Annotated in this window: 117 protein-coding genes and 4 pseudogenes (1 of these 121 only partly in view); 75 read left to right on the forward strand and 46 right to left on the reverse strand. The window is 59.9% G+C overall.

Annotated elements, in window-relative coordinates:
* Nucleotides 1-140 precede the first annotated feature (140 nt).
* From VSR72_RS20580 to VSR72_RS20605, 6 genes are all read right to left on the reverse strand, one after another.
* Nucleotides 141-812, reverse strand: a complete 672-nt coding sequence (locus VSR72_RS20580) for a Lar family restriction alleviation protein (protein ID WP_342954181.1) — start codon at nt 810-812, stop codon at nt 141-143.
* Between the two features lie 106 nt (nt 813-918).
* Nucleotides 919-1,419 carry a hypothetical protein gene (locus tag VSR72_RS20585; RefSeq protein WP_342954182.1) on the reverse strand — a complete coding sequence of 167 codons (501 nt, stop codon included), beginning with the start codon at nt 1,417-1,419 and terminating at the stop codon, nt 919-921.
* Nucleotides 1,420-1,421: 2 nt separating this feature from the next.
* Entirely contained in the window at nt 1,422-2,108 is a 687-nt protein-coding gene (locus tag VSR72_RS20590; RefSeq protein WP_342954183.1) for a hypothetical protein, read from the reverse strand.
* Between the two features lie 98 nt (nt 2,109-2,206).
* Nucleotides 2,207-3,424, reverse strand: a complete 1,218-nt coding sequence (locus VSR72_RS20595) for a DUF1173 family protein (protein WP_342954184.1) — start codon at nt 3,422-3,424, stop codon at nt 2,207-2,209.
* A 33-nt stretch (nt 3,425-3,457) separates the two neighbouring features.
* Nucleotides 3,458-3,652 carry a hypothetical protein gene (locus VSR72_RS20600; protein ID WP_342954185.1) on the reverse strand — a complete coding sequence of 65 codons (195 nt, stop codon included), beginning with the start codon at nt 3,650-3,652 and terminating at the stop codon, nt 3,458-3,460.
* A 149-nt stretch (nt 3,653-3,801) separates the two neighbouring features.
* Nucleotides 3,802-4,521: a hypothetical protein gene (locus VSR72_RS20605; RefSeq protein WP_342954186.1), complete on the reverse strand. Its 720-nt coding sequence runs from the start codon at nt 4,519-4,521 to the stop codon at nt 3,802-3,804.
* Nucleotides 4,522-4,890: 369 nt separating this feature from the next.
* On the opposite strand from VSR72_RS20605, the gene VSR72_RS20610 reads away from it, so the two are divergent.
* From VSR72_RS20610 to VSR72_RS20770, 33 genes are all read left to right on the forward strand, one after another.
* A complete protein-coding gene (locus VSR72_RS20610) occupies nt 4,891-5,892 on the forward strand; it encodes an N-6 DNA methylase (RefSeq protein WP_342954187.1) in 1,002 nt (333 codons plus the stop codon).
* 214 nt (nt 5,893-6,106) lie between these two features.
* On the forward strand, nt 6,107-7,780 hold the full coding sequence (locus VSR72_RS20615) for a PRTRC system ParB family protein (protein ID WP_342954188.1): 1,674 nt from the start codon (nt 6,107-6,109) through the stop codon (nt 7,778-7,780).
* A 71-nt stretch (nt 7,781-7,851) separates the two neighbouring features.
* Nucleotides 7,852-8,316: a PRTRC system protein E gene (locus VSR72_RS20620; RefSeq protein WP_342954189.1), complete on the forward strand. Its 465-nt coding sequence runs from the start codon at nt 7,852-7,854 to the stop codon at nt 8,314-8,316.
* Nucleotides 8,317-8,327: 11 nt separating this feature from the next.
* Complete coding sequence (locus tag VSR72_RS20625; protein ID WP_342954190.1) at nt 8,328-8,546, forward strand: PRTRC system protein C; 219 nt, start codon at nt 8,328-8,330, stop codon at nt 8,544-8,546.
* A 99-nt stretch (nt 8,547-8,645) separates the two neighbouring features.
* Nucleotides 8,646-9,785 (forward strand): PRTRC system protein F, encoded by a 1,140-nt coding sequence (locus tag VSR72_RS20630; RefSeq protein WP_342954191.1) that lies wholly within the window; start codon nt 8,646-8,648, stop codon nt 9,783-9,785.
* 14 nt (nt 9,786-9,799) lie between these two features.
* Nucleotides 9,800-10,528, forward strand: a complete 729-nt coding sequence (locus VSR72_RS20635; protein ID WP_342954192.1) for a PRTRC system protein B — start codon at nt 9,800-9,802, stop codon at nt 10,526-10,528.
* A complete protein-coding gene (locus VSR72_RS20640) occupies nt 10,525-11,160 on the forward strand; it encodes a PRTRC system protein A (RefSeq protein ID WP_342954193.1) in 636 nt (211 codons plus the stop codon). The genes VSR72_RS20635 and VSR72_RS20640 overlap by 4 nt, the downstream gene beginning before the upstream one ends.
* The gene (locus VSR72_RS20645; protein WP_342954194.1) at nt 11,157-11,972 is read left to right on the forward strand and encodes a PRTRC system ThiF family protein; all 816 of its coding nucleotides are present in this window, start codon (nt 11,157-11,159) and stop codon (nt 11,970-11,972) included. The genes VSR72_RS20640 and VSR72_RS20645 overlap by 4 nt, the downstream gene beginning before the upstream one ends.
* 257 nt (nt 11,973-12,229) lie before the next feature.
* Nucleotides 12,230-12,724: a hypothetical protein gene (locus VSR72_RS20650; RefSeq protein ID WP_342954195.1), complete on the forward strand. Its 495-nt coding sequence runs from the start codon at nt 12,230-12,232 to the stop codon at nt 12,722-12,724.
* Nucleotides 12,725-13,411: 687 nt separating this feature from the next.
* Complete coding sequence (locus VSR72_RS20655) at nt 13,412-13,663, forward strand: hypothetical protein (RefSeq protein ID WP_342954196.1); 252 nt, start codon at nt 13,412-13,414, stop codon at nt 13,661-13,663.
* 133 nt (nt 13,664-13,796) lie between these two features.
* The gene (locus VSR72_RS20660; protein ID WP_342954197.1) at nt 13,797-14,258 is read left to right on the forward strand and encodes a hypothetical protein; all 462 of its coding nucleotides are present in this window, start codon (nt 13,797-13,799) and stop codon (nt 14,256-14,258) included.
* A 491-nt stretch (nt 14,259-14,749) separates the two neighbouring features.
* Complete coding sequence (locus VSR72_RS20665; protein WP_342954198.1) at nt 14,750-15,223, forward strand: hypothetical protein; 474 nt, start codon at nt 14,750-14,752, stop codon at nt 15,221-15,223.
* Between the two features lie 203 nt (nt 15,224-15,426).
* Complete coding sequence (locus VSR72_RS20670; protein WP_342954199.1) at nt 15,427-15,627, forward strand: hypothetical protein; 201 nt, start codon at nt 15,427-15,429, stop codon at nt 15,625-15,627.
* Nucleotides 15,628-15,663: 36 nt separating this feature from the next.
* On the forward strand, nt 15,664-15,837 hold the full coding sequence (locus VSR72_RS20675; RefSeq protein ID WP_342954200.1) for a hypothetical protein: 174 nt from the start codon (nt 15,664-15,666) through the stop codon (nt 15,835-15,837).
* A 231-nt stretch (nt 15,838-16,068) separates the two neighbouring features.
* Nucleotides 16,069-17,433, forward strand: coding sequence for a hypothetical protein (locus tag VSR72_RS20680; RefSeq protein ID WP_342954201.1), 1,365 nt, complete (start codon nt 16,069-16,071; stop codon nt 17,431-17,433).
* Between the two features lie 9 nt (nt 17,434-17,442).
* Nucleotides 17,443-17,907 carry a hypothetical protein gene (locus VSR72_RS20685; protein ID WP_342954202.1) on the forward strand — a complete coding sequence of 155 codons (465 nt, stop codon included), beginning with the start codon at nt 17,443-17,445 and terminating at the stop codon, nt 17,905-17,907.
* A 255-nt stretch (nt 17,908-18,162) separates the two neighbouring features.
* Complete coding sequence (locus VSR72_RS20690; protein ID WP_342954203.1) at nt 18,163-18,387, forward strand: DUF3717 domain-containing protein; 225 nt, start codon at nt 18,163-18,165, stop codon at nt 18,385-18,387.
* 123 nt (nt 18,388-18,510) lie between these two features.
* Nucleotides 18,511-19,536 (forward strand): ATP-binding protein, encoded by a 1,026-nt coding sequence (locus tag VSR72_RS20695; protein WP_342954204.1) that lies wholly within the window; start codon nt 18,511-18,513, stop codon nt 19,534-19,536.
* 23 nt (nt 19,537-19,559) lie between these two features.
* Entirely contained in the window at nt 19,560-19,784 is a 225-nt protein-coding gene (locus VSR72_RS20700) for a hypothetical protein (RefSeq protein ID WP_342954205.1), read from the forward strand.
* Nucleotides 19,785-19,928: 144 nt separating this feature from the next.
* Nucleotides 19,929-20,843: a hypothetical protein gene (locus VSR72_RS20705; protein ID WP_342954206.1), complete on the forward strand. Its 915-nt coding sequence runs from the start codon at nt 19,929-19,931 to the stop codon at nt 20,841-20,843.
* A gap of 7 nt (nt 20,844-20,850) precedes the next feature.
* On the forward strand, nt 20,851-22,044 hold the full coding sequence (locus VSR72_RS20710; RefSeq protein WP_342954423.1) for a VWA-like domain-containing protein: 1,194 nt from the start codon (nt 20,851-20,853) through the stop codon (nt 22,042-22,044).
* Nucleotides 22,045-22,311: 267 nt separating this feature from the next.
* Nucleotides 22,312-23,358: an ATPase, T2SS/T4P/T4SS family gene (locus tag VSR72_RS20715; RefSeq protein ID WP_342954207.1), complete on the forward strand. Its 1,047-nt coding sequence runs from the start codon at nt 22,312-22,314 to the stop codon at nt 23,356-23,358.
* Nucleotides 23,359-23,378: 20 nt separating this feature from the next.
* Complete coding sequence (locus VSR72_RS20720; RefSeq protein ID WP_342954208.1) at nt 23,379-23,765, forward strand: TrbC/VirB2 family protein; 387 nt, start codon at nt 23,379-23,381, stop codon at nt 23,763-23,765.
* Nucleotides 23,752-24,084, forward strand: coding sequence for a VirB3 family type IV secretion system protein (locus VSR72_RS20725; protein ID WP_238467153.1), 333 nt, complete (start codon nt 23,752-23,754; stop codon nt 24,082-24,084). Before VSR72_RS20720 ends, VSR72_RS20725 begins: the two co-directional genes overlap by 14 nt.
* Nucleotides 24,078-26,552 carry a type IV secretion system protein VirB4 gene (locus tag VSR72_RS20730; RefSeq protein ID WP_342954209.1) on the forward strand — a complete coding sequence of 825 codons (2,475 nt, stop codon included), beginning with the start codon at nt 24,078-24,080 and terminating at the stop codon, nt 26,550-26,552. The genes VSR72_RS20725 and VSR72_RS20730 overlap by 7 nt, the downstream gene beginning before the upstream one ends.
* A 10-nt stretch (nt 26,553-26,562) precedes the next feature.
* Nucleotides 26,563-27,312 carry a DUF4141 domain-containing protein gene (locus tag VSR72_RS20735; RefSeq protein ID WP_342954210.1) on the forward strand — a complete coding sequence of 250 codons (750 nt, stop codon included), beginning with the start codon at nt 26,563-26,565 and terminating at the stop codon, nt 27,310-27,312.
* A gap of 8 nt (nt 27,313-27,320) precedes the next feature.
* Nucleotides 27,321-28,364: a type IV secretion system protein gene (locus VSR72_RS20740; protein ID WP_342954211.1), complete on the forward strand. Its 1,044-nt coding sequence runs from the start codon at nt 27,321-27,323 to the stop codon at nt 28,362-28,364.
* Between the two features lie 23 nt (nt 28,365-28,387).
* Nucleotides 28,388-29,761, forward strand: a complete 1,374-nt coding sequence (locus VSR72_RS20745) for a TraI domain-containing protein (protein ID WP_342954424.1) — start codon at nt 28,388-28,390, stop codon at nt 29,759-29,761.
* Nucleotides 29,758-31,638 (forward strand): conjugative transfer system coupling protein TraD, encoded by a 1,881-nt coding sequence (gene traD, locus VSR72_RS20750; protein WP_342954212.1) that lies wholly within the window; start codon nt 29,758-29,760, stop codon nt 31,636-31,638. Before VSR72_RS20745 ends, traD begins: the two co-directional genes overlap by 4 nt.
* A 12-nt stretch (nt 31,639-31,650) precedes the next feature.
* Nucleotides 31,651-32,172, forward strand: a complete 522-nt coding sequence (locus VSR72_RS20755) for a hypothetical protein (protein WP_342954213.1) — start codon at nt 31,651-31,653, stop codon at nt 32,170-32,172.
* 209 nt (nt 32,173-32,381) lie between these two features.
* A complete protein-coding gene (locus VSR72_RS20760; RefSeq protein WP_342954214.1) occupies nt 32,382-32,981 on the forward strand; it encodes a DUF4400 domain-containing protein in 600 nt (199 codons plus the stop codon).
* Nucleotides 32,982-33,212: 231 nt separating this feature from the next.
* On the forward strand, nt 33,213-34,085 hold the full coding sequence (locus VSR72_RS20765; protein ID WP_342954215.1) for an ATPase: 873 nt from the start codon (nt 33,213-33,215) through the stop codon (nt 34,083-34,085).
* A 10-nt stretch (nt 34,086-34,095) separates the two neighbouring features.
* Nucleotides 34,096-35,808: an ATP-dependent helicase gene (locus VSR72_RS20770; protein WP_342954216.1), complete on the forward strand. Its 1,713-nt coding sequence runs from the start codon at nt 34,096-34,098 to the stop codon at nt 35,806-35,808.
* 134 nt (nt 35,809-35,942) lie between these two features.
* On the opposite strand, the gene VSR72_RS20775 is transcribed toward VSR72_RS20770, so the two are convergent.
* From VSR72_RS20775 to VSR72_RS20790, 4 genes are all read right to left on the reverse strand, one after another.
* Entirely contained in the window at nt 35,943-36,164 is a 222-nt protein-coding gene (locus VSR72_RS20775; protein ID WP_342954217.1) for a hypothetical protein, read from the reverse strand.
* A 19-nt stretch (nt 36,165-36,183) separates the two neighbouring features.
* A complete protein-coding gene (locus tag VSR72_RS20780; protein ID WP_342954218.1) occupies nt 36,184-36,597 on the reverse strand; it encodes a polymer-forming cytoskeletal protein in 414 nt (137 codons plus the stop codon).
* Nucleotides 36,598-36,610: 13 nt separating this feature from the next.
* Nucleotides 36,611-37,393, reverse strand: a complete 783-nt coding sequence (locus VSR72_RS20785) for a hypothetical protein (protein WP_342954219.1) — start codon at nt 37,391-37,393, stop codon at nt 36,611-36,613.
* An 84-nt stretch (nt 37,394-37,477) separates the two neighbouring features.
* Nucleotides 37,478-38,092 carry a DUF1845 domain-containing protein gene (locus VSR72_RS20790; protein ID WP_342954220.1) on the reverse strand — a complete coding sequence of 205 codons (615 nt, stop codon included), beginning with the start codon at nt 38,090-38,092 and terminating at the stop codon, nt 37,478-37,480.
* Nucleotides 38,093-38,634: 542 nt separating this feature from the next.
* Here VSR72_RS20790 and VSR72_RS20795 point away from each other — a divergent pair.
* The 9 genes from VSR72_RS20795 (at nt 38,635) to VSR72_RS20835 (ending at nt 46,326) form a co-directional block, all read left to right on the forward strand.
* On the forward strand, nt 38,635-39,006 hold the full coding sequence (locus VSR72_RS20795; RefSeq protein ID WP_342954221.1) for a hypothetical protein: 372 nt from the start codon (nt 38,635-38,637) through the stop codon (nt 39,004-39,006).
* On the forward strand, nt 39,003-40,328 hold the full coding sequence (locus VSR72_RS20800) for a hypothetical protein (protein ID WP_342954222.1): 1,326 nt from the start codon (nt 39,003-39,005) through the stop codon (nt 40,326-40,328). The genes VSR72_RS20795 and VSR72_RS20800 overlap by 4 nt, the downstream gene beginning before the upstream one ends.
* Before the next feature lie 115 nt (nt 40,329-40,443).
* On the forward strand, nt 40,444-41,826 hold the full coding sequence (locus VSR72_RS20805) for a metallophosphatase family protein (protein ID WP_342954223.1): 1,383 nt from the start codon (nt 40,444-40,446) through the stop codon (nt 41,824-41,826).
* A gap of 229 nt (nt 41,827-42,055) precedes the next feature.
* Entirely contained in the window at nt 42,056-42,580 is a 525-nt protein-coding gene (locus tag VSR72_RS20810) for a hypothetical protein (protein ID WP_342954224.1), read from the forward strand.
* Complete coding sequence (locus VSR72_RS20815) at nt 42,568-44,889, forward strand: SMC family ATPase (protein ID WP_342954225.1); 2,322 nt, start codon at nt 42,568-42,570, stop codon at nt 44,887-44,889. The genes VSR72_RS20810 and VSR72_RS20815 overlap by 13 nt, the downstream gene beginning before the upstream one ends.
* A gap of 72 nt (nt 44,890-44,961) precedes the next feature.
* Complete coding sequence (locus VSR72_RS20820) at nt 44,962-45,144, forward strand: hypothetical protein (RefSeq protein WP_342954226.1); 183 nt, start codon at nt 44,962-44,964, stop codon at nt 45,142-45,144.
* 54 nt (nt 45,145-45,198) lie between these two features.
* Entirely contained in the window at nt 45,199-45,399 is a 201-nt protein-coding gene (locus VSR72_RS20825) for a hypothetical protein (RefSeq protein WP_342954227.1), read from the forward strand.
* A gap of 240 nt (nt 45,400-45,639) precedes the next feature.
* Nucleotides 45,640-45,867 carry a hypothetical protein gene (locus VSR72_RS20830; protein WP_342954228.1) on the forward strand — a complete coding sequence of 76 codons (228 nt, stop codon included), beginning with the start codon at nt 45,640-45,642 and terminating at the stop codon, nt 45,865-45,867.
* A 141-nt stretch (nt 45,868-46,008) separates the two neighbouring features.
* Nucleotides 46,009-46,326 (forward strand): GntR family transcriptional regulator, encoded by a 318-nt coding sequence (locus tag VSR72_RS20835; protein WP_342954229.1) that lies wholly within the window; start codon nt 46,009-46,011, stop codon nt 46,324-46,326.
* A gap of 88 nt (nt 46,327-46,414) precedes the next feature.
* On the opposite strand, the gene VSR72_RS20840 is transcribed toward VSR72_RS20835, so the two are convergent.
* From VSR72_RS20840 to VSR72_RS20885, 10 genes are all read right to left on the reverse strand, one after another.
* A complete protein-coding gene (locus VSR72_RS20840; protein WP_342954230.1) occupies nt 46,415-46,669 on the reverse strand; it encodes a hypothetical protein in 255 nt (84 codons plus the stop codon).
* A gap of 143 nt (nt 46,670-46,812) precedes the next feature.
* Nucleotides 46,813-47,316 (reverse strand): superinfection immunity protein, encoded by a 504-nt coding sequence (locus tag VSR72_RS20845; RefSeq protein ID WP_342954231.1) that lies wholly within the window; start codon nt 47,314-47,316, stop codon nt 46,813-46,815.
* Between the two features lie 79 nt (nt 47,317-47,395).
* Nucleotides 47,396-48,154, reverse strand: coding sequence for a hypothetical protein (locus tag VSR72_RS20850; RefSeq protein WP_342954232.1), 759 nt, complete (start codon nt 48,152-48,154; stop codon nt 47,396-47,398).
* 506 nt (nt 48,155-48,660) lie between these two features.
* Nucleotides 48,661-48,927 (reverse strand): hypothetical protein, encoded by a 267-nt coding sequence (locus tag VSR72_RS20855; protein ID WP_342954233.1) that lies wholly within the window; start codon nt 48,925-48,927, stop codon nt 48,661-48,663.
* 19 nt (nt 48,928-48,946) lie between these two features.
* Nucleotides 48,947-49,393, reverse strand: coding sequence for a hypothetical protein (locus tag VSR72_RS20860; RefSeq protein ID WP_342954234.1), 447 nt, complete (start codon nt 49,391-49,393; stop codon nt 48,947-48,949).
* 35 nt (nt 49,394-49,428) lie between these two features.
* The gene (locus VSR72_RS20865) at nt 49,429-49,599 is read right to left on the reverse strand and encodes a hypothetical protein (protein ID WP_342954235.1); all 171 of its coding nucleotides are present in this window, start codon (nt 49,597-49,599) and stop codon (nt 49,429-49,431) included.
* Nucleotides 49,600-49,612: 13 nt separating this feature from the next.
* The gene (locus VSR72_RS20870; RefSeq protein WP_342954236.1) at nt 49,613-49,990 is read right to left on the reverse strand and encodes a type II toxin-antitoxin system VapC family toxin; all 378 of its coding nucleotides are present in this window, start codon (nt 49,988-49,990) and stop codon (nt 49,613-49,615) included.
* Nucleotides 49,990-50,223 carry a type II toxin-antitoxin system prevent-host-death family antitoxin gene (locus VSR72_RS20875; RefSeq protein ID WP_342954237.1) on the reverse strand — a complete coding sequence of 78 codons (234 nt, stop codon included), beginning with the start codon at nt 50,221-50,223 and terminating at the stop codon, nt 49,990-49,992. Before VSR72_RS20875 ends, VSR72_RS20870 begins: the two co-directional genes overlap by 1 nt.
* 131 nt (nt 50,224-50,354) lie before the next feature.
* On the reverse strand, nt 50,355-50,543 hold the full coding sequence (locus VSR72_RS20880) for a hypothetical protein (protein ID WP_342954238.1): 189 nt from the start codon (nt 50,541-50,543) through the stop codon (nt 50,355-50,357).
* A gap of 487 nt (nt 50,544-51,030) precedes the next feature.
* Entirely contained in the window at nt 51,031-51,369 is a 339-nt protein-coding gene (locus tag VSR72_RS20885; protein ID WP_342954239.1) for an H-NS family nucleoid-associated regulatory protein, read from the reverse strand.
* 415 nt (nt 51,370-51,784) lie between these two features.
* Between VSR72_RS20885 and VSR72_RS20890 the strand changes: the two genes are divergently transcribed.
* Nucleotides 51,785-52,639: an H-NS histone family protein gene (locus VSR72_RS20890; RefSeq protein ID WP_342954240.1), complete on the forward strand. Its 855-nt coding sequence runs from the start codon at nt 51,785-51,787 to the stop codon at nt 52,637-52,639.
* Between the two features lie 175 nt (nt 52,640-52,814).
* On the forward strand, nt 52,815-53,159 hold the full coding sequence (locus tag VSR72_RS20895) for a hypothetical protein (protein WP_342954241.1): 345 nt from the start codon (nt 52,815-52,817) through the stop codon (nt 53,157-53,159).
* 65 nt (nt 53,160-53,224) lie between these two features.
* On the opposite strand, the gene VSR72_RS20900 is transcribed toward VSR72_RS20895, so the two are convergent.
* Both VSR72_RS20900 and VSR72_RS20905 read right to left on the reverse strand, forming a co-directional pair.
* Complete coding sequence (locus VSR72_RS20900; RefSeq protein WP_342954242.1) at nt 53,225-53,416, reverse strand: hypothetical protein; 192 nt, start codon at nt 53,414-53,416, stop codon at nt 53,225-53,227.
* A gap of 349 nt (nt 53,417-53,765) precedes the next feature.
* Nucleotides 53,766-54,242: a hypothetical protein gene (locus VSR72_RS20905; protein ID WP_342954243.1), complete on the reverse strand. Its 477-nt coding sequence runs from the start codon at nt 54,240-54,242 to the stop codon at nt 53,766-53,768.
* A gap of 700 nt (nt 54,243-54,942) precedes the next feature.
* Between VSR72_RS20905 and VSR72_RS20910 the strand changes: the two genes are divergently transcribed.
* On the forward strand, nt 54,943-55,263 hold the full coding sequence (locus tag VSR72_RS20910; RefSeq protein ID WP_342954244.1) for a hypothetical protein: 321 nt from the start codon (nt 54,943-54,945) through the stop codon (nt 55,261-55,263).
* 248 nt (nt 55,264-55,511) lie between these two features.
* Here the strand turns inward: VSR72_RS20910 and VSR72_RS20915 are convergent, their stop codons facing one another.
* From VSR72_RS20915 to VSR72_RS20930, 4 genes are all read right to left on the reverse strand, one after another.
* Nucleotides 55,512-56,888 carry a hypothetical protein gene (locus VSR72_RS20915; protein ID WP_342954245.1) on the reverse strand — a complete coding sequence of 459 codons (1,377 nt, stop codon included), beginning with the start codon at nt 56,886-56,888 and terminating at the stop codon, nt 55,512-55,514.
* An 876-nt stretch (nt 56,889-57,764) separates the two neighbouring features.
* A complete protein-coding gene (locus tag VSR72_RS20920; protein ID WP_342954425.1) occupies nt 57,765-57,998 on the reverse strand; it encodes a DUF1488 family protein in 234 nt (77 codons plus the stop codon).
* A 127-nt stretch (nt 57,999-58,125) separates the two neighbouring features.
* On the reverse strand, nt 58,126-58,836 hold the full coding sequence (locus tag VSR72_RS20925; RefSeq protein WP_342954246.1) for an RES domain-containing protein: 711 nt from the start codon (nt 58,834-58,836) through the stop codon (nt 58,126-58,128).
* A gap of 11 nt (nt 58,837-58,847) precedes the next feature.
* On the reverse strand, nt 58,848-59,519 hold the full coding sequence (locus tag VSR72_RS20930; RefSeq protein WP_342954247.1) for a hypothetical protein: 672 nt from the start codon (nt 59,517-59,519) through the stop codon (nt 58,848-58,850).
* A 327-nt stretch (nt 59,520-59,846) separates the two neighbouring features.
* Here VSR72_RS20930 and VSR72_RS20935 point away from each other — a divergent pair, with 327 nt between their 5' ends.
* Together VSR72_RS20935 and VSR72_RS20940 are read left to right on the forward strand one after the other, a co-directional pair.
* On the forward strand, nt 59,847-60,029 hold the full coding sequence (locus VSR72_RS20935) for a helix-turn-helix transcriptional regulator (protein ID WP_342954248.1): 183 nt from the start codon (nt 59,847-59,849) through the stop codon (nt 60,027-60,029).
* 1,108 nt (nt 60,030-61,137) lie between these two features.
* Nucleotides 61,138-61,536 (forward strand): hypothetical protein, encoded by a 399-nt coding sequence (locus tag VSR72_RS20940; protein WP_342954249.1) that lies wholly within the window; start codon nt 61,138-61,140, stop codon nt 61,534-61,536.
* A gap of 1,667 nt (nt 61,537-63,203) precedes the next feature.
* On the opposite strand, the gene VSR72_RS20945 is transcribed toward VSR72_RS20940, so the two are convergent.
* Both VSR72_RS20945 and VSR72_RS20950 read right to left on the reverse strand, forming a co-directional pair.
* Nucleotides 63,204-64,226 (reverse strand): helix-turn-helix domain-containing protein, encoded by a 1,023-nt coding sequence (locus tag VSR72_RS20945; protein WP_342954250.1) that lies wholly within the window; start codon nt 64,224-64,226, stop codon nt 63,204-63,206.
* Between the two features lie 1,544 nt (nt 64,227-65,770).
* A complete protein-coding gene (locus tag VSR72_RS20950) occupies nt 65,771-66,316 on the reverse strand; it encodes a dTDP-4-dehydrorhamnose 3,5-epimerase family protein (protein WP_342954251.1) in 546 nt (181 codons plus the stop codon).
* A gap of 363 nt (nt 66,317-66,679) precedes the next feature.
* Here VSR72_RS20950 and VSR72_RS20955 point away from each other — a divergent pair, with 363 nt between their 5' ends.
* Nucleotides 66,680-67,687 carry a helix-turn-helix domain-containing protein gene (locus VSR72_RS20955; protein ID WP_342954252.1) on the forward strand — a complete coding sequence of 336 codons (1,008 nt, stop codon included), beginning with the start codon at nt 66,680-66,682 and terminating at the stop codon, nt 67,685-67,687.
* A 584-nt stretch (nt 67,688-68,271) separates the two neighbouring features.
* Nucleotides 68,272-69,270 (forward strand): helix-turn-helix domain-containing protein, encoded by a 999-nt coding sequence (locus VSR72_RS20960; RefSeq protein ID WP_342954253.1) that lies wholly within the window; start codon nt 68,272-68,274, stop codon nt 69,268-69,270.
* A gap of 294 nt (nt 69,271-69,564) precedes the next feature.
* On the opposite strand, the gene VSR72_RS20965 is transcribed toward VSR72_RS20960, so the two are convergent.
* Nucleotides 69,565-70,638, reverse strand: a complete 1,074-nt coding sequence (locus VSR72_RS20965; RefSeq protein ID WP_342954254.1) for a helix-turn-helix domain-containing protein — start codon at nt 70,636-70,638, stop codon at nt 69,565-69,567.
* 1,697 nt (nt 70,639-72,335) lie between these two features.
* Here VSR72_RS20965 and VSR72_RS20970 point away from each other — a divergent pair.
* The 9 genes from VSR72_RS20970 (at nt 72,336) to VSR72_RS21010 (ending at nt 84,056) form a co-directional block, all read left to right on the forward strand.
* Nucleotides 72,336-73,712, forward strand: a complete 1,377-nt coding sequence (locus tag VSR72_RS20970) for an undecaprenyl-phosphate glucose phosphotransferase (protein ID WP_342954255.1) — start codon at nt 72,336-72,338, stop codon at nt 73,710-73,712.
* Nucleotides 73,713-74,223: 511 nt separating this feature from the next.
* A complete protein-coding gene (locus VSR72_RS20975) occupies nt 74,224-75,276 on the forward strand; it encodes a polysaccharide biosynthesis/export family protein (protein ID WP_342954256.1) in 1,053 nt (350 codons plus the stop codon).
* Nucleotides 75,273-75,752 carry a low molecular weight protein-tyrosine-phosphatase gene (locus VSR72_RS20980; protein WP_342954257.1) on the forward strand — a complete coding sequence of 160 codons (480 nt, stop codon included), beginning with the start codon at nt 75,273-75,275 and terminating at the stop codon, nt 75,750-75,752. The genes VSR72_RS20975 and VSR72_RS20980 overlap by 4 nt, the downstream gene beginning before the upstream one ends.
* 65 nt (nt 75,753-75,817) lie before the next feature.
* Complete coding sequence (locus tag VSR72_RS20985; RefSeq protein ID WP_342954258.1) at nt 75,818-78,106, forward strand: polysaccharide biosynthesis tyrosine autokinase; 2,289 nt, start codon at nt 75,818-75,820, stop codon at nt 78,104-78,106.
* A complete protein-coding gene (locus VSR72_RS20990) occupies nt 78,106-79,359 on the forward strand; it encodes a glycosyltransferase (RefSeq protein ID WP_342954259.1) in 1,254 nt (417 codons plus the stop codon). Before VSR72_RS20985 ends, VSR72_RS20990 begins: the two co-directional genes overlap by 1 nt.
* Nucleotides 79,359-80,513 (forward strand): polysaccharide pyruvyl transferase family protein, encoded by a 1,155-nt coding sequence (locus tag VSR72_RS20995; RefSeq protein ID WP_342954260.1) that lies wholly within the window; start codon nt 79,359-79,361, stop codon nt 80,511-80,513. The genes VSR72_RS20990 and VSR72_RS20995 overlap by 1 nt, the downstream gene beginning before the upstream one ends.
* Before the next feature lie 12 nt (nt 80,514-80,525).
* A complete protein-coding gene (locus VSR72_RS21000; protein ID WP_342954261.1) occupies nt 80,526-81,836 on the forward strand; it encodes a polysaccharide biosynthesis protein in 1,311 nt (436 codons plus the stop codon).
* A 67-nt stretch (nt 81,837-81,903) separates the two neighbouring features.
* Complete coding sequence (locus VSR72_RS21005; RefSeq protein ID WP_342954262.1) at nt 81,904-82,911, forward strand: hypothetical protein; 1,008 nt, start codon at nt 81,904-81,906, stop codon at nt 82,909-82,911.
* Nucleotides 82,912-83,228: 317 nt separating this feature from the next.
* Nucleotides 83,229-84,056, forward strand: a complete 828-nt coding sequence (locus VSR72_RS21010) for a cellulase family glycosylhydrolase (RefSeq protein ID WP_342954426.1) — start codon at nt 83,229-83,231, stop codon at nt 84,054-84,056.
* Between the two features lie 29 nt (nt 84,057-84,085).
* Here VSR72_RS21010 and VSR72_RS21015 read toward each other — a convergent pair whose 3' ends face one another.
* Nucleotides 84,086-84,238, reverse strand: a complete 153-nt coding sequence (locus VSR72_RS21015; protein ID WP_342954263.1) for a hypothetical protein — start codon at nt 84,236-84,238, stop codon at nt 84,086-84,088.
* A gap of 493 nt (nt 84,239-84,731) precedes the next feature.
* Here VSR72_RS21015 and galU point away from each other — a divergent pair, with 493 nt between their 5' ends.
* Together galU and VSR72_RS21025 are read left to right on the forward strand one after the other, a co-directional pair.
* Nucleotides 84,732-85,658 carry a UTP--glucose-1-phosphate uridylyltransferase GalU gene (gene galU, locus VSR72_RS21020; RefSeq protein ID WP_342954264.1) on the forward strand — a complete coding sequence of 309 codons (927 nt, stop codon included), beginning with the start codon at nt 84,732-84,734 and terminating at the stop codon, nt 85,656-85,658.
* Nucleotides 85,659-85,911: 253 nt separating this feature from the next.
* Nucleotides 85,912-86,211, forward strand: a complete 300-nt coding sequence (locus VSR72_RS21025) for an H-NS histone family protein (protein ID WP_342954265.1) — start codon at nt 85,912-85,914, stop codon at nt 86,209-86,211.
* A gap of 128 nt (nt 86,212-86,339) precedes the next feature.
* Here VSR72_RS21025 and galE read toward each other — a convergent pair whose 3' ends face one another.
* The gene (gene galE / locus VSR72_RS21030; RefSeq protein WP_342954266.1) at nt 86,340-87,371 is read right to left on the reverse strand and encodes a UDP-glucose 4-epimerase GalE; all 1,032 of its coding nucleotides are present in this window, start codon (nt 87,369-87,371) and stop codon (nt 86,340-86,342) included.
* 152 nt (nt 87,372-87,523) lie between these two features.
* Nucleotides 87,524-87,835, reverse strand: coding sequence for a hypothetical protein (locus tag VSR72_RS21035; protein ID WP_342954267.1), 312 nt, complete (start codon nt 87,833-87,835; stop codon nt 87,524-87,526).
* 606 nt (nt 87,836-88,441) lie between these two features.
* On the opposite strand from VSR72_RS21035, the gene VSR72_RS21040 reads away from it, so the two are divergent.
* Nucleotides 88,442-88,816 carry a hypothetical protein gene (locus VSR72_RS21040; protein ID WP_342954268.1) on the forward strand — a complete coding sequence of 125 codons (375 nt, stop codon included), beginning with the start codon at nt 88,442-88,444 and terminating at the stop codon, nt 88,814-88,816.
* A 479-nt stretch (nt 88,817-89,295) separates the two neighbouring features.
* On the opposite strand, the gene VSR72_RS21045 is transcribed toward VSR72_RS21040, so the two are convergent.
* Nucleotides 89,296-89,718 (reverse strand): hypothetical protein, encoded by a 423-nt coding sequence (locus tag VSR72_RS21045; RefSeq protein ID WP_342954269.1) that lies wholly within the window; start codon nt 89,716-89,718, stop codon nt 89,296-89,298.
* A gap of 622 nt (nt 89,719-90,340) precedes the next feature.
* Between VSR72_RS21045 and VSR72_RS21050 the strand changes: the two genes are divergently transcribed.
* Nucleotides 90,341-90,502, forward strand: a complete 162-nt coding sequence (locus VSR72_RS21050; protein WP_342954270.1) for a hypothetical protein — start codon at nt 90,341-90,343, stop codon at nt 90,500-90,502.
* A 170-nt stretch (nt 90,503-90,672) separates the two neighbouring features.
* Nucleotides 90,673-91,452: pseudogene (locus tag VSR72_RS21055) on the forward strand (helicase-related protein); the annotation flags it as partial.
* Nucleotides 91,453-91,486: 34 nt separating this feature from the next.
* Here the strand turns inward: VSR72_RS21055 and VSR72_RS21060 are convergent.
* Together VSR72_RS21060 and VSR72_RS21065 are read right to left on the reverse strand one after the other, a co-directional pair.
* Complete coding sequence (locus tag VSR72_RS21060; RefSeq protein WP_342954271.1) at nt 91,487-92,176, reverse strand: hypothetical protein; 690 nt, start codon at nt 92,174-92,176, stop codon at nt 91,487-91,489.
* A gap of 541 nt (nt 92,177-92,717) precedes the next feature.
* Nucleotides 92,718-93,220, reverse strand: a pseudogene (locus tag VSR72_RS21065) (phospholipase D-like domain-containing protein); the annotation flags it as partial.
* Between the two features lie 357 nt (nt 93,221-93,577).
* Here VSR72_RS21065 and VSR72_RS21070 point away from each other — a divergent pair.
* From VSR72_RS21070 to VSR72_RS21085, 4 genes are all read left to right on the forward strand, one after another.
* Nucleotides 93,578-94,003 carry a hypothetical protein gene (locus tag VSR72_RS21070; RefSeq protein WP_342954272.1) on the forward strand — a complete coding sequence of 142 codons (426 nt, stop codon included), beginning with the start codon at nt 93,578-93,580 and terminating at the stop codon, nt 94,001-94,003.
* Nucleotides 94,004-94,069: 66 nt separating this feature from the next.
* Nucleotides 94,070-94,228, forward strand: a complete 159-nt coding sequence (locus VSR72_RS21075; protein WP_342954273.1) for a hypothetical protein — start codon at nt 94,070-94,072, stop codon at nt 94,226-94,228.
* Between the two features lie 865 nt (nt 94,229-95,093).
* Nucleotides 95,094-95,792 carry an antitoxin Xre-like helix-turn-helix domain-containing protein gene (locus tag VSR72_RS21080; protein WP_342954274.1) on the forward strand — a complete coding sequence of 233 codons (699 nt, stop codon included), beginning with the start codon at nt 95,094-95,096 and terminating at the stop codon, nt 95,790-95,792.
* Nucleotides 95,789-96,280, forward strand: a complete 492-nt coding sequence (locus tag VSR72_RS21085; protein ID WP_342954275.1) for an RES family NAD+ phosphorylase — start codon at nt 95,789-95,791, stop codon at nt 96,278-96,280. The genes VSR72_RS21080 and VSR72_RS21085 overlap by 4 nt, the downstream gene beginning before the upstream one ends.
* A 90-nt stretch (nt 96,281-96,370) precedes the next feature.
* Here the strand turns inward: VSR72_RS21085 and VSR72_RS21090 are convergent.
* A pseudogene (locus tag VSR72_RS21090) lies at nt 96,371-96,511 on the reverse strand (DUF1488 domain-containing protein); the annotation flags it as partial.
* Nucleotides 96,512-97,277: 766 nt separating this feature from the next.
* Complete coding sequence (locus VSR72_RS21095; RefSeq protein WP_342954427.1) at nt 97,278-97,712, reverse strand: HU family DNA-binding protein; 435 nt, start codon at nt 97,710-97,712, stop codon at nt 97,278-97,280.
* 1,495 nt (nt 97,713-99,207) lie between these two features.
* Here VSR72_RS21095 and VSR72_RS21100 point away from each other — a divergent pair.
* Nucleotides 99,208-99,561, forward strand: a complete 354-nt coding sequence (locus VSR72_RS21100; protein WP_342954276.1) for a hypothetical protein — start codon at nt 99,208-99,210, stop codon at nt 99,559-99,561.
* Between the two features lie 284 nt (nt 99,562-99,845).
* Here the strand turns inward: VSR72_RS21100 and VSR72_RS21105 are convergent, their stop codons facing one another.
* Both VSR72_RS21105 and VSR72_RS21110 read right to left on the reverse strand, forming a co-directional pair.
* Complete coding sequence (locus VSR72_RS21105) at nt 99,846-100,160, reverse strand: hypothetical protein (protein WP_342954277.1); 315 nt, start codon at nt 100,158-100,160, stop codon at nt 99,846-99,848.
* Between the two features lie 193 nt (nt 100,161-100,353).
* Nucleotides 100,354-100,551, reverse strand: coding sequence for a hypothetical protein (locus VSR72_RS21110; RefSeq protein ID WP_342954278.1), 198 nt, complete (start codon nt 100,549-100,551; stop codon nt 100,354-100,356).
* A gap of 624 nt (nt 100,552-101,175) precedes the next feature.
* Here VSR72_RS21110 and VSR72_RS21115 point away from each other — a divergent pair.
* Nucleotides 101,176-101,466 (forward strand): hypothetical protein, encoded by a 291-nt coding sequence (locus VSR72_RS21115; RefSeq protein WP_342954279.1) that lies wholly within the window; start codon nt 101,176-101,178, stop codon nt 101,464-101,466.
* 235 nt (nt 101,467-101,701) lie between these two features.
* On the opposite strand, the gene VSR72_RS21120 is transcribed toward VSR72_RS21115, so the two are convergent.
* Nucleotides 101,702-101,971 (reverse strand): DUF1488 family protein, encoded by a 270-nt coding sequence (locus VSR72_RS21120; RefSeq protein WP_342954280.1) that lies wholly within the window; start codon nt 101,969-101,971, stop codon nt 101,702-101,704.
* 424 nt (nt 101,972-102,395) lie between these two features.
* On the opposite strand from VSR72_RS21120, the gene VSR72_RS21125 reads away from it, so the two are divergent.
* Nucleotides 102,396-102,806: a hypothetical protein gene (locus tag VSR72_RS21125; RefSeq protein ID WP_342954281.1), complete on the forward strand. Its 411-nt coding sequence runs from the start codon at nt 102,396-102,398 to the stop codon at nt 102,804-102,806.
* A 122-nt stretch (nt 102,807-102,928) separates the two neighbouring features.
* Nucleotides 102,929-103,228, forward strand: coding sequence for an H-NS histone family protein (locus VSR72_RS21130; RefSeq protein ID WP_342954282.1), 300 nt, complete (start codon nt 102,929-102,931; stop codon nt 103,226-103,228).
* Between the two features lie 1,071 nt (nt 103,229-104,299).
* On the opposite strand, the pseudogene VSR72_RS21135 reads toward VSR72_RS21130, so the two are convergent.
* The 6 genes and pseudogenes from VSR72_RS21135 to VSR72_RS21160 form a co-directional block, all read right to left on the reverse strand.
* Nucleotides 104,300-104,948: pseudogene (locus tag VSR72_RS21135) on the reverse strand (flagellar motor protein MotB).
* A gap of 506 nt (nt 104,949-105,454) precedes the next feature.
* Nucleotides 105,455-105,850, reverse strand: coding sequence for a hypothetical protein (locus VSR72_RS21140; protein ID WP_342954283.1), 396 nt, complete (start codon nt 105,848-105,850; stop codon nt 105,455-105,457).
* A gap of 242 nt (nt 105,851-106,092) precedes the next feature.
* Complete coding sequence (locus VSR72_RS21145; protein WP_342954284.1) at nt 106,093-107,676, reverse strand: EAL domain-containing protein; 1,584 nt, start codon at nt 107,674-107,676, stop codon at nt 106,093-106,095.
* Nucleotides 107,677-108,019: 343 nt separating this feature from the next.
* Nucleotides 108,020-108,661 carry a Type 1 glutamine amidotransferase-like domain-containing protein gene (locus VSR72_RS21150; protein WP_342954285.1) on the reverse strand — a complete coding sequence of 214 codons (642 nt, stop codon included), beginning with the start codon at nt 108,659-108,661 and terminating at the stop codon, nt 108,020-108,022.
* Between the two features lie 183 nt (nt 108,662-108,844).
* The gene (locus tag VSR72_RS21155) at nt 108,845-109,366 is read right to left on the reverse strand and encodes an RES family NAD+ phosphorylase (protein WP_342954286.1); all 522 of its coding nucleotides are present in this window, start codon (nt 109,364-109,366) and stop codon (nt 108,845-108,847) included.
* Complete coding sequence (locus VSR72_RS21160; RefSeq protein ID WP_342954287.1) at nt 109,363-109,767, reverse strand: DUF2384 domain-containing protein; 405 nt, start codon at nt 109,765-109,767, stop codon at nt 109,363-109,365. Before VSR72_RS21160 ends, VSR72_RS21155 begins: the two co-directional genes overlap by 4 nt.
* A 326-nt stretch (nt 109,768-110,093) precedes the next feature.
* Between VSR72_RS21160 and VSR72_RS21165 the strand changes: the two genes are divergently transcribed.
* The 4 genes from VSR72_RS21165 to VSR72_RS21180 all read left to right on the forward strand — a co-directional run.
* A complete protein-coding gene (locus VSR72_RS21165) occupies nt 110,094-110,735 on the forward strand; it encodes an MgtC/SapB family protein (RefSeq protein ID WP_342954288.1) in 642 nt (213 codons plus the stop codon).
* Between the two features lie 15 nt (nt 110,736-110,750).
* Nucleotides 110,751-111,023 carry a hypothetical protein gene (locus VSR72_RS21170; RefSeq protein ID WP_342954289.1) on the forward strand — a complete coding sequence of 91 codons (273 nt, stop codon included), beginning with the start codon at nt 110,751-110,753 and terminating at the stop codon, nt 111,021-111,023.
* 314 nt (nt 111,024-111,337) lie between these two features.
* Nucleotides 111,338-111,874: a hypothetical protein gene (locus tag VSR72_RS21175; RefSeq protein WP_342954290.1), complete on the forward strand. Its 537-nt coding sequence runs from the start codon at nt 111,338-111,340 to the stop codon at nt 111,872-111,874.
* An 87-nt stretch (nt 111,875-111,961) separates the two neighbouring features.
* A protein-coding gene (locus VSR72_RS21180; protein WP_342954291.1) for a hypothetical protein crosses the window boundary here: on the forward strand, nt 111,962-112,140 show its 5' portion. It continues 19 nt past the right edge of the window; the window shows 179 of its 198 coding nt (coding positions 1-179); the start codon lies at nt 111,962-111,964; its stop codon lies beyond the right edge, outside the window.

Here is a 112,140-nt window from a genome sequence, read left to right on the forward strand (position 1 = left end):
ACTTACGTTCTCTCGGTCTCCCATCGGTTAGCCGGTAGTCGACCAACCGATCCGAACCGCCGTGTACGGACCCGTACGCACGGTGGTGTGGGAGGGGTCGGGCCGCGAGGCCTGCCCCTATCCCGATTTCGTCGCGAACGCTACCAGCGATCGCGATCCGGCATCGAATCGACGGCTGTCGCGATACGATCCTCGAAAAGCATCTCGTCGTGCTCGGCGGGTGAATAGATCTTCGGAAACTGCACGTAGCGTTCCCCCTCCATCTCTACCCATTTGGCCAGCTGGATGAGTTTTCGCCAGCGTGCCGCGTCGTTGAGCACCGGGTCGATCGGCCACGAGTCAAACGTCACAACAGTGGCGTCCACTAGACGGCGGGCGATCATCGCGAACATCGGGCCAATCTCTTCCCAGTTGCCGTCGGTGCGCGAAAGAAGGTCGAGGACAGCGGGGATATCGGCAGCACCGACCTCGCGCTCGACGAGGCGCTGCAGGTCGGTTTTCTCGGCTTCAGGCCGCACCAGCCGTCTGTTCCAGACCGCGCCGCACCGGTCCATCGCAGCCTTCTCATCGCGGCCAGTGGCTTCCCACGGCGTTTGCATTCCACAGTCCGCGCAATAGATACAGACGAGGGGCTCGGTCTTCGGGACCTCTCGCGGACGCGGCAGCCGGTCGCCAATGCGTGGGGGGCCGGACATGCGGCCCCACTCGGTGAAGTCGTACTGAGGGTTCGGGAGCTTGCAGACGAGACGTTGAGAGCGACCGACAGTTGGGCGGCCGCCGCAGTGGTCGCAGGGAATCAGCTGCTCGTACATGGCGAGAGAGTAGTGGAATGATAGGCGGTCATTATCCACGCAACGCCAGTTTTCAATTCCGCAAGGTGAGCGGTGCAAGGGCCGCAACTCGGGAGTCGGGCTTTGACTATTCCTGACGCTTATTGCGAGACTTCGTTGAGCAGTCTTCTTTCCGCGAAGCTTCCGCCGCACGTTGGTCGAGTGTGTCTTGCACTGCCTCGACGAGGGAGGTGAGTTTCTCGGACAGGCTCGCGTCCTCTGGAACGCTCTCGGCTCGAAAGATCAATGCGTCCTCCGCAGCGACATCGGCGAGAGACGAAAGGGCCCTGGCCAGTTTGGGCGTGAGCCTTTCGTGAAAAAAGAGATCGATGATCGACTCGGGGAATTGGGCGAGGAAAAGTGCTTTGCGCACGCGAGCCGCCGGAACCTTCACTTCCCTCGCGAGTGCATCCAACGTGGGCCAGATATGCCCGTCCAGCGCCGACTTATAGAAAGACACGTAATCGTGTGGCCGGTCGACGCCCCGCCTGGTCATTTCGGCATGGTACCAAGTCAGTTTCTTTCTGGCCTCCTCCAGGCCCTCCCGCGCAACCAATTCCTTCAGAGAGTCGATCGTTGTATCTTCCATCTTCAGCCTCGCGCCGCCTTGCTGCCGAGAACGTATTCCCGGATCACTTTCATGCAATGGGCGTCCGCCTGCGCTGTTGCGCCGGAGAGCCAGGACTGATCTAGAGGCGTGCACATGCGCTCGAGGGCGGCTCGCACGGAGTCTGGGACGGGGTTGTCGATGACCTCACGGGCCAGGCGCTCGGCCTCGTCCAGCGCGGTCGAAACGGCTGTTCGTTCGTTGCAAGGTGAAATTTTCCGAAGATCGAAGCGCGCGGCCGCGATCGTCGCCAGCAATCGTGCGGCTCGTTGTCGCGATGGTTTAGGTGTGCAAGCGCAGGGCGCGTCGGCCTCCGATGGTGTGTCGATCCCTTCGGGCGGGGCGATCTGCGCTTGTGCCTCCGCCTCGTCCTGGTAGGCCTTACCTGGAGCGGCGACCTCGACGCGAAGCTCTGCAGCATGGGCGACTGGAGCGGCGGTGAGCGCTGCGTCGTATGCCTGCCGGACGGTAGATTGTGGACCCGCAATCGAGTAGCCGTCATCGCTAGACGGCGGCAGCGGCTCCAATCCGAGCGCGATCGACATTGCATTGAATGCGTCTACGGTTGGCTCGATAGGCATGAGCTTCCAGCCTTGCGGCGATCGCGCCGCATCGGAAGGCGCGCTGAGTGAAACGCCTCCATCTGCTGTTTGGATTGTGCTGTCGTTCACGTTGCGGTTACTCGCGTCGGTTAGAGATCGAGGTTAAACCCGGCGATCGGGGGCGGGCCGGGTTAGATCGAATCCAGCCTAACCAGAACTGCGCGATGTCAAGCGCGCTCGATCGGGACGGGGAGCTTGATCGCTGCGAGGTTTTCGCGATCGACATTCCACTCGACAGCGGGGATACCTTGCGTCCGTCGAAGCGCCTGTTTCTCGGCCTTGCGCTGTTCGTAGCTTGCAAGGCCGTTCATGCCGTAGATCTCGACGTGCGTTGGTGGGTGCGTGTCCAGCAGCACGAAGTCGGCCAACATTTCTTCGCCGTCCGCCATGCGGATCGGTTTTTCGAACCGGCGGTGCTCGGCCACAAGCCGATTGGCCATCGCGACCTCATGGATCGAATCGCACGGCAGGAACACCGACGAACACAGCATCGCAGCAAGATCGACGATGCGCAGATATCTTTCTGCCATGCGCTCGACGAGGAGCAGTGCGACGACGCGCGCCGTGGGCTTGCCGACAGCGCGCCACGCATGCCGGTACTTCTTCGTTGCCTGATCGACGAGCGTCATCGACGCGAAGTACTGCTGCGGGTGCTGGCGCAAGGTGATCTTCTTGCCAAACTGGGTGTCGGCGACCGTTGCGATCTCCCCCAGGATCAGGGCACGCCGCGATACCCCTCCGTCGTTGACTATCCGCCTTTTGAAAGCGGCTAACTCGCCGTTGATCGCGGCACGCTCTTCCTGCTCAAAGCGGCGCATGACGTGCAGGATGTCGTGCGCGGGAGATCCGTTGATAGTCGCCGCCTCCCCCATTCCTGCATGCAGCATCGCATTGACGGAGCCCCAGCTCCGCGACTTCGGCGTGCCGTGCCAGAACGTCAGGCCCCCGCTCGTCCAGAGCGCATGCAGGAAGGCGAGTAGGGGCGCGGATCGCCGTGATGCACGAGTCGAGCCACCGATATCGCGCGTTCGGGACCGAGACCCGGTTTCCTGCTGGACCAACGAGACGTCGAGGCGGACGTTCAGCCCGGCCGGGCCGGCGATGATCGCGGAGAGGCTATCCGGCCCAAGGGCTGTGTCCGTGCCGGGCTTCTTCTGGAAGTCGCAACCTTCGGCGTGATGCACGCCATCGTCGGGCCAGCCGGCCAGATGAAAGCGCGAGCCATACCGGCGGATCACGAGCCTGCGAGGCGCGTCCGTGCGGCAGTGGCACTGTGCGAAGCCGGGGACAACCTTGGCGCGCTCAAGGCGGCGGGCGAAACGGGCTGGATGTTCCTGCACTTCGGTGAGCGGCACGCGCTCGCCGTCGAACGATACTTCGAACATTGGGGTTCTCCTGGAAGGGGCGCCGCGAGCAGACTAGGCCACGACTTCGACCAACCGTTGGGGACCGTGCCAGAAAGAACCATCGTCGGTGTTGAGCACGGTCACCATCTCGTTGTCCGCGTCGTGCTGCGTGACTACGCCTTCGCAGGGGGCTACCGCGTCCGTCGGGTAACGGACGCGGCGCAGGCGAAGCGAGGCAACACCGGAAGTGAAGGCGGTCGGGGACATCGGTCCATCTTCGCGCCTTGGGAGCGAGATGAAGGGGGAAAAGCGAGCGAATTTCACGCCCGTTTCGACCGACTGTCAGCCGGAAAGCTGCACAAAAACTGCATCATTCCGGGCTTAAGCGTTTAGGCGCCTAAACGGGCAGGATCGCGCTACTGCAGCTGCACCCGACGAAACGACATCGCGCCCCCCGACGGAGTACCGAGAATCAGGCGCACGCGACGTTGAAGGTCCGCATGAAACGCGCCGGACACGGAGAGGGGTGCACCAAACGTCATCCTCACGCAGCCGAGCAGCATATAGAGCATGGCAAAGATGCTCGCGACGCTGCTTGCCACTAGATGCAACCGGTTCGCGAGACTCTGCACCGGATCTCCGTGTGCCTCCGTCGAGGCGATGAAACTGAGAATAGCGCGGGCGGAGTCAGCCGGATAAACCAGCCATTGCCACGCAAGGTAGACGCTGAGGAGCGCCGCCGTGACAGCAAGCGTCAAGACGGTGTGGCGCCAGATCGATCCCAGGATCGTACTGAACTGGGCGACGTAGTTCCGCGCATCGTTCGCGACAACAAGCTTCATGTTGGCGAAGAGCGGCTCCGGGACCTCTCCGATTTCGATATCGTCGATGGTGACTTTCATGACGGCGCGATCGTCTGCTTTGGCGACATTCCTACGTAGTTCTGCAACCTTCACGCGCCGGATGGCTTCGAGCCCCAGTCCGACCACAAGGGAGAAAGCCACGATGCGCGCAACGTTAGGTTGACGGCTTGTGGTCAAGCTAAGCAGCCAAAGTACGCCAAGCGCCGTTGCCGCGGCCGAGAGAACGAAAACGAGCGAGCCTGCCCAGGCACGCGGCTTCTTCAGATCCAGCATGGATATCTCCTGACATGAGCGTGGCCCAATTGCCCGCCCACGTTCATTCTCCGGCGCGCGCCAGGCCTCATGGGGCGGGAAAGCCCGCCGATATGGGCGCTAAAGCGGCCCGGCAGGTTGTTTCGAATCCTGTTATCCACAGAGTTGCCACCAGAAACTGTGGATAAGAAGCGTCTCGCCCAGAGCGAAAGCTCATGCGTAGCAGCGCTCTTTACACGGGCATCCTGCGACGATTCCCACTTACGATAGCGAAATCACCCGCGTCTCCGACGCATCGAACCAAACCGGCGCTGCCGGTCTTTTCTTTTTATCCCTGTGGGGCATCGCGCCCGCAGGGAGCCATGCCCCTCTTTCATTCTGGAGTAGGGCATGAGCAAGAGTGCACAACGAAAGCACGAGAAGACGGCTGACGAACATCAGCGCAGCCTTGTTGCTTTGATTAACGAATTTTCGTATGGGCATCATCTCGACACGGTCTTTCGCGATTTCGTCGAGCTGGCTGCGCTGGCGATAAGCAACAGCGTCGACCGTGCTCAGTTCGACGCGCGGGAAAAGCGCTATCTCGAGATCGTCGGGAAGTACAAGCCGGACGAGGTGGCGAGGTTCCCGAAGATGCTTGCGGAGCTCACGATGTCGTTCGAGGTGCGGGTCGCTGCGATGACCGCGGGGCGCGAACTCGGCGTTCGGGGAGGTGGGCTCACCGATGTACTCGGCGAAACCTACATGATGCTCGACCTCGGTAACGCGCGAAGTGGCCAGTTCTTCACGCCTTATCACGTCTCGCACCTCATGGCCGGGATCCTCATGGCAGGCAGGATTGACGCCGCACGCTCGCGGGAATTCGAGCGCGTTCATGAACCGGCGTGCGGTGCGGGTGGCATGGTCATCGCAACGGCCGAGGCTTTTCATGATGCGGGCATGAACTATCAGGAGACGATGCACGCAACCTGCATCGACATTGATCCCTGCTGTGTCCACATGGCCTATCTGCAGTTGTCGTTGCTCCACATCCCCGCGATCGTGGTGCACGGTAACGCGCTATCAATGGAGGTTTGGGGGCATTGGTTCACGCCCGCGCACGTGCTCGGGGGATGGAGTCGCCGGCTGCGTGCGCGCAAGGCGCTCGATGCGATGCGCGAACTGATGGGCACTCCTGAGGGCACACCTGAGGACGAGACTGCCGTGTTGCTAGCAGTCGATGCGACACCGCCGGCGAACGACGTCAACGAGGTCGAATCGGACGGGGTCGCAGTGCTTGAACAACCGCGGGCCGACGCACCTGACGTCGCGGACACGTTCGAGGAGGCGATCGCAACGCTCCCTGCGTCACGGTCCATCTTCGACGTCGTAGACCAGCTAGCGCTGTTTTGAATGAAGGGCCCGGATTTCTTCTCCGGGCCCTTTCCTTTTTAAAAGCCATCGCGTATTGGTGATCTTTTCGGCCGCGCGCCGCGCGCTGCCGGGCTATTGTCTTCGTATTCACCGCGCTTTCTGCGCATCGACACCGGCCCTCGCGGCCATTTTTCTTTTCACCCTTCGGGAATCCTGTTCCCGTTGGGGCGGGTTCCCTCTCAGGAGACTCGCAATGCAAGAACTCATTCAGCAACCGACGCTTCCGCTGTCCCGCATCAAGCTCGGTCGTAACCCGCGAACATACTTTGACGACGCAGAAATGCAGGAAATGCGCGCGTCTGTGCGTGCTCGCGGCGTTGATACCCCGATTCTCGTTCGCCCGATCGACGATGGGTTCTATGAACTCATCGCCGGCGGGCGGCGCTACAGAGCCGCTATGGAAGAATGTGGCGAGAGCTACGAGATGCCCGTTGCGGTGAAGTACGTCGACGAGTTTGAAGCCGAAGAAATGGCGCTTATCGAGAACATACAGCGTTCCGATATGTCGCCTGGCGAGGAGGCAGTCGACGCGGCGAAGCTCGTCGGCCGCTGTCAGGGTGATCGAGAGGAGGCGGCACGCCGCCTCGGCTGGAGCGTCCAGACGCTCAACGGCCGTCTCGCGCTCATGAACTGCAGTGCGTCCGTCCTGGAAGCGCTCAACACTCGCAGCATCAAGCTCGGCCACGCCGAACTGTTCGCCGCGTTCACAAAGGACCAGCAGGACAAGCTCCTGCCCGTCGTCGTGAAGGAAGGCCATAGCGTCGCCGACCTGAAGAAAGTGCTGGAGCGGGCGGCATGCTCACTCTCAGCGGCAATCTTCGACAAGGTGGACTGTGCCGGATGCCAGCACAACTCGGCCGCTCAGGCGGAGATGTTTGGCGAGTCGATCGGCACCGGTAGCTGCACGAACCGCGCCTGCTACAACGAGAAAACGGAAAAGCAGCTTGACGCAACGGCCACAGGCCTGCGCGACGAGTACCAGACCGTTCGCATCGTGCGCCCCGGCGACAACCACACGCGCATCCAGCTCGTGGCGGATGGTCCGAAGGGCGTTGGCACTGAACAGGCGAAGGCGTGCTACGCCTGTCAGAACTTCGGCGCGGCGGTGAGCGGTCTGCCCGACTCGCTGGGCAACGTCTACAAGGGCCAGTGCTTTGATACGGTCTGCAACATGAAGAAGGTTGCAGCGCGCATCAAGAGCGCAAAGGCAACGGAACCGACGACGGCGAAGGCCGCGACGGCAACCGGAGCCTCGAAGGCTGCGGGCCCTGCAAAGGGTGACAAGCCCACTGCAGCAGCGCCTGAAGCGACTGTGGTTTCCGAATCCGAAAGGGTGAAGGCATACCGGGTCGCGCTCTGGCGCAAGGCACTGCGTCGCGACATCGGCACGAATCTCGAACTGGTTCGCCAGTACCTGATTTCGATCGTCGCGACGGGGCAGGCTCGCAGCATCAGCGAAACGGCCTTCCGTGCATTCTGGGAGCGACTGCTCGACGACAAGCCGCCTGTTTCCAGTTTCGGCAAGGCGGCGGATGCCGCGAAAGCCGCATCGTCTCTCGCGCAGGAGAACCTCATCGTCGCGATGCTGGCTTCTGCGATCGAGAGTGTGGACGTGCCGTACCTCACCGAGATGTGCAGGCACCACAAGCTGGATCTCACGAAGTACTGGAAGCTCGACAAGGCGTTCCTCGATCTCATCACGAAATCCGAGATGAAGGTCGTGGCCGACGAACTCGGCATCCGTGCTGCGATGGGTGATGACTTCAAGAAGGTCTTCGCGAAATCGAAGCCCGAGGTGATCGAAGCGCTTCTGGGCGTCAAGGATTTTGACTACGACGGCAAGGTGCTGAAGGTCCTGAAGTTCTGACCGCCGCCCCGGCTCATTCCCCCTTTCACGCCGCGTTAATCGCGGCGTTCTTTCTTATTTAGAGGTTCTTTATGTTCCAGCAACTCGAAGCGATCGTGCGCGAGACCGGAAAGGTCACGCTCACGTTGAAGATGGCAGGCGACCAGATGGCAGTCGTGGTGATGCCGGGCGGCGACTCGAAAGAGGCGGCGCTGCGTCAACCCCTGGTGCTCACGGCGCTCCCGGCTGAGCTCGACGACGGCTTTGTCGCTGCCCTGCAATCGTTTCATGGCGTGCACCGTTCCCTCGCGGAACAGGTGAGCGCTACGAACGAGATCCTGCAGGCGGCTGAGAAGTCGCAGGCGGGCAAGGCGCAGAAGGCGTTGTCGAAGGGATCGAAGGCGGCGCTGCCCGCGCCTGCATCGGTGATCGACGGCGACGACGAGGGATCGTCCGACGACGACGGCCACTCGGCTGCGAAGCCGGAGGTGGCTGCTGCAACGTCGGAGCCGGCGGCACCTGCTGACGGCAAGACCGATCTCTTCGGACTTCTGTGAGGACTCGCGCCATGGCAATCACCGTAGCCACGCTCGTTCGCGAATTTCACTACAACGGCATGCAGTTCGTGGATCCGGGTCCGGCGTTCTCGCCCGACCAGGTTCGCGATCTCTACGCGGCGCAGTACCCGGAACTCACGACCGCCACGGTCGATGGGCCGGAAGTCGCAGGCGAGGTCGCCCGCTACAAGTTTGTCCGCGCAGCGGGTGCCAAGGGCTCCCATGCGTAAGGACACCTTGCTCAAGGCCCTGTCCGACCCGGAGAGCGGCTTTAGCCGACAGGAACCGCCCGAAAGGGCGGTTTTTCTTTACGACGACGAGATGAACAAATGTTGCTCGATCCTTCATACGCTGATCGAACGCTCGTTGATGGCGCGTGCGAAGCCTGGCAACCGCCACGCCTTGCCGCTCCCCGACATCGATCTTCCCCTTGTGTTCTGACGCTGCCTGATCTGGCGCCCGACGTCCCGTCTGGCATCACGCTCAAATGGCGTGCCGACGTCGCCGTCAACGACATCGTCCTGGAGCAGTTCCGGTACGGGCCGTTGCGTGCGACGGACGTGCACGCGCCGGCGAGCGCAGCCGACGCCTTCCAGCAGGCGTTCTTTGCCTGGATGCAGCGGCAGTTGCGTCAGCCGTTGCGATACCTCTCGGTCAAGGTGGAGCTATGCGACACCAACGCCGTTGAGGATCGCCTGGCCTACCAGCACAACGATGAATTTGAGCCGAAGGGGCCGCTTCATCTGGGTGTGAAACTCACCGATGAGTGGGTTCATGAGATCGGGCCTCTTGCCGAACCACTCAGGGCCTGTCATCCGCTCCTGCTTCACACGCTTTTCTCGCTCGTCGACCGGGTCTCCGGAAAAACCGTCCTCATTCGCACGCCTGGCTGGTTCCTCCAGGAATTCGCCTGCATGAACTGGGAAGGCGACGAGAGCGCGAAAGACGAGGACGTGCGGCATTTCCTGACGGAGTACCACGGTCAGGATGAGGAGACGGTTCAACGCCATCTCCCATCGGTCGTTCGTCCGGAGATCTATCCCGATGAAATCCGGTCGCCGTCGAGGCCTGAAGGGCGTCGCAGCAGACGGCTTGAGCTCTCCGAGCGCGAGCTTCTCGAACTGCAGGCCTGTTCTTCTGGCATGCCTGCGAACGTGTGTGGGGAGCTTGTCGCGCTTCATCGACTGCTCAGGCGGGCAGGCAAGCGAGCGCTGCTGAACACGGGCTATGACTCCCGTCCGATGTACTCGGGCTGCACGTTGATGCTCGCGACCAATGAGCGATCCATCGAGATTCTCGATGACTACATGAACGGTGAGTACCAGGCCGGAGAAGCGACCGAGTACAGCTGTTTCATTGAATTTTCCAGCACAAAACAGGGCATCTGCGAGCAGTACGCGCAGTGGAGCCTTGCCTTCCAGATGCTTCACCACCTTGATCGCCTGCTGGCGCTGGTGGTCAGCCCTTGACCAGGAGTTTTCCCATGAGTGATGTTTCAATTGGCCGCACCGGCCATGACGTTTCGCTGTCGTCTGCATTGTTGCTCTACGCGGGCGAGAACGGTGCGCACTACGCGACCGTCCATCGTATCGCTGCTGATCGCGTGTCGGGGCGCCCCATCATCGGGGCAGGCCGTCCCCTCGATCGCCGCGCGCTTGTCGCTACGCTCGTGCAACTCGAGAAAAGCGCAGCGCCAAAGTGCGAGTTTCTTCCCGCCAACCTGCTTGGCGTGTCGTCGGCCGCGGTGACGTGGTGGTGCCCGCCGGCGCCGCGCCGTGTCTTCTTCAACTGCAAGGAGCTCGGAAAGCGCAGTCGCGTTGTCTCGCATCCGGGGCTGGTGTTTCAGGCCTCGCTCACGGGCTTCCGTGTGTTCGCGCTGAAGGAAAGCGGACGCCCGAACCCGGACACGCCGCTGTTCGAGCCACCGTATTTCAACACCTGGGACCTCGGCGAGATCTGCATTGGCTCGGCACAGGTTCCACGACGCATCGAGGTTGATGCGATCGGTGGCTGGGAAGAGGGCTTCTTCAACTCGGCCTTCACGCACCCGAATCACGGTGGCAAGCGTGTGACCTACAAGGACGGCTTCTACGCGTTCTGGCGCGACATGCTCGACGGCAAGTTCGAGGCATTTCCGCTCGACGTGCTGGTGGCGATGACAGGAGCGACAGCCGGCAAGCTTGTCGCCGGGGTTATCGGGGGTAAAGCATGAATCAGATCGATTTTGCTTTGCAGCTCTCGTTTCCCTCGGTGATGGTGCCCACGCGTGAGCCGGTGGTACCGATGGCCTGGCCTGGAGAGCGGTTGCTCATTGCGTCGAATGGCGTCTTCCTTGAGATCAACCGCCCGTGGATCCGGCTGGTCCGTCGGCTGGGTTCCTTCGAGTGGCGCACGGCTGTTCCTTATGGCGAGGCGGCCGAGCTGACCGAATTGCCATGCGGTTCTGTGCCGGCCGAGCTCGTCGCAGAGTTTGCACGCATGGCGCGTGCGGCCCTGCCCAACGAGGCGGGCGCATGGATTGTGTGGGAAGCGGCAACAGGCCTCTTTCGCCTGGTGCCGCTTCCATCGTTGTCGCACAGTCCCGCACACCTGAGCTATGACCGACCACAACTGCGTGATCGCGAATGGCTGGTGATTGACTGCCATTCGCATGGTCGCGGCGATGCGTACTTCTCGGGAACGGACGATCGCGATGACCAGCACGACGTGAAGTTTGCGCTTGTGCTTGGGCATTGCCATCGCACCCCGTCAGTCGCGCTGCGTCTTTGCGCGAAAGGGCGATTCGAACCCGCGCAGACGATTCCGCAGAAGTGGTTGACGGCGTTGGAAGGGGAGGTTGCATGAACGGACCGATCCTTCACAAGACGCCGCAGCACATGCTCACGGGGCCGTGGCGCGTTGTCGTGGTTGGCGCAGGCGGCACTGGCAGTGCGCTGCTGCCGTCGCTCGCGCGACTGCATCACGCGATGATCGAGCTCGGTCACCCGGGCGGTATTGAGTGCACGGTGTACGAAGACGATACGGTAAGCGAGTTCAACGTCGGCAGGCAAGGCTTCTATCCCAACGACGTCGGGCAGTACAAGGCGACGTTGCTTGTGAATCGCCTGAACCTGCTGATGGGCACGAACTGGGTGGCCGAACCGCGCCGCATTGATTCGCGTATCAAGCTGCACGCCGACATTGTCGTTGGCTGCGTCGATTCGCGACGGGCCCGGCACGCCATCGCGCAGGCCGCGAAACGGGGAAAGTGTCTCTACTACCTCGACTGCGGCAACGAGACGGACCGTGGTCAGGTCATTCTTGGCGAGTTCGGCAAGCCCCGGCATGACCGGTTGCCCCATGTGGGCGACCTGTTTCCAGAGCTGCTGAATCCTAAGAATGACAAGGGCGATGACACCCCGTCGTGCTCGATGGCGGACGCGTTGCGTAAGCAATCGCTCGTCATCAATCAGGCGATCTCGGTTCAGGCGTTCAACCTGCTCTGGTCGCTGTTTAGAAATGGCGGTTTGTCGTTTTCGGGTGTGTTCGTGAATCTCGCAACGGGACGCACGAACCCGATTCCGATTGACACCGCTGCTTGGGCGCGCTTCGGCTACGAAGCACCTCCACCGAAGAAGAATACCCAGAAGCGGCGGACTTCTGCGGTCGCAGCTTGAGGGCGCCGCTTCCCATACGGGAAGCGGTGCATTCTTTTAGTCGGACACAGAAGGAGCGACACGACTCCGCACTTGGAGGGAGCGAATGGAGAAGCGTGACGAGAACACGTGATTCTTTCAGGAGACCAGCGGAAGCATCGCATCAGTTTCGTCGAAAAGCGATTGGAGACTCATGGCGCGGATATTCTTGCGGATAGCTCAGTTGTCCTCTAATCTGAAATTCAATTCTTCGGGATACCTTGGGAGGAGTGACTGTTATGAGATTTTATCACTACACCACGAAAGCCGGCGCAAACGGAATTACCCAAAACGCATTGCAACAAGCGGTAACGGCGGAAAGTGAACCATGGCAATGCAGGGAAAGTCAGCCTCAGATTTGGGTAGACCATTCAAAGCAGCACCCGAAAGGGTTCTATCTGACGACTTTGTCGCCAGAGCAGATAGTGGCTGGTGCGGAGGGAAAGGAGAAGAAGAAAGCTGGCCAAAAAAAGCGAAAAACCGGCATAAACGATTTAGAGGATCCGTACGTACTCGTTTTCGATTTGCCTTGGGTTACGCCGAAAAAAATATCAAAGGTTGACGATAGCGTTAACAATGGTGATAGAAAGATCAAGAAGGTCGGTGAACCCGAAAAATTCTGCGCAACACGGATAAATCAGCAACATTTGGGTTCGGATGATGTAGTCGTACCGTTTGAACTCAGCGAGTGCAAATGGGCGGGCCCCGCCGGCAGCGTTCCAAAGCAGATCTAGTAACAACATTTCCGGTCAGTGCATAACGTGATCGTTACGCACTCGCATCTAGAGATTGACGTTCGTTGTGGACTAACGTGCGGTCACACACAATTGAATGTTTTCTTTCATCTGGGTCAGGGTTAAGGAGCGGTATGCGCCCTGTCGCTGCAATCTGCTGGCAACCTCTCGCAGCCTGGGATGTGCGTTCACAGTTCGCTCGCAGGACCTTGATAGCGATCGACTTTCGCGCGCGCATAGAAAACCAGATCGCCGTCACACCCGTTTCACGCGATCGCGTCAGTTTCGCCGGCACCCAGCTGGCATCGAATACAGCACGAGGCTACCCGCAGGATGTGGCTGGAACGCTGCCACGCTTGGCGACCAGCACTTCTGTGACGTTGCGCTGGCAAGTGTCTGGAATCCGGTATCCGCTGCAGCGAACATCGTGCGCGCGCCGCGTGTGGTGCCGTCCGATAAAACATAGGCTGTTTAGGCGAGCATTCCGGTTCAGAATGGAGCGTACGGGCCGTAGACTGTCCTTATTTCCCGCGCTTTTAGCGCATCGACCTGACCACAGCGGCTTGCTGCTGTGCTGCTTTCTTTCTCACCGGCCGGACTTTCGTCCCGCCGCCAATTCTTACCCCCCGTTGGGAGCCCACTCCCATTCGGGACACGGCTCCCTTTTTTATTCGAAGGAGCCGTACCATGCTGACCGTTTCCGCTGTCTCGCAACCGGCCGTTAGGGTTTCCGAACTCTACGGCTTTCGCGAAAAGCAACGCATCATCGCGCAGGATGTTCAGGCCAGTCCCCCGCAGCTTCACGCCGGTACGATCGTTTCCGTTTGGAGCGATCGCACGGCAACGGTGCAGTGGGACTACGATCTGCCGTTCGCTGTTGAGCGTCATCTCGTCAACGCTGGCCACGTCGAACTTCATAATCTGACGCTTCATTCGTAATGGCGTGGGCGTTAGCCCCGCCTTCAACGCTTCACCTGCGCTGGGAGCCACCTCTCAGCGCAATCCCATACCCGTTCGGGCAACCACTGCCCGAACGGGCTCCGGTTGCCCTCATCGTTTTGAGGCAACCGCCATGATCCGCATTCTTCTCGCCATCGTTGTTCTTTCCGTGCTCTCCGGCTGCGCAAGTACCGACTTCGGCTCGCCCGATGTCTATCAGCGTTCGGACGTCCAGCGCGCCGGCACGCTCGAACAGGCCACCGTCGTTCGCGTTCGCCGTATCACGATCCAGGTTCCCGGCAACAATTCGGGGCTGACGGGCCTCGTGTCTGCAGGCCTCGGCGCCTTTCTCGGTTCGAAGGCGATCGGCAACGGTAATGGCCGCTACGTCGCGGCTGCGATGTCTGGCGCCGTGACGGGTTTCGTTGCACAGCACGTCAGCGACGCGCTCTCGCGCACCGCCGGTCTGGAGATTGTCGTGCGCAAAGTGGACGGTTCGCTTCGCGTCATCACGCAACCCGACGACCAGCTTTTTTCGCCCGGCGATCACGTGCTCCTGATGGACACGAATTCCGGCATCCGCGTCACGCACTGACGCCTTCTATCTGCCGGCTACAACCGGCTTTCTTCCTGTATTGCGAGGCGGTCCCGAAAGGGCGCCTCGCTTTTTCTATTGGGCCATTCATGAATCACATCAACCGTGTGTTGCATGCGGACCGCCGCAGTGCGGGCGCGGCACGCGACGCTGATTTCACGCGCCGCGCGCGCGGATTCCTGCACCGGGTTGCCGGTGACCTTCGCCTGCGCGCAGGCGAGCACGACATCGCAGCCGAGCCGGCAAATCGCGGTCGCGGCTGCCGCGTTTCGCTCAACACCGATCGGCTAATCCTTGAGGTGACGGATTCTCCCTCCCGCGGGGCCGTCGCCATGTCGTTTCGCACGCGCCGCGGTCGCTCGGACCTCTCCGGCGGCGGTGACAATGCAGTGAGCGCAGAGCAACTCGGAAGTCGAGAGGGCTACGAATCGCTAATCGGTGCACTGCGTCTGGCCAACGGGCTGGACAGCGAACGTCGCTAGGAGACGTCGATGCAGATCATCAAGATCGAGATCGAATTTCCGGGCGGACCTGCGATAGCGGATAGTGCGGCCTGGAACGAGGACACGGGTGAAATGTGGGTGTCTGAGCGTCTCAAACAGATCGTGCGCGAGCTGGAGGTTACCGAGGCGCCTCCGGAGGTCACGGCCACGTGCCGCGGACAAACGGTCTCGCTGAAGTCCATGAAAGACGGCAACTTCATCCTCGCGCAAGGCGAGGTTATCCATTCGTCACCCACAGTTGCGGGGCAGATCCGACATCTCTTCCGAAACCCGACGAAGGATCAACGCCAGCAATTCGGCCGCTTCCTTCACACGCTTTCAGCGGGTTCTGTCATTGGTGCGGTGGGGTTCTGGCATTCGACCACTCAGTGGACGTTCCAGAACGCGTTCGCTGAGGCGAATCTCTGCTTTGCCGGTGTGATACTCTTCTACATAGGTATTCTTTGCATGGATGGAGAATGACAATGGGCTGGAGCTTCTTTGCATTGGCCGTCGCACTTGCGTTCAGCGCACTCGGTCTGATCATGAACCACAACGGCCGTAAGGCTGATCGCGAACGCCGTCGCCATTCGCACTGATTTTGGGTCGTCGGCTTCGGCCGACCATCACACATAAAAGGCCGCACCTTTGGGTGCGGCCTTTGCCATTTCTGGACCATTTTCTCCATGAACGCAACTGAACTTGATCTGCCGGTCGCACTCGCGGCTGCGCCCTTTGACACCGTAGGAAAGACCGTTGGCGAGGTCGTCCAACTGATCGGACAGCGTCTGCGCACGGCCGAGCTCGATCCCGAGTGGGCTGTCGCCGCCAACTGGGTCGGCGAAGCCAACGACTCCGTCTTCGGACTGAAGGCCGAAGCACCGTGACCTAAATGTGTCGATCGTGATCGCCTGTGCCTGTGGGTGGCAACCGGCCATTCGGAAGGTTGGCTCATCCAGATCGACCACGTCCGTCTGCACAAGGCTGGCGACGGCGGGCACTGGAGCAGCGTGCCGCTTGTGCGCATCAAGACGCTGACGCGCTCGCATGCGTGGGCAGTTGCCGCTGCCGTATCGCGCATGCTTGACATCGACTAAACGCAGACATTTCTCTTCCCTCGCGGGGCCTTCGCCCCGACGGGTGATGGCCTCTGCTTACCGGTGCCTTCATCCATGTATACCTTGACCACCCCTAATGCAGTTCTGACGTCTGCGACACTTGCGGGCCTCTTCCCGTTGTTTGCAGACGATCGCATTCGCGAGACCGACACGTGTTTTATACGACTGGCCGGTGCCGAAGCAGGCGAGCGCATCACGCGCTGCAACGGCGTGCTGGCGTTGCGCATGCCGGGTAGGGCGCGCAACATCGTGACCGAGATGCTTCACGAGATCCGTCGTGCTGGCTCATTCGTTCGGGCCGACGGCTCGCACCGCGAACCGTGGGAAATCCTCGCGAGCGACTGGAGCGCATTGTTCGAGTTCGTCGAACTCTGCCGCAATCCGAATCTGCTGCTTTCCTCGGACCAGATCGACGCCGCAAGGGCCGAGGCCAGGGCAGCAGGCAAGCACTTTGTGCTGTCGGACGTCTGTATCGAGGCGATGGAGCGGCTGTTCGGCTTTGGCTATTGCGGCCCGCGCCTCCCTGGGACCCGGGAAGTACAAAGCCGCCACTCGCTGCACGTCGCGTACGCGCTGCTCGCCAACTTGCCGGTTCCGGATAGGGTGCTGGAAACCTACCGGTCCGATCCGGGTGCGTTTCAATACGCGGAGTGGGGCGAGGTGCTCGTACGCGTGCCCAGCCTGCGTGGGGCGATTCCGGGTGCGAAGTTGCGCACCATCGCCTCGGTCATGCGCCACAACGGCAAGTCCGTCAACGAGCAGAACGTGGACATCATCACGATGCTCGCGCGCCTGCTGCCCGACGATGCTCCGTATCCGCATGCGGAAGACATCCTTCATGCCCACGGTCTCATCGACGATCTACCGTTGCCCGAGACGTTCAGCAAGCCGGTCGACGTTGGCCAGCCTGTCTCGCCGTTGGCCAATCGCGTTCGCGAACTGGTTGCGGCAAGCATCTGCAGGCGGACAGTCGAATACGCCGACAAGGAGCTGAAGGCGGGACGCATAAGCCAGCGCATGCATCGGCACCGATCCAACATTGCCCGACTCGATCAGGGACGTCACACCTTCGAGTATGGCAACCGGATGGCGCGCTCGCTCGCCGAACGCAATGTGGAGGCCTTGCTAAAGGTGCTGGACACTTCCGACGAGCACAACCGGGCCAGCAAGACGGCGTTCGAGGAAGTGCTTGGGGTCAAGCTGCTACGTCTGCGCCCGGCAGCACGGCGCCGCGCGGTGTTCCTGTTGTGCGGCTACGACGAGTTGCAGCAGGCGCAGTGGGAGGCGCAGGCAACACAGCGCGAGGCTGAGTCGGAAGCCGAACGCGATCTTCAGGACGCGCGCAAAGCTGCCACCCAGGCCCGTTACAGGGACGCTGAGGATGCAGTGATCACGGGCATGGAGCATGTTGATCGAGCGATCCGTGAGGGCTACTCGACGATCCGTAGCTATCGCCGCGGTGCGACCGTGAGGTACGTCCTGGCACGTGGCGAGGAGCGCACGGCACGCCGGCTCAGTGCGAAAGACGGCACGCTCGCCTATGCGCGTGCGGTCCTCGGCACCTTCGCATCGTAGGAGGTGGCTATGCGTTTTGACCGTGAACCGCGGGCGGAAGGCTACAACTGGACCGCCCGCAAGGAAGCACTTTTCCTGCGCCGGGAGGCGCGTGAGGTAGAGAAGATCGCGCGTGACTATCCGCTCTTCGTCGGGCAGTTTCAGCCGCGGCCAACGCTGCCGGTTGACGATGAGCGCAGACGTCGCGAGCGCATGTTGCTCGAAAGCGACCAACGCTGGCGGGACCTGCAGGCGCGCTTCTGGCGTCAGGCGCGAAGCGCGTATTTTGCGTGTTCGCCTGAGATGCGCGCTGCGATCCTCGTCGAATGGAACGAGTGGCGTGGCGCCGCGAGGCCGCTGTACTTCACCTACGTCGTCGAGAAGCACAACGGCGTGGGCGAAGCGCGTTCGCGTCGACTCCGCGAGGAGGACGCGGCCATGCTCGCCCGTATCCGGGCGCGTGAAACTTTGCAGGCCAGGTTGTCGCTGGCATGAGACCTTGACCCGACCGGCGCATTTTTGCGCCGGTTTTTTTTCGTCCGTTCGCAGCGGCCCGCGCACGAAAGCTACCCCGAATTGCCCAGCATTGCGAGGCCAGAAGGGATCTCGCGAGCCTAAACTGGCTTCTGTTACCCGCGTCCCTGACGCATCGAACCCGCCGGCGAAGCCGGCTATATAACCCGCCTGGAAGGGACACCGTCCCGGTTCGGGCGCGGCGTCTCCCGGGCTTTTCCCCAAAGGAAATCGCCCATGAACACGCAACCTTCCGCCGTGACGCTCGCGCAGCTAGAAAGTGCGATCAATCACTGGCGCGAGCGTCGCCCGAGTGCCGAGCAGGATCAACCGGTGCTTTGCGCGGAAGCTCGCGCGCTGGCAGACGTCTACGGCCTTCTGATCTATAGCGGCGCCCCGAGCGTCGAGTATTCGACGCTTAACGCCTTGCAGCGCGACGCCCTCGCGGCCGTGCTGCGCTAAACGCCTTTTCGCGCCAACGGCGCATCGACCGCCGCTAACGCGGCAAGCCACTACACCCTGTCGGGACAACGCTCCCGATAGGGACGTTGCTCGCACAGGGTTTTCTTCTTCAAGGAAACTCTCATGCAAGTCAACGCTTCCCAGCTCAACGCATTGCTCACCGCCTACGTTCCGCAGCGCCTTCCGGTGCTGATTACGGGACGTCCGGGCATTGGCAAGAGCGACATCGTGGCGCAGGTCGCGGACACGGTTGACCACGATCTGATGATCAGTCATCCGGTCGTCGAAGACCCGACAGATTCGAAGGGCCTCCCGTTCGCGGCGGCCGATGGCCAGTCCGCACGCTTCCTGCCGTTTGGCGATCTGGAGCGTGCGCTGCAGTCTCGCAAGCGTCCGCTGATCTGGTTTCTCGACGATCTCGGGCAGGCCTCGCCTGCGGTGCAGGCCGCGAAGATGCAGCTGCTGCTCGCGCGTCGTATCGGCGAGCACAAGCTGCCCGATAACGTCACGTTTCTTGCGGCCACCAATCGCCGTAACGACAACGCGGGCGTGAGCGGCATTCTCGACCCGTTAATCTCGCGCTTTGCCACGGTGGTGGAGCTCGAAGCGACGATCGAGGAGTGGACCGCTTGGGCCGTCGCGAACGACATTGCTCCGGAACTCATCGCGTTCCTGCGTTTCCGGCCTGATCTGCTGTCCGTCCAGAAAACGTCACGTGACATCGAAGCGACGCCGAGCCCCCGCAGCTGGGGATTCGTTGCCAAAACGATGGGCGTGGTGCCGAAGGAGCTGGAACTGATCTCCCACGCCGGTTCAGTAGGCGAGGGCGCGGCAACCGAGCTTTTGGCGTTTATCGAGATCTACCGCCAGTTGCCGTCGCCAGCGGTAATTCTCGCCACACCCGATGTTGCGCCGATTCCCGACGCGCCGTCGGCGCTTTACGCAATCAGTGCCGCGCTGGCGATGTACGCGAAAGAAAGCAATTTCGAGCGAGTCGTCACCTACACCGAGCGTTTGATCGGTGCAGGTCTGAGCGAATTCGCCGCGTTGCTGGTGACGGACGCGCTGCGCAAGACGCCGGATATCGCGAACACGCATGCGTTCATCAAGGCGCAAGGCGGTCCGATCGGCAAGCTGATTCACGGCTAAGCGGATGCGTTGAGGAGAGCACCATGTTCTACAACGCGCGTCGCGCCCAGTTCTATCGCCTCGTTTCCGAGACGTATGTATTGACCGAGCCTCAACTGCTTCGCATCGTCCGTGCGAAAGACGTCTGGTCGGCCAGGTATCGCGCGGCCGCGCTGCGTCATCTGCATCGTCTAGCCCCCCTCGATGTCACCCAGGGGCGGCCGTTTGCGGAAGCGCGGCGGCTGGCCCGGCACCATTACGGCGTCTGACCATGCGCTCCGGCGGTCTGTACCGTCGGAGCGCGCATCGCCTCATCCCTTTTCTTCGTTGTTCCGGGTCGCGTCCTGCACGCGCCCGCGTCGCTGTTCTCTTTCCCGATTCATTCCATTTCATATCCTTTCTGGAGCCTCTCCATGAACATCACCGATATTCAATCGCGCGTCATGCTTTGCTCGGTCACCATCTCGTCGTGGGTCGCACGACGCTTCGATGAGAAGGTCACCGAGGAGGTCGAAACCCGTCACGACACGAAGGGCATCGGGCGCTTCAACAAGCGCCTGTTGCCTGAAAACGCCCCCAGCTTCAAGGAGGTCGTGTCGCTTGGCGGCCGCATCCGCCGCTACTTCTATGACCACACGCTGGAGTACAACCAGCTTTCCGTGCGCCTGCTGCCGACCAACATCTACATGGAGTTCTCGGCGCAGATGCGAAAGATGAAGGACGATTTCGATCTCGCCGTGCAGGTCTTTCTGACCGACTACCTGGACCTCAAGGAACAGGCACGTCAGGAAATGAATGGCCTGTTCAACGAGGCGGACTACCCGACGCTCGCGCAGCTTGGCGAGAAGTTTGGTGTGCGCATGGCGGTCCTGCCGTTCCCGGACGCCAGCCAGTTCGGCGTCGATCTGCCCGAAGATGTGCTTACGAGCTTGCGCTCTGAAATCGACCAGCACGTCCTGCGCTCGATTGAGGACGCCAACCAGGACATCGTTCGCCGTCTCTACGATGCTGTGTCTGCGATGGCCAACCGGCTGTATGCGGCGGGCGGTGTGCGTATCGATGTGGCTGACAACGTGCGCGAGCTGTGCGGACTGCTGCCGAAGCTGAATTTCAGCAACGACCCGCAGTTGAACCACATCCTCGAGCAGGCCAACCGCCACCTCGCCGTGCACAACGGCGTCGACCTGAAGGAATCCGAGGTGCTCCGCTCGCAGGTGGCCGCCAAGGCAACCGAGATCGAGGAACTGATGGAAGCCTTCATGGGCGGCAAGCCGCATACGACGATGCCCAAGCCTGGCCAGGCGCCGCAACTGCGCATTGCAGCGTGAGGTGAGCATGGATCCCCGCATCTCGAAACAGCGTTCAGCGCTCGTGATGGACCAGCCGTTTTTTGGCGCGCTGGCGCTGCGTCTGAAGGTACTCGAGGATCCGGCATGCAGGACGTTCTGGGTGGACGGGGAGACGCTGGGCTACAACCCGGCGTTTCTCGCCACCCTGACCGATCCGGAGTGCCGCGGCGTGCTCGCACACGAGATCCTGCACGTCGCTAACGGCCACTGCTTCCGGCAAGGGCCGCGCGACGCCGACAGGTGGAATGACGCGTGCGATTTCGCGATCAATCCTATAGTGAAGCAGGCCGGTTTTGTGCTGCCACTTCCGCACCTCGACGACGCACGCTTTCATGGCAAGTCGGCCGAGGAGATTTACGCGGTCCTCACGCAGGATGCGAGGCAAAAGGAGAAGGAGAAGTCTGGCGGCAAACCCGGCGCGCAATCGCCGGGTGGCCAGCAGCCTTCCGCGAACGGCGCGAACACAACGTCAGCGGCTCCCGAACCTGATGCACCGTCCTCCTGCGGGGAGGTCCGCCCCTATCCGGGGCCGGACAAGCCCGTGAAGGAAGCCGAGTGGAAGGTTGCCACGCTTCAGGCCGCGAAAGCGGCGAAGATGCGTGGCAAGCTCCCCGGCGGCATGCAGTCGATGGTGGAAGAGGTGGCAGAGCCTTCTGTGGACTGGCGTGCGATCCTGATGCGCTTCGCGCAGCAGGTGACCAACGACGACTACAGCTTCGCGATGCCCAACCGCCGTTACCTGCATCTCGGGTTCTACCTGCCGTCGCTGCATTCGCCCGCAGTTGGCGACGCGGTGTTCGTACGTGACAGCAGCGGCTCGGTTTTCGATGAGACGCAGGCGCAGTTCGCGGCGGAGATCATCCACGTCGCTGAAGTTGTGCGGCCCTCGCGCCTGATCGTGATGGATTGCGATATGCGCGTCACGCAGGTGCAGGTCTTCGAGCGGGGCGACCCGATCGAGCTTGCGCCGGTGAAGGGCGGGGGCGGTACGGCGTTCACCGACCCGTTCCGCCGTCTGGAAGAGGAGGGCATCAATCCCGCGTTCCTCGTCTACCTGACGGACATGGATGGCAGCTTTCCTGAAGTGTCGCCGTCGTACCCGGTGCTGTGGGCGTCGACCACGCCCCTTCGTCGGGCACGTCAGGCGCCCTTCGGCGAAATGGTCGAGGTGATCATCTGATTGCCCGTTTTCCTTTAACCCCACCCGGCTCATTGAGCCGGGTTTTTTTTCGCCCACGCGTTGCTACGCGCGGCCACTGAACCGGATGCGAGCGGGCGAAAAGCTGCACAAAAACTGCACCATTCCGGGTTTAAGCGTTTAGGCGCCTAAACGGGAGTGGGGCAACACACTTCCCCCGGGACCGGTGCGTGGACGTTCGGAAAAGCTGCCGAATATCGCTACCCTTTTGCCCGGTCGGCGGGGCGGACGGCCCGGAACAATACCAGCATGTCCGATGCCGCCGAAAACCTCCTGCTCAAGTTCAACCGCCTCGAAGAGAGCGCGGTCAAGATGTTCTTCGCGTCGCTTGCGCCGTTGCGCGAGTTTCTCGACGCGCCCGACATCGCCGAAGTGATGGTCAACAACCCGAAGGACGTCTGGATCGAGCGTCGCGGGGTGCTCACACGTGTGCCGCTCGAACTGAACCCTTCAACGCTCTCGGGCGCGATTCACTCGCTCGCCTCTTCTGTTGAGAAGTCGGCGAAGGCGGGCACGGCGCAGGGGATTCTGAACGCGGGCCACGGCAACCTGCGTATCGCTGCCGTCATGCGTCCTACCGCCATTGACGGCGACGCATTGAGCATCCGAAAGCACCGCGACAAGCACCTATCGCTCGACGACTACGTACAGGCCGGTGCGTTTTCTAGCTCTCGCGCGCGCGAGGATGTCGATTTCGAATTCTTTCGACCTGGCATCGAAAACGACGAGCTGCGTCAGGCGCTGCGCGAGATCGTGCGCGCGAAAAAGAACATCCTCGTGGCCGGCGGTACGTCATCGGGCAAAACGACCCTGCTCAATGCCATGGGCGCCGAGATCCCCGATGAAGATCGCGTGATCACAATCGAGGACACGATGGAGTTGAAGCTGCCGGTGCCGAACAAGCTGCGGCTTCTCTCAAACACCGACACCGGGGTCTCGACCCAGATGCTCGTTGCGCTTTGCCTGCGCTTTCGTCCCGACCGGATTCTGGTGGGCGAGGTGCGCGCCGGCGAGGCCTACGACTTCATCCAGGCACTGAACACCGGCCACGACGGCGGCCTAGGCTCGATTCACTCGAGCACGGCGCGAGGCGGGCTGCGCCGGCTTGAGAGTCTCGCCATGCTCGGCGTGCCCTCCGGCACGCGCTGGGACATCTCCGACCTGCGACAGAACATCGCCAGCTGCTTCAACTATGTCGTTCACCTGAAGCGCACCGGCGAAATGCGCCATCTCTCCGAAATCCTCGAAGTCCGGGGCTATGACAACGGGGACTACATCCTCAAACGCGTTTTCTAAACCACTGGAGTGGACCAACGATGAAGCAGTACCTCGCCTCTTTCATTCAGAACGCCACGCGCCGGGCGCGCACGGCGTGCTCGCGCCTGTTCAGCCGCCGGGAACTGCGCACCACGGTGATCGCGGCCGCGCTCAGCGCGATCGCTCCTGTCGCGTCGGCCACCTCGACCGACCTGAGTGATCTCGGTCCGGCAACGGACGCAATCTGTCTGATCTCGAACTACATCAGCGGCCCCTGGCTCTTCTGTATCGGTTTGGTCGTGATGATCATCGCGTTCATCGCAATTGCGAACTCGGAAAGCACGCTCGGCAAGGTGCTAGGCAGCGTGTTCGTCGGTGTCGGTCTCGCAGCCTGTGCGATTCCGGTGCTGAAGGACCACTTCAAGATCAGCTATGTCTGCACGTAACCGGGTCAAGGTCAGCCGCGGGCTGTCCCTACCTCGCCAGATTGGCGGGGCGGACCGACTGCTTGCACAGGCAAACGCGTTCATCACGTTGTTGCTCTGCTACGCGTGCGGATTTGACCTCGTGAGCTCGATCGGCTTCATTTGCCTCGGCATGGGAATGCACTTCTTCCTGCGGTGGATGAGTTCGCGCGACCCCTGGTGGCGTCTGGTCATGCTCGTCTACAACCGCTACCCGGACGTCCATGAGCCGACACCGGGCGGGAAGTGGTCCGCCCGATTTCGTCGGCCCTACGGTTTCGATCAGGATCTGTCATGCTGAAGCCAGGAAAACGGCGTGCGCTGGCGCGCCGTCCCGTACAGGAAATCGCCCCCTGGGCCACCATGGTTACGCCGGACCTCGTCCTCGACAAGGACGGGTCCCTGCTCACCTCGTTCACGTTCGATGGCGTTGACGCTGATACCCCGAACACCAGCGATATCACAGCGGCGCGTAACAACCTCGATAACGCCTGCAAGAACTTCGATCATCGTGTCACCGCATGGTGGCGACTCTCGCACCGAAGGGTGAAGGGGGCGATCGACGGCGAATTCGCGTCGCCGCTGGACACGCGGCTCGATGAGATCAACCGGCTGAACATCGGAAGCGGGAAGTTCTTTCGCAACTCGCACTCGCTCTCGCTGGCCTTCACGCCCGAGACGGGCTTCAACAAGTTCTTCGAGAAGGTCGGCTACCACCTGAAGGTCGGTGGCAAGTCCATGCCGCTGGCCGTCTTCGAGGCGATCCGGGATCAGGTGCTCACGCGCAATGCATTCGCCTTCGACATCGATCAGCTGACTGCTGACATTCGCCGGTTCGAAGGCCTGCTCGATGCGTTCCGAGGCGGCATGGGTCGGCTCAAGATGAAACGTCTGGAACTGCAGACCGCGTTGGCGCACCTGCACCAGACAGCCAATCCTTCCGTGCCACCGCGGCGCGTGCGCTATCCGGTCACGATGCTCGACACACACCTGACCGAATCGTTTGTCACGTATGGCGCCGAGCATCTCCTGTTCGAATCGGCGCATGGAAAGCGATTCGCCAAGATCATCGCGGTCAAGGAATGGCTTGGATTCCAGGAAGCCGCGCTCGACGTGCTCTGCGACGTGGATGCCGAACTCGATATCTGCGTGATGTACCGGTTCCTGAGCACGAGCCGCGCGGAAGCCTTCATCAAGTCCGTGCGCAAGTTCTTCAAGGCGGCGGCAATTAACCCGTGGGCGATCCTGAAGCAGTTCTTTGCCAAGGAAGAGCAAAAGAACGACAAGGGGCGCGAGACCCTGGCCGACGAGGCCGAAGAGGCGCTCAAGAAGCTGACCGCCGAGGGTACGCAATACGGCTTTGCGAACATTTCCGTGCTCGTCTACGGCGACACGATCGAGGAATGCGACCAGGCGACCTCCGATGTGGTCGGGCGACTGAGCAATGCGGGCTTCGGTCTCGTGATGGAAAAGGACAACCTGGGCGCTGCCTGGGCGTCGACGCTGCCCGGACGCTGGGACCAGCAAAAGCGGCTGCAGTTCGTCGAAACGGCTGCTGTCTCGGATGTGGCGCCCATGCGCGGGGTATCGGAAGGCCCTGAGATCAACGAATGGCTGACGCAGCAGTTTGGTCGCAAGACCGGCGCAACGACGGTCTTGCCCACGCGTCACCGGACGCTGCAGCGCGTCGTTCTTCATCACCCGGGCGGACGCTCGCATTTGCTGGTCGTGGGCCCGAACGGCGCGGGCAAGACGATGCTGCTGAACTTCCTGCTTTCCCAGATGGCGCGGCACGACGCGCGGCGCATCCGCTTCGACAAGGAACGGTCCACCCGAATCCCTACGGTCCTTTCGGGAGGTCGGTTCATCGACGTGACTGGGCGCTACGAGGCGGCAACGCCGATCAACCCCCTATCGCTGCTCTCGGACGAACGTCACTACGCGTATGTCGCGACGTGGGTCCAGATGGCGATCGAAGACGACGCCTTCAAATGCACGCCGACGCAGGAGCGCGAGATCTTCGAGCGCGTCGCGATGCTCGCAACGGGTTACGGCCACGAGTACTGGACGCTGTCGTTCCTGACCACGCTGCTGTCGGCCGAGTTGCGTGAGCGGCTGCGCATCTGGACGAAGGGCGAAAAGAACGGGAATTTCTTCGACCATGTCGAAGATGCCTTTTCACTCTCGGACAACCTCTCGATCGAGTGCGGGGACCTGTTCCAGAACAACCCGGAAGCAGCACTCCTCTTTACAGATTACGCGTTTTACCGGATCTCGCAGTGGCTGGACGGCAAGCGCTTCACGGTGATCGAGGTCGAAGAATGCGGCTTCTTCTTCCTGTACCCACGCTTCTATGCACGACTCGAACTGTGGGCTGTGACGATCCGGCGCCTGAACGGCACGCTCGCGCTCGCCACGCAGTCGCTCAAGCAGTTCGAGCGGGTCGCGAACTTCGAGGTGCTCAAGGAACAGTTGCAGAACATCTTCTATCTGGCCAACCCCGATGCGCGGAGCAGCATGAAGCTGTACGGCGATGTGTTCGGCCTGAGCGAAGGGCAGATCGAAATGATCGTCAATGCGATCCCGAATCGCGACTACCTGTGGGTGACGCCCACGCAGACCCGCATGCTGCAGGCGAACTTTGACAAGGAAACGCTCGCGGCCTTGCGCGCAGACGGCCGCGCGCAGACTGTGCTCGACCGGCACTTTACGTCTGGCGATGCGAACTGGACGGACAACTACATGCGGGAAATGCTTCTTTCTGATTGAGGAACCGAAAGTGAAAAAGACCCTGTTTCGTGCCGTGGCCACAACGGCAACGCTCCTGTGCATCTCCTCGGCTGCACACGCCCAGCTCGTCGTGTTCGACCCGACCAATTTTGCGCAGAACTTCATCACCGCTGCGAAGGCTGTGAAGGGCGAAATCTATCAGGACACCAACATCGCGTACCAGTACCAGATGATGGCGAACCAGTTGCTGCAGGCCACGAACCTGAACCCGACGGCAATGAAGGCGCAGTACGACCAGATCACCGGCGATATCTCGAAGGTAGGCAGCCTCACGTCCACGCTGACCCAGTTATACGGAAGTCTGCAGCAGGGTTCGTCCTACATCACCCACGTGCAGAACCTTATTTCGACGTCCGGCAAGTCGCCGACCCAGTGGATGTCGGATATGAGCGAACTGTACAAGCAGGGGGACGCGACGGCGACCAATCTGTTCCAGATGGGCAACAACGTGATGCAGCACACGCAGACCCTCGCGCAGCGCCGGTCGGACCTGCAGTCGCAGCTGTCGCTCACGCCGACCCAGCAAGCGACGGCCGAACTCACGACGCACTACCTGGACCTCGTCAGCAGCCAGAACTCAGACATGCTTCAGATGATGGCCGCCAAAACACAGAACGACGCGCAGCAGCAGGCGTCGACGAACGCCGCAGCCAAGGACCGGCTGTCGGCCGCGCAGTCGTACACAGCACAGCAGACCACCGAGCGCGCAGCGTTCGACGCACTCCCCAACGGGAATTGAGGGGCAAAATGCGCTTCCGTCAGTTCCTGCCTGTGCTCGCCCTCGTGAGCCTCGGGCTTCTCGCAGCACCCGCATGGGCCGATGACTCACCCGCACTCGGGCAACAGATCACCGAATCAACTGGCACCACGGTCACGCAGTCGTCGTCGGGCAACGAGACGTTCGGCTCGACGATGAACAAGGGCGAGATCGCAGCCGGCGCAACCAAGGCGGCGGCAAAGGCGGCGTCGCTCTTTGCTGCGGCGATCCCGGCAGCGGTCACTGTTAGTCAGAGTATCAAGAGCGAAGCCGACAAGTTCGCCGCAGGTCTGGGCGTTATCACGCTGGTCCTGACGTTTATCCGGTACTCCGCCACCCGGGATCCCGTGTCTGCGTGGGTGACGGTGTTCGAGGAAGTCGGGACGCTCGGCATCTTCGCGTCGATCTACGTCAGCTACCAGTCCTTCGCGCCGGGCTTTTACGACTGGTTCCAGACGCTCGCGAACATGATCCAGTCGGGCGCAGGGCAGGGCGTATCGTCGTCGATGGCAGCTGCAGGCGGCGCGGTCATGGAGGCCGTCGTAAAGGCGTACAACGGCACGTCGTGGACCAATTATGTCGCGCTCACGATCTCGTTGTTCCCGCTGCTCCTCGCCTACCTCGTTCTGGTGATTACCAGCATCGTTTTCGCTTTCATGAACAACCTTGGCCTGATCCAGGCCGCTGTCGGGATTGTGATGGGGCAGATCGCGGTAGCGCTTGGATTTTCGTCGTACACGCGCGGCTACTTCAAATCGTGGCTTGACTACATGGTCAGTGCCGGCATGTATTGTGTGGTCTCGGCGATCCTGCTCAAGCTCGTTGCCACGTCGCTGAACAGCGCTATCGACGAAGCAACATCCATGGGCCTGTCGACGGCCGAAGGCGCGTCATACGTCTTCGACCTTTCGCTCTTCGTATTCCTGCTTTCGTTCGAAATTCCCAAGATGGCCGGCATGTTTGGCGGCGGCGCCAATGCATCGGGCTCGATGATGAAGAAGGCAGCGAGCGTCGCCACTGGAGGCATCCTGTGAGCGGCACTGCCCTGCATCAATCGATGGAGGCTCCTGCGCTGCTCGCCGCGCACGATCGCCGCGTCGCGCTTATCCGACAGGCCGCCAACGAGGCAAACGACGGTGACTACCGCCTGCGCTGGGGTGACCTGCTCGCGCGCTGCGCAACGTGGTTCTCCAGCCTGCCGTACTCGCCTGATCTCTATCGCGAACCCGGCGGGGCGTTCCGCTGCACCGTGGAAACCGCGTTCTATGCGATGCGACTCGCTGGTGGACAGAAGTTTGGAACGAATCTGTCATCGGAAAAGCGCCGGCATGTCGAACCGCAATACAACCATGCGGTCTTTCTCGCGGCGCTCTGCTCGGGACTCGATGAACCCTACCGGCATTTCATCGTGCTGCGAAGCCGCGACTGCGCGGAATGGAATCCAGCTGGACATGGAGCACTCGGACCGTGGCTCGCCGGTGACACCTATGCGGTTCAGCGCAGGCAAGCGCCGCTCCCCATTGAGCGTATGCGCACAGCGCTATTTGCGCAGAATCTCATTGGCCACGAACTGCTGGCAGGGTACGAGGCCGAGGTGCTCGCCCATCTCTTTGGGGCGATCAATCCATCAGTCGCTGCGCCGCCTGGTGAATCGCTCGTGCATAAGGTCGTGCGCCAGGCAGTAGCAGTCGCCGTCGACTTTGACAAAAAGGCGCAGCACGCAGTCTTCGAGGCTGTTCAGTACCCTGTGCCGCCCGCAATCAACGTTGCAGCGGCCGTTCAGCCGGTCGTGACGCCGTCGCCGACCACGCCGACTGCAGGAGCCGCACCCTCGCCGTCAGTCTCACCGAGTGCCCCCCTCGCTCCAGCAACCGAGGCCCTCGCACAACCGGTAGCGGCGGCATCCAGCCCGGGCGCCACGACCGTCGCTACAGCGGCGGCCTCTGAAGTCCTTCCGTCAGTCGCCCCCATAGTCGTCGACGCAGCGCCATCGGCGGTGCCTCCCCACGAGACTGGCGAACCGTCACGATCAGCCGAGTCACGCAAGAAAGGCGATTCGCAGCTCGGCCTGCCGTTTGCCGGCGAGAAGCAGCCGCAGGCGTCCATCGATCCGGCCGCTATTCGTCCGGCTGGGCGTCCAGCGCCGACGGCCGCGCCCGCAGGATTCGATGCGGTGCTCGAAGGCCAGCCGAATATGATCCGGGAATTCTTCCGTGCGCTACGGGAAGACGTTGCAGCAGACAAGGCAAAGGTCAACTGGACCGACAAGGGGCTCGCTGTGTCAAAGCGTCTCGTCGGAAGCTACGGCGTGGCAAGTGACACGCTCGTTGAATATCTTCGCAAACGAGGACTGCTCGTCGCAAATGTGCAGGCGGAAATCGTGCTCGCGCCGCGCGCGGGTGAACTGATCCTCGAACGAGGCGCCGAATGAACGCCACGACAAGCTACATCAACCATTTCCGGCCGATATACGAGTTCCGCGCTACGATCTTCTGGCTCGTCGCCTTCGTGGTCCTACCGTTCACTGGAATGCCATACGGCTGGGTCTTTGGACTCGCCGCGCTCCTGCCTTTGCTGCTTCGTGGTCGGCAGGTATGGAAAGCGTTGCGGTTTCGCATGGCAATCTCGACCAAGTGGCTCACCACGCTTGACGTGCCGCGCCTGCTGCGTATCCAGAAGCGCATGCGCGAGGAAAGCGATTCGATGTACCTCGGCATGGGCTTCGAGTGGACGCAGAAGCACTGCCAGATCGCACACGACATTCTGCGCATGCCGACGACCGACATTCCGGGGCTCCCGAAGTGGCTGGGCAAGACGCGGCGTGGTCGCCAGATCGAGGAAGCGATCGAGAAAATCTTCGCGCCTGCCGACAGCATCCGGGATCGCATGCCGCAGGGCGCGTCGTGGATTCACGGCATGGAGCCCGACAAGGGGTTCGTGCCATTCCACTACAAGGCGATGGGCGGCCATACGGCAGTAGGTGGCACGACAGGCTCCGGGAAGACTCGCACCTACGAGGTACTGTCCAGCCAGGTCATCCATCTGGGTGACGTGCTCATCGTCATTGACCCAAAGAACGACAAGGACTGGAAGGCTCGCGTGCAGCGCGAATGCGAACGCGCCGGACGCAAGTTCCTGTACTTCAGCCAGGCGAAGCCCCATGAGTCGATCCGCCTGAACCCGCTCGAAAACTGGTCGCAACCTTCCGAAATCCCAGGGCGCATTTCCCAACTGATGGAGGAGGGGCCGTTCCGCGATTTCGCGTTCCTCTTCATCGACCGCGCGGTGAAGGGCGAACTGTATGTCGGCGACAAACCGAACCTGCGTTCGATCCTGAAATACGCGCAGGCGGGCGTCGCCAAGCTTCTGGAGCGCAGCCTCGAACGCTTCTTCCGCGACGCGGGGCTCGTGAACTGGGAGGAGCTGGTCGCGACCACGAAAACGCAGATAGGCGGCAAGCCCGGTAGCGTGTCGCGCGTTGATGCGATGGTGTTGCTCTACAACGAACGGTACGCACACGAGGACCACGGGCACGAGGCAATTGATGGGCTCATCGCAACACACACGCACGATCGCGACCACTACACACGGGTGATCGCCTCGGTGATGCCGCTGCTTCAGATGCTCGCCACCGGTGAGACGGGTCTCATGCTCGCACCGAAGGTCGAGGACTTCGAGGACCAGCGCGAGATCTGGGACATCGACCGGATCATCAAGCAGAAAGCCGTGCTCTACATGGGCTTCGACTCGCTCTCGAACAGCATCGTGCAAAAGGCCATCGCCTCTCTGGTACTTGCCGACGTGGCGGCCGTGTGCGGCGCGATCTACAACTTCTACAAGACGAACCCTGATGTCGTTCTGGTCATCGATGAGGTTGCCGAAGCGATCAACGAACAGGTCATCCAGATCCTGAACAAGGGCCGCGGCGCGGGCTTCAAGGCGTTCGTCGCATTCCAGACGCGCTCGGACCTGGAGGCGAAACTCGGAAACGCCGCGAAGATGCTGCAGGTTTTGGGCAACCTCAATAACCAGGTAATCCTTAGACTGGAGGACAGCGACACGGCACAGTGGTTCTCGGACAAGGTCGGGGAGACAGCGATCCGCAATATCCAGATTTCCGGGTCTACGAGCCGTGGCAGTGAAGGCCACATCGGTGAATTTAACGGTGGCATCACACGTTCGCTGCAACTGGAAAAGGCACCGCTCATCCCGACTGCGCTCATCCAGCGGCTACCCAACCTGCAGTACTTCATGCGCATCTCGGGTGGCGCTGTGTATCAGGGCCGTATTCCAATCCTGCAAGGCTAAATATAAAAAGGCATGACTTCCACCGTGTTCAAGAAAATCATTCGCGACTACAAGCTTTCGGCCCATCTCGTGCCGGTGTTCACGCTCGCACCCGAACTGGAACTCGCCTGTTCGCGTCTGGCAGACTTCATCGGCGAGCGGTTCGTCGGCGAGAGCGGACCGCTGATGCGCGAAATGCTCGAGGACGGACTGGCTGCGTACAAGCGCGTACGCAAGACTGGCGAACCGCACGTTGCATTCATGCAGGGTCTGTTTCGCCGCGCACATCTGCTGTACGCGCGTCGCTACGTGGCACGCCAGGGCGAACGTCTGCACGTATGGTCCCCGATGTTCGAACCCGTGACGGCATTCGAGGCACGCTTTCCCGATTGCACCATCGAGATGGTCGACGAGGCGTGCCCGGAACGCATCACGCACAAGACCGCCGCTTTCCAGCTTGCCGCGCGCTCGCTCACCGGAGAGGGTTTCCGGCTTTACTTCGAGGACTACGATGTCGCTCACAGCTACCCTGATAGCGGTGCTGTCGGGGCTTGACCCGGCAGACGCGCAGCGCGCGCTCACAACGGCTGCGGCGCAGGATGATCCCGCTGCCCCCGCGCCGGGTGAGTTCGCGCGCGGGCGAGGCGCCAGGGCGTACGGCCTGGCCCTTGTGATCGTTCGAAATCCGGCCCGGTTCTGGTTCGGTGTTGCTGGCCTGATCGCGTTTCCTGCCTACCTCATTTTCCGTGTTGGAGCGTGGCTCTATGGCTAGCAGCAGGTTCGTTCGGCATGTGAAGTGGTGGTTCTTCGTTGTGCCACTTCTCGCTAGCGTCCTTCTCCCAATCATTCCGGACGATGGACTCTTCGCTATCAGCGACGCCGAATCGCAATCAGCGGTCCAGGCCCTTGGCGACGAACGCGCGGAGACCTCGGTCGACACGACAAACGTGTTGTTTCGCCGCTTTTTCGTGACCACCGGCGCGGTGGCGGCGACATTGAGCGGCGGCGGCGACGGATTTGACGCGGATGGCACGCGAGACTTTGCGCGGGGCTGGGCCCGGCACTTCTGGATGCAGACCTACCGAGCGCTCTACCGTGCGGTGGTGATGAAGGCGTGGCTCGCTGGGACGATCGTGCTGTGCATGGCAGCGTGGGTGGACGGCACCATGCGGCGCCGGATCCGAGCCGCAGCAGCGGGCTTCGCCAGCCCGCTCTCGTTTCACCTGGCAATGCATGGCGTCCTTGTCGTGCTGGGCTGTGCGTTTGTCGTTCTTGTTCTCCCAGTGTCGCTCATCGCGCAGTGGTGGACGATCCTCGCGATCTTCCTTCCTCTGCTGCTCTGGATTGTCAGCTCGTCGGCCTGACACCGCCGCCGGTCCACTTCTCATTCCCGAAAAGCTCCCATTTTTTGTGAGCTTTTTGCGTTTAAGCGTTTAGGCGCCTAAACGAGCGGCTGTCGTCGCCGGTCCTGCTACGGACGAATGGCCAAAAGCCCCATTATTTCCACGCGTTTTGCCCGCAAGCGCTGCGCGGCCCCCGCAACAATAAGCAAATGCCGCGCGCTGGTGCGCGTGCAACTCTCCCAGGAATCCGACATGAGCACCAACAACGAAGACACGATTCTGATCGACGAGGCGGCAATCGCTACCGCCCTCGCGAAGCCGCTGGAGCCGGATAGCGCGCTGTCCGAAGCCATAGCCGGCGTGGCCAACGTGACGGACGGCGCAGACGACGGTGAGCTGGAGAACGAGCTCCAGCAAATGGAGAACGACGCGACCACGCTTCAGCGTGAAGGCATGATTACCGACTCGGAGGCCGACGACAAGCGTGAGCAGGTCGAACGTACCCGTCGCCTCTTTCGTGACCTGCCGCCTGCCGAGCGCGCCGCGATCGTTCGCCGTCGCCGCGAGATCGGCCGTCAGCTGCTGGACAAGCAACTCTCGGGCGCCGCGATCGTGCCTGCGGCGGTGCGCCTGAACCATACGCGCCTGCGGCCCCTTTTTGAGCAATGGTGGCCGTACCTGAACCGGATGAGCCTGAACATCCAGCGCTTCGGCAATTCGACCTTTGGCGAGCGCGACAAGGAAACCGTGGACACCTGGTTTGAAAAGCAGGTGAAGGCGCTTGAGGCATATGTGGACGAGCAACTTCAGGTTGCTGATGGCTTCCGCGAGCGGACCGAGCGTGAAATGACCCAGCGCGGCGACATCGTCTTCCGACCCGCCGTCACCAAGCCTTCGCTCGAGATCACGGTGGAGGCGTACTCGCGTTTCTCCATGCGCGTTCTTTCAGTCATCACGCGCTTTGACCGGCTGATGGACAACTTCGACTTTCTGGTCTGGAACGGCGTGCGCGACCAGTCCGATATTGATGAGGAAACTGCACGTTTTCTTCGCAAGTTCCATCCGGTGGGCGTGCGCGGGTACATGACCCACCTGCGCCTGATGACCACGGTTCGCGGCCTCTGAGCGTTGACCCATGCTCGACGCTCTGAACTCCAGGCAGCTCGAAGTTGCGCAGGCGCAGCGGCATTGCCTCGCGGTGGCCTGTCCCGGCGCTGGCAAGACGAAAACGATCGCGTCCAAGGCGGCATCACTGCTCGCCGCGCCTGGTAGCAGGGTAGGCGCTGTGACCTTCAGCAAGGATGCGGCGATGGAGTTACGCGATCGCATCCTCGCGCTTGCTGGCGCGGGCGCCAAGTCGCGGCTGATAGCTGGCACGTTTCATTCGTTGGGATTTCGGCAGCTTGCCAGGCCCGGTGGCAAGCGCCGCGATATAGCATCGGACGGCGACCGGACCGGATTGCTGATGCGCGTGCTAGCCGAGACGGGATTGAACTGGAAGGTCGAGGAAGCGGTTCCCGTCATCGAGCAACTCAAGACGGGTATCACACACGCGATCGAGGGCTCCCCCGAGGCGATTCTTTACGAAGCCTATGAGGACGCGCTCGCGCGCAACGGCAAGATCGACTTTCAGGACATGTTGCGTCTGGCGATCGCGGGAATGGAGTCGGGGGACATTGAGCCCTATGCGTTCACCGATCTGCTCGTCGACGAGTTCCAGGACACCGATCCGCTGCAGTATCGATGGGTGGAGTTGCATGCTGCCGCAGGCGCGCGCGTAACCGTGGTCGGTGACGACGACCAGAGCATCTACGGTTTTCGCGCGGCGATGGGCTTTCGGGGCATGGAGGGATTTGCCACGAAGTTCGATGCGCAGCGCGTTGTGCTCGGGAGCAACTACCGATGTCGCTCCGAGATCCTCGCCGCGGCCGACCGCCTCATCCAGCACAACACCGACCGTATTGCCAAGGTGCTACACGCGGAAAAGGGCGCCGGGGGCACCGTCGTCGCGCGACGATTTAACGACGAATATGAGGATGCGGCGGCCGCCGTCGAGGCGTTGCAGCCGCTGCTCGTCGCAGGTCAGTCGTGCGCCATCCTGTCTCGCACCAACCGTGTGCTGGACGCAATCGAATCGGTGTGTCGCTCGTATGGCGTGAAGTACTACCGCGCATCGGGACGATCCGTGCTCGACCAGCCCGAAGGTGCGCTCATGTGCAACCTGCTGCAGATCGTCCAGCGCGTCAAGCTCAACGGACTGGACGCGGTGCTTGGCTACGCAGGTATGAGCACGCGTGACCTCACGGCATTGCACAACTCGATGGGCGCGACGCTCGTGCAGAAGCAGAAGAAGGATCTGATCGCGCTCGGCCTCAACGAGGATACCGCGACGGCCTACCGGGGCTTCATGAAGCGCCTCGCCGAATGGCAGACCCTGTGCGAGCGCCAGTTCTACTCGCTAGCGATCGAGGGGGTACGCGAATGGATGATGCTGTACGTGCGAAAGGAGGCCGCAGAGCGCTCGATCGTCGCGACGTACGACGTCATCTCGCGCCTGAATGGCTCCTTCAGCGAGCGGATCGAGTTCCTGAAGCGAGCCAACAATGAGCCCGCGCCCGATGCGCTGGTCCTCACGACCATGCACAGCTCTAAGGGTCTTGAATGGGACCACGTGTGGATCACGCGGTCGGAAGAGAGCGTGGTGCCTGACCCGAAGAGCCCTGAGCCGGAAGAGCGGCGCCTGTTCTATGTCGCGATGACACGCGCGCGCGAAACGCTCACCATCACCTCGATCCGCAAGAATCCGCCCACGCGCTTCATCCACGAATCCCAGGTCCCAGAGGTCTGAATCGAAAACTTGCGAGCAACTACGACGCCGACGGGGTTGAGGCAACCTACAGCGGTGCTGTGACCGGTGCTTCCGCAAACGAAACGGGCCGCATCGTGCGGCCCGTGGGTTCCTTTTCAGCGATACTCGCTGCGTCAAAAGACGCCGTGCGCAATGAGACGACCCCAGGCGATCGCATAGTCCAGAGCGTGGTCAGGATGGGTGATCACGGCAAGGTCGTAAAGTGCCACTGCGCCGCAGAAAGCTATGGTTATCGCGAGCAAAGTTATCGTTATCGCGAGCGCGATGAACGAGCACAGCGCGTCTAACGTCTGTTCCTTGAGGCTCACCGAGTTCGTCTTCGTCGCGCTTGTCATCGAAAAGCTCCGTTTTTCCTCACACAGAACTGGCTGTACGCGGCAGATGCTGGACGTTCGATGGCTCGGGCACAGCTGCCGGCCCTTCGATCGTTAGCTCGCGCGGAACGCGCTTGAGTTGCCCCTCGAGGGAGGCGCGTTCGCCGAGTCTGATGGTCCCGCAGTAGAAAATGTTGCCCCGTACCCGCCCGTTGATTTCAAGGGAACCGCGTGCGCGCAGATCCCCCTCGACGGTGCCGTCGATGCGCACGTGCTCGCCCTCGACTTGACCTTTCACCAGTCCGCTCGCCCCAACATGCAGCAGGCCTTCGTTGCTGATGAGGTTTCCGTCGACGATGCCGAAGAGACTTAGGCCGTGGTCGAGGATGAGATTGCCCTCGATCGTCGAACCGGGCGCGAGCAGCGTTACGTTGAGCGTGTTTTGCGATTTCACGGTTTCCGGTCCTTCAGAAGAGTTGCACGTCGCCGTTTCGCTGCGCTGGTGCGGCGGCAGGCTTCGCGGATTCGTTGCTCGCTGGCTGTTCCGGCCGCGTGGGCGAGATGTGGGTGCGTGCCACGTGGCGTACCGCGGGCCTCGGTGCCGGTTGATCCTCCTTCGGCTGGGAAGGAGCCACAGCGGCAGTCGCGACGGTTGCCGGTTTCGCAGTCGCCGGCGCATTCGCCTGCGGCTGCGGAGCCTGTGTGACGTGCTGACGCAGCGGGGACGTGAGCGCTCTCTGTTCGTCTTGCGCACCCGCCGGGCTCGCAGAACCCGCCGCCGCGGCTTCGCGGGATAGCGGCGCCTGCCGCAACACAGCCGAGGAATCAACGGCGGCGCTCCAGTTCGCGTGGCCACCTCCCGTAGGCAGTTCTTGCGATGTCAGCGCGGGGGGTGACGCTGTCGTGGAGGACGCCTCGGGCGAACTATCTGCTCGCGTCGCTGGCGGGGCCTGTACGTCGTGGGCCACGACCGGATGGGGGCGAACACTGTGCAACAAAGGCAACAGGCGAGCCGCTCCCATACCCAGAGCGCCACAGACGGCTGCGCCGCCCGCAACCATCAGCGCGGTGCGGCCAATCTTCCAACGGGCTATCCACGCGCGTCGCAACGGCGAGCCGCTCGCTGCGGGTTCGTGCGCGATCAGGAGTGGCGCGGGCAGGGCCTTGACCTGGTTTTCCAGGTCGATGACAAAGTTTTCGCGGGTATAGCGCGCATGCAGCGCCTGTACCTCGCGGAGGTCGATTTCCATTTGGGTTCTCCTCACTAGAGTACGGTCGAGCGTAGCCATCCCGCCCGGAAGTCAAGCTGGAACGAAAGGGATATGGGCGGGTTTTTAGTGTTCGCGGCGTGCGCCGTCGAAGTCGTACTCGTCGTTGTCCGGCACGCACAGCAGCGTGATGCGATTGAGCTTCTTCTCGGCATTCGCGAGCGTGGCGGTGCAGCGCTCCTGGGTCAGCAAATGGGAGACGTGAGCCGACCAGGCGCGGGCGAAAAGGCGCTCGTACTGTGTCAGGCACCGCACAAGCTGGCCTGCCAGCGGGCGTTTGACCTCCAGCTCAATCGTCTCGTAGCGTCGGGGAATCTGGCGCGCGCCCAGCTGCTCGGTCCACATGATCGCCTTCGTGAACCACTCGCTGGTTTCCCGGATTGCCTGGTCTAGCGCGCGCAGCTTGCCATCGCGCGCAACAGAGATCTTTGAGGCGCAGAAGTTGTAGTCCGAGCGCAAAAAAGTCCGAACGAAGATCGAGCTGTACCTCAGCGTCGTCACCTGGGCGGAATCCGGGATGATCTTCGCGTAGCGAGTGTCGCTCGTCAGGCGCTCGATGGGCTTGAGCCCGGTGCCTGCAGGAACAGCGGTGAGTGGGGCGGGTGCTTCGGGCGCCCCGCCCTGTGCCGCGTTGCCGGGTGCGTCTTCCGGTTGCGGCGCAGTTTCAAGAACGGCGGCCATGATGTTTTTCGGGTCTGGTCTCTCTCACCTGTCATTGTGTTCCCGATTCGTCTGCAGATTTCCGGCAAAAGCTGCACGATATTGGTCATCATTTCGGGCGCACATCCCCGTTTTTTTGGCGATACTGACTCCATTGCTCGCGTCTCCTGACGCATCGACCTCGACTCCGTAGCCCGGAGTCCATCTACTGCCTCAAGTCGTGCCTCTACGGCATGCTCCGACCAGCTGGCTGCTGGTGTGGAATATCCCTCGTGCTGAGCGGCTCGCCACCTGCTCCCCTCTCGTCAGTCGTGATACTCCTCGCCGGCCGCATTCATTTGCGCCGCGACATCGTTCGAGCCCGGATATTCGGGTGTCTCTCTCCAGACCCATCCGGGTAGAGCGATCGTAGTTGACTGACCCGTGAACCTGCGGCGAAAACTCAACGTTTTCGGAAAAGGGCTGTTCGCGCGACGTGATCATGTCGCGCCGGGAACGACCTAACGTTCCCTGTTATGAGCCTCGCGGCTCCCTGTGCGCCACGTCCCCGAAAGGGACGTGGCGTGCGGGTCATCTTCATCCGAGTCCAGAACGCGTTCCTCTTGCCAGGGGAGCGCGTTTTTTTTCGTCCTTTGCTTTTTCATTCCCTGTCTGGAGACGCTTCCATGCTTCTTCCCAATGGCATTGACCAGCGCATCGCCGACGCGATCAGCAGCACGATCGAAAGCGAACGCGCCAGTACCGACACCACGACGAGCGCCTGGCGCGCGCGCTGTGAGGTCGCCCAGATCGCGATGCTCGCCGACAGCGAGCGCCGCGTTTTCCTGTCCCATATCGCCACACGCCGCGGAGAGGCGGCGGCATCGAACCTGGAGCATTCGGCCGGCGAGATGCGCACTTCGGCGATCTTCTTTCTTGCGAGAAAACCATCATGAACGCAGTTGTTCCGTTGGGCGCTGCGCCTGTGCGCAGCATCGTCGAGGAGCGTGCACCTCGCGCCCCCGTCATCGGCCGGATCCGTCCCGGCATCAAGGTCCTGACGTCAGCCGCAAGGCAAAACGAGCAGGCCGTCAAACTCTACGAGCAGCTTGTTGGTGCCGGCGAGTCGTTCGAGAAGATCGGCGACGAGATCGAGCGGCGCTGCAAGATCAGAAACGCCCTCGCGCCGCGCAATGTTCCGTACTTCACCTGCCGCCGTTCGGACTTCACCAACCCCGACGTCGCTGACGAAATCCTGCGTCTCTACGGCGAGGATCGCGGTGACGGTTTGAAGCTCTACCGTTTCCCCGTTGTCTTCGCCTTCAACGACTGGATGGCCAACATCCCGAACGAGATGGCGACGTGGGGCACGACCGGACGCAAGTTCTTCTCCGAGTACGGTGTCGACGGCACGCGCTTCTGCAAGCAGTACGCGAAGCCCGAACGTGAGGCACGCGCCCAGCGTGCGCAACGCAACTTCGGCCCACGTTCAATCATCCTGCGGGAGGACAACGCCATCCCCGATGGCGTGTGCAACCCGCAAGGGTGTCCGCAGTATCAAGCGCGGCAGTGCAACCTCTCGGCGCGCTTTATCTTCGCGATCCCCGAGATCAAGGGACTCGGCCTCATGGAGATGCCGACGAACTCGATCTACGTGCTGCAGAAGGCGTATTCGGCGATGCAGACCGTCGCGCTCGCGCGCGGGAAGCTGACAGGCACGCGCTTCTGGATTTCCAAGCGGGAATTCGAGATCACGCGGATCAACGAGCAGGGCGAACCGGTACGCCAGATGCAGATGCTCACAGTGCTCGACGCGGATATCGACATCAGTGCGTTGCTGGATGGCGCGGAGGATCACCCGCCCGCGCTTGCAACGGCGTCGGAAGCTGCGGCGCTGCTCGAAGGTGCGACGAACGTATATCCCCTCACGTCTGCCGGAGAACCAGCAAGCACCCCGAGGGACGTTCCGCTCGAAGGCGCCACGCTCGTACACGAGGCTGACGAAGGGGCTGGTCAGCAACCTGGTGAGTCCCGGGAACCGGAAACGCTTGAAGAAAAGCGCGAGCGCATGTCGGACCTGCTCACCCGTCTCGGACTTAGCGTAGAGGACCGGCAGCGCGACTTCCGTGTCTTCGCTCACGCGACGTACGGACGCGGCTGGGCGCAACGTCCCGCCGACGTCGACGCCATGAACGCTCGCCTCGAAGCAGCACTCGAGAATCGCGACGCGCTTGATCGCGAGATCGAGACTGCGGTTCGTGCGGCGATGCTCGAATGACCGCGGCCGGCCCCAATCGTCAATCGGGGTCGGCTGTCTTCTCTCTGCCGCACAACGGTGTTCATCCCATCGAGGCTGCCTTCCGGCGGCCATTTTTCGTTTACGGAGGTGCGTTTTGAAGATCGCACATTTTTCTGACCTGCACTACTCGCCCGAGCGGCTAGACGAAGCCGACCGCTGTTTCATATTTGCCACGCACAACGCGATCATGCGCGGCGCACGAGTTGCAGTCGTCTCCGGCGACTCGACTGACCATCGCCTCGACGCGCATTCACCGGCGCTCTCCGCCCTCGCGCGTCGGATTCACCGTCTCGCGTCCGCGATGCCTGTGATCATGCTCCAGGGCACCTTCTCACATGAGCCGCCCGGCACGCTGGATATCTTCGCGCTCATGGGCCCGACCAACGAGGTGTTCATCGCAAGCCGCATCCAGCAGGTAGCTTTCGCGAATGGGCGCTTCCATGCATCTGCGGGGCCTCTGTTCAACGAACGCGAGCTGGCGCAGGTACTGGCGATGCAGCCCGAGGCCGTTTTCACCTGTCTGCCGACCGTCAACAAGGGGCAGTTCGCAGCGAGTGTTGGCGCACTCGCCGCGGCGACGGATCTCGGCGACGTGCTCTCGACGTATCTGGCAGCGTCGGGGCAGGTGAATGCGCGTCTGCGTGAATCCGGCATCGCGACCGTGGGCATCTCGCACGGCACGGTGGTCGGCTGTGAAACAGAGCACGGCGTCACCATGGCGGGGCTCGATCACGAGTTCTCGCTCTCGGCGCTGTTCGATGCGCAGTGTTCTGCGTTCATGCTTGGTCATATCCACAAACACCAGACGTGGCAACGCGGCGGATCACTTGTCGGCTATGCAGGTTCGATTGGCCGCTTTCACTTTGGCGAGCAGGGCGAGAAGGGTTACCTGCTATGGGATGTGGATACCAATGAGGCCTCGGCCGAACTGGTCCCCACGCCCGCGCGCAGCATGGTCTGCGTTGACTTCGATGGTCCGCCCGACATGGAGCGTCTCGCGCAGTTTGCGAACGACTCCGGCGATGCGTTCGTACGCGTTCGCTGGCAGGTCGATGAAGAGCATCGGCAGTCGGTCGATCGCGCCGCAATCGAGGCGATGTTCGCGAACGCGCAGGGCGTGAAGCTCGAACCGCGCATTCTCCCGGTCGTGCGCAGTCGTGCACAGGGTATCAGCCTGGAAACGTCGGTCGATGCGAAGCTCAGCCGCTGGTGTGAAGTCGCGAATGTGACCGCAGCACCTGTTCTCGAACGTCTGCAGTTGCTCGAAACAGGAGATGCGAACGCGATCGCGGACGCGGTACTGGCGCAGCTCGACCAGGCGTCGGCGGTCACACCGCTGGCACTCGTCGTGGGCACGCCTGCAGCTGAAGCAATCCCGCCTGAGGAGCTTCCGGTCGTCGAATCGCTCGCGCACAGCGCGAGCGGCGCGCCGGGGGAAGCAATCGACTGGCTCGAAGGCGATCTCTTTGCGGCTTGACTAGCCGCCATCCAGTGAGCGGGGCCCGTACGGCCCGCTCACTCGTGGACACAGCCGTGTCCCGCCAATGCGCTCCGTGTCTTCAGTGAGCGCATTGCCGGAACAAGGTTCACCCGCGCCACTGGCGCATCGATCGCAGCATCCGCTGCATCCATTTTCTTTTGACCCTGGCGGGGAGCGATCTCCGGAAGGGGGGCGCACTCCGTCCTTTCCCTCCGGAGTGTTCCCCATGTTTGGTCTTTACCCTGCCGGTCCCGACTGGGTCCAGCATTTCAATGCAACCTGCGCCGCGCGCGAAATCCAGCAGCTTCTCGTGAAGCATGCCGGATTCACCGCGGGGCTTTTCCATCAACCCTACGGCCCCGCACGCGGCGCCGTGATCGCAGTCCGTCACGGCTTCGTCGTGATGGTTCATGACGACGACGCCTCCGAGCTTGAGCTCGTTGTTGCGCCCGACGTCGAGATGACGAATCTGCTCTGGTCGCACAGCAACGGCTACGCGAGCCAGTGGTCGCCTCGTGAACTGAAAGCGCTCACAGCGTGTGACAGCTGGGAACAGTTGCTGAAGCTGGCAGGAACGCGGTTTCGCGCGGCCTGCACGGCGCTCGAGCGTGCGATTGACGGCACGATTGTGCCGGCACCTGAACCGGTCGATCCGGTCATCGCCGCGTCGTTCCCTGACGATGTGCCCTGGCTGCCGTCCGACTATCTGCACGACTCACTGGTCGGGGAGGGCATGCCATGCGACCGCTGATCCTCACGCTCGAGGGCTTTATCGGCGTGCGCGACGGGATGAAGCGCGAAAGCGTGACACTCGACCTACAGACGCTGCCGATGGGACTGATTGCGCTCAAGGGCGCAAACGGCGCAGGGAAATCCACACTGATGGACAACCTGCACCCCTACCGCATCATGCCTTCGCACGCCGCGAAACTCTCCGTCGATGCCTTCTCGTACTGGGACCACCTCTGTGGTGTCCAGGCGCAGAAGGTCTTCGAATGGGAGCACGCCAACGTGCGCTACCGCTCGACCTTCGCGTTCCGCAAGCCCGGCAAGACCGGCAAGGCGGAGTACTTCCTCGCATGGCTCGACAGGGCCGGACTCTGGCAACCGTTTGTGGCGCCCGATGGCACACGTTCAGACGGCAAGGCGGACACCTACGACCGCTGCGTCGAATCCGTGTGCGGCTCGCTCGAATCGTTCTTTACGAGCGTGTTTTCCGCACAGAACCGGCGGCCACTTGCGTCCTACAACGCGGGCGAGATCAAGTCGTTGCTGGCCGAACTGCTGCACATCGATCATCTGCGCACGCTCTCGGCGAAAGCCGCGGACGTCGCGAAGATCCTTGGCGGCAAGCTCGACGGCATCCAGCGCGAGCTCGCATCCCTGTCCCTGAAGCGCGATTCGCTCGCGCAGACGGAACGGGCGATCACGATGGACGCGGATTCGATCGCCACTGCACGGCGCGAGCGCGAGGGCCTTCTTGCCACCGCGCAGACGCTCGGGCAGCAGCGCGCCACGCTCGCGGCAAAGCAGGCCGAGTCGGCAACGGCAGAGGCACGCCTTCGCGAACTGGCGAAGCAGCGAGGCGAAACGCAGAGGTCACTTGCATCCGTGCAATCGGATGCGACGGAACTGACGCGGCGTCTCAACGATCGACGTGCGGCCCTCGCGAAGGGCATCGTCGCACACGAGGCAACGCTAGGTCAGCGATCCTCGATCGAAGGCGCACAGGCACAATGCGATCAGGCGCAACTGGAGATCGGACGGCAGGAAGCCAGCATTCAGGCGCTTCAGTCCGAGATAGCCGGCCTTGAGCCCAAGCAGACGGCGTTGACCGAAGCGAATGCGGCACTTGGTGGCCTACAGGCGCAAGGTTCAACGAAGGCTGCATTGCTCACGACGCTGCAACAGCAGGCTGCCGTGGTCGATCAGGTGCCGTGTGCTGGTCATGCCATGCATGCGACCTGTCCGCTGCTTGCCCAGGCGCGTGAAGCGTCTGGCAAGGTCGGTGAACAGCGCATTGCCGTTGAATCGCTTCGCAGGACCTATCGCGAGAAGAAAGCGCTCGCTGACGAACTCTCGCCCGTCGTCGCGCAGCTTGCGCCACTACGCGAGCAGCTTCGGTTGGCCAACGTGGCACTCATGTCGGTCCGGCGAACTTTCGAATCAGCCACTGCGCTTGCCGCGCGCAAGCCGCTTCTCGAAGCGGCCGCGAGTGGCCTGGCGCAGACGAAGGCGGATCTTGCGGACGTCGATGTGCAACTGGTGCAGGTCGCAGAACGCCGTGAGGCGGAAACGACCCGCCTGCAGGCCGCGCTGCGCGATATTGAAGCGGAGGCCTCAAAACTCTCTGCATTCGATGTCACCGGCGCGATCGGCGATCTTGACAGGCAACTGTTCGCAAACCGGGAGGCCAACACCGCTCTCGATGCCCGTATCGAAACGCTCATCCGTCACCACGCTACGCGCGAAACACAACGCGAGGCGATGAAGGCGGAACTGGACGGGTTCGGTGCGACGCAGGAGAGGGCGGTACGTCTCTCCGATGAGATCGCAAGCTGGAAGCTTCTTGCAAAAGGTCTGGGCAACGACGGCGTCGTGGCACTGACGATCGACGATGCTGGACCGGCGCTCACGCAGACGGTCAACGACCTGCTGCTTGCGTGCTACGGCCCGCGATTCACCGTCGAGATCCGTACCCAGCGCGAACTTGCGTCGGGCGATCTGCGTGAAGGCTTCGAGATCCTCGTCCATGACGCCGACAACGACAGCACCAAGGCGGTTTCGGTGATGTCGGGTGGGCAGAAGGTGTGGATCAACGAAAGCCTGACTCGCGGCATTGCGCTGTATCTCGCGTGCAATGCCGGGCAACCGTACCAGACGCTCTTCAGCGACGAATCGGACGGCCCGCTCGATCCCGTGCGCAAGGTGCAGTTCATGAAGATGAAGCGCGAGGTTCTCCGGCAAGGAGGCTACGAGCGCGAATTCTTCATCTCGCAGACGCCGGATCTTGTTCTGGAAGCCGATGGCGTCATCGATGTAGAGGCGCTGGCCGCATGACTTTTCTTTTAACCCTTGTGGGGGGCGAATCCCCGCAAGGGGCGCTCCTCGTCTTCCTTCCGAGGAGCAACCATGTTGAAGAAGCAACCATCCGTAGTGAGCAGCATCACGCGTACCTCGCGCGCGGCATCGCCGCGCACGGGCCACGAACACGTCTACACGTTCAATGGCTCGCGCCTGCGTGACGTCCTCGTGGACGGGCAGTGGATCACGGTCTCCGTGTCCGAGCCCGTACCACAGCGCGTCACCGCCTGACCTCTTATGCCGCCCGTGACGGGGCGGCCAATTTTTCCTTTCTGGAATCCAATCATGATGAACTTTTTGATGCTGCTCGTTGCAGCAGTCGGTACCTCGAGCCTCGGCGCGTGCACGCACGCGCAGGTTCGACCGCAGGCACAAACGCCTGTGACCGTTGTGCATTCGCCGAAAGGCGAGCAGGGCGATTTCCGCATCTGCGACGACGGACGCGTGCTGGTCTATCCGGCAAGCCACCCGAAGTCCTGCACCTGAGGCTCTTCGTTTGGCTTCGAAGGCCCCGTTCCCGGTTGGGGACGGAGCCTTCCGTCTTAAGGAGAACCGATGAAGCGCCAAATCGTGATTGCAACCGTCGCGGCGTCGCTCGTGGCCGCAGCGTGCCTGTGCGCGATGTCCGCGTACGCCAGTGTCCTGCCTTTGCACTGAACGAACCCTCTACCCCGCGGGGCGTCGATGCCCCGCACGGGGACACGCCTCGCCTTCTGGAAACTGAACATGAGCTATTCGTCCAATGACTTTTCCGAAGACATCGTCCGCTGTCTCGTCCACGCCGAAGTAGTTGAGGCGGACGCGACGGCAGACAGGCCGATGTCGCGATCGCCGGAATCGTCGCTGCTGGTTGCGCCACGCGGGCTGCGCGTTTCGTCTCTCTCGTTCTCGCGAGCGATGAATCGCGCGCTGCGCTCGCTGCAACGGGTGGTGACGCCTTCGCTGACGCGCTAAGGCTCGCTCAGGCGATTGCCTCGCAACGCACGCTCGAGTTGTCGTCCGCGCGCGCTTCCTTTGCCGTGTTCGTTGGTTCGTTGCCAGGCGGCGATGAATGGGCTAAGCAGATTCGTCTGAGTTCGGTCTAGGATGCGCGCCATGATGTATCCGGCAACCCATACCTACCCGCGCCCAGTCACGCCTCACGCGAACAACGAACGCGAACAACGACGGTGGCGCCCAGACTTTGCGCGTATTCGCGGAAGGGTCTATCTCGCCGTCGCGGACCAGATCGAACACGCGATTCTCACCGGGATTTTCCTGCCAGGCGACGCCTTGCCCACCCAGCGCAGCATCGCTGACGACCTGGGATTCCATCTGAACACGATCAATGCCGCGTTCCGCGAAGTGGCGCGTCGCGGCCTGATTTTTTCCCTACAACCCCTGACGGGCAGCCCGCAGGGGCTTTGCCCGTAGCGTTCTGGATTTAAGGCAGTATTGGGACAAAGCCCACGCATCCGTATGGACGCGCGGGCTTTCTCTCTTCGCGCGCTTTCCGCTGTTGTTAGGTCGGCGTCTGTTCGGGCGATACGAGCCCGTAGAGGCGCGCAAAGTCAGCCGCGTAGGATGCCCGCGTGAGCGCGTCCAGGTGCTGCAACGACAGCGTTTGCCAGAGGTCGAAAGCGCCGGTTGCTGCGCCTCGCTCGTAATTTACGCCGTCGGTATTACCAGCTTCCCCGTCTCCCGCGGCGGCGTCGAGACGCGCGCGGATTGCGGCCTCGGCGGCCTGTGTGAGCTTGGTATAGCTGAGAGTCGTCAATTTGATTTTCCGATCAGTTGAAACGCACGTCATCGACCAATTCGGTTCCGGCTAGTCGAGCCAATTGCAAATTGATCGACACACCGGGGGGACCTCTGCCATCCATCTATCCGCGTGGTTCTCATGTCCCATTGCAACGTCGTTTAACTCGCCGCCGTCGGCGCGCTGGCGGAGAGATCGGAGCCACAGTGCTTGCACTTAATGGCTTCGACCTTGATGTCTTCTGCGCAATAGGGGCAGCGTTTCAACGCGCGAGCCGCATCGGTAGCGGTAGCCGGATCGGCCGCCCGTTCAGACGCGAGGGAAGCCGCCAAAGTCTGCTCGCCAGCAGGCGCGCCGGTCGAACCCACCGACACGACTGCAGCTTCAGACGAAGGCGTCGGGCTCGCGGCTTCTCCGGTATGGGCCCACACGATCGCGACAACCCAGCCCAAGAAGGTCCAGCCGGTCAGCAGGTTCAGAACAAGGATGGCGGTGCGATTGGGGAGCTTGCGCCTGAAGGCGACGATCGTCGGCGAAAAGTATAAAGCGATCACCGTCGGCACGAAGATGACCGCGGCGACCGCCGCGGCGGCGTTCGTGCCGCTTCCAATTGCGAACGTGACTAGCGCGAGAAGCGCCAGGCCCAGAATCCATACGATTGTCATAACGTCCCCGAATGTATTGTTGGTGCGCGCAGATCGCGCGTATTATTTACGCAGCCACGCGGTAGTCATCGCCGGCGGTTCATGTCGGTGGCTGGTGGTCCTTGAGCGCCGCCGTCATCAAGTCGAACAACTGGATGGCGTCCACGATATTCGAAATGAAAGTCCTCGTCTGCATCTTCTCGACCGTGACGTAGCCTTTCTTCCCGGTGATCCGGATCAGGACCTTGGAGTCTGGCCGCACCTTTCGCAGCGCGTCGATGTCCTGCGGCGTCGCCATGAAGCTATAGCTCTCTTCTACCCCGCCCGGCAGCTGGTCGGTATCGAGGTGCTGGTTGCTGAAGTCGTGCTCAAACACCACGTCGCCATCGACCATCACGGCGACGTGGTTCATAAACAGCCAACCTTTGGAGCTGAAGAAGTACGGCTTGAGGAACAGGACAGGCAGCGCCCCATCGGGCAGCGAAATGTAATTCTCCAGGGACGTCCCGAGGTCCATGGGAATCCCCGTTGAATAGAAGTCGAGCTTGCGAAATCCGTCGCGCTTACCGAAGGCAATCAGGTGCGATTTTCTCTTGCTGTCGGACGCAGCGAGAACCCGGAAGCTGGCGAAAAAGCTCGTGATGCCGTCGCCTTCGTCCTTTTTGCTCGAGACGACGTAAAGCTTGCTCAACGCGGCGTTCCAGTCGGACATAGTCGGCACGGGAGACGCAGGCATAGAGGCCACTGCTGGCGCGGCAACGGACGCCGCTACCGGCGCCCGGCTGGCGGCGGTAGCGGAAGGCTTGGAACACGCGCTAAAGGTCACGGCGGCCGCCGCGGCAAAGATGATCGACTTCATCGACAACCCCATTCCCCTTTCTAGTTTTGGCAACAGAGCGCTTACACGCCCTTTCGTTTGTGGAGGATATTAGCGCATTGCGAAGGGGTGCCGCGTGGGTGCGCACACATTCGTCACACGGGAGCGGGTGCGGACCGGTCTCACATCACCCGGCGACGCCTGGCGTCTTACACAAAAATGCGCACGGCCCCAGCGTCCCCGTGGTGCAGACCCTCACAGCGTTCAGATGGTAGAGCTTCCCCCACTGCGTGAGGATAGTGGTCTGATCAGGATTTCTTGTCGCCGGGTGGGCTATAGGTGTGTATTTGCTGCAAAAAAATTCTTGGCCGACGCGACGTCGCCCGCTATGGCGCCGAGGATCGTCGGGAGAAAATCAGACATTGTGGTTTCCTTCGGCCTGCCCCGTTCGGCGCAGGCGATTTGCGATTACCGGCCAAGGAAAGGTCGTACGACTGGTCTCAGCCTCATTCTTTAAACGATCTTTCCTGTTTTCTGTGGCGTCGCTGTCAATACGTCTTCGGATCGCTCGGCGTGAACTTTGCCGAATGGACCACCGCTCCCGACGCACGGTGGCACTCGTCCATGTCGTCCTGAGAAAGTCTGCCATTGGTCTTCAGTCGCGCCAGGCACTGTGACTCCATCGCACGCGCCTCTGGAAGATGAGACGAATACCATTCTTGCGTGTGCGCGCTCGCGCTCTGCATCGCTGCACTGGCTGTGAGCACAACGGCTCCCGCCCACATTGTCGTGATTTTCTTCATCTTGATTTTCATTGATCTTTTCCTTCGTCGACTATTGACGGCCCCCTGACGGCGGCTCGCCAGGAGTGAACGCGCCAGGTAACTCGCCAAACCCCTTCCACCGGTCAAGCAATCCAGACTCGATTCTGTTCCAACGATCAATGACCCCGGGAAGCTTTTCTTCAGGCACGATTTTCAACGATCGTTCAATCTCCCGAAGCTTCTTCATGCGTTCGTTGTGCCACGCCGCCTTCACGTTAAACCGAAACGCCGAAAACGCCGTCAGAGCGATGGCCGGCAATAGGGCAGCGACGGCACCAACTTTGCGGGCAATGTCACCCGCAGCGAGCAGAGGTACTAACGTTCCCGCTAAGCTACCGATAAACGCACCGATGTAAATTGCATACGTGATGGCGTAATTCCGTGTCGCCTTCTTGTGCGCGTCGGTGATTGTTCGGTCGAGTTGTTGCAGGAACTCCTCCCGCAGTTGCGTGCTCATCTTGATTCCCTATAGTGCATCGTTGGGGAGCCACATCAGCGCGCCGTCACGCGCTCGTCGCCGGCGATTGTCGTCCATGTTCTGCCTTCCTCATCGACGGCGATGCATCCCGTGGTCGCGCAGCGTGGCGATGAAAGCGCGTCGCTCGCGGCTGAACTCGCCATTTGCGGCCCCGCCGCGGGCTCGCTATCGACGGTGATTGCCATGCTGATTTTCCGGTTAGAGCGTGATTACAAGGTCGGAGTACCGACCCACGGTGCCATCGTCGGTCAGCAGCCGCAGTGGCTCGGTAATGGCCTGTGCGACTAGCATCCGGTCAAACGGATCGCGGTGAATATCGGGCAGATTGCGAACCGCCGCGGCGTGTGTCGCCGTCACGGGCAGTTCGCGAAAGCCCGCTTCTTCCATGCGGGCTACCAGCTCGTTCACGTCTGCGTCCAACTTCCCGATTCCAGACTTGATTGCGATTTCCCAAATGCTCGCGGCGCTGACGAAAACGGTTTCTGCGCTCAACATGATGGCCTCGGCCTTCTTGGTGAGTTGCTTGTCGCCACTCATGGCCCACAGGAAGATGTGCGTATCGATCAACAGACGCATCACCGACCCTCAAATGTCGCCAAAACATCGTCGGGCAAAGGGGCGTTGAAATCGTCAGCGATCTTGATCTTCCCCTTCATCAGACCGAAGCGAAGCCTGGGCTTCGTCTCGACCGGGACGAGGCGCACCACCGGGGTTCCTGCCTTCGCGATGACAACTTCTTCGCCACTGACAACAGCCTCAATGAGACGCGAAAGCTGCGACTTTGCCTCATGAATATTTACGGTTTGCATGGCACCTCCATCAATATGAACTTAGTTTAGCTTAGCTAACTCGGAAGTGCAATCTTCGAAAGTCCCGCGCAACAAAAAGGGCCTGATAGCCATTCGTTCGGCGCACCCCCGAGTGCCGGCCCGTTGTCTGGTCAGCGCTCAAGCCGCCACTCGGGCAGCTCGGGAAGTGCGTGTCGTGTCGATGTTTTCGCCCGCTTGCGCAACTGCGCCTTCATCCCGGAAGTGACCACGACCTTTTTCTTGCTGGAGCGCGAAACATGCACCACGACGGTCGGCGGGGTCGCCACATCCGGCTTGGGCTTCTTCGGGGTTTCGCTCATATCCGCTCCATTTCACTGAGATAGCCTAGCGGCTTTGTCCAGGCCGGGCTTTGCGCCGCCATGTCAAACCTCTTCTATATGAAGGTCCCTTTTGCGCAAGGTTTCTCATGCATTGACAAGCAGGACAGGTTGCAGCTCTCCACGCCCACTGTGCAGGATGCCTGAATGTATCGTGAATTACGCTCGTGCGAACTGGGAGGGAAGATCCCGATTTGAGCCTATGTGGCGTTTCATGGCTGTGTCGGCGATCGACATGTCTCGATTCAGGCGCTTCCTGAACGCCGCCGTCTGACAGACTTCGTAACGGTCGCGTGGGCCATTGTGCTTAACGCTGAAGTTCTGGCAATGTCGCTCACCTTGGCGACGCATAGCCATTCGTTCCATTGAAGCTGTGTTCCTCACTGGACGGGAGCCACATCACGTGAATATCGAGGCATCTGGGGGAAGAAAGATGATGCCGGACTCAAGGTCCGGTTAGTTTCGGCTCTCAGGCGCTCACGTCCTCTGTTTTGACTTTGGCGAGCCTGGTGCCGGCAAACGGGTCATTGCGCCAGTCGGCACCGCTGCGTTTGCCCGGTTCGCGATTCGATGCACCGTCAATTGCAAAGTGCGCAAGAGACTGCCCGGCGCTGGTCGCCTGAACCACCCATTGTGGTGGGGCGCCCTTGCCGTCCCAAGTGTTGCCCGAAGCATCGCGGAAACGCACTGCCCGCAAACGCTCCTGATCGGCTGCAATTGAAGTCGCAATGTCTTCCGGTTTGATCCCGAATTCGGCCATCCGTCGCCGCAGATAGGCCACAATGCTTTCGCGCTTTCGCTCATCCATTCAGTATTCTCCGCGCAACAATCTGTCGTTGGGCAGGTGATTGCAAATCGCGTGCCGCCAGGATGCCACGCGACCCAACGCTGCCCATGCCGGGGCAGCGAAGAGGGTGGGGCATGCTTAAATCTATTTTGTTGGGAGCGGCGCACGGGAGGCGCCGCGGCTGGCGACCGCTATGAGAGCAGTATAAAGCAACCCGATTGCGACACCAGGATTGTTTGCGCACGTTGAGTCTTATTTTGTTGCGTTCGCGATTCGTCGTGCGGAACGAACAGGCGCATCGCTGACGCGGGACCCATACCTCCCCGACCAACGATACCGGGTACATGTCTGGATAATAGAGAATTGGTTATTTTGCGGCGCAATAGCATTCAAATTAAGAAAGGCAGCGTTGCGGGACGCACAGGCAACATCGGGCGTGCATCTATTCCTGACCCTCAGTGAAATTCAAACCGTTGCGCGCTGTGCTTTCAATTTGCACGGGCGTACTGATAAAGTCATAATCACGATCGCGTCAATTCTGACGGGCCGACCGAACTTCGAAGTGCCTGGCAAACAGGCCAGGGAAGTTCCAGGATCGCATGAACGGAAAACACCACAGCGAGGAATAGAAATGGTTACCCTGGACGCAATCAACTCGAAAATTGCCAAACTCCAGAAGCAGGCAGCAACGATTGCCGAAAAGCAGTCGTCGGTGGGCCTGACGAAAATCCGTGACCTGATGCAAAAGCACGGACTGACTGTCGCTGACATTGAAGGCTTTGTTGCCAAACGACGCGGTCGTAAACCTGGGACGCTGGCGAAGGCCGCAGCAAAAGCTCCGGGTGCGGTCGTGCATCACGTTGCGCCGAAATACGCGGATCCGAAAACGGGCGCGACGTGGTCGGGCCGTGGCCTGGCGCCGCTCTGGATTCGCGACGTCAAGGATCGTTCGAAATTCCTGATCGAAGCTGGGGCAACGGCCAAGACTGCCGACGCAAAGGCAGCGCCTGCCAGGAAGGCAACTGCGAAAAAGGCTGCTGCGAAGAAGGTAGCTGCGAAAAAGGTAGCTACAAAAACGGCAGGCGCAAAGCGTGTCGTGGCTAAAAAGGCGGCGAAGACGGCAGTCACCGCGAAAAAGGCTGGCCGTGCAGCGGCGGCTCCGGCAAAGGGCGTGCGTGGACGCAAGGCCGCAGCACCCGCGAAAAAGGTCTCGGCGCCGCGCAAGGTGGCAGCCAAAAAGGCACCGGCCGCAGTTGAGGCTGCCGCCACGCCTGAAGTCGCAGCAGCGTAAAGGACAACGGCGGCAACGGGCGATCCAGTCGTAGCTGGCGGAGTGACATGCTGGCCACGCCGCATTCGCGGCCCGCTACGACTGATTACTCAGGACCCTTCGTCGCCTCACGTGAGCGCGGCGCCATGTTTGTACATCAGGAAGTGCGGACCCAGCGCCGCGCGCCGTTAACCGAATGGCTTTCCGTTTCGAGCTCGTCTCTCTCGCGTTGCCCGTAGACTGTCCACCCGAGTCGGTTCCTCCGGCGGTGGGTCGGCTGATCGCGGCCGCATGGCCGGGCATGAGCCGCGCGCAGCTCATCGATCGTGCCCGTCGACTGGACTTGCGTGCGTCGCTGCACGTGCAGCCCGCTATCGGACCGGATGGGCTGACGCAGTTCCGGCTCACGCTCAGTTTTGCGAACGGAGGCTTCGAGCTGATCGCCCATGTACGCCGTGTTGTTCGCCGCCGCACGGGCGTGCGACGCCAGAAACCGTCATTGCCTCCAGCCCGCGATATCAGGCAGCAGAGCCTCTTCTGAGTGTTGCCGAGGCCCGGGCAACAACGCCTGTCGACACCCAGGCGTCGCCGCTGAAACGAAGTCCGCTAGAGAATCCTGAGATTGCGAATCTTTCCGATTGCCGGTGAGCGCTCGACGATCAGGTTCGTGATGAACTCAGGCAGCAGGGCGCGCGGCACGTTCGCGGGAATATCGGTCACGAGCTGTGAAGGCACCTGAACGATGAATTCCTCCGGCGCCGTGGCGAGACTATGTTCGTACGCAACGCGGATTTCCATGCTGTTATCTTTCGGAGATGTGGTTGCCGGGAGCGCATGCAATGTGCGCAGGGCTATGCAGGGTTGTGGACCCAGTGTAGCGCGCGATACACCTGTCGTTGTTCGGTTGTGAGCGCTTGCGCGCTTTTGCGGACCATCGCAGGCGGCCCCGGCCGCGACTCCATTTCCCTGTCATGCAAGCCCGGCGGTTTGGTGTCCGTCTATGGGAGCCGGTTACCATCCGCTGCCGGAATATCCGTATGACGTTTGTGCGAGCCGCTCTCACGTCCCCACATCCTTGTTCACCGACGGTCTCTCATGCACATGAGCAGACTGATGTGCGATTGCACGACGGGGCGCGTTGACGACGCTATCGTGCAACCTGGAGATGACGGTCGTTAGTGCGGGTGTCACGCGCGACGCTACCCACCATCTTTCCAAGGTGATCACTCGCCCTGAGTACGATCTCCATTCGGGTCACACTGAGCGCGCGGTCATATTCGTTGACCACGGCGGTGAGACCGTCAGTCAACGATTCAGGCACACTCCAGATGCCAGTGCGGTCTGCCTGATCGAGCACCTCTCCGAGGCCACGCTCAACGCGTTCGATCTCCGCGATATCGAGCTGCCCATGTCCCGCCCGGGTGATGAAGCTCGTGATGATGAGGATCTGCGAGAGGAGATTGACCAGCGAGCGGTCCGCTTCTCCACTGCGCAGACGCTCGAGCGCAATCCGTGCACGCAGCGCAAGATCCGAGGATTCCTTGCGGGGCATGGGAAGAAAGAGCGATTTTGCATGCGCACTGGCAGACGGACGACGCGGGGAACGGTAGTTCTTGTTTGACATGTTCGACAGCGGGCGAATGGATTTCGGGTTCGCATATTGGGACGCTTCACCCCAGGGCAAGGGCCCCCGTCAAAATTTGTCCCTGTCTCGCGCGTCGTCGCGTTTTCTGTGTGGTCACCTTTCGATGCCTGACTGCAGCCTTGTTGCGAAACCGCCTGTAAACGCGACTAACTGTCCGCGCGCCGCGGTTCCCACAAGCGCCTGACGGCGGCCTCCACTTTCCAGCATTGGCGGCACTCCCCACGAACTGCTGGAACGTCGGCGCAGGCAGCGGGGCATTGCTGCCCGGGTCAGGACGAAAACAAGGGTGCCTTCCTCGCGCTGATTGCGCAGACGCAGCCGCAGTCTGTCGGCGAACTGCCATTCGGGATGGGAGGCGCAAAGCCTCATCTCTCGAGGACCTTGAAGACACGGGGGAAAGATGGGCCGATTCACCTTGAAACGAACGTCGGCCCGTCAAATGGTGTCGCGAGCCGTATCGCCCGCGATGTTCTTCCAGGAATGCTACGCGGGCGCGATTGCGCTGTTCAGCGGGCATCGGAAGAATGGCATCGGTGAATGGTGAGCGTTAAGCGGTGAGCGGACGCTAGAATAGCCGTCCTGGTAGCCGTAGCTGCCTGTGACGCCTCTGCCTGACCGGCGGAAACAGGGCGCGTGATGCCGCAGGTGCGCGGCGCAAGGATTGTGGGAGCAAAAGCAGATGACCGATGAACTAAGGACGAAGATTGGTGCTGTCGCGGGCAAGCTCGTGCAGGAAGCAATGACGTCCGGACTGATGTGGGAAGAGATCGTCGCCGCGTTTGGCCTGGCCGCCAAAGCAACCGCGAAGGCGGCCGCGAGTGCGGGCGATGCGCCGGCCGATGAATGCGTGGCACGCGCGCGCAGCTGTCTGGAAGATGCCTTCGCGCAGGACGTCCACGTCGTCATTGCGGATGGTGGTGCGCCAAAGGACGACGCCGAAGCCGACGAGAATCCGCTTCTGGCAACTGCCCGCCGTCGTCACATGTCCAGACTCCACTGAGCCGCAGGCGAACTCCGCGCCGCGGATAGCCTGGTACACGCTCTTCAGTATGCCCAGGAAAACCCTGGAGAAAATCCAGTCTCCGCCATCCCCGGCAGCGTCAGATCATTGCCCCCTCCGGTGAGTCCGGCGATGCACGTCGATGGCAAGTCGACCTGACTCCGCGCAATTTTTTGCGTACCGGGACCCGGCCACCGTGATGTGCTTTATGCGGCATCGCGCGAGGGGCCTGGCACGCTACTACCGCCTTATAGCAGGATCGCCTGCTGCAGCAGTTCCAGCGCTTTCAGTTCGTCCAGGCGACCCGAGCGTGCCTTGCCTGCCAGCGTCTTGATCAAGGCTTCCGCTATCGGCTCAATACCGTGAAGGTTGTCCAGGCTCGTCACGGAAGCGGGCGCGGGCGCTGCCGGGTTTCGCTGCGGTGCTGCGGACGCGGCGAACGACTCAGGGGTTGCCGGCGTGGCTGCCGGGGCACCGTCATCACTTTCTTCAGGCAGGCGACCGGTAACGTCGCCGGGAAAACCATTTGCGTGATCTTGCGGGCCGACAGCGCTCGTCTCTTTTTCTGCGGCGGCATCCGCCGAAACAGGTGAGGGGCTCTCTGGATCGGCAACCCGCGCGCGCCGTCCACGCGCCTTCGCACCGGCGGTCTTCACCGGCACGTCGTCGTTTGCTGCGGACGCAACCGGTTCGTGCTGTTGGGCGGATACGCGTGTGCGCGAAGCAGGCGCAAGCAGTTGCGACACCGACGCTGGAATCTCGGTTTCGGCGCGCGGAATGTCCAGCCAGCCAGCGGGCAAGCCAAGCCGCTCCGTGAACCGGTTTGCCTCGACAGCGTCCATGCGCTTCTTGCCGTGGAGCCGGTGGGCCATGTTGGACCCACTCAGCTCCATGACCACACCCAGTCTTGCTTTCGATCCGTTGCGACTCGTGAGAACGTGGAGGTTGGCGCGCCGGATGTTTTCTACGTCGGCGCCATCGTTGAGTGCCAGCGACTGCTGCTGGGCCGTTTCAGGAGACGTCCTGGATTTTGCGCGCGAAGCTTTTCGCGGCGTACGAGTTTCGGGCTGTCCAGCCGTTTCGCCTGGGCTGGTCTTGACGGCCCTGGGCGTACCGCTGGTTGCTTTCCTTGGCATTTGCGCTTCCTCGGACAAACTGTCTTCAAGAGGGGGTTGCGGGTCGACGGTCAGGGCAGAAGCCGGGCTAAATGCTTCGGACTCCCCGTCTGGTTCGTCGTCGGGCTGAATGAGGTCGAGCGGTGACTTCAGGCGGGCAATGGTCTTGGCTGCCAGGCCAGGATTGGGCTGGTCGAAAAAGCCATGCGGCAAACCAAGCGTGGTTTCCATGTGAAAGGCCGTCTCGGGTGTGAATCTTTCGCCCTTCAGCAGCTCGGCCACGCGCGTCATGCTGGATTCAAGCGCGATGGCGATATTCTCTGCGCCTACCGTATCGACCAGAAACTGGAACGAGCGTGTCTTGAAAATCGAGGCGGTCTGGGCGGAGTCCTGAGCAGGCGCCTTCACATACGGTTGTCTTTGCCGGTTGGGCTGGGACTTCTTTTCGTGGCGAACCTGGCGTTGGCCGCTGTCGCGGGATCCCGCATATCGCCCGCGGGCTTGACTCATAAAGTAGGGCTCCATGCGATCGTTGGAATGTATTTATTATAGACGCGGCGATTTGGTATTTAACGTGTCATTCGCACCATGGGGCGAAATTGTACCGGGACGGAGGTGGCAGGATACGTTAAGGTACCGGGGCCGCCTGAACGGCTCGGACATTGATGAGGATTACGAATAAATACATGAAATGTGTTCGCGTAACCGTCATGGACCTAGACCTGCGCGAGGCGTCAAAGGCGATTGGCGAGCTGAGGCTGCGAAGAGTTCGGGGGCGGTGATCAACGCTCCAGACCGGGATGGCAGACCGATCCTACTGTCGGGACTGGCGGGGCGCGGCAAAATCCCTCGACTTGTTTGTGGCGTCCTGATCTGCTTTTCGTTATGCAGTCGGATACAGGAGTCAACTACGCCATTGAATGGCTGAACTCACGGGACGGCGTCAATCAGCCAGCTTGACGCGACGTTGTCCAGCAAACTTTCGATCGCCAGCGCCTGCTTCCCCAGCTACGCCCACACCTTGTCTCCAGGACCACCGGAGGTCCAGTTCTGTCCTCAAGCCGCCCTACGCACGTGGCCCGGATCTCGCAACGATGACCCGTCTCAAGTCGCACGCGTCATCTGCGCCGCGAACATGCGTGTGCGTGACGTCGTAGCGAGTCGCCAGAGACTGAGCCGTTAATCGAACAGAATCAGGAGCCCGTCCCCTCCTCAATAGGCGAAAGCTGATCCAGCGCCGACGAAGTGATCGGTGGCGTCGTCGCTGTCTGGAGGCTTTGGGGGATTGTGCAGACGCGGTACGGATGATGCATCCGGCCATTCAGTCAATCTGGCCGGCATCGCGCGCGTTCTGCTGTATCGGCCGGACTGACAGGGGCAGTGGCCTCAGTGGCGCGCGAAATCTGCCGGCGTCAGCTCGAGGCGTGTCGCGGGATGGGCGAGCCATTTCCGTTCGGCGATCGCGAGGATGCGGCCGTAGCCGTCGCGAAAGGTTTTAAGGATGCGTGCGTCGCTGGCGCGTGGCTCGAGCCAGAAATAAGCTTCCAGCGCCGCGATCGTGACCACGCATCCTACGCAGAGCCGTCGAGCCACATCGTTCGACCTCAGTTTCCTGATCAGCGCAAGGAAAGGGAACGTGTCGACGATTTTCACGGCGAAATCGAACGGCAGCTCATGGCCGGCTACTGTTCGACGCTGTGGGCGTGAAGACGGTGGGCGCCTTGATCTCTGGAACGTGAACAGAGGTCTAGCGCGCGTCAAGTTCGGGCGGCTGCGTGCGCATTGGATCGCCACGAAAGCGCGCATAGATTGCGGAATCCACGAATTGCTCGATCGTGATTCGCGCATCAGCGAATAACTCCGCTGCCGCCCAGTCTGCCAGGGCAAGTGCCGGATAACCCTTTACCCGATGCGAAGGGTAGACGAAGCCGTCCGGTCGCTTGCCCTCCGGCAGCATAAGCATGGCCTCGCGCATGCGTAGTCCAAACCACTGACAGGCTTCATGGTCGCGTTCGGAAATCGCGTCCTGGATTCCGAGCCGGCTGCTGTGGTCCTCGCCGAGGTTCCACAGCACAAGTGGCCGCGGGAACTGGATTGAGGCGAGGACACCGACTGCTTCAGCTTTCCGGGTGATGTGAAACCCGTTCCCGGCGCCGCGATTGTTCAGTACCAGCTGGCTTTCCCACGCTGCGACCAGGCTGTCCATCCCGAGATAGACCCACGTGAAGGGCAGCTTGCCGTCGTCTCCGACCAGTTCAATCGGCGGCCCAAACCGGTGCGCCCTGAAAGGGGATGCACTCCCGACGTATCGAGGATCATCCACCGCCCGCACGAAGATCCTGTCGGCTTCGTAGGTGTATTCCTGCTCGCCGAGCGCTTTAAGGATCTGTCCGGCCGTCGGGACGAGGCCCTCCAGTTCACGTGGCAACCGGTATTTCTCTTCTTCGTTGTTCTTCATCGGCGCGTTGGTCATTCCGAACCCGCAGCCTCCATCCTGGCCAGTGCACTGATTTTGGCCAACCGCTGCTTCGCGGGTAGCGAGAGCATACGGGTTTGCTCCGGCGCCACGTGCTCACGGTCCTCGAACGGCATCCCGGCCAGAACTTCGGCCGGTGAAAGCTCGTTCAGCGCATCCTGTTCGGACATGAAAAATGTGTTGACCTGTATCCGCGAATTGCCGTGAAGGATCTGAAGCACGGCTGGCAGATGCGAAGGAACATCGCCCACGAACTGCCATGCAGGATAGGCGCGACCGTTCTTCTTTCCGATCGGAACCACGCTGTAGAACTGCGTGTGGTCCCCCCGGTAGAGCGTGCTCTTCGACATGCCGGTACGTGCTATCACTTCCTCAGGACTCCACCTTGCAACTGGCAAACGGGACGCGCTAGCAGCGCCTGCGCGTTCGTTGTCCTTTATGAGCCAATCGGCGAGCCGGGACGCGACCTCCCTGCGGGCCGCGATGCTAACGAGCCCCGCTTTCGCTTCGGCTCCCGATTTTGCCTTGAGCCGTGCCAGTACCCCCGCCAGCAGGTCCGCTGCAACCTTGTCAATCAAGGCGTTCGCATCGCCGGCGTATTGGCCGTTCACAAGTGCCCGCAGGGCTGCCTTGGAGTCCGGCTTTCGTTTAGTGGCCAGTTCCATTTTCACTCCTGTTCAGCATTTCGGGGAAGGCGCCGACTGGCGCGAGCATGCGGCACTGGGGCCGACACGGCGGTCATGACAGAGGGTAGTCAGGAAAACCGAAGTGGCCCTGTAAAACAGGCTTCAGCCTGTTTGCCTGGATCAGGATTTCGGGTGCATGCCAGGAATCATAGCATGCTTTTCCCAGTTTTCCCAGCATTTCCCGTTTTTCCCAGTTGACTCTCCCAGCCGCCCTGGAGAGCATTGGCTAACGGTTGACGTTTTCGCTGGTCATGACAAAATGTCCCTCAGTATCCCGCCTCCGTGGGACATTTTGTCAAGATTGCCATGAAACCTGCTGACCTCTCATATGCGCTGGCCCGCCTCGGCTGGACCCAGGCAACTTTCGCGGGATATTCGGGCTACGACCGCCGCACCATCGGTCGATGGATCAGCGGCGAGTCGGCCATTCCGCTGCTCGTTGACCGGCATCTCGATCTGCTGCTGGCCATTCGTGACCGTTTGCCCTGAGGGCTCTTTTCCCCGCGGGCCGCACAAAGCATGGCGCGGCTGTCGCTATCGCAGGCGCCAGCCTGGTCTTGGATCTGTAATGTGAAATCTCACAATGCACAATGGAAAGGAGGCTACTTGCCACGTGAGAGCGTATCGCTCGACCAGAAGCCATAGGCTTTGTGAAGCGAGCTGCTGCGCAAACAGCGCACGGCAATGCAATCTCGGGTGGTCGACGAAGGGCTGTTACCAATCGGATTGCGAAACCGAACCGTATGACGCTCTACCGGCATCGGCACAACCAACGCGCAACGGAAGGTTGCTTGGCAAAGTGGACATGCTGCAGCGCTGTGGCTCTCACGGCGTTCGCGCGCGGTGTTTTGCTCCCTTCGCCGCGATTGATTGAATCTCTGGCCTACCGTTAGCAGCGGGCCAAAACGTCTGATCGGACGCCCTTTTTGCTAACGTGCGCAGTTGAATTTTCGCCATCGGGCTTATCGAAAAAAACGACTTTCAAAGATAAAGCGCTGCTCCGAAATTGCGTGTCGGCAGTGCCAAGGCACTGGAGCAGTCTGAATAGTGAGAGTCGGCATTGAGAGATTGGGCTCACGCTCATGCGCACATCGACAGTTCCCGGAGTTCCTCGCGAAGGCGTGGCGCGCTCGCTGACATCGCTCGAGCATCTGTTGCGTCTTGCGCTGAGAATTCGCTAACGGAATCACGCAGGAGACGCTTCGATTTCAAAGGTGAGGTGAGTAATTGCTGTTGGTGGAAAGGGTAGTTTCGAATTGTCTGCCGAACGTGCAAAAAATGTAATCGCGGTTAGCTTTTTGCAAGGACGCGCGAGGATGCTTCCAGTCAGAGCGAATCTGCGCATTTTCCGCGATTTCCACTGCCACGTGGGTTATACCTATGTGCTATCGGCACGCAATGATGAAAATTTAGGGTTTTTACGAAGTTCCCAGGACATTTCCCAGGGTTTGCAATTTCTGACACTTTTTGCAGTCGAGTTCGCGTAGACTCAACAGTGCTCAATTACCTGATCTCTTCAGGAACCGGTATTGTCAAGCGGGTCGGGCGGAAAGGAAAAGAGTCCGTCGTATGTCGCAACCGCAGGTGCCAATGACCTATGAAAATCGCAATCCTCGAATCCGATGTCGCCAAACTAGACAGAACTCTCGAAACGCTCTCTGCCTCCGGGCATCTGTGTTTCGGCATAAGGAGTGATGAAGGGGTACGGCGAATGCTCGATGAGGTTTCAGTTGATTTGTTTCTCATCGACTGGACAGATCCCGACGGTGTGCGCTACGAAACGCTCGCCGCTCTAGCGCGATACGCGCCGGCTGTGCCTGTTGTATTGTGCGTTGCCCCGCATACGCCGATTTCCGTGATCGACTCCGGGATGAAGTGTGGCGCGAGTCTGGCGCTCGAAAAGCCGTTGAGCGGCGTTGACTCGCTCAACTGTCTCCACACTTTGAGCACCAACGGCTTCACGCCGGCGTTCGCCGTCAGCACGCGCATCATGTAAGTGTAAGGCCTGTCGACCGTGGTTTGATTGCGCGGACCGCTTCAGTCCAGATTGCTCAACGCGGATGGGCCGCCTTATTGCGCGCACCCCCGCGCCTTCCTGAACGCAATTGCAGGTTAGCGCCTGCAGCCAATCCGACCTCCGCGGCGCGCGAACTCCCAAACCATCGCGTCACGCTGATTCTCTGGTTCCGACCGTCATGTTCGCCTTATCAATGCTACCAGGGTCGTAAGGTTCCGGTAACATTCTTTATCTCGCAGCGTTACGTGCGACGAGTCTCACCCGCTATGCGACGAATCCGCATTCGTCAATGCATGTGTCGAAATGCTGTTCGAGGCGACAAGATTTGGCTAGGCGACATCCGTGGAGCGTAGAATGAACTCATACTCAAGGCTTGCAGAGGCGCAAGGGACTCCCGATCGGAAAGCGGCTTATTCAGATGAACGTCTGCCCCGCATTCCAGGCCGGAATTTATCACGCTAGACGCCGTCTGAGCCGAAGTGAACAGTATGATCGGTCCCGCGAAATCGCCGCGGGCGAGAAATCGCAGCGTCTCGTAACGCAGACCGTCTGGCGCACTCCAGTCCAATAGGAACAGATCAACTGAAACATCGCCAAGCAAGCGTCGTAGTCCCTCATCAGTCCGCGCCCCAAAGCAAAGATATCCCGCAGCGGAAAGCATTTGAAGGGTGCGGTCGAGTTCGCCAATGTCCGGCTCGAGAATTGCAATTTTCATAGAGGAAGTTGATAGCCAATGCGACCTACGGTTCGTGGAGACCAGGCTAGCTACATACGATGCCCTGCTCTGGCATAACGCGAGAGGGATCAGTGGTGCCGAGTTGTTAGCATCGTGCTGATTTCATTGGAAGTCACATGGAAAGGATTTAACAAGTATTCCTATGTGAGTCTCAAGATATTGTCCACGAACTGCTGTTTCCAGTCGCGACGCATATGATATGCGCGATCCATGAAAGGCGGTACGTCAACGTATGCGTAATTTCCGCCACCTTTCGCATCGAGGAACACCGTCATCTCGGATCCCGCATCGGGAAAACTCACAGCTGATACCTCAGCGCAGGTCGAGGTTCTTTGTCAACCATGCTGGAGAGATGCATACAGGTCCGAGCTTTTTTCCAGCGAAATCGCCCAAACCGACAGGAAACGCAGCATCTGCGGTGACGTAACGCATAACGGAGCGTGGGATGTCGCTTTCAGGGGGCGTTCACGTCGTTGGAACGGGAGTCGCGGCGCCAATACTGGTCGGTACCTCGATAGAGGCAGATGATCACGCGGCTGGCTGCTATTTGGCAGGATACGATAAAGCGCGGTGTGCAGGCTGGTTATCGTCACCTAAATCTCAATCCGACGAAGCAGTATTTTACCGGTCAGAAGCGCAATATCATCTTTCGGTCGAACCTCGCAGTTCAACGTCGGGCAAGTCTTGCGGATGCCGCTGCGTCTGGGGGCACCTTGTAGTTTCCGCTGTGCGCAGCAAATGCCGGAAGACGCTGAGAATGTGAGGCGAGGCCTGAGACGGACGAGGATTCGCACCCCAGCCCCGATCCTGTCCATGCATGCGGGCCCGGACGGTAGCCATCACTCGAATCGGAGGATTCCGCTGTTGCGAATACGAAGCGACGTTGATCCGCTCGATACCATCTCGCGGGCTATGGATTTCGGGCCTTCACGCGACGGTGTCTCGAGCGGTATTCCGTTGGTGTGGTCTCGAGGTGTTTGCGAAACAGTTTCGCAAGCTGGCTGCCGCTGCCGAGCCCGCTCCGCCGCGCTACTTTGTCAACAGGTAGATCGGTTTCGATCAGCAGGCGGCAGCTCATGTCGATGCGAACATAGAGCAGATAATCGGAGGGCGTGACGCCGATTTCGACCTTGAAGCGTCGCAGAAAATTTCGTTCACTCATAGCAGCAATCTTCGCTGCATCGTCGATAGCTACCGCACGAACGCCGTTCGCCTCGAGCCAGACTGCCGCCGCCTGGATGCGCTCACTCACATGGCCAGTAGTGGTTTTGCGGAGTCCCGCAATAATACCAATACGGGCTCGCTGGGGGCTTGGCATGACGTTAGCCGCAGCCATACGCGCAAAACTGATACCGAGATCCTGTTCGATTAGCGCGAGCACTTCTTGCAGCGGACCGGTCGTGGTGCCCGAAAAGTCGCTCGCTGCATGTTCGTGCCGGCGTGCATCTTCGGCCTCCTCGGCAGCCAGCGCGGTGGCTGCATGCGCGATTCCTGCAGCCTCAATGAGCGTTCCGCCTTCGCCGATGGGAACCACGGCTCTGCAGCGCGGGCCCTCCTGGCGAAGCCATCGTATCAGGCGGTCCTCGCGTCGCGCGTCGCGCATCCCAGCGCCACTGGCAACAAATAGCGTGTCAAATCCGTCTGCATAGCGCGAATCCTCAACACTTTCAGTCCAGACGAATACCGACGATGAGCTGCTGACGCGTCCACCCGCAAGAGACAATAGGGAAATCTCGTAACATGTGCGCTCGCGCACAGTATGCTCCAACCGTGCTTGTGTGTTGGCCGACTCAAATAGCTCTAGCACGGAGGCAAGTTCAGAAAGCGAAAATCCGGCGCAGAGGTATACTCCAATCTTCCGCCCCTCGTCCAGATCCGGAAAAGTGTGGAACTCATCGCCACGATTTCGTTCACTGCCGCTTTCGCACTCCATCAGTTACCTCGTTTTCTCAATAGTCGAATCGGCTTGCGTCGAGCCGGATTGGAACCAAATCTGGTGTTACCGCAGAAAGCGTCATAAATCGTGAGAAGATCGGCTATAAACCGTTGCGTTGGTGAAGTTTCGTAAATGCAGAAAACGTTTGCGCATTTATATGCGGTCGAGGCGTGATCATACGCAATAAATAATCGGACCGCCAGTGGTTTTTCGTTGATCAAAATATTAAACCGAAGAATTTCTATTGAAAGTAGCCAACAAGAAAATCTCCGTTCCACATCGGAGACTCGAAGTCTAATTCCACCCATGAATTCTCTGAGAATGTAAGTGTTCCATCTCGCAGTCCCTGTCCAATTGCTGTCCTCACAAGCACTTCGCTGGAGGTTCGACGGCTTCTTGCGAGTTTTGCCCTGGGTATCTCGAAGGTGGCTACCATCTCTCCAGCATCGACGAGTGAGAGCAAAACATATAGATCTCTTACAAAATGAACCACGTAAAGTAAATCACGAGATTCGCTATCAATAATCCTGAAGCAGAACACCGAATCTTTGCGCGAAGATTCCATGGCGTACTTCCGATCCTGTGTAAGACAAACGTTCCCGCGGATTGATACGCTAGAAACGAGCCGATGCCTCATTCTGCCGCTCGCTTAGACAAAGTCCATGCAGAAAGTACGTGAGGCTTCCCATGACAGCCGTTAAGCATCAAGCGCTGTCTGAACCAATAAGAGCGTCATGTTGATCAGCGCTTGGTCCTCGGCGTCCAGGACGGTTGCATGGCCCCGTAGCAGTTCAGCCATTGAGCCACCAAGTCGTCGAATTAGCAGGTCTGTTGGCTGGGGGAGCGGCCAAACGTGCATCAGATATGCAAGTGGAATCACATTGCGCTCTTCACACCAGCGCTCGAAGAGGGCTGTGCAAGAGCGATCCACTGCGCTGAATCTATCAAACTGCGTATCGCACATACCTTTCGAGTTCGCGTCCACGCTCTCCCGCGAATCTTGATCGATCGCCGCGACAAGATCGTTAGCTGGGTGACCAAATCCCGTGGAGCGTGCAGGCATAGACGAGTGCGTAAACATTGGATGCTGTGTAGACGGTGTGTGTTCTTGAAAATTAGGGCGGTGTTTTCTTGATGGTCCTTCAGCTATTTCATGTCTGGATTGTAGGCGTGCGCTGCTATAAGCACGAATCAGATCTTATCCGGTGCAGAAATTGACAAACTTTTGTCGGCGAACGTTGGTTGGCCAGAAACAAGATACCTGGAATCGATAAAAAAATAGCGGGGTTGGATATTCCAACTCTCGTTTTGCTTAAGAGCGATCCAAAAACTACCTCATCGATCAACAGTCAGCGAGATGATTGAATATCGGATAAGTAGAAAAGACATCAAGGGTGTCGCAAGATGCAAAATCTGCTTACCATTTGGCGATGAAAGGGTCTGTCGAATTAGGAATGTGACGATCTCCAGTTCGGGAGGTTCTCAATTCCAGTAGTCAGTGAGATTGTCAAGCTTCGCGTTATCCACCGGGGGGCATCTGCCTAAAAGTATTCGGCGCCATTGAAGTCTACGCAGCCGCGCTGCCTGCGTTCGGTGATTGGCAGCGTGGTTCCCCAGTCGATGTTGAGATCTGCATCGTCCCAGCAAATAGTGCGTTCAGAATCGACCATTCGCGGCGAAGAGGCCTTCGAAAGGACTTCTGCGACGTCTGATCGAACGATGAACCCGTGCGCGAAGCCAGGCGGAATCCAGAGCTGGCGACAGCTCGATGCGGACAGGGGCACACCTGCCCATCGCCCAAAAGTGATCGACATACGACGTAGATCGAGAGCTACTGCGTATATTTCTCCGGACAGCGCCCTCAGAACTATTCCGCGTGGGCTCTGAACTTGATACGTCAGCCCAACCAACGCATTGTGAGGACAAACCGCTTGCTCATCATGAGTGAACAGATAGCCGCGGGAGACGTTCTCGTTGAACCAATCCGGATCAAAGCTCCTAAAAAATGCGCCCGTTGATCGAGCTTCGATATGCGGTTCGAATACTTTAACTTCACGTAGCGCGGTATTCCCGATGCGAAAGGACATTCTTTTCTCTGTGTGTTCCTGATGCTTTTGGCGATCTTAACTTCGCCAGTGTCGCCCTGACTATGTCACGAATGGTGACGAGTTACCTGATTCAAAACGGACATAACGTTATCCGATTCCGCCAAAAGTATCTACATTTCTCCGACACGCAATGGAACACCACGGATCCATGGGAAACCGGAATACCAGTGAGACGGAATCTGTTCAGCGGCATGTGCTTTAAACCGCCAATATATTGGTCGAATCGGTCAATGATCTAGCCAATTTAGTTGCTCATGTATGATGCGTCGCAACGATAAGAAGTCGATTCAGCGTCACAAGCGATATCAATATCAAAGACTTGATAATAGTAGAGGGGTGAAGATGGGCGACGTCGGTGCCGGGGCTGCTGAGAGGGGAAATGTCGTTTCTGGCGGCGGATGGGAGCGATCAGGCCCGACGAGAAGAATCGGCGTGTTGCTCTACAAGGGATTCTCACTGCTCTCGATCGGGGTGGTCCCGGAGATTTTTCACTTGGCCAATGAGATCGCGGAGCGACAGAGCGACGGCGGATTGCAGTACCAAGTTCAATTTTTTTCGGCACACGGTGGAGACGTCGAGTGCTCGTCCTCGGTCAACGTCTGGACACAAGAATGCGATGCGGCGACAAGCCCAAGCTTTGATGCACTATTCATCGCGGATGGCAGAGACCTGATCGAAGTAATGCACGACGACCGCGTCTGCCAATGGCTTCGCATGGTCGCTCCGTCAACAAAGATCGTCTTTGGCATTGGAAAAGCGGCGGCGCTGATTGACGCGCTGCGGCTTCGTGCTGACTCGTACCACAGTCCGCAGCTGCCATCCACTACTGATTCGCCTCACGCAAAAGGTCCGACTAGCCGTGGAAATCGATACGAGCCAACAAAAACGGCGCTGATGCTTGTCGGCTGGGATCTCGGCCCGGATGCAGTAAGAGATGTCTCACGCAGGCTTTCAGCGAATGGCTTTGCGGCGCTTACCCCTCTAGTTGCCGATGCACGAGCTGACACGGCGATTGAGAAGGTTCGAGCCTCTGCGCGCTGGCTCAAAGAAAACTGCGACCGGCCGATATCTGTAAGCGATGCTGTGAACGTGTCGGCTATGAGTGAACGCAACTTCCTTCGATGCTTCAAGCAGGAGATGGGTGTCACGCCCTCCGAGTACTTGCTGCAGGCGCGCCTGGATTTGACTTCGCGCATGCTCGCCGAGACCGATCTGTCAATCGACAACATCGCAAAAAGATGTGGTTGGACGAACGGAGATCGTCTCGCGAAGATCTTCCGACGCCGATTTTCACTTACGCCGTCCGAATTTCGGAAGCGTGATCGGGGCGCTGGTGGGAAGAAAACATAGCTAGCCCGTTCAATCGGTTGTCTGCGACCATGCATTCAGCATAGGTGTGTATTCAAGTGAGGCTCTCCTAGAGTACCTATGAACCAGCGCAGAAGACATGCGCTGAACTCGCTTACGTCGTCGGCTATTATCAGTCAGACTATTTCCTGACGTCCATGACCGTCACTTTAGTAATTGATCGCCCTGTTCGACCGCAGCTTGGGGCAGCGAGGTAAGTATACCTTGAATCAAAAAATACCCGATATGCATAAAGTGGAGCGGTTGATCTCGGAGGGTAACGTGGTATTGCCAAAGAACTCCCACATGAGAAGATGTAAATAGAATATATGAATATCAGTTCGATATTCCGCGGTAATGTCGTGAAAGTTTCCAACTCATCCTTAGATGACCTATAACGCATTGTATTTAAGGCGGGTTTCCAGGTTGTGATGCGTTGTGTTTTATTTTCAACTAGCTCTAGCCCGACAAGATTTGCATCTATTTCGCCATCGGCGGTGGAAAATGACTGTAAGTTAGGTACGATAGTAACTTCTACGAATTCGGTCCAATGAAAGCCGAAAAAAAGTCCAATATCGGGGTGTGCGATGATGAACTTCCTTAGTCACAGTATTGCTCGTGGTGGCCCTTCAGGTGAAGTTGAAGTTCCGGACCGAAGAAGAAAGATTATATTTCTCCTATCTTCTGGATTTTGCTTGCCCGAGGTCGCGACTCTCCTTGAGGTATTCGATGCAGCCAATCGAACTTCCGTTTCCGGTGGTGTTTGCGGAACGGCGCCGTACTACGACGTTCATCTGACGTCCCTGGGCGGTGGACGACTGGAGAGTTCCTCAGCGGTATCCATATGGACCGCGCCTCTCACGCATGTCCACGAAATTGAGCCAATTTATGCCTTGTTCATTGCTGGCTCCGGGAACAGCGCGCTGTCCGGCAATGAAGCGCTGCTGGAGCGCATCCGTTTTGTCGGCAGTTGTGCGGAAAACTTGATTCCCATGGCGGAATCGAAGGTATTGCTGACAATAGCGGGAATCGCTGCGCGTCCGAATCAATGGTCTGCCGGCAGCAGACCCGACGACGGAATGACGCGAAGGCTCGATCACGCCTCCATCGAACCGTTCAGTGGGCCAATTGAGCGCGCGCTAAAGCTTATCCAGGATGGCCTCGGTGCGAGTAGCCCGCGATCAATTGCTGATATCGGAGTGCATGGTCGCAAGGAGGCTGGTTTGATGTCTGCGGTTCGTGAGCGCGCATCTGAGAACGCAAGCGAACGCATACTCGCGTCGGCACAATGGATGGAGAACAATGGCAGCAAATCGGTCTCAATTGCAGATGCCGCGCATATTGCGGCGATGAGTGAACGCAACTTTCTACGTCGGTTCAAGAGCGAAATCGGAGTAACACCCTCGGTGTACCTCATGTACTCGAGACTGGAGCTATGCTGCCAACTCTTGGTCGAAACAGACTTGCCCGTAGAAAAAATTGCACGCCGCTGCGGATTCAGTGGGGGCGGCGCTCTTTCAAAGCACTTCCGAAGACATTTTTCGCTAACGCCAACCGGATACCGCGAAAGCAGAGAAATCAGCTAGCTTGGCGCTGAGATTCACATCGCGATCGCTCAATATACCCTCGCTAAGATGCACCCCTCGGCCTGTTTTGTGCACGTGGATGCCCGTAGAGTAACTGCACGTTGCCCTACTTGCATCGGCTTCATTGCCAACGTCCTCGCCGTTTCGGCGTTAATTGCCGCGCGGACCCGCGGCGGTTGAGGCAACGAATCTCCGGTAATTCCCTATGCCGGTATGTTCCTGAGAATCGCGCCCGCGGGTGGCTACTTCGGGCATCGCCTTGCCCAAGCTGATCGTTGACCGTCGTCAAACTTATCATTCGCCTGCGGCATCACCGACGCCGGGGAATTTATCGGAATTCGCGCTCACGAGAAAGGTTGCGATCGAGAGGCGGTTAGCCCCATCCGAACGCTCTCTATCATCTTCGATGTCCGAATGGCGCGCGCGATACTCCGTCGGCGTGAGGTGTAGTTGCTTGCGAAATAGCTTGGAAAGTCTGCCTCCTCCATTTATCCCGCAACGCCGCGCAATCTTGTCAACTGGTAGCCGTGTTTGTGCCAGAAGCCGGCACGCCATGTCGAGACGTACCTTCAAAAGATACACGGAAGGCTTCATTCCTACCTCAAGTCTAAACCGTCTCAAGAAATTCCGACCGCTCATCGCAGCAATTTTCGCCACCTCGTCCAGTGAGATTTCCCGATCAGCGTTTGCACAAATCCAGCGCGCCGCATCCTGAATTGGTTGGCTAAGTGTCAAGGCACCGCCGCGACGAATATCCTCCCTCAAACCTGAGCCGAACTCGGGGTCGATAGACCTCGCGATTTGCGCGGCAATCATATCGTTGTGGTCGAGTTCTATGACGGCGACCGCCGCTGAGATCGCACTCTCTGCGGAGGTCGCCAGAGGTTGAGCCTTCGGATAAGAGGGATCCCCCGGCCTTACAGGCGGGATACCGTGTTTCAGGCTTGCCAGATGCGTGAGCACAACACTGCTTTCGCCTATCGTGAGAAACAACTTGCAGCTCTCCTGCACGCGATGCAGCCAGTCAACAAATCGCTCGCTGCGCAGTGAATCGTGTATTCCACGTCCACCGCAAAAAATGATCGCTCGAAATGATTCGGCAGTATCACAACTTTCAATACTATCCGTCCAAACGCAGACCGAGGACGTGCTGGTTATCCTGCCACCCGCCGCTGACAGGAGCCGCACGTTGTACCGGACAGCGGGCGCTCCGTGTCTGTCCATGCTCGCGTTCATAGCATGAAAAGCTTCTACAACGATAGCTGTATCCGCCAGTGGAAATCGATCGCACAAAATCAGACCGATTTGCCTTGGCTCCCCACCGATGTACTTCGAACCGCCACTCTGGCGAAAGGGTCCCATCGTCATCCCGTTGTCTTAAAGATTTTTATGACCGGTCAGTCCTTCTGCCTGACGGCACGAGCATCGTACTCAGCGAATATTATTGGAATACGGCCATGGCGATATCGGTCGCACTTTTGTCTGTTTTCGACCAATTTAATTCCAACCGATCCGTCTCCTCGAAAGGATTGATCGACACTACCGACTATGGCTGTGCGGCTCAAACCTGCAAGACGAACTATGGTAGAAGTCACCAAAAGAGATCTGCCCCATTCGGATAATGGCGGAACTGAAGAACGTTTTGGCGACTTGATAGCAGTATTGCTAATGATATAGTCGCCAAGCATACAGGCGCCTCTGTCTAGCTACCGTTGGCATGAACCATCGGTTCTAGATACAGCGGTCTCCAGAATGTACCCAGGCACACAGGCGCCTTTTTTTGTAAAACTCTTTCATCGGAAGCGAAAAATTCAGAGAGTAAGAAAATGGGTGTTCCATGATCTATACCTCGCGCCGAACATTCTCAATTACGCCACATACATCAATTCAGATCCGCACTAGACAGTCAATTCATTGGCGTGTTCAGACAAGGTCGTTGTGTTGGCTGATAAAGACGATATGATTCATTGCAGCTACAGAGGATTGCCAGGTAGCGAGTTGCAACGAAACCGTAGCGTCGACCGACTAAGAGGCATTCCGATCCGCGCGGCTGCGCAAACTTCGGCGCGCTGACAACCGCGAACTACTGACTTTGTTAGAGACGCCGAAGCCGGACAATAAGTATCGTGATTCAGGCGTGGATAGTTGGGCCCGAGTGAGGACGTTGCTGTCACGATCTGAGGGCCGAAAATGCGAATGCAGATTTGCTCCCCCGGCGATGCCACGAGGCGAAATCCTCGGAGATCGCGAATTGAAGGTTAGTGAAAGTTGTAACCGGGTCGTGCATTCGTTGGATAAGCGAATTCAGACCAATTCGTGTTAGCCAGAAACACTCACAAAGACGCAAGTCAACGCGTCCTTCGTTCTAAAAAAGCGAACCAGGATCGATACGCACTTGGCCGAACTGGCCGACGTTTGCGGTGGATGCCGCTCACCGGACTCTTCGCTGCAGGGCAGTTAACGTTGCGGAGTACGCGAGGAGCGGAAGCCGTTGTGCTTCAAGAGTCCGACAAGGCAAGTCATTCATGCCTCGAGCCTTATAGTCGAGGTGGGCGGAAACATCGAACGAGTCCATCACATAAGGAGTGGGGAAATGCGTGATCTACAAGAAATCATAGCGAGAATCGTCGATGGGATTTCGGTCGTCGCTGGCGCCCTGCTTGCACTTCGGTGGCCTTCTCGAAGGCACCCCGGACGCGGCCTCTATCACGTTCGCGGTCACCCTTACCCTTGCGATATTTTCGGCATTTGGCTTGTACGATTTTGCGCTGATCCTGTCTCTCCACTTTGCGGAGCTGGTTTTGCGTCTCTGGGTAGTCTATTGGACTGCAATAGTAGCCATTCTTCTGCTGGTCTCGCGAGTCGACTGCCTGTGGCAACAAGATATCCGAGAGGGCTGGCGTCCAGACTCCGTTAAACCGAGGTCCAATATGCGACGCAACAGGGCGAGCTTGCAGCGGCATTCGCTCCAATTCGAATAGGTCTGCGATGAAGGTGATGCTTTTGTCCGTGTCGCATTCTGTCATGCACGTAGTCGCAACAATCAACGGAAATTGGGGGGGAAGGTGAAGCAGATTCTCGCGAGAGTGTGCGACGTTATTGTGATCGTCGCCGGAGCACTCACTGCGGCGCATGCTGTCTTGCGCGACACCGACGCTTCGATCGCCATCTACGTTCTATATTGCGCGGCGATCGTTGCCGGTTCATTGGCTGTGTTTCCCGCCTCAGGCGTTTATCGCTCGTGGCGTTCACGTCCATTGGGTGGCTTGTACGTGCGTGTGCTCATGGCATGGTGCTTCATTCAAGCGTGCGGCGCGTTGGTATTGCTGGCCGTCGACAGCGTCGACACGGTGTCCAGGGAATGGCTCTTCCTTTGGTTTGCCGCGACGGCCGCGTTGCTCATTCTGGCGCGTGCGCTGACGTACGGTATCCTGCGGCGCTTGCGCTTCTTCGGTCTCGATCAAACGCGCGTAACGATCGCAGGCCAGGGCCGTCACTTCGAAGACATAGTGCACAAAGTTCAGGTGCACAACCGCAGCGGATATGCGATTTCTGACATCGTGACGCTCGATGCACTCGATGGCGACGCCGCCTCATGGGCGGCGGACGAACGAAAGCTCGCTTCACTGTTCCCGGGCGTGGAAGCCGGGTTGATCGACGAGGTGTGGATCGCCTTGCCCGTCACCGCGCAGAAATTTGCGATGCGCAGCATCGAAGCGCTGCGATGCGCGCCGGTGCGCGTTCGCTACCTGCCCGACGTGCAGGAGCTAGGTTTGCGCGATATAGGCGGACCGCTTGAAATGAGCGGTGTGCCTTCAATCAGCCTGTCCGCGCGCCGCTATTCTCCCGACGCACTTATCGACAAGGAGTTGTTTGACCGGTTGTTTTCGGCGCTTGCGTTGCTATCGCTCTCCCCGTTGTTGATTGCGATCGCCGCAGCGATCAAGCTCACTTCTCCGGGACCGGTGTTTTTTCGCCAGCAGCGCAAAGGTCTGAATGGCCGCAAGTTCTCGATATACAAATTTCGCTCGATGTATCTACACGACACACATCATGGTGTGGTCAAGCAGGCCACAAAAAACGATTCGCGTATTACGCCCGTTGGCCGCTTCCTGCGTCGTACGAGCCTCGATGAATTGCCGCAATTCATCAACGTGCTGCGTGGAGAGATGTCCGTCGTGGGGCCGCGTCCGCACGCACTCGAACACGACGCGTTCTACGCACCGCAGATCGATGACTACATTCAGCGCTACCGCGTCAAGCCTGGTATTACGGGCTGGGCGCAAGTGAACGGTTTTCGCGGCGAAACCGATCAACTGGAGAAGATGGCGTCCCGCGTGGAATATGACCTTTATTACCTCAACAACCGCTCGTTCGCGCTCGACATACAGATCGTGTTGCGAACGATCGTGCACGGCTTCGTGAGCAAGCACGCGTACTGAGCTTTTCGGATCTGTAATTGGAGCGGTGTCGCGCATGCGTTCAGCACCGCTGCGACATCGCCGTTATCCGTCGAGAAATTGCTCCATTCGCTGCGCAACCGACCCAATTGGGAGTGAATGAATACGAGGTGCGACGTCATGAATGCGAGTGCACAACGGGAGTGAACGAATGCATGCGAATGTCCTTAGATAAAGCGGATTCGCGTGGTTTGAGAAATATTGTGACATCCATCTTGAATCCGCTTTTCTGTCGCGATGAAGCCGCATCGCGATAGCGTTCCGCGGATCATCTCACCTTAACCTGAGCGCACTGCCAACGCGTCCGTAAATGGGCGTTCGTTGCGCAAAAAATATAGGGTTGTCAGGAATGTTTCACAAGAAGTCGAATGGGTTCGGTCGTACGAGCGCGAATCGGAAACTCGGGGGGGAAGCGGGCGTCTTGCTAGCGTCGAAAGCCGTTGGGCCGCTTCTGATCGCCTCGATGCTTGGGGGATGTATGTTCGCGCCTGGCATGCAGATGCAGCGTGATATTCGTGAGCAGACAGAGCCACGTTCGGAGTCCCCGGAAGCCGCAAGCCCGCGGGCGACGGTCATTGAAATCAATGCGGCGGTGATTGCGGAGCAGAACGCCGCCCAGGATTCGAAGCTGGAAGCGAACGAGCATGAATTGATGGTGGCGCCTTCGGTCTACACCGTCGGTCCTGCCGACGTGCTCCAGATCACGGTCTGGGATCATCCTGAACTTGCGCAGGCGCAGGGTTCGCTGCCGACCGCGACACCGCGTGCCGCCGACGCGCCGCAAGGCATCGTAGTGGACGAAGATGGCTACATCCAGTTCCCGTATGTTGGCCGCGTGCAGGTCGCGGGCCTGACGACTTCGGCTATTCAGGCGCGAGTCGCTCAAGCATTGTCGCGCTCGTTCAAGAGCCCTCAGGTGACCGTGCGCGTCGAATCATTCCGCGCCAAGCAGATTTTCGTAGACGGAGAGGTGCACTCACCAGGGTCGCTCCAGATCAACGACGTGCCGATGACGTTGACCGACGCCATTGGTCGTGCGGGCGGCTTCACTGCTTCGGCAAACAAGGGTCGTTTGCAGATCATTCGCGGCAAGCGCGTCTATTCTGTGGACCTGACGACGATGCTGGCGAACGGCCAGAATCCCGTGAAGATCATGCTCGCGCGGGGCGACGTGTTGCGGGTGCCGTCGCGGGACGAAAGCAGCGTTTACGTGATGGGCGAAGTGAACAAGCCGGTGGCGGCCATTCCCAAGACCGATGGCCGGCTTACCCTGGCAGACGCGCTCGCGCAAGCAGGCAGCTTCAACGTCTCGACTGCCGATCCGCAGCAGCTCTACGTCGTGCGTAACGCGCAGAGCGGACATCCAGACGTTTTTCATCTCGATGCGCATTCTCCCGTGTCGATGATTCTCGCCTCGAAGTTTCCGCTTGAGCCCAATGACGTGGTGTACGTCGATGGCAACGAACTCGTGCGCGTGAATCGCGTACTGAGCCTGCTGCTGCCGGCAATCGACGCGGGGCTGTACGCGGCGGTGGTGACCAAATGATCAAACGCGTTCTTGTCGTCTGTGCCGGCAACATCTGCCGCAGTCCGATGGCTGCGGCGCTCTTCGCGCACGCTTCACGCGGTATGACGGTGGAGTCGGCGGGCATCACTGCGGTGATCGGAAGCGCACCCGATCCGCTGGCCACCGAGTTGATGCAGCAGCGGGGGCTAGACATCCGGTCGCACAGGGCGCGCCAGTTCGAAAGCTGGATGGGCGTGCAGGCGGATCTTGTCATCGTGATGGATCGCGCACAGCGCGAATTCGTCGAAGAACGCTATCCGTCGATGCGCGGCCGTGTCTATCGGCTTGGCGACTTCGAGCGGCCCGGGTTGCGAATGTCTTCGGGATTCGATGTGCCGGACCCTTATCGGCAGGATCGGGCCGCGTTCGAATCCAGTCTTCGACTGATCGAGGTGGGCGTGTCGGGATGGGTGGCGCGTATGGCAACTCGCGCGCGCGTGGCATCGGGGGCGTAAGACTTGTCCGTCATCTGCCACTGTTCGTGATCCGCAAATCGTGAAAGAACTCAAGTGAAATAGAAATGAACACGTTGCCAATTCCCAAGAACGAGGCACCCGATAACGATGAACTGGACCTGATCGGGGTTCTCGATGTGCTCGTCGAATATCGCTGGACCATCGTCAAGATCTTTTTGTCGTGCGTGCTGCTCGCGACCGCGTTCGCGTTTCTCTTTCCGCCGCGCTATCAGGCCGACATTTCCGTGCAGGTGGAAGACGGCACCGGTATGGCCGCTGCGCAAAGCCTGCTGGGCAATGTCTCATCGCTCTTCGACTACAACTCGCCCACCTCTGCCGAGCAGCAGATCATGGCCTCGCGTCTCGTCGTGACCAGCGTGGTCGACGAACTGCACAGCTACATCATCGTGCGTCCGTCGCGCTTTCCGCTGATTGGCGACTTCATCTCACGCTTCAACGACACTATCGGTACCGCGGGCATTCTGGGCGTCGGCGGCTGGGCGTGGGGCACGGAAAGCGCGGATATCGCGCGCTTCGACGTACCGCGTCGCGTGCTCGACGACAGCTTCTCGCTCACCGCACTGCCAGGCGGGCGCTACCGGCTCTCCGGTTGGGATCTCGATACACCGGTGACGGGGCGCGTGGGCGAACTCGAAGCGTTCTCGACGTCGTATGGTCCGATCACACTGCTCGTGAAGTCGATCAACGCGGATCCCGGCGTCAAGTTCAAGGTCGTGCGCAAATCCCGGCTCGAGACGATCAACACGATGCAGGACGCGCTCGACATCGAAGAAAAGATCAAGTCGTCGGGTGTGCTGATCGCGACGCTCAAAGGCACCGATCCGGTCTTCGTGCGTGACCAGCTCAAGGCGGTGGGGCACTACTACGTCAAGCAGAACCTCGACCGCAAATCCGCCGAAGCTGCGCAATCGCTCGAGTTCCTGAACACGCAGGTTCCGATTCTCAAGCAACGGCTTGAGACCGCTGAGGCCCGCTACACGCGGCTGCGCGAAAAGGAAGGCTCGATCGATCTGAGCGAGGAAGCGAAAGTCGTGCTTCAGCAAATGGCCGATGCCACGACGCGCATGCTTGAGCTCAAGCAGAAGCGCGACCAGCTCGCATCGCGCTTTACCGATACCTATCCGGATGTGGTCGCGCTGGACGCTCAAATCGCCACGCTCAAGGCGCAGCAGAGCGCGTTCGATGCGCAGGTCAAGCGCATGCCGAATACGCAGCAGGACGCGATGCGACTGATGCTTGACGTAAAGATCAATACCGATCTTTACACAGCGCTCCTGAATAATGTGCAGCAGCTTGAACTGATCAAGGCGGGCAAGACGGGTACCGTGCGCGTGGTGGACTCGCCGGTGGTGCCGGAAGACGTGGCATTTCCGAATCGTCCTGTCACCATCGCAGTGGGCGCATTGCTCGGGTTGCTGCTCGGCATCGGCTTCGCATTCGTGCACAACTTCCTCTTCGCCGGTGTGGCGGAAGCCGCGGAAATCGAGGCGCAAACGGGATTGAGCGTGTACGCCACGATTCCCGAATCGAAGCTTCAGCCGCAGATCGGTCACGATCACGCGCCCGGACTCGTGGTCCGCAAGCTGCTTGCCGATGCGCATCCCGACGAGCCGGCTGTGGAAAGCCTGCGCAGCCTGCGCACCGCACTCGAATTCGCGATGCTCAATGCGCGCAACAACATCGTGCTGATTTGCGGCCCGACGCCGGGCGTCGGCAAGTCTTTCGTTTCGGCGAACTTTGGCGTACTGCTCGCAAAAAGCGGCAAGCGCGTGCTCGTGATTGACGCGGACTTGCGCCGTGGCTATCTGCACCAGCATTTCGGCGTGAAGCGTGAGCGCGGGCTCAGCGATGTCGTCACCGGTGCGATTGCGCTCGACGAAGCCGTGCAGCGTGAACTGTTGCCGAACCTCGACTTCATCAGCACCGGTACGCTGCCGCCGAACGCTGCGGAACTTCTCGCGCATAGGCGTCTGCAAGAAGTGCTGGAAGCTTGCGCTGCGAAGTACGACTGCGTGATCGTCGACTCGCCGCCGGTGCTCGCTGTGACCGACGCGGCCATGATCGCGCCGTATTGCGGCACCGTCATGCTGGTCGCGCGCGCCGTGCGCACGCGTGGTGCGGAACTGGTCGAGTGCGTCAAGCGCTTCGCGCAGGTAGGCGTGCCGGTCGCCGGCGCGCTGCTCAACGGCATCGATCCGAATTCCGGCCGTCAGGCATATGGCCGCAAATACGGCGCGTATCGCTACGTCCAATACACCTATGGCACACCCGAGACCACGACGCTGCGTTCGCGCATGCGGCGCTGGATAGGGCGTCGCGCACGGAGAGCCTGATGAGCACGCATAGCGTCGATGTCACGGAAGAAGCGCGCCCCCAAGCCGCGCGCGCAGGGCGCCCCGAGGATATCCGGCCGCGCCGTGAAGCGCGGGCTACCGAAGCGGCCGTAGGGTACTTGCGCGTGGCACTCGTGGTCGAGGCGGCGGGCGGGGGCGTCGCGGTTCATATCGCCGATATGGTGCGGGGCCTGCGGGAGCGCGGCGGCATCGAGATTCATCTGATCGCGCCGCAAGGCGATCGTTTCGATGAGGTGCTGCTCGGCGATGCAGTGCTGGCGCAATGCGATTCCGTGCACCGCCTGCCGATGCGGCGCTCGGTGGGCAAGTCGGATACGGTGGCATTCGCGCAGCTGTTCCGATGCCTGAACCGGTTGCAGCCCGACATCGTACACAGCCACAGCTCGAAGGCGGGCGCACTCGCGCGCTTGTGCTTCGGGCCGTGGAAACAGGTCTATACGCCGCACGCTGTCTATACGCTCAATCCGTATCTACCGGCCGGCCAGCGTCGCTTTTACGGTCTGATCGAAAGCATGCTCGGTCGCATGCGCAGCGATCGCATCATTGCGGTGTCGCTCGACGAAGCGAAGCATTTGAGCGAGACGCTGCGCATTCCCGGCGCGCGTGTCGAGACCATTTTCAACGGCGTGCCGAAATCGGATGCACTGCCCGCGCGCGACGCACGCGAGGCGCTGGGCCTGCCGCACGACCCGGTGGTCGTGGGCTTCGTCGGGCGGCTCGATTTCCAGAAGGGTGTGGACCGGCTCGCGCGGATTGCGCGCGCACTCGAGGAACGGCGCGTCGACAATGTCATTTTTGCAGTAATCGGTCCGGGTGACTTCGTGCAGGCGGCTGCACTCGATGGCCAGCCGGTGCCGTCGAACGTGCGTGTGCTGGGCCGCGTGTCTCACGCGCGCCGCTACTTTTCTGCCTTCGATCTTTTCGCACTGCCGAGTCGTTACGAAGGCTTTCCCTACGTTTTGCTCGAAGCGATGGCCGCTCAAATTCCCGTCGTGACCACGCGTGTTTCGGGTGCAGGTGAGCTCGTGGACGCCGAGCAGATCGGCTTCGTCGTGTCCAACGAAGACGACGTTACGCTGTTCGTCGAGGCGCTGGCCACGCTCGCCGCCGATCCGGCGATGCGTGCGCGCATGCGCCAGAACTGCCAGCGTGCAGTCGAGCGTTTCTCCATTTCCGCGATGGTCGACAAGACTGTCGCTCTCTATCAGCGCGTGCTCAAGGAAACTGTCTGATGGCCGCAACTACCCGCGTCGCGCTTATTCACGCATATAGCTCGCGCAATTCAGGTGACGGGCTGCTGGTTGATCTTTCGGTGGGCTTGCTCAAGCAGGCGTTCGGCGATGACACGCACGTTTCGATCGTGGCGGCCGATCCCGCGTCGTTCCCTCAATATGATGACGTGCACGCGGCGCCCGTGCTCGCCGACGGCGGCCTTACGCGCCTCGCCGGCGCGGCAAGCCTGTTCTTGCCGATGCGCCTGAACGCACGCGCCAGCGAATTGCTGCGTTTGCTCGATTCGGCGCACGTGATCGCGGGCGTTGGCGGCGGTTATCTGCGCGCACGAAATTGCGCCGAAGCGCTAAAGCTCGAAGCCGGCCACCTACTGCAAATGCGCGCTGCGCGCCTCGTGGGCAAGCCCACGGTTTATCTGCCGCAAAGCATCGGGCCTTCCATGCCCGCGCAGCCGCTGCTTGCGCATATGTCGGGCCTGCTAGGGCAGTTCAGATCGGTGTTCGTGCGCGACGACCGTTCGGTTCAATTTCTCTCCGGCAATGCGAATACGCAGCGCGCGCCCGATCTCGCGGTGCTCGACTTCGAGCGTCGCAGCGCACAGATCATGGCGCGCGCCGAATGTGCGCAGCCCGAGGTGAAGCGCGTGGCTTTCGTGCTGCGCCGCGCGCCGAGCTGGAGTGACACACAGCGCACGCGCTACGAAACGGCCACGCGCAAGCTGATCTCGCTGGTTGGCGCGCAGTGCGAAGTCGTCTACGCGGTGCAGAGCACGGGGCGCGGCAACGACGATCTCGCCTATTACCGCAGTATCGGTATCGACGGGCCGCTGGTTTCGCTGAAGGATCTGCTCGCGAATGACCCGCCGGACGTGGTCGTCTCGGTCCGTCTGCATGGCGCGCTCGAATCCATCCTGCACGGCGTGCCCGCCTATCACCTGAGTTACGAGCGCAAGGGATTCGGCGCCTATGCGGATCTTGGCGTGGAGGATTGGGTGCAGAATGCAGCCGATTTTGATGCCGACCACGTCGCGCAAACTCTGCTCGAATTGCGCGCGATCCCCGAATTCTGGGCGCGCGCGAAAGGCGGCTTGGAGCGAATCCGTGCCGGGCGGGAACGCGTAGTCGCGGGCCTGCGCGCGGCGCGCAACGCCTGACCCGAGCCGGTCATGTCCTTGCTTTTCCGCTTCAGCCTTCGCATCGTGGCGCTCGCGCTCAAGTTCGTGCTGACGATCGCGATTGCGCGTGCACTCGGTTTCGCGGCGGTCGCCGACTACGGGCTTGCGCTCGCGGTATCGGTGGTGGCCTCCAAACTGCTGGGGCTCGGTTTCAGCGCCGAAATTAACCGCCGATTGAGTTTGCCGGATCCGCGCGGTCCGATCCACGACACGCGGCGCGTCCTGCTGCTTTATGGGGCGGCCTATGTGTTGATTGTCGCACTGGTGATATCGGCACATGTGATGTCGGCATTCGCGGCCCTCGACCGGATTCGGCCAGGCGTGTTGTGGGGCGTGATGCTTGTCGCGTTCTCGGAACACGCGGGTCTCGAAACCAACTCTTGGGTGTTTTCGCTGCATCGCGCGCGCGCAGGCGCCATCTTTCTGTTCGTGCGCACTGGTGCGTGGGCGGGCGTCGCGGTGCTCGGGCTGATGCTGGGCGCGGTGCATGCGATCGAGACTGTGTTCTTCTTGTGGTGGGCCACCAACGCACTCGTCGTGCTCGCCGCTTGCCTGTTTATTGCGCACACAGGCAAGGCGCTGGACCGCGCGGCTGTCCCCGAGGCGCGCAAAACGCAGGGCACGCATGTCGCGCAGCGCGATGGCGTGCGCTCCGTATGGATCGACGGTTTGCCGTTCTTCTTTGCGACCGTCGTACTCTCGGGGCTCCAGTATGCGGAGCGCTTTGTCGCTAGCGGCATGGTGACGGCGAACGAGTTGGGGCGTTATGTCTTTGCATGGTCGATTGCCAATACGATCCAGACCATCGCGTATGCGACGATCGTCGTGACGGCAGGGCCGCGCCTCGTCCGTGCGCTGGAAGTCTCGCCGCACGCGTTCGGCGCGACGCTGCGCCGTTCGGTGCTCGCGAGTCTGGGTATTTCCGCGGTGTGCGCGGCAGGCGTGCTGATTGCCAGCAAGTTTATTTTCAGCCTCTCGCATCAGCCGGGTGGAACGCATGAATATGCGTTGCTCGCCATTCTGCTCGTGTCGTTTTTGTTGCGCGCGATGGCGGATGTCTTGTGGAGCAGTGCGATCGCGCTGCGACTGGGCCGTCGCGTGTCGGTTGCGATTTGTGGGGTGGCTGCCTTTTGCGTACCGGCCGGCTGGATGCTCATCGCCCACGAAGGCACGCTGGGTGCCGCCATCGCACATCTGTGCGCGAGCGTGGGTATTGTTTCGATTCTCGTCTGGCTTGTTGGGCGTTCACATGGTAGTGCGGTGAGCCAATTTACGAAGGGAGAAGCGCTACATGCTTCGTAGTGTATTGCTCGCGGGACCGAAGCTGAGCAAAGGCGTTTTGCGCTTCATTTCAGCGATCGCCATTCTCATGTATGCGACGCTGTATCTGAAAGCGAGCACGTTTCTGCCCGAATTCGTCTTTCGTGATTCAGACAAGATCCAATCGCAGATCGGCGGCTCCAGCACGTACCAGGACACGTCGTTCGATGCGGTTTCGAAGTTCTATTCGTCACTGGGCGACATCGGGACGACGGTGTTCGTGGTGGGCGTGGGCGCGCTTTTCATCGGCATGATGATCGGCTATTCAAAACGTCTTGGATCGTTGCTCGTCAACACCGTCCTGCTGGCGCCGTGCGTCTTCTTTAATCTGTTCGTCGCGAGCAAGGACACGCTGGTCGTGCTCATCTCGGTGTTACTGGTGATGATCGCGCGACGCTATAGTCTGTGGTACGTGATGGCGGCTTCGGTCGCACTGTATGTCGGGTATGCTGCGACGGTACGCATTTATTTCGTGCTGATTCTTGCGATCGGCGCGGGCGCATGGGTGTTTCGCAAAGTGGGACTGCGCGGTAAACTGTTGCTGCTGGTCGCGGTATTCACGGTTCTGTTCGCGCTGCCCGACATCGCCTATTACGCTCTCTTGCATCCGCGCGACATGGCGGTCGATTACCTCGTTACCGGCTCGCCTTATGGTGCGCGTACGGGTTTTTACAACCCCCTGCCGCCGCAGTCTTTTTGGGCGTTCTGTGCGGATTACCTTTACGCGGTTGCAAAATTGCATGTGCCTTTTCTGTTTTCGCCTGGACCGAAAGAACTGGTCATGACGGCGTTGATGGGCATCGTGCTCGGCGCGATATTCTACAAGCCTGCGCAGGCTGATCCGCGCATCGCCTCGGTGAATTGGCTGGCGTGCCTGCTTATCGGCCATATGGCGGTGTCGATGCTGTTCGAGCCCGATCTCGGCAGCTACACTCGCCATTTGACAAGCGCGGCGCTATATGCGGCGTGGCGGCTGAGTTTGCTGGTGCCGGCAACGCGTCGCATGGCTTTACTGCAAACGCACGTGCCGCGTTCATCTGCCGTCTTGCCGGCATAGAAGGCACACTCGTGAAATCGCGCATGACAGTGCGGATCGCTCGGCTTACGAGGGCGCGTTCACGTCGTATTCAATCCACCGCTGCCTGCCTCGCAGGCGCACAGTACCCGGCGAGCGAGTTCCGCATGAAATCGAATTCACGGAAGATCAAACAGCGATGGGCCGCGATGGCGGCTGCGTGCATGATGTCGACGGCGTCGATTCACGAGGCGCAGGCAGTCGAACACGGGGCGCAGACCTTCAAGCACTGGGTCGATGGACAGAATCGCGCGGTGCACGTAGGCGCACAAGTCAAGATCGAGCGGTTCACGCCGGAGATGGCCCAGCAGATTAGCGCTACGGGGCTGGAGTTCGTGCGCTTCGGCGTATGGACGAACGCCATGCGCACGCCGGCCTATCGGCGGCAGGTCGAACAGGCGTTCGACGCGGCACGCGATGCGAACTTGCCGGTGATCGTCACGGTGCGGGATACCGCGCCACTGACGAAAGGCGACACGACCGATTCCGCGGCACAGGACGAGCAGTTGCGTGCAGCGGCCGGGCGCCTGAGCGCCACGATCGTCGAACTGAGTCGAAACTACGGCTCGGGAATCCTGGCCGTCGAACTCTGGAACGAGCCGGAATTTCAGAAATACTGGCCAACCGGTCATATCGACAAAACCTTTCCTGTCTATATGCGAGCCGTTTGTGCGGGGCTTCAGGAAATTCGTGGCACCACGCCGGTCATCGGCTTTGCATTCGCGACCATGCCGCTTTCGGGGTCGATGCCAGAGCATTTGTTGCGTGACGCCGGCGTGCCGTCGAACGGCTGCATCGATGCCGTGTCATGGCACGCCTATGGCAAGAGCGCTGTGGAGATCGCGCAGGTGTCCGAATACGTGCGTGCGAATTTCGGCTTGCCGGCGATCATCACGGAGTGGGGAGTCTCGTCCGGGCGGCTCGCGACGGAAAATGGGCAGGCCGCTGCCATCGCAGCGTTCCTGCGTGAACGAAATAGCATGCGCACGCCGTTGATCTCGATTTACGAATGGCAGAACACGACCAATGCGCAGAATTCCAAGGAGCGAAATTTCGGGCTGCTGGACGCCGCTGGCGCTCAAAAGCCGGCGCTCGGCGCTTTGCGGTCGGCACTGAAAGGCAAATGAAATCGTGGCGAATTGATGATGAAGTCAACTTAACCGCGCGGCCCTTTCCTAAAGCCGCCGATGGCCGCCATGATCTTGCACGCCGCGGCGGCCACCAGCATGGCGCAGACGAGCAATTCTCCCGCAACGAAGGCGGAGGCGGTCTTGATGAACTGATGAAGGCGCACAAGGGTAACTGTCATGCGAGCGGCGGTCGAGCACGTGGTATTCGTTAGTCTCGCATATTCTAGCCCGGAGCTATGTGTTGCGTCGCGCGTGGCCGGCGATCGGCACCAAGCGTTTGTCCTGAGAAAAGTATTGTCGTTCTATTTTTTTCGGATTGTCATTTCACAGGGCGCTATTCAATGCTGGTCGAGTAATTCTGCGAGTCCACCCCTTCGACTTCTTCATTTCACATGGGAGAAATATCTTTCGAATTTTGCCAGACAACTCCCTGCATTTCTTGTGAAGCATGCGAATCAGCCGTTACTGAATGCGTAGCTTCTGTTGCTTCCTACAGAATAGTAAGTATTCCATAGTTTATCAATGACGCAGCAAGTAATGGTTCTTTAGAGTTCGAATCGAGACGTCTAACAAAATCCGTCAAAAGCCGAACGTTTTCGGCCAATCGCCCCCATAGCGCTAAACCAAAGCTATGCTGTCGTCAGATATCAGCACATTCATCTTGGAGTTCGTATGCTTAATGTCACGAAGGCCGTTTTCCCGGTTGCTGGTCTCGGTACGCGTTTCCTCCCCGCGACAAAAGCGAGCCCGAAGGAAATGCTGCCTGTAGTGGACAAACCGTTGATCCAGTACGCGGTCGAAGAAGCCATTGCCGCTGGCATAACGGAGATGATTTTCGTGACCGGGCGTAGCAAGCGGGCGATCGAAGATCATTTCGATAAGTCTTACGAGATCGAGGCGGAACTCGAGGCACGTGGAAAAATGCAGTTGCTCGAACTGGTTCGTGGAATCAAGCCCAGTCATGTTGACTGCTTTTACGTGAGGCAACCGGAAGCGCTCGGACTCGGGCATGCGGTTCTATGCGCCGAGAAGCTCGTGGGTGACAACCCATTCGCGGTGATTCTCGCCGATGACCTGCTGCATGGTGAGCCGCCGGTGATCTCCCAGATGGTCGATCTTTTCGACCACTACCACAGCTCGGTTCTCGGGGTAGAGGAAATTCCGCGTGAGGATACGCGTTCGTATGGGATTGTCGATGGACGAGCTTGGGAGGAAAACATCATCAAGTTGTCTGGAATAGTCGAAAAGCCTGCCCCCGACGTTGCACCGTCCAATCTGGGCGTGGTTGGCCGCTACATCCTCAAGCCGCGTATCTTTCAGCACCTGCGCGCTCTGAAGCCGGGCGCGGGCGGCGAGCTTCAACTCACGGATGCAATCGAGTCGTTGCTCAGCGATGAACAGGTTCTAGCCTACAAGTACCGCGGGAAACGATACGATTGCGGTAGCAAGATCGGCTATCTGAAGGCAACCGTTGAATTTGCACTTCAGCACCGCGAGGTCGGACCGGAGTTCACGCAGTACCTGAATGAACAATTTCGCGGATTTGACCAGCACGAACCCACAGCATTCTCGCAAACGGCAGCCACGGACGCTGTTTGAGGCTCTTGCGCGGAGTTGCATCAAGTCATCTGACCAGTGTTCTTGAAAGTCCCTGTACATGTCTACCCGGGATGGTACCCCGCCCTCCTGGTTTCGCCTGTCATGTTTTAGGACATGGCAGGCTTTTTTTCCTCGCGTGACTCGATATTCAAACTGTATTCGTATGGCGTATTGTAGATGAGTAGAAGTCTGCGTGCGCGAACAGGCAACGTTGTGGTGATCGGGCATAGACAATCGTTGAAGGAGGTCATCCGTGTCAACATATAAAGACCTGAGGGCTCAATTGATCGCGCTGGAAGAGCAGGCGTTGGAAGTTCGTCGGGCCGAATTGGATCAAATTCTCGCGGAGATTCGCGAGAAAGTAAGAGAGTACGGAATCACAGCGCGCGATATCTTCGGTGGCCGGTGCACGTCGGGAAACAACAAACCGAAGAGTTCGTTGCCGCCAAAGTATCTCGATCCCACGACAGGAGCCACCTGGTCCGGAAGAGGACGAGCGCCGGCCTGGATAGCAAACACCAAGAATCGCGATCGTTTTTTGATAAAGCGCTGAGCGCCTCGCACGGACAGCGCGTAGGGACGGAGCGCCACCAGGATTTGCTGCCGGCCAGAGCGTTCTCCAGCGGCCATGCGGCTGCATTCGCGCGCCCGGCCGGTAGCGCGAATGCATGCCTTGCATCGTTAGACGAACCCTCGCGGATTCTTTTCCTGCCAGCGCCAGTGATCGACGCACATGCGCTCAATGCCGTATTGCGCTTTCCAGCCGATGAGCGACTGCGCCGTGGCCGGATTGGCATAGCACTCGGCGATGTCACCGGGGCGGCGCTCGACGATTTTATAAGGGATCGTACGTCCAGAAGCTTGCTCGAACGCCTTCACGACTTCCAGCACGCTGTAGCCACGTCCCGTGCCGAGATTAACGGTGAAGCCTTCGTCACGCACGACGAGCGCATCGAGTGCCTTCAGGTGCCCGTTCGCTAGATCGACCACGTGAATGTAGTCGCGTACGCCCGTGCCGTCCGGCGTCATGTAATCGCCGCCGAACACGCTAAGCTGCGCCAGCTTGCCGACTGCCACCTGCGACACGAAAGGCATCAAGTTGTTTGGAATACCGGTGGGGTCTTCGCCAATCAGGCCACTGTCGTGTGCCCCCACCGGATTGAAATAGCGCAATACCGCAATGCGCCACGACGGATCAGCGATCGCGACGTCGCGCAGGATCTGCTCGGCGATCAGTTTGGATTGCCCGTATGGGCTGGTCGCGGTGAGCGGGAAGGTCTCATCGATGGGCGAGCGTTCCGGCGAGCCGTACACAGTCGCCGACGAACTGAACACGAACTGCTTGCAGTCGTTTCGGCGCATTACGTCCAGCACGACTAGCAGTCCATCGAGGTTATTTCGGTAGTATTCGATCGGTTTGGCCACCGATTCGCCGACGGCCTTGAGCGCCGCGAAGTGGATCACGCCAGTGATCTCATGCGCCTCGAAGATGCGCTCGAGCGCCAGCGCGTCGCGCACATCGGCTTCGTAGAAGGAAAGGGGCCGGCGAGTAATTTCCTGGACGCGGGCGAGCGATTCCCTGCGGCTATTTACGAGACTGTCTACGGCAACGACGTCGATTCCCGCATTGAGGAGCGCCACGCAGGTATGCGAGCCGATGTAGCCCGCGCTACCGGTGACAAGGATCGTTCCTTTGGTGTTAGTCGTTGCCATAGTTTCTGCAGGAGTCCTCTAAAGATTTCGTCAGAGATTCAAACGGGGGCGAAAGTCAGCGCCGCCGGATGCGTCAGCTCGCCGCGCAGCGGCGGCAGGCGCGCGCGGGTAGATAGAATTTCCAACCTATCACACGTCACAAGGTGATCGAGTCAATTGGGCGGAAAGTGAAACGTTTTGTCGAATCTGATCGAACCGGGTTTTCCGAAGACGCGCAGCTTGATGTCGGGGTCGCTGCCCGAAATATTACAAAGCCTTTGTCTGATTGAGGCGATGCCGTTTTCGGTGCGATCGTGAACGGAAAAAAACCGCCAGGCCTTGCCAGCCTGGCGGTGCGAGTCCGGGTACGATCGAGTTCGGGGGGAACCAACCCGGTGGACCACATTCAGCTCAGGGCCGCCCGAGCCGAACGCCAAGGCGAATTTAACAGAGAACTCTGGGGTGTAGATCTCAATGGCGTTCATACACCATATTTTGGCAGCCTGATCCGGATCTTACTAGCCTGTGTGAGAAAGCACCGTGCGCAGGATGAATATTCATCCATGGATTCTTTGAAAAGCAGTTACCTTGGTCGTTATCGCACCGGTGAGCTACTCTGGCGATTCGGCAGTGCCCGTGGCAGTTTATACACAAGTTACCCGATTCGCTTTTTGCGTGGCAGGTAGCAGGTAAGCAGCGTACATTGCCTCAAACAAGGAGCGAATTCATCCGTGGTTGTGCCAGGAGCGCAAGCTCACTTAACTGGTGGTGACCAGTGCCTATATAAAGACCGTATCGTCGGCATGCGGCAAAATTCACATGTCCGGAAACCAAAGGAGTGGTAAAAGTATGAATCCGTGGCACGAGGCCGCCAAAATCTGGAAAACGACCGCCATTTGAATGCAAACCGCGAGCCTGTCAGGAGGCTCGCGCGGCCATTGAGCCACAGGTGACATGCCGGACAGTTCAATGAAGACCGATCCCGCATTGGCACTGCCTGGCAGCCTTCTTGGGTAAGTCTATGGACATTATAATCGAGCGAAAATTCGATTCTTGGTTTTTTGGGCGCCGAGGCTCGCAAGACTGACTCCTTGGCAGCACCGCAGCAAGCGGAATTTGACAGGATCGTGAAGTGGTCCAAGCAACGCTCGGGGAGCGTTTCTCCTAGCATTAAGCGGACAAAATCGTTCACTATTCCGCAGAAGATCGAATATCACGGGGCAGTGTGGTACTTTGAACGCGCTCTCGCTGACGGGTTTTCGGCGTCCGGTTACCGCCCGTCAGATCCCCGTGTCCGCACCGCCGTTTACGACGGTGCGTTTTTTTTCGGCTGCGTGCAATTTCCCAGCGCCCCAGTAGTGGAAAGCAAGACCGACGACCGCGACAACGTGAAGAGCGAGCATCTTGGGAATGTGATCGATCACGCTCGACGGAAGATTGATGCACTTGACCCAACGACCGGGTAGAGCCTTTTTGGCGGCGAGCGTTGGAAGAGATGGTCAAACAGTGGAATGAATGGTAGGAGCGGGCCAGTACATTTCGAAGAGAGAATATCTCACGTGCTCGAAACAATTGCGAAGGCTGAAGCTGAAATTCAAAGGTCGCGCGAGCGAATCAGTTGAGAAACCACTCGGAAGTGAGACAACAAAGAACGCCGCTGGATGGAAGATCGTGAATATCCATCCGCTCGACCAACATTGCAGCACTCGAGAAGACGAGTGAGATTTCTAGACGTGCATTCGATCTCTAGGGCCCACGCTAGCCACCATCGACAAAGTTGCTCACATTTCGGCAGATGACTGGACCGGTGGCGTGTACATTTGGACATCCGACGGGACCGCGGGTCTACTGTGGAGGGCGAGCCACTCCGCGTTCAACCGTCGACGCGTTTGTCTGCGGACAATCGCGTCGTCCATGGACTTTGATATGCTCGCTTTTTTTGGAATCAGAAACGCGTGTGATATGCAATGTGGACCGTCTGTCCTCGAGCGTCGCGGCTATAGGAGATCGCCCAGTTTCCCAGCAGCGCACCCGTCAGCGCGCCAGCCACATCTGCGGTGAGATCCTTGTAGGAGAAGCCACTACTACGGCAGGTTCCATCGATCATCTCTTTCAGAAACCCCGGCGCCACGCCGATCAACGTGCCATAGAGCACCGGGTGTTCGGTGTCGCGCATGAGGTACGCGCCAAGTGCGCCGAACGGTGAAGAAACCGCGAAGTGTTTGAGTTTGTCCTCCCCGAACCAGCTATCCGATGTCTGAAAACGGAAGCCGCCCCGACTGCTGTTGCAGTCCACCCCGGCCTGTACGGCCGTGCTCGTTGCCACTACCAGGGCAAGCATGATGCCCTGTCGCCAGTAGGCTGACATATTAAGTCCCCCAAAGATGTTCACTACGTGTTGTCGTTGGACGTATCGGGCCGGTACCCGGAAGCGGCGTCACCAACGCTTCATGTCGTTGTACGGGTGCGTTGTGCGGACCACTGTGCGATTGCACGCAGTGCAGTTTGGATGGCTGAAAACGACCATATGTGGCTGAAAAGGGTGGGGGCGGAGCTCTTCCCTCAATACTCGTGCGGCGCGTCAGAAGGATCGGTGCCTGTCAATTGAAACTGTGGCTCACGGTGCCGGGGCAATACGGAAGTCGTATCGGACGGCGTGGACCTTGGGGATGGCTGACATTCTCATGTGTCAGTTGATGGCTTGCTCCCCTTGAACCGGTATGAGTGCGCGGTGCAGATCGTTCAGCGGCAGCGATATCCTCTATTCCGGCTCCGAACCCGTAACATCGTTGCGTGCAGTTGTAAATTGATACAGCGATGGACTGAACCCTTCGGGCCGGACAGGGTTCGAGGCGAGAAGTGATACGCTTGCGGGGCCTTTTCAAAGAGCGGCTTGATGCCAGCAAGAGGACCCTGCCGTCGGCATAGTCCGCGGTTCAAGATGCAGTTGCGCAGCGATATTCGTAGTGGCCGTATTGGCCGACGACAGCATGTCCGCGAACCCGATCCACAGGTGGCTGGAGCACTACGACTTCGGCAAGCTTGATGTAAAAGAAGCTGCGGCAAACTCAATTGCAGAATACGATACGAAGATCGCAGCACTCGAGCGCAAGGTCGGACAACCGGCCTTGGGAATCGACGTTTTAAAATAGGTGCTGATGCATCAACGCGGCGGCGGCAGCGAGAAGTTTTCTCCCGTGAGCGGCACGTTCCCTGTTCCGTCACTCGGGGGTAAGGTGATCGATTTGCCTCGCATCACCTTCTATTATCGGCCGTCGTCAGCCAGGTCTCATGAACTCGACGACACGCGACTGGTCGAGTTGCTCAGCGCGAGACCCTGCTGTTCTCTGCCACGTTCACCGATGATATTCGCGCCATGGCGGCGACTATTTAGCGCGGCCCGGTCAATATCAGCGTCAGCCCGCCCAATGCCACGGCCAGCAAGATTAAGCAGTGGGTGGTGCCGGTGGATAAAAAGCAAGCCTGACCTTTTCATGCACCTTGTGGCTGAGAACAACTGGGAGCACGCGCTGGTGTTCGTCAAAGCCCGCGAGGGCATGGATTACCTGGCGGTCATGCATCGATGATGCCGGCTATGCGGTCGACCACCATCCACGGCGACAAACCGCAAGCCGCGCGCCTGCGTGTGCTGGAGCGCTTCAAGACGGGCGAAGTCGATATGCTGGTCACCACCGACGTGGTTGGGCGCAGGCTGGATATCGACGACCTGCCGCTGGTGATCAACGTTGATCTGCCGGATGTGGCGCAAGACTATGTGCACCGTATTGGCCGTACCGGCCGCGCGGGTGCAAGCGACGTGGCGGTGTCCGTCGTGTGTGCCGATGAAGCGCCGCGACTAGCCGCGATTGAAGCGCTGATCCCGCAGACGCTGCCCCGTGAAGAAGAGCCGGGTTTTGAAGCCGAACACCGTGTGCCGCAAACCACCGCGACGGGCCAGATCGTCAAAAAACCCGAAAAGCCCAGGAAGCCCAAAGTGCTGCAATCTGCGCCGAGCGCCATGCAGGTGCTCAGCAAAAAGCCACGACCGCAAAGTGGCAATAAAAAACGCAAGCCTGCGGCGCAGTGCACTGTGGCCGCATGATCTCCGGAAGTAACGCTGACACACGGTTCACCGCCTACGGTCCGGCCTGCTGGCGCCGATATTCCTCTTGTTTCATTTGCACATACTGCTGCCGGTCGATTTCGTGCAGTTGTTGTGAATATTGCTCGCTCGCGCTGAACCAGTTATTCAGGCGTTGCTCCAACCGCTCGTCGGGCAGGCTCGGTGGCTCGCCGAGAAAGGTATCGATGGCGAGGTAATAACGCATGGTATTGCGTTCCACGAGGCCGCGCACGCCATCGACGTATTTCGGCTGTGCCGCGGACGGATCGGTAATGGTCGTAAATCCGATTTTGCCGTGACCAAAAGTTGCCAGATAGCCTTTCATGGCAAGACGCCCGATTGTGCCGTAGCTGTATGCATAAGTCAGGTGCAGGAACGTGCGATTACTACTGAGCGACGCGGCTTCCAGAGTGATCTGATAATCCCGAGTGTTCAGCGGTCCGCTATCGGAGCGGAGTTTTAGCCGGAAGTATCCCGGGCTGGTGATCGCCGGCTCGTAGTCGAATTGCACGCGATAAGTGGCCGCGAGCTCTTCAGCGGCTTCCTGTTGGCTGATGTTGACGGCCAGCGTGTCGCCGCTGCTGCTGGCAGAGGCTCGACAGTACTTGACATTAGGATGCAGGATCAACACATCGCACCAGTACTTCAGGCTGTGCGACGGGTCATTGAGCACCTCACTTACGGTCGCGAATGGGTAGTCCATCACAGCGTAGATTTCGCCTGTGACTGTGGATGGGGATTCATGGGAATCGAGATACAGCCTTCGATGAAACGCGTTATGGTCGAGTTGTGGTCTCAGGTTCTCGTATGTGGCGCGTAAGCTGGTGGCATTGTCAACTGGTTGAGCAGACAACTCCGTGCACTGCGAATGGCTTGCCGCAAGAATGCTCAGCGAGCACGCCATTGCGCGTCGCAGGTCGCCGGCTTGACTCCTCTGAGACCGGTGAATTTTCACTTCAGGAAGACGGGGCATAGGGGATTGGGAGACTTGATGGCTGACGGCTTCCGCCCATGAACGTTATGCCAGCTCTGCTGGGGTGAGCGTAAGCATCCCGCCCGGCGGGCGCTTGATAAGTGTGTATTCACAATCATCAAGCGTGTTGCCGCGGTTCGCCGCAATTCGCAGGCTCGGCGCTTGCGCCATAATACAAGATCGCGTTTTTTGTTGCTGGTGGGACATATTCGCGCTTTGCTCAATGTATTCGCGGCCAGCGGCACTGAATGCCGCTCACGCGACCCACGCGTCAAAGTAGGAGATCGAGCAGCGCGACGGCGCACTCAAGCAGCTTTTCCAGGAACGGGCGGCGGCGCCACTCGTCAAGCGTTATGCGTTGCGCTCAGCGACGTCGCTGTTGAAGATCGCTGTCTGCTCGCGCGCGAAGTCGCGGTCATAGATGTTGAGATTGGCCTCGTCGTTGAGACTGAACGAGCGGCCTGTCGAAGTTGATCAAGCCGGCTGACATCAGAAACTCGTCGACGACAAGCAGCTTGCAGTGGAACATCGTCGACTGATGCTTTTACCTCTCAACGCCCGCCGCGAGCAGGCCACCCCAGCGCGCGATGCGTCGCGCACCGCGTGTGTGTCGATGCGGTTGCCGGGCGTGATGATGTCGCGCCAGTGCTTCTCGTCCTGCGCGTGCCAGGCCCACCACTCGTTGGCGATACCCACGCCGCTCATAAAGCCAATGCGTTCGTCGACCACGAGCAGTTTGCGGTGCGTGCGCTCGATCATGCGGCCAAGAACCGTCCCGATGTGGCGCTGGCCGTGGATGCCAATCGCGCGGTCAGCGAGGCGCTGGTACGGTAGATTGAATCGCTGGAGAAGCGACTTCATGAACGCGTGAGTTTGCTTCCCGAGTACCATCTGCTCAAGACCGTGTCGGGCACTGGCGACCGTCATGTTTTGCCGTAGCGATGTTTTCACTAAATGGTGCATTGGACAAGTGGGACTTGTTGCTCCAAATTTGCTATATCGCGGGTACGGTTGATTCTGTCGGATTTGACGCAGCTTTAGTCCGCTTTGCCTGCATTTTCGGATATATATTCAAACAATTTCGCGAGTAGTAGGGATCTCACTAAATCGCAAAAGAGATACGGGGAAGCAATGAAGGCTATTGGATGGCTTATGTTGGCGGCAGCGGCGGCCGTAATCATGGTGATCACCGCTTGCGGAGTTAAGGTCGAATCACCGGACGGTGCCCAGCAGTTACCGGAATCTGTCATACATGCAGACGATGTCGTGACTATGAGTAAGTCGTCTTTCGGCTGCGAGTTTGAATCCAATTTCTCGGAGGCGCTCGACCACTACCTACACAAGGAATTCTCAGCTTGGGCGCAGATCACAGGAGAATCGCCATGGTGCTTTAACGGGGCATCACTGGCAAAGAACCAGACGTGGACGGTTCTCCAAGTGAGGAACAACGTCATGCAGATTGCTCAGACCACTTTGCACCAATACGAGGCAGATCCGAGCCGCTATGATCACTCGTACTGGACTGCTGTCCATTGGGCAACAAAAGTCAACGGCTAGCAGTTCACTTTTGCCAACTGAAACAGACCACGATCGAGTGGCCGCGAACCTTAGGGAGACCACAAATTGAGGAAGATCCTAACAACCATGCTGTTCGCCTCGCTGGTCGCGCCGGCCATCGAGCTTGCCCGAGATGGTCACTACACGGGCGGCCACGGCTCGTCGCATAAAGGTGGTCACTACAAGAATGGTAGGACCGGCGATCACTATGAGCGCCGCGGCTAAGTACCTTCTTGTGATTGGTGCGTTCCTGGTCGGTGCCGTTGCGACCACGGTCGTCTCTCACGCGCTGCTCGATCAAGCCTCCGGCGACCTCCAGGAGAATCGCAACACGAGACCGCCGTGCCAAAGCAGCATCGACCCGGTGCCGCGCCGCGCCTCATCGATGACTCGCCCGACCGAAGATTGCTTGCGGGCGGGGCCGACGCCACATCCACGCCCCCTCGCCGACGATTGGCGATTTCACGCGTGAGGCTCCGCATGTGGCTTGTCGGCCGGCAGCAGCTGCGTTCATAACCGTCTCTCTTCTTCGCACGCTCGTCTTGGATCAGAAGGCGAGCTCCGGTTTCGTTAAGGTCTATTCGATGCCAGCCGTCGGCCGCAGGAATGTGCATGCCTCCGCGCGTGTCGGCAGGCGTGGAATAGAGGGAAGGTCACAGGCTGATGCAGACCAATTCCTCTTTCCATCTAGGTTGAAAGGAGAAGTAGTTCATCTATTTATCGGCGATACCCACAGGACTCGTTCCATCGCCGGATATCTAGGCTCGGACAACGACATCGACAGTCGCCACCGACTTCGTTGCTGCAATGTTCCCGTCATATCTCAGCCATCCGGAACTCTCCTTAGCAACGTACATGGCGCGTCCATGGCGGCGGCATCGACAGTCACCTGCCGAGGAAAGCGCCACGAATTTCTGTCACTTGCCTCCTCGCCAGATTTCAGCACGCTATGAGCTCCCTATGTCGCAAGACGTGCTGGAGGTAGTGGGTTCGACGACCGCGACAATGACGTGCGCCCGTGCGAGGCATCGTGCCCGTGCCCGCGTGGGTCTGGATATTGGTGATCCGAATTTTCGCCATTTGAGGTATCATGAGTCGTCAAATGGAGGATGCGATGAGCCGCGCGGTTAAGGACCGGGAAGTGGGCGGCGAGACATCCAGGCGCCGGCCAGGAATGATTGATCCGCTGAGGGGCAAGCCGGATCACCGGGAAAACGTCGCAGTGGGCAAACATCAGTCGACCAGGACTACCCGTGCTCACGGGATGGCCCAGGCTATGGGGGCTCGATCATCGGGCGCGACGGAAAGCGAGAAGCTGCGGATCTTTCTCAGCCACACAGTTGGAGGTGGCGATCTCGATCCGGCGGCTTTCATCAGCGCTTTTCGGGTAGATCCGGCAGAGCGGATTTCAATCATCAAGTCTGGTGTAAAACCGGAAGCGTTCGGGGTTATCGCGCGGCATATGGACTGCACCCGCGAGCAGCTCGGCAAGACGCTCGGGTTGTCGGTGACGACCATCGACAGGAAGCAGAAAGCGGGCGAAAACCTGTCGCCTGAGCAGAGCGAGCGGGTCGTAGCGATGGCCAAGCTCATTGGGCAGGTGCAGGCGATGGTAGAGGAGTCGGGCGACCCTGAAGGGTTCGATGCTGCGCACTGGCTGGGGCGCTGGCTCGATGAACCGTTGCCGGCGCTGGGCGGCCAGCGACCCGCTGATTTCATGGATACCGCAGAGGGACGGGAGCTTGTATCGCGGCTTCTCGCCATGGCGCAAAGCGGAGCGTACGCTTGAAGGGCGGGGCGACACTCTGGCGCATCGGAACTGATACACCGGGCTATACGGCCAATGACATGTCAGGCGCGGGGGCGAAGATCACGGGTGGTCGATGGAACCGTCCCGGAACACCGATGCTCTATACGGCCGGCACGATCGCACTGGCCTGCCTTGAGACACTGGTGCATCTGAAGGTTGGCGACCTTCCGTTGAACCGCTATCTGGTGTCGATCGAGGTGCCACCGGCCGTCTGGCGGAAAACGGAATCGCTGGTGAGCCCGGCGAAAGACGTTGGCTGGGACGCACTGCCCGCGGGCATGGTGAGTCTTGATCTTGGGGAGCAGTGGGTCCGGTCGAAGTCCAGTGTCCTGGCCGTCGTGCCTTCGGTGATTGTTCCGCGTGAACTCAATGTGCTGGTGAACCCGGAGCACCCGGATATCACGAAACTGAAGGTCACCAGGCACGAAAAGTGGGTCTACGACCATCGACTCATGAAGCGGGCCTGAAGTCGTTGCGGGGCGATGCATTGCCCCAGGCGAAAGCCGATCCAGGCGCCGATGAAGCGTCCGGTGCGATCGTCGCTGGCAGGAAAGCCTTGCGCGTGGCTCGAGCCAGAAATAGGTTTCCAGCGCCGCGATCGTGATCACGCATCCGATCGTACTGTTCTGGCGTACGAGACAGAACTCCACGCCGAGGCGATTGGCGAGCACCTGCGGTTCAAGTTCGGCGGTTTCCATAGGCGGCAAGGACAACGCGTTGGATCAGGTCAGAATGATTTTTGCGCAAGTTCTGTATTTCGGGTAACCGGCAGTAGATCTGCAAGTGCTCGCGTCGTATCTGTCATGGCGGTGTCGATCCAATCGCGCGGTCGCACAAACGGATCAGGTCACCCACAGAATGCGGCACTGGTCGGGCACGCGGCCGCGACGACTGCATTGATGTCAGCTCAGGCAAGTCACCAGCAACGCACGGTAGCCGAATTCAAGCCCGGAACTCGCGGGCGCTGAGCGCCGTGGGCCCGATTCCATCCTCTTCGGCGGCGCCAAGTCTTCATCAACTTTGCGAGGATTGCAGATAGCGCGAGCAGCTCGACGCAACCTTCGTCCCCGGTGATGGCCATGTCACGGCGGGCGTTTGCGCGAGATCGATGTTGCCTTCATGCATCAGGGCGGAAGCGGAACGGATCGCGTCTGCCTGCAGGACAGTTGTGTTGCCGTGTCTGGCAATGGATACGGCACAAGCCACACTAGCCAGGGTGAGCTTATTCAGGATGTCGAATAGGTGGCCGTAGTCCAGTGAGCGCATGACAGGCCGGAACAAATCGCAAGGCTCGCTTCCTGCGGCGGCGCGATGACTGGCAAGGCTCAAAACGGCGAATCGGGGCGGGCGGCGGGTAGTACGATGTGGCGCACACTTGCCGGACGGGAGGTTGAAACAGCGGGCTCCGTTTCTGGAGCCGCCGAAGGCCTGCTATCAGAAATGCAGCAGGCCTGATAGCGCACCTTACGCTGCCGCGTCCTTGAGCTTCTTCAGCGCGCGCGTCTTGATCCGGACTGTGGCAGGCTTCGCGTCAAACCAGCGCTCTTCGCCCGTGAACGGGTCTTTGCCGAAACGACGCTTCTTCGCCGCCACCTGCTGAACGTTGATCTTTAGAATACCCGACAGCGTGAACTCACCCGCCCCCTTCTTGTGGACGGCGCCAAGGATCGTGTCTTCGAGCGCTGCAAGCACGGCCTTCGCTGCCTTCGGCTCGACGTTCGCTGCTGCTGCGACGTGTGTCGCGAGCGACGCTTTGGTGAATTTATCCTTGACCGGTGCGCCCGCGACCACCTTTTTCACCGTACCATTTGCTGCCTTCGCTGCGCTACCCTTGGTCGCCGGAGCAGCAGCCTTCTCTGCTGCGGGTTTTTCCGCAGCCTTCGATGCAGTCTTTGCCATAGTCGTCGATGACTCACTTTCGAGTTGGGAGGCGCTTGCCACTTCATTTTTTGTGCGGCAAGTACGCGCATTCTATGATGCTTCGCGATTCGTGTGTCAAGAAAACATCTTAAAAAGCGTACTCAAATGTCACTTCTTCGGGATTCCTGTTTCCATGTGTGCACATTTCCGTCATGACTGTGGGATCCGTGGTTCCATGCGTGCCCGACCTGCCGGACATTTCGTCTGGCTTTCGAGCGTCGAAATGAGGCGAAAGGTGAGCTTTTTCAGGATTCCCAGGTAGACAGAAGAGGAGCGCCAGCCTCCGGGCGAACTGCGGTGTTTTCACGCGGACCCGACCGCAGCAGCGTCCCGGCGAACATCCAGACGTTGAGCGGATCGCAAAACTGGGTCAATGGCGGCGTCACCCCGATACCGGACAGTAGTTGGGGGGGATCGAAAATTTCCCATCTACCCCGTCTCGTCGAAACGCACGAGCACTTCTGCAAGGTCCCGCCCGACGTCTTGCCCGCGATGGACGCTGCGCAGTTCGTGCTACGCACACGCCTCGTCCTTGCGCGCGTACGCGCAGGCGAGGATGATCGCGCGCTCTTCGTTTACCTGCGGGAGATAGCAGGACTTGTCGGCTTCATCACCGAGGCCGGATACGGCAGACTGAACGTCGCGCCGGTTCGCGGTTCGTTGTCCATTGCAATCATAAAAACCAAGGCGCCAGATCGATGTCCGGCCGCGGGACGTCGAGCATCGTGGGGTTCAGTCATCCGCCGACCGCGCGCGTTGGTTTTCCCCTCATGCCAGACCGTTGATGCCTGATCACAGGCACGCATGAAGACTTCGAGGCGGACTGCTCCGATCATGCAGTCATATTCGTTGACGACGCTGGTTATCCTGTCGATCAGTATGGTGTTTCCGGAGGCGGGGCCAGCCGGGTGCGGAGGAGTGCGTGACACCCGATGTATTTTACGCCGCCTGCTTCCGTGTTCTCTGCCCCCGGCTGATCGAGTACGCTCAGTCCACGTACTCCAGTTGGTAAGCTGGTGGCCTTGACAAAATATAGTCAAACTAAATGAGTGGCGTCAGGCTGTGCCTGGGGATGTGAGCCAGGCGCAGGGTTTCCCGGGCGCCATGTCGCGATAGTGGCGGGCTCGCGGGAAGCGACAGTCCGTGCGATCGCATCGGCGGGAGAGGCTACGCGGTTGGCAATGCGTGAGAACTGGAAGGGCGACCGCCACCCGGAAAAAACAACTGCTGAAAAAGCGTTAGTATGGAGCCGATCGAAAAAAGCGCCAGCGCGAGTGCGCTGGCGAGGGGGCCGATCCGATCGTTCCGCAGCGACCGGACCGTAGAGCAGAGTATGCGGGCTGGGCGCTGCTTACAAAGGTGCGATCAGGAATCGTTTCTCCCAGCTTTTCAACGTTTAGGGCGATGCCCGGAGCAGTGGATGGGGCACATGCGCAGCGCGCGCGACGCCGAACTGCTATCGTGTATTTAGCCCATGTTTTCCGGTAACACCAACAAGCCAGTGGGAAGCGGTGCCAAAATGAAGAAGCCAAACGGGGAACATCTTCGCGTCGGACACACCGTGTCGAACCTGATTGATCAGGAAATCGCACATATCCGGCACGCGATATCGATATCACTGAGCGGACGGCTGACTGGTCCAGCGTTTCCTGCCAGCTACTGGCGCAAGCGTTTGCATAGCCTGTTTGATAGCGGCCGTGTCAACATCAGTCAACTGGGCGAAATCGATAGCCTGCTGTTAATGCTCGATCTGGCGGAACTGAACCACGCCACGACCGCCTGCTCGTTGGAAGCCAAGGAAGATGACGGTGAGATGGACGGCGCCTGAGCGCCGCACGGAAACGGGTCAGCGGTACAGCTGCGCTTCGCGGACTTGTCGTGGCCAATGACTCTACAAGCTTGCCGCAACTCCAATGGCACTCCCTGCACGAAAGGAATCCATCGCACTCGCAGAAGCATTTTCTCGACCATCACGTAGATCGCCAGAGCGGCAATCCAGGCACATTCATGACGCCAGATACGAAGAGGCGCGTCATTAGCCCACATCTTCCGTCTGACGGATGCGACGAGTGTGCTTTCCCGAGAGAACGAAGGACCATGCGGGCCGCCACGCTATTCCCGAACGGTCACCCCTCTGTTTATCGATTTCGGCGAGTCGGGCGTGCGGATACGGTTCCCACGCAGGCAGCATTTCCCTGATTTCCGACGTAGTGCGTCCAGTCGGACCAACAGAGCATGCGCCTCGTCCACCAGGGTTGCAGGCAACCCCGGGGCACCTCGCACACCGTTGATCCGCGCGCGCCAGTAGTCCGGCGACATCACTGGCACTGGGTTCGCCGAATCGTCCTCCAAAAGCAGATGCTCAAGCTGAAAAATCATGGCGCGGATGTGAGCGAGTTCCTGCGCCACCTGGTCGTTTGGATGCATATGCCTCCACTTCGATGGACGATGCGCGCCCCGCGTGGAACGCGCATGACCGATGGCTGCAGGCGACCGGTCAAGGTACCTCCGGCCTGCGGAATAGCTCCGGAATCGACTGCAAGCATAGCCATGGTGATACGCGTGACATGAGCGCGTACGCCCAGTGCGATCCTGAAAAGGTTCGCGGACGATTTGACGCTCAGCGTTTACCGGCGACCGCCTGAAGCACCGAGTCACCGTCAAGGGTAAGGCGTGGACGTTGGCCTCCGGACGCGAGTTGTTCCAGAGCGACCAGCTGGCGTTCCAGCAGGGTGTCAAGCTCTTCGCGGTCCAGATCAATCTGCTCGGGCGCGGCCTTGACCAGCATCAGGGTAGCGAATTCGTGAGGGCTTAGCATTTACGTGTCTCCGTATTTTCTCTGGATTGGACGTTGACTGCGAGCATCTATTACCGATGACGCGCCAGCAAGTCTGAATTATTCCAGGTCTTTTTTTCCGACCTTGCGAATTCGAAGCCTTCAAGGCCGGAACCCAAATGTTAATTCGGAAATCGATGCGTCACGAATGAAAAGAAAGTATGGAGCCCTATCCTTGATAGAGCACCTGTTGGCCGCATTCGCATCGCGACGCGACCCGCATCCGATGCGCGGTTTGACGCACATTACCTTCGCGATAGTGTGGGTGCCAGGATCGTGCATTGCGAATAGTCAGACCATGATTCAGCCAGTGGAATGCGGTCACCCGTCGGTTCGTCGCGGCACAACGCCTCCACGTAATCTGAAATTTCAGGCCGGCAAGGTTCGATTTAAATGGTAATGCTTTTTGCAAATCTGTTCGTGTTGAAAGAGGCGTCTATGACGCAGGCAACTATTTAGTCGCGAGGAGAATCTGGCGGCAATATAATCTTGACGTGCAGCAGGGTACGGTTTTGCGAGCGTGCGTTTTGCGCGCCGCAGTGCCTGGAAGCGCACTGGCATCAGGCTCCCTGCCCAAACAGGACACAAGCTGAGAGACCTCCACCGATGGCCAATATATCTGAACGTTCAGGCGCAGTGACGAGCCTGACTGTGCAGGCTGCTGCCGGCCAGTTGAGGATTGTTCCGGTATGGCAGGCCATTGGCCCGTATGCCGCGTACGCGCGACGGGCCAGGGTTCATTGCAGCAGCAAGCACAACGTCGACGAAGTGACGGTTATTTTCGTGGCGGTTTCGACTTCGGATCTGAAAGAAGTCGCATGGCGGCTGAATGCGCAGTCCTGGGTCGTGGCAACCTTGCTTCACGTTTTCCCTGACGACTCTACCGTTGCCGGGTGAGGGCGCTCGTCTCCTGCCCAGGAACGCGACCACGTACTGAAGGTCGGCAGGCCGGATCCCCGGACCTGATCGGTGCACTGCGATCGTGCCTTTGATCTGAGTGACGCGGCGCACGTAAGACGTCAGCACCAGTTCGGCTGGTACGAGTGGACACCGGGTCTTTCGGGCCTTATACGGGCCCGGCCCAATGCCCGGATGCGGCGGACGCAGTAGCCAGCGTGCCAACGTGGAGGTCTCAGCGGCGCGCGAAATCTGCCGGCGTCAGCTCGAGGCGTGTCGCGGGACGTGCGAGCCACTTCCGTTCGGCCATCGCGCAGATGCGGCCGTAGCCATCGCGAAACGTCTTGAGGATGCGGGTGTCACTAGCGCGTGGCTCGAGCCAGAAATGCGCTTCCAGTGCCGCGATCGTGATCACGCATCCAATCGTGTTGTTCTGGCGCACGAGATAAAACTCAACGCCGAGGCGATTGGCGAGCACCTGCGGTTCAAGTTCGGCGGTTTCCATAGGCGGCAAGGATAGCGCTCTGGTTGAGGTCACAATGATTTTTGCACATGTTATGCGTCTCGGGTATCGGCGCAGTGAGTATGTTGTACCGTGGTGCTTGCCGCATCCGGCTGCGGACAAGGGAGCAAATGCCGTTTGCACCTGACTGCCGGTGCAGTTGGCGCCGACGCTACTCAAGCCTGGTTACGCGCCGAGGCGTTGGAAGGCGAGGTCATCTGCTGGAGCACGGCGGCGATGTGCGTATGAATATCAGGCAGCCGGCAACAAACTGACAAGCGACGAATGCGATTGATTTCGATTTCGTCATTCAGAGATCCTTTGTTTTCTTGTTATCGGTCGTCCATTGGATCGGTTGTCGGCGGCGTTTTGTAGATAAAGATATGCTTCCTGCTAAAGTTCCCTCGAATTATCGGAGGCATACGTAATGGAAGCAGACGATCTGCAGGCCGCGTACGATGCTTATGTCACGGCGAAGGGGAAATTCGACGACCAGTCGAATGCAATAACTCGGGGAGATTCAGGCGACTTCGAATTGCTTCTGCAGTTGCTCCACGTTCTCAACATTGCGCAGCATTGCTTCTCGGCTCTCGCCGCGCAGGTCACAGTGCAAAGCAGGAAGTCACAACATTTGCGCTGCAGATCATCTTCGCGTCGGGCAATGACCCTCCGGACGCCAAAGGATGTCGGGTTTGCTTTCGCCGCCGTGCGCAAGCCGAATTCGGCCGTACCATTGCGCGCTCTCATTGAAGCGTCAATCAAGCAGCAGACGGATGGCGAGTCGGCGTTGAGGGCCAGCGGTGCCTCGTGGAGGACAGAACTGCCAGGTCTGAATTAATTGGCAAGGAATGCGATGCAATAGAGACGCGAGTCGACTTCGCGAGAGAGCAAGCTCGCGATCGCACTGGATCGAGTCGAGCTATGATCGCTGTTATGTTTTATAGACGAAGGAGGAGAGTCTTGGCGACATTCAGGGAACTCAAAGCGCAAATGGCTGCGCTCGAGGCACAGGCGGCGGCAGCACGGGCGGCAGAGTTCGAGGAGGTGCTTGCGGACATCCGGGCCAAGGTCGCTGACTATGGATTTACTGAGCAGGATATCTTTGGACGCAGGCGGGGCGCGCGTGCAACGTCCTCTGTCGGTGTTGCGCCAGCGAAATATCGCGACCCCAGGAGCGGAGCAACGTGGTCAGGTAGGGGGCGCGCGCCTAACTGGATAAAAGATGCGAAAAACCGCGACAGGTATCTGATCCGCGACTGAACGTTCGCAGCGATACGGCGCCAGGCAGGCCGGCGTTTGGAGGTTGCGGGCTCACTGGAGGTGCCCTTCGCGCAGCAGGCTCCTTGCGGTAGTTGCCGCCGATCCAGCGTTTTCCCATTCAATCGCGCGAACGCTTCTTGTCTTCGGGAACAATCCGATGTGGCAACGAGGACGTCGCTCGGGTAAAGCTGCCGCCCGAATCATTGAGCGCAGGTCGCGCAAATTGGCGGATGAGACGATACCTCGTTACGCTGAACCGCCACGAACGCGAAACCTGCCTTGAGAAGACTATGTGCGAGCTTTGCAGGCTGGCATGCGTCGTAAGGCGGCCGCGCTTGTTTCGGGTGGAGATCGCCCCAACGCCTCCGCGCTTGACGACCCGTAGCAAGGTCAGTTGGGCGACGGTTTACGGCGAGCGTGATGTTTGCTAGTTTTCCGATCTGGAGCGCCTGATCCGGCGTTTCCAGCTCACCGGAGATGCTCGCGACCATTTCCACACCTCACGCCTGCCGACAATCCGAGAGGACCGGCAGGCGCTTTATTCAGCTGGCTGTCGGGTATGTCTGAATTCCGGTTGAGATATGGGCGAGCCAACGGACGCGTGTGGCCGCGCTATCTCCCACCAATAGTCGGGCGCGGCTGGGGCGCGTACGCAACGACGATTTACGCGGGTACGGACCAGCTCCCGCTCGCGTAGCAGGTTACGCACATGGATTTAGCCGCAGGCGTAACTGCGAGACTCGACGCGCGCTGGAACTCTGTACGTGCAATTCGGCTACCAGTTTTCGATCAATTCATCAGCGACGGGCAGTCAGAAGGCCGGCTGGGTCGACGTTGGGTTTCGCTACACTGTGGTGATGATCAAGGCTTCGACCGTGCTTCGTCGAAAATGATCCCTTCAGCGAGCCCGGTGATATCGGGAAGGCCGGCGCAAAGGTATTGGCCTGTCCGTCCGGGTCTGCTGCGAGCAAGTGCCAAGGCGAGCCCAGAACGGCGACGTTCGAGCTGCTTAATCCTGAGGAATCGGCTGTGTGGCTTACACGCATGACAATTGTGGCAACGCTTCCGGGCTCAGCGCTGCACGATTAACGTCACGCGCCGGTTCAACGCGCGGCTCGCGGGTTCGTTTCCCGCCACGAGCGGGAAATTGTCGGCGCGGCCGATGGCAGCGAGCCGGTGAGGCTCGATGCCGCGGGCACCGCGGCACCCGCGCGCGCCGAAGAAAGCTCCCAGTTCGACGCGTATTTCGCGTTGGAGATCGGTGTGCTGTCGGTGTGCCCCTCCACGAGGATATTGCCCGCGGGCGCCGCGCTCAGTACCTCCGCAATGCGGCCCAGCACGCCGAGCGATTCGGGCAGCAACGCGGCGTCCTGCGTTGAACAGGATCTTCGCGTTGATACCGATCTCCACGCCGCGCGCCGCGGGCACGATCGTGATCTCGCCGCGCTGGCGCAGCGTTTCGACCGAGGCGAGCAGCGCCTGATCGACGGCTGGCGTGTTCTCCACGTGTGCTGCAGCGCTTGCGGGTTGCGCCGCCGCTCTTATCTCGGATTCCTTATGCTTTGCGAGCTGCATCGCATAGAGCGCGAGGAACAGCATCATCAGCGTCGTGATCAGGTCCGCGTACGAAATGAGCCAACGGCCGGAACTCGATTCTCCGGCCTTCGTCATCGTCGTGATCGAATTGCGCCGTGAGCGGCAGATCTTTTTCGGAGTACATGGGCGGGTCAGTTCGCGCGCGTGGTGTCCAGCGCCCATACGTTCGCTTCGTTCTGCAAGCCGCCCGTCTTGCAGCGGCACCAAAGGGAGAATCAGTCTGATAACCGCCCCGTGAGCGGCCCACGCAATGCAGCTGAACTGGCCGGACATCTTGACGCGCAGCACGCACCGCTGCGCTCTGCATGATGAAAAGAGGCCGCCGATTCTGAGTGAATGCGGCGGCCTTAAGCTTTGTCTTCCAGCCTGGGAGGCGCTGGAGGTTGCGGGGTCTGGACGCAACCTTCGTGTAAGGTATCAGTAATATTTAGCGTTGTCCATATCCAGAGGACTATTCTCACCGTAACCACAACGCACGCCGCCGCGTGCCGCGAAGCCGAAACCCAGCTCATGGTCCCCTATGGGACTCGCGTAGGCGCCTCGCCTATCGTACGGCAGCGATTGGGCGATCGCGCCTTCACCTGCGAACCGCTAAAACGCCACCTTTGGTCTCGAAACCGGGCGCTACGGCTAGTCGCCGCCCAGGTGGTCACGCAGACGCAGACGTCCTTCCTCCACCCATCCTTCAAAATCCTCGCCGGTTTTGCTGTTCACGTACATCACCTGATACCACTTGTTATACGGCTTGTAGACCGTGACCGCGTCGCCGGGAACGAGGAACGTGCGTTTTGAAATACACTGAGTGGCTGGGGCCGAATAGAAATATGCCCGTCCCGAACCGGTGACCGTTGCGGAAAGCGGTGGCCTGAAATTGTCGTCGGGACCACCGGCATCCCTGGCAAGCCGGCGACATCCCTCCGCCCCTCCTGCGTCCGCGGAGGATGCCGCCAGGCTCGCGAATGCGGCAAAGATGATGATTGCTGCTCTCTGAAATGCTATCGGGCTGTAACACACACTCATTGGCATTCGTCCATTCGTTGAGTCTTCTCGCCAGGTAGATTGATTCGTCGGGTTAGCCGTCAATTGACCCGGTGCCGTCCGTAGACTGAGTCCTTGCGACATTGAATAACCCTGACGCATTGCGTCCCAGTTCCGAGCGTGTCGCGTCTCTCGGGCTCGTCGAGAGTGGACGGTTGACCGCCGCAGGCAATACATTGACAGGGCAACTGGTTGTCACATTCGCTCAAACATGAGTATGCAACTCTAACTTACAGCGTGACGCTATCTGCATGTGGCAACACGGACGCCAATTGATCCGCCGGCATCGGTTTCCCGAAAAGCCAGCCCTGAGCGTACTGGACACCGCTCGTCCTTAGATAGTCAGCTTGCGCGTGGGTCTCCACGCCTTCGGCGATCACGGTAAGGCCCAGGTCCTTCGCGATCTCGATAATGTACCTGACGACATGGCTTGTGACTGCGCCAGTTCCGATGGTCGATACGAAGGACTTGTCGATCTTCAGATAGTCCACGTCCAATGCGCCAAGATACGACAGGCTCGAATAGCCGGTGCCGAAGTCGTCTATCGCGATGCGGATCCCGCGCTCACGCAGTTGTTCGATGGTCTGCCGGGCTAGCTCGACGTTCAGAAAATCCCGCTCGGTTACCTCCACCACAAGCTTGTTCAACCCGGATTCCTGTTGCGTCCGGAGGAGCTTGCCAACAATCGTTGGATCGGTAAAATCCGCGGCCGAAAGATTGACGGAAATGTAGATGCCCGAGCGAAGTAGCTGCGTTTTACGGACGTCTGCCGCCAGGATGTCGAGCACCTTTGCCGTCAATCTGCCCATCAGGCGGTGTTGCTCGGCGACGGGAATAAACGTATCGGGGCCGATGATGTCTCCATTGTGATGGCGCCAGCGTAGCAAGGCTTCGGCACCGACCCATTTCCCGGTGGCCAGATCCACGATAGGCATATAGAAGAGAAACAGTTCATTGCCGCGCATCGCCCTGGCAAGCCGGGCCGGCATGCTGGTCTGTTGCCTGAGCAGCATCAAGGTGAGTAGGCTGAATGCGCAGCCGACAATCGCACCAACGGGGACCATCCAGAGTGCAGCGTCCAGCCAGGCACCCTGCAACGTCCGTGACGCAACCAGTGCGACTCCAGCGTAGTCGTGGGTGGTCGACCCCCTGATTGCGCCGACGTACTGGCTGTCGACCCATGTGAGTTCCTGCTGGCCGCGGGTGAACTGCGGCAGGCGATGCACATCGAACTGGCCACGCCCAAAGATCAGGGTCCTTTTCGATATGGCGACCAACCCGATCGCGACATCGGGGTAGTCCCGCCCGACATCCAGCACCAGATCAGGCAGTGCAAGACTCGCGTAGCCGCTGTCCACTTCCGTGATGATCAGGAACCTCCTGTTGTTGCCATCTGGTATCTCCACGGCCTTGCGAATCCAGGCGCCTCTGCTACTGAGGTAGTCAGGTGGACCGACCGGAATTCCATTGCCGAGGTTTCCGTACGACCAGCAGAGCAGGCGGTCATGACGGATATAGCCGACGGCCTGAAGATAGCTGGAGCCCATCGCCAGTTTCCGCATCAGCGCGATATTGGCCGGGGAGCAGGGGACGTCTGCAGCCCCGCTCTCCAGCACGGCCCTTGCGCGGGCGATCTGCTCGCTGATGGCCTGCGCCCTGCGAAGCACCTCCGATGCGATGATGTCTGCACGCTGTTCCTGTTCGCGCAACGCCTGGTGGTAGCTCAATCCGGCTGCCAGGGCAACCGGTACGACTCCTGCAACGATTACGGCAACGTAAATCAATACGTGGGCTGCAGCGCGTGAAATTGTCATGGTGATCGCTTGCGTGGGTCACTCGAAAGGAGGCATCTCACCGCGGGAGTAACCAGCATACTTCACGCTGCCTGATTTTCCGCAATCCCCGGAAGATTCACTGCGCGTCACGAGCGGGGTTTTCAGCTATCGCTTGTTAAACGGCCCTGGTGGCGGATATCTGGTGGCAACCGAAGGTTCGAACGTCCGCTGCGATCAACCCACGAAAGGTAGTTCATGCTCGGATCCTGATTCATGCGTTGAGCATAGACGGGTGAGCCTCGTTACGATGCGCGCGGCGGAGGACGACGCCGAATGAGGCACGCGTTCACTCCGAGAGCATTCATTCCCGACGGCGCCTACGTTACTGGCCAACGATTTCGCTTCGCATGCCGTCCATCACAAACGCCTCGCTGTCACTCAACGTTAGATACGGCATCTGATGTCGTTCGTAAAAATCGACTTCCCCGCCGACTGCAGCCGACTCAGGATGATCTGAATCGAAGTGTACGACGAGGGAAAATGGCAGGAGTCCAAGGCCCTCCCGTACCACTGCTGGATCGTATGCTGGCGGAACTTCAGCGGGATCGCTGACGCAATCAAGTGCGCGAAGCGTGCTCGAGGCGATGACCGCTGCTGCGCTAAACCCTGAATAGACGATCCTGTCACATTCCAGAAGATCGGCAATCACGACATCGAATCCGCTTTGCTTCATTGCCCTGCGGAGTATGAAGGCATTGCCGCCGTTGACCCATACGAGATCGAACTGCTGTAGCGCCTTTGCCATGCGATCCCGTTCTCCGAAGAACTGCCTGAGATCGAGTTCTTGCACCGGGAAGCCCAACGCCCGAAGCTTCGTTGCCTGACTCTCCAGCCACAGCGTCCTTGCTGCGTCACGATGATCAAGTGCATTGACGATGATTGCAGCTCGCATTTGACCGCCGACGAGGTGCACAAGCTGTTCGGGCATCGCGCCAACATCGAATGATGAAAGGTACACGCGCACAGCGATTTCTCCACATATCGGCAGACGCCGTTGCGATGCTCCGTGCCCAACATCGATTCGATGTTTGCATCAAACCTCGTCGCCACATTCCTTCGGTTTGCCTTCGCGGCAGTAGCACTGCGCTGCCGCTGGCATTTTTCGATGATTTATGGCGGTCAGAATGATTCCGGTCTGCAGGAGCCGTCATTCCCACGATGACTGATTGTGAGGCAGAGAACCTGAGGGGTCGTGGACCTCGAGGCTGTCGCTGGAATCGAGCTCGTCCACGTAGAGCGCGAGGTTAATTCCTGTGGGCGAAAGCCGGGAGCGAAAGAGAATGCCTTTCGCGCCGGCCGCAATGACTGCGTCCCCCAGTACCCAGCTCGGTGGCTCAGTTCGCTCGTTAAACCAGATCGTGCGCCAGTCGCAGTAGAAGTCCTCCCAGAGCGGGTCCCACGTCCCCGGCGCGTAACCCCGCGTGAAGTCGACAACCGGAATCGCGCAGACACGGTAACTGACAAGCGTTCCCGGTGGAAGGAGCGGGGACACCTGCTGGTATTCGCGTACGGCCGTTTCAACATCAAGCGACAGGTAGAGCGTGTTCACGCCTATGCGGTTGGCCCGTCCGCCATGCCGCCCGGCGCCGGCCCCACTGGTTGGTGCAACCGCCCACTTCGGAACGAGCATCCGGTAGGCCGTAATGCCACTGAGGTCGCTGAGGATCATCCGGCGGCGCCTGCCTCGAGCGACGCCACATAACGCAGCACGTCTTCCGTGCGACCTTCGGAAACGAGCTGCTCGGCGGTCTTGTAGCCGAATACGGAAAGGGGCTCGTTGCGATACCAGAAAAGCGCTTTCGAAACGTCGCCGGAGACATCGGTGGCCGCGCGAATGACGCGCAGGGCTTCCCGCAGGAAGCGCTGCACGCTTTCGGCGCCGGGCATGCGGCTGATCGTGTTGCGATGGACATGCGCCTGGCTGGCCAGTGTCTGCAGATCGATATGAAGGGCATCGACATAGCGACGTGCCGAAACGATGGGGGCCGCGCTGTCGGGGTCCCGCAGGGACATCATGAACTGCTCAAAGCTGGCGCCGGGGAGAGGTCGCTCGTTGGTGGCCGTGACCATGTTGATACCTTTTTGCACACAATATGCACATTTATAGCACATCTGACTGGAAGGGCAAGTGCGGGGAGCAATCATGCGTCCCTGATTAATGCCAAAGGCTCGCAGGTTGGCGGCAATCAAAGGGCCGGTCGTTGGATCCCGAGCCCGCAGCGAACGAGGGATGGTTCAGTCGGCTGCTGATTAAGGGAACGTTGCCGTCCGGAGAGAGTGAATGGATCGTATCGTCGACCCCACTCGGTCAATCGACCTCGCGGTTGGCCGACGTCCGCTTTCAAGGCGAAAGCGCCGATCGAGTGACAGTCCGCCCGTGGCTAGCACGCCTGCTGATGGCAGCACTCCTCGGAAGCGTGATCGGCTTTGAGCGCGAGCGATTGAACTGGGCAGCAGGTCTGCGCACACAGATGCTCGTCTGTGTCGGGGCCGCGTTGATGATGCTGGTTTCGGCGTTTGGATTTGCTGACGTGCTGGGCGAGAAGAACGTCGTGCTCGATCCGTCCCGGGTCGCCGCCCAGGTGGTTTCTGGTATTGGCTTTCCTGGCGCGGGGTCGATACTTTTGCGTGGCGAAGTGGTGCGCGGTCTGACGACAGCGGCGAGCCTCTGGTCGGTCGCGGGAATCGGGCTGGCAGTGGGAGGCGGCATGTACACGGCCGCGATTGGCGCCACGGCCATCATCATGATCATTCTGATCGGCGTGAAGCCGCTGGAACGGCGCTGTATTTCCGTGCGTCAGCAGCGCACCATACAACTGCTGGTTGAGCGCGGTACTGTCTCGCTGGATACTGTCCACCAGGCACTCGGCACGGGCAGTGTTCGCGTCAAGCAGTTCATCGTGCAGCAGTCGGAGGATGACGCCGATCTCGATGATGTGCAGATCGCACTGTCGCGGGTGACGGCGAGCGAATTCCCAGCAATCTGCGCGCGGCTCGAATCGATGTCGGGAGTGCGCGAGTGTCGTCGCGAGAAGTAAGTCGGGGAGACAGTCATGACGCGAAGCTACGATTATGAAGGCTTTACGCTTGAGATCTCTGTTGAGTCCGATATCAGCATCGGACCGAAGAAGCTCGAGCCGACCCGACCGGGCTATGTCGCCGTCGTCAGGATATATCAGGCAGCGGGCACGCTCGCCGTCTTTTCGCCGTTGCGCTTCGGAGAAGCGGGCGGCCGGCCCTTCGCAACGGAGGCCGACGCGCTCATGGGCGGATATAGCGCCGCGCGCAAGATCGTTGATGACCTCTTCAGCGATGACCGGCATTGAACACTGTGCGATCCGTCGTGCGGGTGGAACGTCGAAACCGGTGCGCTCACAACCTCGGGGTGCACCAAGCGATAGCGCTCGATGACCGCGCATCGATCCGACGTCGTGACCCGTCACCACGACCAGCCCGCTCCCACATATTGGGGAAAATCCTGAATATTTTGTAATAATGGCGCGGATTTAACAAAGTTAGAATGATGCCTCTAGATTGATCGGCGGGGCGTCGCGCAGCGCAGGTTCGCGGACGCCGGCATGCCGACGATCGGCCGCGGTGGCAGCGGCCACGCCTGTTGGTGAGCACCCGGAGCCAATTCGTGAGCAGTCCTGAGAAGCAATCATTTGCCACAACTGCAGCCTGTGCGGCTGCGTTCCCCATTCTGGCCGGCCATCTGGTTGCCGGTTTCAGTGAACTCGCGCGGTTGAACGTCTCGATGTACGGCGCGCTGCTCGCGGGCGCAGAGAACCATCGCGAAAGCACGCAACCGCCGAAGACGCTGGACCCCTTTGCCTGGAATCGGGCCGGCACATTGCCGCCGGTTGCTGCGCAGTTCGCCGCGCACACCAGCGCGGTGATGGACATGACGCTGCAGACGTCGGCCGCGCTGAACCGGCTTGCCCTTGATGGCTATGTCGAAACGGTCCGGCACGCGACAGCGGCTATCGCTGCGATCGCCAGGAGCCTGAGGATCACCGACGCCATGATGACGGCGGCCAGTCCGTCTTCCGATGATTCCGGTTGCTCCGTCGCCGCGATGGCTCCCGCTGCCCTGCAGGACACCACGTGCAAGGAAGCGGAGTCCGTCGCTGCCGCGGTGTCGACAGGCCGCAAGCGGCGAAGTCAGTCGCGCTGACGTAGCCCGTCATCTGCATAGCCGTTCCCGGCCGGATCGCTGCTGGATACGGTTTTATTTCTCAACGTCCCAACGCAAGGGAATGCCATGCTGAGCCCCCACGAACTCGCCACGTTGATGCTGGTGAAGTCTGCGCCTGAGCGCATGGAGGCGGACCGCCTGGAGATCGGCGCGCTTCGAGAACTCGAGTTGATTGAGATCGAACCGCCAGAAGCGGGCCTGCCGATTCCCCGCGTGACCCCGCGAGGCGACGCAGTCCTGCGCGC

The sequence above is a fragment of the Paraburkholderia sp. JHI869 genome, assembly GCF_038900775.1.
Taxonomy (GTDB): Bacteria; Pseudomonadota; Gammaproteobacteria; order Burkholderiales; family Burkholderiaceae; genus Paraburkholderia.

Coding starts and splice junctions, on each gene's coding strand:
- VSR72_RS20580 (WP_342954181.1), bottom strand. CDS start 812: ATGTACGAGCAGCTGATTCCCTGCGACCACTGCGGCGGCCGCCCAACT.
- VSR72_RS20585 (WP_342954182.1), bottom strand. CDS start 1,419: ATGGAAGATACAACGATCGACTCTCTGAAGGAATTGGTTGCGCGGGAG.
- VSR72_RS20595 (WP_342954184.1), bottom strand. CDS start 3,424: ATGTTCGAAGTATCGTTCGACGGCGAGCGCGTGCCGCTCACCGAAGTG.
- VSR72_RS20600 (WP_342954185.1), bottom strand. CDS start 3,652: ATGTCCCCGACCGCCTTCACTTCCGGTGTTGCCTCGCTTCGCCTGCGC.
- VSR72_RS20605 (WP_342954186.1), bottom strand. CDS start 4,521: ATGCTGGATCTGAAGAAGCCGCGTGCCTGGGCAGGCTCGCTCGTTTTC.
- VSR72_RS20610 (WP_342954187.1), top strand. CDS start 4,891: ATGAGCAAGAGTGCACAACGAAAGCACGAGAAGACGGCTGACGAACAT.
- VSR72_RS20615 (WP_342954188.1), top strand. CDS start 6,107: ATGCAAGAACTCATTCAGCAACCGACGCTTCCGCTGTCCCGCATCAAG.
- VSR72_RS20620 (WP_342954189.1), top strand. CDS start 7,852: ATGTTCCAGCAACTCGAAGCGATCGTGCGCGAGACCGGAAAGGTCACG.
- VSR72_RS20625 (WP_342954190.1), top strand. CDS start 8,328: ATGGCAATCACCGTAGCCACGCTCGTTCGCGAATTTCACTACAACGGC.
- VSR72_RS20630 (WP_342954191.1), top strand. CDS start 8,646: ATGTTGCTCGATCCTTCATACGCTGATCGAACGCTCGTTGATGGCGCG.
- VSR72_RS20635 (WP_342954192.1), top strand. CDS start 9,800: ATGAGTGATGTTTCAATTGGCCGCACCGGCCATGACGTTTCGCTGTCG.
- VSR72_RS20640 (WP_342954193.1), top strand. CDS start 10,525: ATGAATCAGATCGATTTTGCTTTGCAGCTCTCGTTTCCCTCGGTGATG.
- VSR72_RS20645 (WP_342954194.1), top strand. CDS start 11,157: ATGAACGGACCGATCCTTCACAAGACGCCGCAGCACATGCTCACGGGG.
- VSR72_RS20650 (WP_342954195.1), top strand. CDS start 12,230: ATGAGATTTTATCACTACACCACGAAAGCCGGCGCAAACGGAATTACC.
- VSR72_RS20655 (WP_342954196.1), top strand. CDS start 13,412: ATGCTGACCGTTTCCGCTGTCTCGCAACCGGCCGTTAGGGTTTCCGAA.
- VSR72_RS20660 (WP_342954197.1), top strand. CDS start 13,797: ATGATCCGCATTCTTCTCGCCATCGTTGTTCTTTCCGTGCTCTCCGGC.
- VSR72_RS20665 (WP_342954198.1), top strand. CDS start 14,750: ATGCAGATCATCAAGATCGAGATCGAATTTCCGGGCGGACCTGCGATA.
- VSR72_RS20670 (WP_342954199.1), top strand. CDS start 15,427: ATGAACGCAACTGAACTTGATCTGCCGGTCGCACTCGCGGCTGCGCCC.
- VSR72_RS20685 (WP_342954202.1), top strand. CDS start 17,443: ATGCGTTTTGACCGTGAACCGCGGGCGGAAGGCTACAACTGGACCGCC.
- VSR72_RS20690 (WP_342954203.1), top strand. CDS start 18,163: ATGAACACGCAACCTTCCGCCGTGACGCTCGCGCAGCTAGAAAGTGCG.
- VSR72_RS20695 (WP_342954204.1), top strand. CDS start 18,511: ATGCAAGTCAACGCTTCCCAGCTCAACGCATTGCTCACCGCCTACGTT.
- VSR72_RS20700 (WP_342954205.1), top strand. CDS start 19,560: ATGTTCTACAACGCGCGTCGCGCCCAGTTCTATCGCCTCGTTTCCGAG.
- VSR72_RS20705 (WP_342954206.1), top strand. CDS start 19,929: ATGAACATCACCGATATTCAATCGCGCGTCATGCTTTGCTCGGTCACC.
- VSR72_RS20710 (WP_342954423.1), top strand. CDS start 20,851: ATGGATCCCCGCATCTCGAAACAGCGTTCAGCGCTCGTGATGGACCAG.
- VSR72_RS20715 (WP_342954207.1), top strand. CDS start 22,312: ATGTCCGATGCCGCCGAAAACCTCCTGCTCAAGTTCAACCGCCTCGAA.
- VSR72_RS20720 (WP_342954208.1), top strand. CDS start 23,379: ATGAAGCAGTACCTCGCCTCTTTCATTCAGAACGCCACGCGCCGGGCG.
- VSR72_RS20725 (WP_238467153.1), top strand. CDS start 23,752: ATGTCTGCACGTAACCGGGTCAAGGTCAGCCGCGGGCTGTCCCTACCT.
- VSR72_RS20730 (WP_342954209.1), top strand. CDS start 24,078: ATGCTGAAGCCAGGAAAACGGCGTGCGCTGGCGCGCCGTCCCGTACAG.
- VSR72_RS20740 (WP_342954211.1), top strand. CDS start 27,321: ATGCGCTTCCGTCAGTTCCTGCCTGTGCTCGCCCTCGTGAGCCTCGGG.
- VSR72_RS20745 (WP_342954424.1), top strand. CDS start 28,388: ATGGAGGCTCCTGCGCTGCTCGCCGCGCACGATCGCCGCGTCGCGCTT.
- traD (WP_342954212.1), top strand. CDS start 29,758: ATGAACGCCACGACAAGCTACATCAACCATTTCCGGCCGATATACGAG.
- VSR72_RS20755 (WP_342954213.1), top strand. CDS start 31,651: ATGACTTCCACCGTGTTCAAGAAAATCATTCGCGACTACAAGCTTTCG.
- VSR72_RS20760 (WP_342954214.1), top strand. CDS start 32,382: ATGGCTAGCAGCAGGTTCGTTCGGCATGTGAAGTGGTGGTTCTTCGTT.
- VSR72_RS20765 (WP_342954215.1), top strand. CDS start 33,213: ATGAGCACCAACAACGAAGACACGATTCTGATCGACGAGGCGGCAATC.
- VSR72_RS20770 (WP_342954216.1), top strand. CDS start 34,096: ATGCTCGACGCTCTGAACTCCAGGCAGCTCGAAGTTGCGCAGGCGCAG.
- VSR72_RS20775 (WP_342954217.1), bottom strand. CDS start 36,164: ATGACAAGCGCGACGAAGACGAACTCGGTGAGCCTCAAGGAACAGACG.
- VSR72_RS20785 (WP_342954219.1), bottom strand. CDS start 37,393: ATGGAAATCGACCTCCGCGAGGTACAGGCGCTGCATGCGCGCTATACC.
- VSR72_RS20790 (WP_342954220.1), bottom strand. CDS start 38,092: ATGGCCGCCGTTCTTGAAACTGCGCCGCAACCGGAAGACGCACCCGGC.
- VSR72_RS20800 (WP_342954222.1), top strand. CDS start 39,003: ATGAACGCAGTTGTTCCGTTGGGCGCTGCGCCTGTGCGCAGCATCGTC.
- VSR72_RS20810 (WP_342954224.1), top strand. CDS start 42,056: ATGTTTGGTCTTTACCCTGCCGGTCCCGACTGGGTCCAGCATTTCAAT.
- VSR72_RS20815 (WP_342954225.1), top strand. CDS start 42,568: ATGCGACCGCTGATCCTCACGCTCGAGGGCTTTATCGGCGTGCGCGAC.
- VSR72_RS20820 (WP_342954226.1), top strand. CDS start 44,962: ATGTTGAAGAAGCAACCATCCGTAGTGAGCAGCATCACGCGTACCTCG.
- VSR72_RS20825 (WP_342954227.1), top strand. CDS start 45,199: ATGATGAACTTTTTGATGCTGCTCGTTGCAGCAGTCGGTACCTCGAGC.
- VSR72_RS20830 (WP_342954228.1), top strand. CDS start 45,640: ATGAGCTATTCGTCCAATGACTTTTCCGAAGACATCGTCCGCTGTCTC.
- VSR72_RS20835 (WP_342954229.1), top strand. CDS start 46,009: ATGATGTATCCGGCAACCCATACCTACCCGCGCCCAGTCACGCCTCAC.
- VSR72_RS20845 (WP_342954231.1), bottom strand. CDS start 47,316: ATGACAATCGTATGGATTCTGGGCCTGGCGCTTCTCGCGCTAGTCACG.
- VSR72_RS20850 (WP_342954232.1), bottom strand. CDS start 48,154: ATGAAGTCGATCATCTTTGCCGCGGCGGCCGCCGTGACCTTTAGCGCG.
- VSR72_RS20855 (WP_342954233.1), bottom strand. CDS start 48,927: ATGAAAATCAAGATGAAGAAAATCACGACAATGTGGGCGGGAGCCGTT.
- VSR72_RS20860 (WP_342954234.1), bottom strand. CDS start 49,393: ATGAGCACGCAACTGCGGGAGGAGTTCCTGCAACAACTCGACCGAACA.
- VSR72_RS20865 (WP_342954235.1), bottom strand. CDS start 49,599: ATGGCAATCACCGTCGATAGCGAGCCCGCGGCGGGGCCGCAAATGGCG.
- VSR72_RS20870 (WP_342954236.1), bottom strand. CDS start 49,990: ATGCGTCTGTTGATCGATACGCACATCTTCCTGTGGGCCATGAGTGGC.
- VSR72_RS20875 (WP_342954237.1), bottom strand. CDS start 50,223: ATGCAAACCGTAAATATTCATGAGGCAAAGTCGCAGCTTTCGCGTCTC.
- VSR72_RS20880 (WP_342954238.1), bottom strand. CDS start 50,543: ATGAGCGAAACCCCGAAGAAGCCCAAGCCGGATGTGGCGACCCCGCCG.
- VSR72_RS20885 (WP_342954239.1), bottom strand. CDS start 51,369: ATGGATGAGCGAAAGCGCGAAAGCATTGTGGCCTATCTGCGGCGACGG.
- VSR72_RS20895 (WP_342954241.1), top strand. CDS start 52,815: ATGGCTTTCCGTTTCGAGCTCGTCTCTCTCGCGTTGCCCGTAGACTGT.
- VSR72_RS20900 (WP_342954242.1), bottom strand. CDS start 53,416: ATGGAAATCCGCGTTGCGTACGAACATAGTCTCGCCACGGCGCCGGAG.
- VSR72_RS20905 (WP_342954243.1), bottom strand. CDS start 54,242: ATGTCAAACAAGAACTACCGTTCCCCGCGTCGTCCGTCTGCCAGTGCG.
- VSR72_RS20910 (WP_342954244.1), top strand. CDS start 54,943: ATGACCGATGAACTAAGGACGAAGATTGGTGCTGTCGCGGGCAAGCTC.
- VSR72_RS20915 (WP_342954245.1), bottom strand. CDS start 56,888: ATGAGTCAAGCCCGCGGGCGATATGCGGGATCCCGCGACAGCGGCCAA.
- VSR72_RS20925 (WP_342954246.1), bottom strand. CDS start 58,836: ATGAAGAACAACGAAGAAGAGAAATACCGGTTGCCACGTGAACTGGAG.
- VSR72_RS20930 (WP_342954247.1), bottom strand. CDS start 59,519: ATGGAACTGGCCACTAAACGAAAGCCGGACTCCAAGGCAGCCCTGCGG.
- VSR72_RS20935 (WP_342954248.1), top strand. CDS start 59,847: ATGAAACCTGCTGACCTCTCATATGCGCTGGCCCGCCTCGGCTGGACC.
- VSR72_RS20940 (WP_342954249.1), top strand. CDS start 61,138: ATGAAAATCGCAATCCTCGAATCCGATGTCGCCAAACTAGACAGAACT.
- VSR72_RS20945 (WP_342954250.1), bottom strand. CDS start 64,226: ATGGAGTGCGAAAGCGGCAGTGAACGAAATCGTGGCGATGAGTTCCAC.
- VSR72_RS20950 (WP_342954251.1), bottom strand. CDS start 66,316: ATGTCCTTTCGCATCGGGAATACCGCGCTACGTGAAGTTAAAGTATTC.
- VSR72_RS20955 (WP_342954252.1), top strand. CDS start 66,680: ATGGGCGACGTCGGTGCCGGGGCTGCTGAGAGGGGAAATGTCGTTTCT.
- VSR72_RS20960 (WP_342954253.1), top strand. CDS start 68,272: ATGATGAACTTCCTTAGTCACAGTATTGCTCGTGGTGGCCCTTCAGGT.
- VSR72_RS20965 (WP_342954254.1), bottom strand. CDS start 70,638: ATGACGATGGGACCCTTTCGCCAGAGTGGCGGTTCGAAGTACATCGGT.
- VSR72_RS20975 (WP_342954256.1), top strand. CDS start 74,224: ATGCAGATGCAGCGTGATATTCGTGAGCAGACAGAGCCACGTTCGGAG.
- VSR72_RS20980 (WP_342954257.1), top strand. CDS start 75,273: ATGATCAAACGCGTTCTTGTCGTCTGTGCCGGCAACATCTGCCGCAGT.
- VSR72_RS20985 (WP_342954258.1), top strand. CDS start 75,818: ATGAACACGTTGCCAATTCCCAAGAACGAGGCACCCGATAACGATGAA.
- VSR72_RS20990 (WP_342954259.1), top strand. CDS start 78,106: ATGAGCACGCATAGCGTCGATGTCACGGAAGAAGCGCGCCCCCAAGCC.
- VSR72_RS20995 (WP_342954260.1), top strand. CDS start 79,359: ATGGCCGCAACTACCCGCGTCGCGCTTATTCACGCATATAGCTCGCGC.
- VSR72_RS21000 (WP_342954261.1), top strand. CDS start 80,526: ATGTCCTTGCTTTTCCGCTTCAGCCTTCGCATCGTGGCGCTCGCGCTC.
- VSR72_RS21005 (WP_342954262.1), top strand. CDS start 81,904: ATGTATGCGACGCTGTATCTGAAAGCGAGCACGTTTCTGCCCGAATTC.
- VSR72_RS21010 (WP_342954426.1), top strand. CDS start 83,229: ATGGCCCAGCAGATTAGCGCTACGGGGCTGGAGTTCGTGCGCTTCGGC.
- VSR72_RS21015 (WP_342954263.1), bottom strand. CDS start 84,238: ATGACAGTTACCCTTGTGCGCCTTCATCAGTTCATCAAGACCGCCTCC.
- galU (WP_342954264.1), top strand. CDS start 84,732: ATGCTTAATGTCACGAAGGCCGTTTTCCCGGTTGCTGGTCTCGGTACG.
- galE (WP_342954266.1), bottom strand. CDS start 87,371: ATGGCAACGACTAACACCAAAGGAACGATCCTTGTCACCGGTAGCGCG.
- VSR72_RS21035 (WP_342954267.1), bottom strand. CDS start 87,835: ATGAACGCCATTGAGATCTACACCCCAGAGTTCTCTGTTAAATTCGCC.
- VSR72_RS21045 (WP_342954269.1), bottom strand. CDS start 89,718: ATGTCAGCCTACTGGCGACAGGGCATCATGCTTGCCCTGGTAGTGGCA.
- VSR72_RS21050 (WP_342954270.1), top strand. CDS start 90,341: ATGTCCGCGAACCCGATCCACAGGTGGCTGGAGCACTACGACTTCGGC.
- VSR72_RS21060 (WP_342954271.1), bottom strand. CDS start 92,176: ATGGACTACCCATTCGCGACCGTAAGTGAGGTGCTCAATGACCCGTCG.
- VSR72_RS21070 (WP_342954272.1), top strand. CDS start 93,578: ATGAAGGCTATTGGATGGCTTATGTTGGCGGCAGCGGCGGCCGTAATC.
- VSR72_RS21080 (WP_342954274.1), top strand. CDS start 95,094: ATGAGTCGTCAAATGGAGGATGCGATGAGCCGCGCGGTTAAGGACCGG.
- VSR72_RS21095 (WP_342954427.1), bottom strand. CDS start 97,712: ATGGCAAAGACTGCATCGAAGGCTGCGGAAAAACCCGCAGCAGAGAAG.
- VSR72_RS21100 (WP_342954276.1), top strand. CDS start 99,208: ATGTTTTCCGGTAACACCAACAAGCCAGTGGGAAGCGGTGCCAAAATG.
- VSR72_RS21105 (WP_342954277.1), bottom strand. CDS start 100,160: ATGCATCCAAACGACCAGGTGGCGCAGGAACTCGCTCACATCCGCGCC.
- VSR72_RS21110 (WP_342954278.1), bottom strand. CDS start 100,551: ATGCTAAGCCCTCACGAATTCGCTACCCTGATGCTGGTCAAGGCCGCG.
- VSR72_RS21115 (WP_342954279.1), top strand. CDS start 101,176: ATGGCCAATATATCTGAACGTTCAGGCGCAGTGACGAGCCTGACTGTG.
- VSR72_RS21120 (WP_342954280.1), bottom strand. CDS start 101,971: ATGGAAACCGCCGAACTTGAACCGCAGGTGCTCGCCAATCGCCTCGGC.
- VSR72_RS21125 (WP_342954281.1), top strand. CDS start 102,396: ATGGAAGCAGACGATCTGCAGGCCGCGTACGATGCTTATGTCACGGCG.
- VSR72_RS21140 (WP_342954283.1), bottom strand. CDS start 105,850: ATGCCAATGAGTGTGTGTTACAGCCCGATAGCATTTCAGAGAGCAGCA.
- VSR72_RS21145 (WP_342954284.1), bottom strand. CDS start 107,676: ATGACAATTTCACGCGCTGCAGCCCACGTATTGATTTACGTTGCCGTA.
- VSR72_RS21155 (WP_342954286.1), bottom strand. CDS start 109,366: ATGATCCTCAGCGACCTCAGTGGCATTACGGCCTACCGGATGCTCGTT.
- VSR72_RS21160 (WP_342954287.1), bottom strand. CDS start 109,767: ATGGTCACGGCCACCAACGAGCGACCTCTCCCCGGCGCCAGCTTTGAG.
- VSR72_RS21165 (WP_342954288.1), top strand. CDS start 110,094: ATGGCAGCACTCCTCGGAAGCGTGATCGGCTTTGAGCGCGAGCGATTG.
- VSR72_RS21170 (WP_342954289.1), top strand. CDS start 110,751: ATGACGCGAAGCTACGATTATGAAGGCTTTACGCTTGAGATCTCTGTT.